Consider the following 83698-nt stretch of genomic DNA (forward strand, 5'->3'; position numbering starts at 1 on the left):
GTTGCCGCACGTAAAGGCAGCCGCACCAAGGCCGCGATTGGCGGTGGTGTGGGCGCTGCAGGTGGGTCGGTGATCGGTAACAGCCTGGGCGGCAAGACCGGTTCCACCATCGGCGCCGGCCTGGGCGGAGCTTTGGGTGGCGGCGTTGGTAGCAACCTTGGTAAAGGTCACAAGCGTCACTGATCCTGGGTGATCAACACAAAGCCCGGCTAAATGCCGGGCTTTTGCGTTTATGAACGTTTCCCCCGGCAGAGGCTCAAAGCCATTACAACCCCAACGCATGCGAGGTGCACCATGACATCTAAATCCAAAAGCAAATCAGGCGACTGTCGTCGTCAAGGCTTGACGTGGTCTGCATTGGTATTGGGACTGATGGTCAGCCACGGCGCGCTTGCGGCTGGCGACGGCACCGCCGCAGTCGGCGGGGGCCTCGGTGGTGCGCTCGGAAATGTCGTAGGTCAACAAATGGGCGGCAGCACTGGTGCGGCCATCGGCGCAGGCGTTGGTGGGGCAGCGGGTAGTGCAGTCGGTGCGCCCAAGGGAAGTCGCACGGAAGCTGCGGTGGGTGGCGGTTTGGGATCCGCAGGTGGCTCGATAATCGGTAACAGCCTGGGCGGCTCGACCGGTTCGACCATAGGCGCGGGGCTGGGTGGCGCAGCCGGTGGCGCTGTTGGCAATAATCTGGGTACCGATAACGGTGGTTCGCATTCCAAGGGCAATCACAAGCACAAGCATAAAAACAAATACAAGAACAAACATCGTTGATCAATCCCAGCACCGCGCGAGGTACTCCCCATGACTCCTGAAACAGAAGGCAAGGAAGAAAAAGGTCCGAGTGGACTGCCGTTTATCAACGATCCCGGTAATGAAGACCCTGGATCGCTCATGGATGATGCGACAGTCCCGCTCCACGATTCCGACGACGAAGGGCTCGACGACGAGCAATAAGCCACCGACCGATCGTCTTTCTTGTAGAACTGACGTCCCACCGGGGTCATCGAATTTTCAGGGCCTGCCTTTACAGGCCCGTCGAGAGGTGACTCATGAATCCTGATCCCAAAGCATCCGGCCCCGATGAAACGCCTGAATATCCATTGCCTTCACCCACGGACTCCCTGCGTCGGGATCAACGACCGCCCGACGATGACACTGCGGTCGAGCAGGTGCCCAAGGATGATGTGAAGCGTGGGGATGTAGAGGCCAGTCCCGATGATCCGGACATTGCCGGTATTGATGCATCGGGTGAACCGAGCTAAATATTTCATCATCCATCTGGCCCGGCTTCCGTCGGGCCTTTTCATTTGGCAATCCTTGAGAACCTGATGGCGCAACCCAGCCGGTCGGGTTGTGCAGGTATTGGTAGCCGTTCCATCCATGTGCCAGGTGACCAGGGGTCAGGTAGCGACCCACATCCGGGTTGTAGTAGCGATGCCGGTTATAGTGCAGGCCCGACTCCGCGTCGAAGTACTGCCCCTGAAAACGCAATGGCTGCTCAAGTATCCGATGCGTGTCCCGATTGAGTCGGGTGAGGCGGCCGTAGGCGGTGTACTGGGCGGCCCAGACAACCTGGCCGCTGGCATCCGTGAGTTCCTGCGGTGTGCCAAGGTGGTCGAGTTGGTAATAATAGGGGCGGGCGTTGTCTGGCCCCTTGCCGTCGAGCATCGCCAGCGGGCGAAAGGTGCCCGGTTCGTATAAGTAACCCCGGTAGTGCCCTTCGCTGCTTTCGGCGATGAGTGTGTTGCCTTGCCAGATAAACACCGTGCTCTTGCCGTCGACGGTCTTGCTGATCCTGCGACCAAAGGCGTCATAGCGATAACTCACCTGGGCGCCACAAGGCAGGGTGATACCGACCAGTCGGTGCTGGCAGTCATAGCGATATTCGGTCACCAGCACCGGGGCGGTGCCTCGGCATTTGCGGATCAGGTTACCGAAGGCGTCGTAAGTGTAATGGCGGTTACCTTGCTTGAGCAGGCGGTGGGTTTTGAGGGTGACCGGTCCCGGACGATCGAGCATCAGCAAATTGCCCGCCGGATCGTGGACGAAACTCTCCGGCTGGTGTTCCCGGGAATGGTGCACGCGGATCAAGCGGTCCAGATAGTCATATTGATAATTTCGTGTGCCGTTTCGGCTGTCGGCGATGCGCTCAAGATTGCCGTTGGCACTGTAAGAAAAATCGCGGCGGTAGAAGGGTGCCGCACCGAGAGAGAGGGCATGGGATGTCAAGCGGCCCTGATCGTCGTAGCCGTAAGTGCTGCTGAGCGAGCCTTGCTGGCGCTGTAGTTCGCGTCCTGCAACCAAGCGGTGCGTAGACAGTCGAGCGCCATTGAGATTGATGGCTGCCAGCGCTCCGCCCTTGGCGTAATGAATGTCGAGTGTGCTGTCGTCCGGCAAATGCACGTAATTGAGTCTGCCGCAGGCGTCATGGCGGTAACGCAAACTGTTGCCACCCTGGTGCTCGGCGATCAGGCGATCCTGCATGTCATATTCAAATATCAGTGGCTGATGGTCGTCGATGACACCTACCAGGCGGCCGAGCGGGTTGTATTGGTATTCGACCGTTGAACCATCTGCCAGCGTCTTGACCAACAATTGACCCGCCTCGTTGCGTTGGTATCGCGTGACTAACTGCGAGCCGTCATTGCCGAATTCGGTTTTCTGCGACAGGTGCCCAGCGGGATCGTAGACATACCCAATGCGTCGCCCATCGATTGCGGTTTCCTCTTGCAGCAGGCCGTGAGGCAGGTAGTCCAGTTGGTATCTTTCGCCGAATTCGTTCTGCACTTCAGTGAGCAAAAGCAGTGGATGGTCATGGCGATACTTGAGTTGCGAGCCATCGGAGTTGAGCCGGCGGCTGACCAGATGCAAGTCATCGGCGTATTCGAACCGGGTCACCCGGCCCAGCTCACAACGCTCAGCGGTGGGCATGCCATAGGCGTTGCAAGAGAACGCGCGATTGGCGCCGGAGGGCAGCGTGACCAGAACGAGGCGTCCGACTGCGTCCCATTGGTACCGGGTTACGCCGCCGTTCTCATCGTGCAAGGAGATCTGGCGCCCTAGCGCATCGTACGAAAATAATCGCTGGCTCCCATCAGGCAACGTTTCTTCTCGTAACTGCCCCAATGCGTCATGGGTGAAGTTGTGGTGGCTGTTGTCGGGATACTCGATAGAAGACAGTTGCCCTCTGGAGTCGTAGCGCAACTGAGTGACATGGCCCTGGGGATCGGTTGCCCGGATCACATCGCCCTGGGCATTGCGCAGATATTTCCATCCTGCATCGGCACGGGAAGGCGGGCGCAGGAAACCGTGGTCCCCAGATGTCTGCCGCTGCGCCGGCCGGCTGCCAGGCGGATACATCCGTTGGCTGCCATCGATGTGTTTTACCGTCACTCCACCGTACTCATCCCAGAGGTAACGCCTGTCCAGCTGGGCGAAACTTCCCCAGTGCCTTACGCATCGCACAACCTCCTCGGACTTTTCCCACTCCCAGAATAAACTCGCCCCACCGGCCAGTTGTCGTTGAAGCAGGAGGTGCTGTTCGTCGTAGTCGTAGCGCTCGCTTTCATTGGCGGCGTTGGTCGCGCTGATCAGGTGGTGACAGGCGTCGTGGCGATAGCTGACCACTACCTGTTCAGTACGCCACGATTTATCCAGAGGGGTGACTGAATCAAGACACTGATACTCAACGGCAGCCAGATACCGCCGATCCCAGCGCAGTAACAGTGCGCGTCCTGCACCGTTGTCCAAGCGCTGAATCCTGCCAGCGCAGTCCCTTTGCAGGGTGAGTCGATTGCCGTAGGCGTCACTGATCGCGGTCAATTGCCCCGTGCGGAAATGCAGGAAACGGCCCGGCAGCGCAATGATCCATTCCTCAAGCGCATCGCCCAGGTAAATGGCCGGCCGGGGCAGGCTATTGCATGAAAGTGGGCGCGGGATTGTCGGACGGGAAAATGTCGTACGGCAGTTTTCATCATCGGTCCAGATGACCTGCTCTGCTTCGACATCGAGTCGATGCGCAAGGCAATGACTCCAGCCAAAACCCAGTCCGCAATCGAGGTGCGCTGCACCGATGCGATAGTGGCGGATGAACTCGAACGGCAGAATGCCCTGCAACGAACAGTCGGTCAGCGTCAGCAACGCGGCACCCGGGGCCAAACCGCCCGGCAGGCCGATGCCGTTGGTCAAAGCCCACACCTTTTCAGGTTCTAACATTCGCAGCCCCTCATGCGTATCTGAATAATTCGCCAGACTGTGCGTGGGATTCGGCTGGAAAAAAGTAGGGAAAGGCTGCGCGGGGTGTGGGAAAGGTCATTAGATATTGACAATTGTGTTGCAACGTCTCTTGCCCGCCCGGTATCGATATCCTGCTGAACCCTTTAATCAAGCGCGGAATCGGTGATAACGTGCGGGTCCCTCATGTTATTGAAAACGGATCAGATGCGATGAATGCACCGCTGAACGAGTTCGGCCCGATCAAGGCCGTGATTTTCGATATGGACGGCTTGTTGCTGGACACCGAGGGCATCTACACCGAAGTCACGTCGATAATCGCCCAGCGCTATGGCCGGGTTTTCGACTGGAGCATCAAGCAGAACATTATCGGCCGCGGCGCCAATGACCTGGCGCGTTACGTGGTCGAGGCACTGGACTTGCCGATCTCCGCAGAAGAGTTCCTAGTGATTCGCGAACCGCTGATGCGTGAGCGGTTTCCACACGCGCTGGCGATGCCGGGCGCCCAGGAACTGGTGCGGCACTTGAAGGCGAACAATATCCCCATCGCGGTAGGCACCAGTTCTTCACGTCAGTCGTTCGGTCAGAAAACCACGCTGCACCGGGACTGGTTTGATTTATTCGATTTCATCGTCACAGCTGATGATCCGGAAGTGGGCGCGGCCAAACCGGCGCCGGACATCTTTCTTACCGCCGCGCGGCGTCTGGGTGTCGATCCGGCCGACTGCCTGGTGTTCGAGGATTCGCCCTTTGGCGTCACGGCTGCGAAGGCGGCTGGCATGACGGCAATTGCCATCCCGGATGCGGCGATGGCAGATGAAAAGTACGCACATGCCGACGGGATTCTTCGCACTCTGAAGGCGTTCAAGCCAAGTGCCTGCGGTTTGCCGACGTTGGAATGGGCGTAAATCAGCACCCATGAAAAAGCCGGCCACCTGATCAGGGTTGCCGGCTTTTTCTTGCATGTCTTTACACCATCAGGCGCCGAAACCGCCGTCGATGGTCAGACTGGCGCCTGTGATATAGCCTGCTTCAGGGCCCACCAGGTACGCCACGAAGCTGGCTATTTCATCGGCGTGACCGTAACGACCTACTGCCATCAGCGGGATCAGGCTGTCGGCAAAGTCACCCGCGGCAGGGTTCATGTCAGTGTCGACCGGGCCTGGCTGCACGTTGTTGATGGTGATCCCGCGCGGGCCGAGGTCGCGTGCCAGGCCTTTGGTCAGGCCGACCAGCGCCGACTTGCTCATGGCGTAGGGGCCGCCACCGGCGAAGGGCATGCGATCGGCGTTGGTGCTGCCGATGTTGATGATGCGACCGCCCTCGGACATGTGCCTGGCGGCGGCCTGTGTTGCAATGAACACGCTGCGCACGTTGATGGCCAGGGTCTGGTCGAAGTCTTCGAGCTTGAAGTCTTCCAGCGGCGCAACCGCCAGCACACCCGCATTGTTCACCAGGATATCCAGGGCGCCGAAGGCTTCGACGGTGGCCGTGACGGCGTTGCGGATGGCCTCGGCATCGGCGCTGTCGGCCTTGATGGCCAGCGCTTTGCCGCCATTGGCCGTAATGCTGTTCTGCAATGCTTCGGCTTTTTCCGCGGAGCTTACGTAGGTGAAGGCAACAGCTGCGCCTTCAGCGGCCAGGCGTTTGACGATGGCTGCACCAATGCCGCGGGACCCGCCTTGAATCAAAGCCACTTTGCCGCTGAGGTTCTGAGTATTCATGTCTGTCTCCAAAGTCGCCGGGGCGAGATGTCCCGGTTGATGGAGCCTAGTATCGGTTCGGGATGAGCGGCTGAGTAGACGGCAATTACGATAGTCTGTGTAAACCAGAAGTTTATAATGGTTCTTATGGAAACCTTCAGCAGTATCGAATGCTTCGTCCGCAGTGCCGAAGTCGGCAGCTTTGCCGAAGCCGCACGGCGCCTGAGCCTGACGCCGGCCGCAGTCGGCAAGAGCGTCGCCAAGTTAGAGGCGCGCCTGGGCGTGCGCTTGTTCCAGCGCAGTACGCGCAGCCTTACTTTGACCGAGGCCGGCCAGTTGTTTCTAGGTGAAGTCAGCTCCAGCCTGCACACCATCCAGAATGCCGTGGCCAACCTGGCCAGCGCGCAGGGACTTCCGGCGGGGACGCTGAAGGTCAGCATGGGTACGATGTTCGGTCGGTTGTACGTGGTGCCCATGCTTGGCGAGTTTCTGCGGCGGTTCCCGGCGATCAACCCTGACTGGCATTTCGATAACCGTCAGGTCGATCTGATTGCCCAAGGGTTTGACGCGGCAATTGGTGGGGGGTTTGAACTGCCCCAGGGCGTGGTCGCTCGCAAGCTGACACCGGCGCATCGGGTACTGGTGGCCTCGGCTGATTACCTGGCGAACCGCGCGCCGGTCCTGGAACCCGAGGACCTTGGCAGCCACGACGGTATCCTGATCCGTTCGCCGCAAACCGGTCGCGTGCGTTCCTGGCAGTTGACCAGTCGCACCCGGCAACACAGCCCGCTGGTGCTCAAGGCGCGCATGACCATGAGCGATTCCGAAGCGGCCTGTGCCACGGCGGCTCAAGGGTTGGGTATCGCCCTGGTCAGCATGCCTTTTGCGGCGGGGTATCTGGAGGCTGGGAACTTGCAGCGGGTGTTGCCGGATTGGTATGTCGACGATGGCAACATTTCCATCTATTACGCTGAGCATAAGTTGCTGCCCGGCAAGACCCGGGCGTTTGTGGATTTTGTGATTGAGCAGTTTGCCGAGCAGGGGTTGGGGCAGAGGTTCAGTGCTATCTGAGCAAGGCTTGCTCGCGAAGAACGATCACGCGGTCTACCGACCCAACCGCCCCGGCCAACCAATGATTTTCTTCGGCCGCGGCGTCGCATAGGTGCGTACCTTGGAGGTCGACAACCCTAGTCGCACCAGTGACTCGGCAATGGTGACCGCCGCTGTCACGCCATCCACTACCGGCACGCCGGTGCGCTGGCGGATTTGCTCGTCCAGGCCGGCCATGCCGCCGCAACCCAGGCAAATCACCTCGGCCTTGTCTTCAAGCACCGCCAATTCCGCCTGGCGCACGATGGCTTGCAGCGCACGCTGGGGATCCGACTCCAGTTCCAGTACCGCCAGGCCACTGGCCCGCACGGAGGCGCAGCGGTCCCACAGGCCGGAGAGTTTTAATCTGTCCTCAATCAGCGGCACGGTGCGGTCCAGAGTAGTGACCACCGAGTAGGCATGGCCCAAAAACATCGCGGTGCTGGCGGCCGCATCGGTGATGTCCACCACCGGCACGTTAAGTAGCTCCTGCAGCCCTTCGCGGCCGTGCTCGCCGTAGCCGGCCTGGATCACCGCGTCGAAAGGCTGATCGTAAGACATCACCCGGTCCATCACGGCAATGGCCGCCAGGTAACTTTCGAAGTTGCCCTCCACGGACTCGGCGCCGAAGTGGGGAGTCAGGCCAATGATTTCGGTGCCTGGGGCGGCGACTGCCTGGGCCGAGCGGGCAATTGCCTGGGTGATGGACTCGGTGGTGTTGACGTTGACCACGAGAATTCGCATGGGAAGTCCTTATAGCGGGTGGTTCTGCGGCCCGAAGTGGCCGGGCCGCCAAGGGGTAGTGACTGGCGTTGTCGACCGCGATGGATTCGCCGCTGACGTCAGCGCAATGAGGCTCACGCTGGGCAATGATCAGTTAGAGCATCCCTGCAATCCCTGCACCGATCAGCCAGGAAAAAGGTGTTGGGGATCGAGGCAATGATCTCGGTGGGGCTTTCAATGATTCGGCTATTGATCTGGAATTGCGCGCCGCACAGCAGCACGGTGATGGCCGCGAATATCAGTATGTTCACCGGCAGCCCCCAGAAATTGCCGACCTTGATGGTCTTGCGGCATGGCGAAGAGCGGGCGAAATCGCAGAAATTGAGGATCAGCGTGCCGTAGATGGCCAGCCACAAGGCGCCGCCTGGGAAACGGCACACCGGTTTTCTGGCCCATGTAGCCGGACAGGTTCATGAAGCAGTACACCAGCGCGGCGCCGATCCCCAGCGCCGACCTTCGGCCTTGGTCGGCGCCAGGTCCTTGTTGTGCAGGCGCGGGCTCAGTACGACGGGACCGTGCGAGGGTTGATCAAGGGAAGTGGGAGGGACGTGTAGCTCCAGCGTAATCTTGTTATTGGAGAGGCTAGTACGCATTCCGGCAGGCTCCTGAAGCTTGGCGCTGCGATGACTGTGCTTGAGCAGGGGCTCGACAAATCTTCGTCGCGAACAGCCAACATCATTGGTTTCGGGGCATCTGCAGCCTGTACGGGATAGAGCGCTTCAGGCTTGCGGATCTAAAGTGCGGGTATGTTTTGGGTTGTGTTGTATACAAAACATGTATGCACTTAAGCGAGATTTGTGCCAGAGAGCGATCTATGAAAAAGGCTTCTAATTTCTTTTAGTTATCCGTTGTAGGTAGCTCGTTGATAAACCGCCTAAATAAATTGACCATTTGATCAGCTATTTATTTTTTCGGGCGGGCCTGGCGAGCAGGTCGACTGAGGGAGTCGGGGTGGTAGCTGTAACTTTACGGGGCGTTCAAATGAAAAGTGCACACAAAAATGGCACCGATGGTGACAGTTTTGTGTACACATCATATGAAGATGGCGTTCCTTGTAGGCGCGAGCTTGCTCGCGATGAACCTGAGGGCGCTACCGGGAGTCAGGCTTCCCGCGTTATCGTTAACGACCATCTGCGGAACGCCGCCCGGAGCAAGCTCGCTGCAGTGCAGGTGCGATCCAGAACCAGAATCAGGCCTTGGACTTGCCGATGATATTCCCCGCATGCAGCCCGCATTCCTTCTGCGTTGCCTCTTCCCACCACCAACGACCTTCACGCTCATGCTGGTTCGGTAGCACCGGGCGGGTGCAGGGCTCGCAGCCAATGCTGATGAAACCACGCTCGTGCAAGCTGTTGAACGGCAGTTCGAGCATGCGGATGTAACCCCAGATCTCTTCGCTGGTCATCTGCGCCAACGGGTTGAACTTGTACAAGGTGCGTTCCGGGGTGGAGAACGCAGTGTCGATTTCCATCACGGCCACGGCGCTGCGCGTGCCCGGGCTCTGGTCGCGCCGCTGGCCGGTCGCCCAGGCACGGACGCCGGACAGTTTGCGCCGCAGCGGTTCGATCTTGCGGATGCCACAGCATTCGCCATGGCCATCCTTATAGAAACTGAACAGGCCCTTTTCCTTCACGAAGGGTTCAAGTTTCGTGTAGTCCGGCGACACGAGTTCGATTTCGATCTTGTAGTGCTCGCGCACCTGATCGATGAAGCGGTAGGTCTCGGGATGCAGGCGGCCGGTGTCGAGGCTGAACACCTTGACGTTCTTGTTCAGCTTCCAGGCCATGTCCACGAGCACCACGTCTTCGGCGCCGCTGAAGGATATCCACAGGTCATCGCCAAACTCGGCAAACGCGAGTTTGAGGATGTCTTGGGCAGATTTATTGGCATATGTCGTGGCGAGTTCTACGACATCGAACGATGGGCTCATCAGGGCGGCTTCCTACAGGTCGGTGGCGCTGGGCGCTCTAGATAGGGCTGATGGTAACAAAATCCGACAAGCGCTGGCGCGCCCTGTGCGTTGCACAGGCCCGTTCGAGTGGTTAGAGTTCGGCAGTCTTTTTGCTTGGTCGACTCAATAATCACTACAAATGGGAGTGTCTTGTGGAAATTGCATGCCTGGATCTTGAAGGGGTACTGGTTCCGGAAATCTGGATCGCCTTTGCCGAAAAAACCGGGATCGAATCCCTCAAGGCCACCACTCGGGACATTCCCGACTACGACGTGCTGATGAAGCAGCGCCTGCGAATTCTCGACGAGCACGGCCTGAAACTGTCCGATATTCAGGAAGTGATCGCCACGTTGAAGCCTCTGGACGGCGCGGTGGATTTCGTCAATTGGCTGCGTGAACGCTTTCAGGTAGTGATCCTGTCGGATACGTTCTACGAGTTTTCCCAGCCACTCATGCGTCAACTGGGGTTTCCCACGCTGCTGTGCCATCGGTTGATTACCGATGACGCCGGTCGAGTGACGAACTATCAGTTGCGGCAGAGAGATCCCAAGCGCCAGTCGGTCCTGGCTTTCAAGGGCCTCTATTATCGCGTGATCGCGGCGGGAGATTCTTACAACGACACGACGATGCTGGGCGAGGCCGATGCGGGGATCCTGTTCCATGCGCCGGACAATGTGATTCGTGAGTTCCCGCAGTTCCCGGCGGTGCATACTTTTGAGGCGTTGAAGCAGGAGTTCATCAAGGCTTCGAATCGGGCGTTGAGCCTGTAGTCGACTGTTCGGAAGCGATCGCGGGCAAGCCCGCGATGCTTTTAGAGGTTTTGCAGGGTATCGAGCAGCACCTTCACCTTGGTAATCGACTCTGCATACTCGGCCTGCCACTGTGAATCCGCAACGATCCCGCCGCCACCCCAGCAGCACACCTGCCCATCCTTGACCAGCAAGCTGCGAATAGCGATGGAGCTGTCCATCTCGCCGCGCACGTCCAGATACAGCAGCGAACCGCAATACAAACCCCGCCGGGTTGGTTCCAATTCGTCAATGATCTGCATTGCGCGGATTTTTGGAGCGCCGGTAATCGATCCACCAGGGAAGCTGCCGGCAAGCAAGTCCAGGGCGTCCCGGTCTGACGCCAGTTGTCCGGTGACACTACTGACCAGATGGTGCACGTTCGGGTAGCTTTCCAGGCTGAACAGTTCCGGCACCCGCACCGAACCGATGCGGCAAGTGCGGCCTAGGTCGTTGCGCAGCAAATCGACGATCATCAGGTTTTCAGCGCGATCCTTGGGGCTGGCCAGCAGTTCGGCGGCGTTTGCTGCATCTTCAGCTTCGGTCTGGCCGCGGGGGCGGGTGCCTTTGATCGGGCGGGTTTCAACCAGGCCCTGGCTGACCTTGACGAAGCGCTCGGGTGACAGGCTTAGCACCGCGCCGCCATCAGGCAGGCTCTGGAAGCCGGAAAATGGCGTCGGGCATGCCGCTCTCAGCGCGCAATAGGCCGCCCAGGGATCTCCCTGGCATTCGGCACGGAAACGCTGGGCGAAGTTGACTTGATAGCAATCACCCGCCTGGATGTACCGCTGGATGCGTTCCAGCGCCTGGCGATATTCATCGGCGCTCAGGTCTGCGCTCATCGGCGCGGTCAGCCGGAACGGCTCGATTTCTTCGCTGGCAGTTCGACTGAACAGTTCGATCAGCCGCTGGCGCTCGCTATGGGCCATTGTCGGATGAAATACCAGTTGGCTGGTGGCCAACTGATGGTCGCTGATCAATGCCCAGGCATACAGCCCGAAGCGTGCGTCCGGCAGATGCAGATCGTCCCTGGCCAAGCTCGGCAGGTGCTCCAGATGGCGGCCGAAGTCATAGCTCAAATAACCGATCAGGCCGCCGGCAAAAGGCAGGTCGAGCGGTATTGAGGCTTCACCCAGGCGAGTCAGGTTGTCACGCAGGCGTTGCAGGAAATCACTGCCACTTTCGTCAGGCAGCACCGCCAGTTGCTCCAGCGGCCAGGCGCTGAGCAGGTCATGGCGACCTCGATCAGCGATAGGCCGGCCGCTGTCCAGCAGCACGGCTCCAGGGGCATGGCGAATGGCCGCGAAATAGTCGGCGGGGTTGGCGCGATAGGGCAGCGGGTGTACGGAACAGGTCAGCATGGGCGGGGCAAATCAGCCATCGAGCGGGGTGGCGATTGTAGTCCTCTGGGCGGATTGCTCCTAGAGGGCAGTCGGGAAGAGGCAACTTGAGACACCATCAGGCGCTTGGGTAACGCCCAGTCAGTCTTCGCCAGCACGCGGGGACATCCCTGTAGGAGCGAGCTTGCTCGCGAGAAACTGCTTAACGCCGTGTTCATTCAAGCTGCCAACGTTATCGTTGACGAAAATCGCGAGCGAGCTCGCTCCTGCAGGGGAGGCGGTCAGCCTTCCACCGGCGGAATATGCCCGAACATTTCCTGCACAAATGCCACACGCTCTTCGACCGTCTCGGTTACGCCGCGGGCCTTCAACTCTTCCAGCCGCGCCTCGACCGCATGGGTGCGCAACGTCAGCCCGCAATCGTTAGCGATCTGGATGTTCAGGCCGGGCCGGGCATTGAGTTCGAGAATCAGCGGGCCTTTTTCCTGGTCGAGCACCATGTCCACTCCGATGTAACCCAGCCCGCACAGCTCATAACAGCCGGCGGCGAGTGTCATGAACCCGTCCCAGTAGGGCAGTTGCACGCCATCGACCGCATTGGTGGTGTCGGGGTGCTTGGCGATGATGTTGTTCAGCCAGGTGCCGCGCAATGTCAGGCCTGTGGCAAGGTCGACCCCCACGCCAATGGCGCCCTGGTGCAGGTTGGCCTTGCCGCCGGACTGGCGAGTCGGCAGGCGCAGCATGGCCATGACCGGGTAGCCCATCAGAACGATGATGCGGATGTCCGGTACGCCTTCATAACTGATGCTCTTGAAGATCTGGTCCGGGATCACCCGGTACTCGATCAGGGCGCGGTCGCGGTGACCGCCCAGGGAGTACAGGCCAGTGAGGATGCTGGAGACATGGTGCTCGATTTCCTCATGGCTGATGATCTTCCCGGACACCGTGCGATAGCGTCCCTCGAAGCGGTCAGCGATCACGATAATGCCGTCACCGCCGGCGCCTTGGGCCGGTTTGACCACGAAATCGGTATGTCCGCCGATGATCTCATCGAGCTTTTCGATTTCCTTCTCGGTGGAGATCACCCCATACAGTTCCGGCACATGGATGCCGGCGGCGATGGCGCGCTCCTTGGTGATGATCTTGTCATCGACGATCGGGTACAGGCTGCGCTTGTTGTACTTGAGCACGTAGTCCGCGTTGCGCCGATTGATGCCCATGATGCCCCGGGCTTCCAGGGCCTTCCAGGTCTTCCATAAACCGAGCATCAGGTATCAGCCTTCTTCAGGAACGCTTTGAAGCGCACCAGTTCGGTCAGGCGGTAGCCGCGATAGCGACCCATGGCCAGCATGAAACCCACCAGAATCAGCAGGATCGCCGGGAAAGTGAACACGAAGTACACCAGTTCCGGCACGCTCATGATCAGGTGCGCCAGCGATGCGGCGAATAGGGTGCCGACCGCTACTTTCATGGCGTGGCCACCACCGCGTTCTTCCCAGGTGATCGACAGGCGTTCGATGGTCATGGTCAGAATCACCATCGGGAACAGCGCAACGGACAGTCCGCGTTCCAGGCCGAGCTTGTGGCTGAACAGGCTGATTGCCGCAATCAGTACCACCACGAACGTCAGCACCACTGACAACCTTGGCAGCATCTGCAGCTTCAGGTGTTCCAGGTAGGAACGCAGTGACAGCCCCAGCGCCGTGATGATGGTGAACAGCACGATGCCGAAGCCCAGTTGGGTTTCCCGGAAGGCGAGGGCGATCAGTACCGGGGTGAAGGTACCGAGGGTCTGGATGCCGATCAGGTTGCGCAGGATCAGGATCACCAGCACGCCGATCGGGATCATCACCATGATCATGAAGGTCTGCTGGGTCTGCAGCGGCAGGCCATACAGCGAATACTCGAGGAAGTTGGCGTCGGTATTTTCATCCGTCAGCTTGGCCAGGCGAATGGCGTTCATTTCGCTGTTGTTCAGGCTGAAGGTCACATTGGCTTTCTTGCCACCTTCGACGGTGATCAGGTTTTCATCGCCGGTCCACCACAGCAGGCGGTCGGTTGGCAGGCCCTGCTCGCCGGTTTCCGGGTTGAAATACAGCCAGTCGGTACCGTTGAAGCTGCGCAGCCACAGTTCGGGCACTTGCGGCTGGTCGGCCACCATGCGAATGGTGTGGACCTTCTCCATCGGCACGTGGGCGATGGACAGCAGCAGTTCGACGATCCGCGCCTTGTGGGCGGTGGACGGATCGCCGCCCAGGAGCAATTTCACGTTGTCGTCGTTGAGATTGTTGACTCGCTTGATCGCCTCGCCAATAAAGGTCTCGACGTCGGCCGAGTGCTGGCGAATCGGCGCGAGCAGGGCTTCGACGGCGATTTTTTCCGGGCCTTCGACGACGATGCTGTCGCGGAAGGTCGGGCCCTTGATCTTGGCCTTCTCGCCCGTGTAGCGCTTGGTCAGCACCAGGCGGTAGTACAGCGTCTGCTTGCCCTTGGCTCGCCGCGCAGACCAGGTGACCTTGCGGTTGCCGTCGACTCGATTGACCGCCACGCCATAGTTATTGGAGATGAAGCTCTCGTTGAGGCTGACATAGTCGCGGCTCAGCGGTGGCACGAACATCTGGACCTTGACCGGATCCTTGGCGCTGGCGACGAACTCGACCTTGGCGTCGATGTTCCACAAGTCGTCGGTAGCGTCTTCGGACACGGGAATGCCGAGTACGAAAATCTGATAGGCCGTAACTGAAATGCCCAGCACCACCAGGATGGCGATCAGGATTCTCAGGTGGAGTGTAAGAGCGCGCATTGGAATTACTCTGCGGTATGTGCGTCGGTGGCGCAGGCGGGTTTGCCAGCAGCGTATTTAAGACTGGGATCGACCAGCGCGTCGAAGCGTTTCAGTGCTTCGGAGCCGATCAGGAGCGGGAATTGGAAAGCGCTGCGGTCGGTTAGGTTCACCTCGATGCTGCGTAAAGCCGAACCCATGCAGATATCCAGCTCGATCACCGGACGGGCGGTGTATTTTTTGCCCTCATCGGGATCGTAGTCGCCGGCGCGTCGCTTGATCTTGCTGACGCGGGCCAGCGGTCGTTCGATCGGGTGCGAGTGCGCGGTGTCGATGGCCAGGTAGAAGCGTACCCAGGATTCGCCATTGCGTTTGAAGCGCTTGATATCCCGGGCGCTCAACGAGGCGGTTTTCGCGCCCGTGTCGAGTTTGGCCGCGACTTCGAGGTTGATGCCATTGAGGGACGCATATTCGTTGAGGCCGTAAACGGTCTTTTCCCCCGCCACAGCGACGCCGGGCAGGCAAAGGAGATAAAGGAAGGTGGAATAGGGCTTGAGTCTCATAAGTCCTGGGGCGCAGCGGTCCGTGTATTGATTCAAGGCCCTGGCATTGCTGCGCAAGCTCCCTCGTAGGCCACCATCATTTGATGACAGGCAGTGCAGATGTCACAAACAAATGCGGGCGGCATTCTAGCACGGTGGTTTTATGGCGCCACCGCTGGCAGGGGGCTATAACCTTTAGTGTCGCGTTGGCAGGTTACAAGTGGTTATTAGACGATTGTCGACAATATCCATATTTCCTTTGACTGCGCGTGCCGTTTTCGCTAGTTTTTGCCGTATTGGATTTAAAGGTGTCGACAATATGCTGGATCAACTCGATCGCCTGGTCATTGCGCAGGACGATACGGAAACTTTGTCCGAGAACGTCTTCCGGAGAATCCAGGCGGCCATCGTCAAAGGTGAGATCGCCCCGGGCAGCAAAATTTCCGAACCGGAGCTGGCGCGCACCTATGGCATCAGCCGCGGGCCGCTGCGCGAGGCGATCCATCGTCTGGAAGGTCAGCGCCTGCTGGTGCGCGTGCCGCATGTCGGGGCTCGAGTGGTATCGCTCAATCACGCCGAACTGCTGGAACTCTACGAAATTCGCGAGTCCCTCGAAGGTATGGCCTGCCGCCTGGCGGCCGAGCGCATGACCCTGGAAGAAATCGACGAGCTGCGCCGGGTGCTCGAAACCCATGAACGCGACGAGGCGTTCCAGGCCGGCATCGGTTACTACCAGCAGGAAGGCGACTTCGATTTCCATTACCGGATCATCCAGGGCAGCGGCAACCGTACTCTGACCCAGATGCTCTGCGGCGAGTTGTATCAACTGGTGCGCATGTACCGCATGAAGTTTTCCACCACGCCCAATCGCCCGCACCAGGCTTTCGCCGAACACCACCGAATTCTCGATGCCATCGCCGACCGTGACGGTGAACTGGCCGAGTTGTTGATGCGCCGCCATATCGGCGCCTCCAAACGCAATATCGCCCGTCACTACCAGGACGGTGCTAATCCGACAGCCACTGAACGAGGTGAGTCATGAGTTCCAACAAGAACACTCCAGGCCAGCGTTTCCGCGATGCGGTCGCCAGCGAGCATCCGTTGCAAGTCGTTGGCGCGATCAACGCCAACCATGCATTGCTGGCTAAGCGCGCCGGTTTCAAGGCCATCTACCTCTCTGGTGGCGGGGTAGCGGCAGGCTCCCTCGGCGTGCCTGACCTGGGTATCACCAGCCTGGATGACGTGCTGACCGACGTACGACGCATTACCGATGTCTGCGACCTGCCGCTGCTGGTAGACGTGGACACTGGATTCGGTTCCTCGGCTTTCAACGTCGCGCGTACTGTGAAGTCGATGATCAAGTTTGGCGCAGCCGCGATTCATATCGAAGACCAGGTCGGCGCCAAGCGCTGCGGTCACCGCCCTAATAAAGAGATCGTGTCGTTGCAGGAAATGGTCGACCGGATCAAGGCCGCGGTGGACGCGCGTACCGATGACAGTTTTGTGATCATGGCCCGCACCGACGCCCTCGCAGTAGAGGGGCTGGAATCTGCCCTGGATCGTGCCGCAGCGTGCATCGAGGCCGGCGCCGACATGATTTTCCCGGAAGCCATCACCGAGCTGGACATGTACAAGCTGTTCGCCAACCGCGTGAAAGCGCCGATCCTGGCCAACATCACCGAATTCGGCGCGACCCCGCTGTACACCACCGAGCAGTTGGCAGGCGCCGACGTGTCCCTGGTGCTGTACCCGCTGTCGGCCTTCCGCGCCATGAACAAGGCGGCGGAAAACGTTTACACCGCGATCCGCCGCGACGGCACTCAGCAGAACGTCATCGACACCATGCAGACTCGCATGGAGCTTTACGATCGCATCGACTACCACACGTTCGAGCAGAAGCTTGATGCGTTGTTCGCCGCAAAGAAATAAAGCAATCCCCCTGTAGGAGCGAGCTTGCTCGCGATGGTCGCCAACGATAACGCGGGAAACCTGATGCCCCGCGGCGATTGAACGTTTTTCGCGAGCAAGCTGGCTCCTACAAGTTTCCCAGACAAATTCAAGAATATTGGAGACAGCAATGGCCGAAGCAAAAGTACTCAGTGGCGCCGGGCTCCGTGGTCAGGTTGCCGGGCAAACCGCACTGTCCACCGTGGGCCAGTCGGGCGCAGGCCTGACTTATCGCGGCTACGACGTTCGCGAACTGGCGGCAGACGCACAATTTGAAGAAGTGGCGTACCTGCTGCTGTACGGCGAACTGCCGACCCAGGCGCAACTTTGCGCTTACCAAGACAAGCTCGGCAAGCTGCGCGACCTGCCGCAAGCGCTCAAAGAAGTGCTGGAACGCATCCCCGCCAGCGCTCACCCGATGGACGTGATGCGCACCGGTTGCTCATTCCTGGGCAACCTGGAACCGGAGAACGACTTTTCCGAGCAGCATGACAAGACCGACCGCCTGCTGGCCGCTTTCCCGGCGATCATGTGCTACTGGTATCGCTATAGCCACGACGGTAAGCGCATCAATTGCGTGAGCGACGAACAATCCATCGGTGGTCACTTCCTGCACCTGCTGCATGACAAGAAACCGAGCGAGTTGCACGTCAAGGTGATGAACGTTTCGCTGATCCTCTACGCGGAACATGAGTTCAACGCCTCGACCTTCACCGCGCGCGTGTGTGCTTCGACCCTGTCCGACCTGTACTCGTGCATCACCGCTGCCATCGGCTCGCTGCGTGGCCCCCTGCACGGCGGCGCCAACGAAGCGGCGATGGAAATGATCGAGCGTTTCTCGTCGCCGCAAGAGGCGATCAAGGGCACTCTTGGCATGCTCGAGCGCAAGGACAAGATCATGGGCTTCGGTCACGCGATCTATAAGGACAATGATCCGCGCAACGAGGTGATCAAGGGCTGGTCGAAAAAGCTCGCTGAAGAAGTGGGCGACACTGTGTTGTTCCCGGTGTCCGAAGCGATCGACAAGACCATGTGGGAGCAGAAAAAACTGTTCCCCAACGCCGATTTCTACCATGCGTCGACGTACCACTTCATGGGCATCCCGACCAAGTTGTTCACGCCGATCTTCGTCTGCTCGCGCCTGACCGGCTGGGCGGCGCATGTGTTCGAACAGCGCGCCAACAACCGCATCATCCGCCCGAGCGCCGAGTACACCGGCGTCGAACAGCGCAAGTTCGTGCCAATCGAACAACGCTGAATGGTGGGAGCTACACCGGGATCTGAATGTAACGCAGATCCCTGTAGGAGCGAGCAAGCTCGCTCCTACACTGGAGTGTGGTGAATTCAAGCCCGGTACTAGGCCCCACCTTTTGAACACACCGTGACCGAGTCCTGACGATGAACACTGAATTTCGCAAACCGCTGCCCGGCAGCCATCTGGATTACTTCGACGTCCGCGCGGCTGTCGAAGCCATCCAGCCGGGTGCCTACGACACCCTGCCATACACCTCCCGCGTCCTCGCGGAAAACCTGGTGCGTCGCTGCGACCCGGCCACGCTCACCGAATCCCTCAAGCAATTCATCGAGCGCAAACGCGACCTCGACTTCCCGTGGTTTCCGGCCCGGGTGGTGTGCCACGACATTCTCGGCCAGACCGCGCTGGTCGACCTCGCCGGCCTGCGCGACGCCATTGCCCTGCAAGGCGGTGACCCGGCGCAAGTGAACCCGGTGGTGCCGACTCAACTGATCGTCGACCACTCCCTGGCCGTCGAGCGCGGTGGCTTCGATCCAGAGGCGTTCGAGAAGAACCGCGCCATCGAAGACCGTCGCAACGAAGACCGTTTCCACTTCATCAACTGGACCAAAAAAGCCTTCAAGAACGTTGATGTAATCCCGCCAGGCAACGGCATCATGCACCAGATAAACCTGGAGAAAATGTCTCCAGTGATTCAGGTGCGCGACGGCGTGGCGTTCCCCGATACCTGCGTCGGCACCGACAGCCACACCCCGCATGTCGATGCGCTGGGCGTGATCGCCATTGGCGTCGGTGGCCTGGAAGCGGAAAGCGTCATGCTCGGCCGCGCATCGTGGATGCGCCTGCCAGAAAGCGTCGGCGTCGAGCTCACCGGCAAGCTGCAACCGGGTATCACCGCCACCGACATGGTGCTGGCGCTGACCGAGTTCCTGCGCAAGCAGAAAGTGGTCGGTGCATGGCTGGAATTTTTCGGCGAAGGCGCTTCCAGGCTGACCCTCGGCGACCGGGCTACCATCTCCAACATGGCCCCGGAATACGGCGCCACTGCGGCGATGTTCTATATCGACCAGCAGACCATCGACTACCTGAAACTCACCGGTCGCGAAGACGAGCAGGTGCAACTGGTCGAGAACTACGCCAAGACCACCGGCTTGTGGGCCGCTAGCCTCAAGGACGCGCAATACGAGCGCGGCCTGAGCTTCGACCTGTCGTCAGTCGTGCGCAACATGGCCGGCCCAAGCAACCCCCACGCCCGTGTCGCCACGTCCGACCTGGCGGCCCAGGGCATTTCCGGCCACTGGGACGACGTGCCCGGCCAGATGCCGGACGGTGCCGTGATCATCGCGGCCATCACCAGCTGCACCAACACCAGCAACCCGCGTAACGTGATCGCCGCCGGCCTGCTGGCCCGCAACGCGAACAAGCTGGGGTTGACCCGCAAGCCATGGGTCAAATCGTCCCTGGCACCGGGTTCGAAAACCGTCGCGTTGTACCTCGACGAAGCCGGCCTGACCGATGAACTGGAACAGCTGGGTTTCGGCGTCGTCGCCTTTGCCTGCACCACCTGCAACGGCATGTCCGGTGCGCTGGACCCGTTGATCCAGCAAGAGATCATCGACCGCGACCTGTACGCCACTGCCGTGCTGTCGGGTAACCGCAACTTCGACGGGCGGATTCACCCTTACGCGAAGAACGCGTTCCTCGCTTCGCCGCCGCTGGTGGTCGCCTACGCCATCGCCGGCACCATCCGTTTCGACATCGAAAAAGATGTGCTGGGACTCGATGCGCAGGGCAATGACATTCGCCTGAAAGACATCTGGCCAAGCGACGAAGAGATCGACGCAGTGGTCAAGGCATCGGTCAAGCCTGAGCAGTTCCGCCAGGTCTACATCCCGATGTTCGCCATCCACGAAGACACAGGCCCCAAGGTTACGCCGCTGTACGACTGGCGCGAGATGAGCACCTACATCCGTCGGCCACCCTATTGGGAAGGCGCGCTGGCCGGCGCCCGTCCGCTCAAGGGCATGCGCCCGTTGGCAGTGCTGCCGGACAACATCACTACCGATCACCTGTCGCCGTCGAACGCGATCATGCTCGACAGTGCTGCGGGTGAATACCTGGCCAAAATGGGCTTGCCGGAAGAGGACTTCAACTCCTACGCAACTCACCGCGGCGACCATTTGACCGCGCAGCGCGCGACCTTCGCCAACCCGAAACTGTTCAACGAAATGGTCCAGGAAAACGGCAAGGTCAAGCAAGGTTCGCTGGCCCGCGTTGAGCCGGAAGGCCAGGTGATGCGCATGTGGGAAGCGATCGAAACCTACATGGAGCGCAAGCAGCCGCTGATCATCATTGCCGGCGCCGACTACGGCCAGGGTTCTTCTCGGGACTGGGCCGCCAAGGGCGTGCGCCTGGCCGGTGTCGAAGCGATTGCCGCCGAAGGTTTCGAGCGTATTCACCGCACCAACCTGGTGGGAATGGGCGTGTTGCCGCTGGAGTTCAAACCGGGCACCGACCGTCACACGCTGGCCATCGACGGCAGCGAAACCTACGACGTCATTGGCGAGCGTACACCCCGTGCCGAGCTGACGCTGGTGATCCATCGCAAGAACGGCGAGCGCGTTGATGTGCCGGTGACCTGCCGCCTGGATACCGCTGAAGAAGTGTCGATCTATGAAGCTGGCGGCGTGCTGCAGCGCTTCGCCCAGGACTTCCTTGAATCGGCAGTCGCCGTCTAAATCACGAAGTGCGGACACGGGATGTTGAGTCCCGTGTCTGCTTTGAAGGAGCACCATGGCTCACGCACCTCAGATCAAAATACCCGCCACCTACATGCGTGGCGGCACCAGTAAAGGCGTGTTCTTCAGCCTCAAGGACTTGCCGCCAGCGGCGCAGGTTCCAGGCCCGGCGCGCGATGCCTTGCTGTTGCGGGTGATCGGTAGTCCCGACCCGTACGACAAGCAGATCGATGGCATGGGTGGCGCCACCTCCAGTACCAGCAAAACCGTGATCCTGTCGAAAAGCACCAAGGCCGACCACGACGTCGACTATCTGTTCGGTCAGGTCTCGATCGACAAGCCTTTCGTTGACTGGAGCGGCAACTGCGGCAACCTGTCGGCTGCTGTCGGTTCGTTCGCCATCAGCAACGCGCTGGTGGACGCTAGCCGCATTCCGCAGAACGGCATTGCCGTGGTGCGTGTGTGGCAGGCCAACATAGGCAAGAGCATCATCGCCCACGTGCCGATCACCAACGGCGAAGTGCAGGAAACCGGCGATTTTGAACTCGATGGCGTGACCTTTCCTGCTGCCGAAGTCCAGGTCGAATTCCTCGACCCGGCGGCAGAAGAAGAGGGGGGCAGTGGTTCGATGTTCCCCACCGGCAACCTGGTGGATGACCTGGAAGTACCGGGCGTGGGGACCTTCAAGGCGACTATGATCAACGCCGGCATCCCGACCATCTTCGTCAACGCGCAAGACATCGGTTACACCGGCACCGAACTGCAGGGGGCGATCAACGGTGACCCGAAAGCGCTGGCAATGTTCGAGACCATTCGCGCTTACGGCGCATTGCGCATGGGGCTGATCAACAATCTCGACGAAGCAGCCACGCGTCAGCACACGCCGAAGGTTGCCTTTGTGGCCAAGCCTGCGGACTACGTGGCGTCCAGCGGCAAGGCGATCAAGGCCGCTGATGTCGACCTGCTGGTGCGCGCGCTGTCCATGGGCAAGTTGCACCACGCGATGATGGGCACGGCGGCGGTGGCCATTGGTACGGCGGCGGCGATCTCCGGCACGCTGGTCAACCTCGCGGCCGGCGGCACCGAACGCAATGCCGTGCGCTTCGGCCATCCTTCCGGCACCCTGCGCGTAGGCGCCGAGGCCAGTCTGGTGAACGGCGAATGGACCGTGAAAAAAGCCATTATGAGCCGCAGTGCGCGGGTGTTGATGGAAGGCTTCGTGCGCGTGCCGGGTGATTCCTTTTAACGCAGTTCCCGACACAAACGCATAACCCGTGTGGGAGCGAGCCTGCTCGCGATGAGGCCATAACATTCAACAGTCTTGTTGTCAGTCATACCGCCATCGCGAGCAGGCTCGCTCCCACAGTGGATCGCATTTCAACAATAAGAAAGTTGTAACTCATCGAGATTGATCCCTGAACCGAGGTCCCATCAACGAACCACTTCAAGAGTGAATCGAACATGAGCACCAACGTCGACCAGAACAACCGCCCCGACTACGACACCGTCCTGCAGGACATCGCCGATTACGTCCTGCACTTCAACATCGAATCCAGGGAGGCGCTGGACACCGCCCGCAATTGCCTGATCGACACCTTGGGCTGCGGGCTGCTGGCCCTGCGTTTCCCCGAGTGCACCAAGCACCTGGGGCCGCTGGTCGAAGGCACCGTGGTGCCTTTCGGCGCACGGGTGCCGGGCACCAGCTACCGCCTCGACCCGGTCAAGGCCGCCTGGGACATCGGCTGCATCGTGCGCTGGCTCGATTATAACGACACCTGGCTTGCAGCGGAGTGGGGGCACCCGTCGGATAACCTGGGTGGCATTCTTGCGGTGGCCGACCACCTGTCGCAAAAGCGCCAGGCCAATGGCGAGGCACCGCTGACCATGCGCGCAGTGCTCGAAGCCATGATCATGGCCCACGAAATCCAGGGCGTGATTGCGCTGGAAAACTCCTTTAACCGCGTTGGCCTCGATCACGTCATCCTGGTCAAAGTCGCCTCGACGGCCCTCACCGCCAAACTCCTGGGCGCCCATCGCGAGCAGCTGTTGTCCGCCTTGTCCCATGCCTTTGCCGACGGCCAGGCACTGCGCACCTACCGCCATGCGCCGAACGCCGGTTCACGCAAATCCTGGGCAGCGGGCGATGCCACCAGCCGTGGCGTGCGCCTTGCAGATATCGCCATGCGTGGGGAAATGGGCATTCCTGGGGTGCTGACGGCCAGGCAGTGGGGCTTCTACGACGTATTGTTCAGCCACACTAATAACGACCTGGCGCTGAAAGCCGAAGACAAGCGTGCGTTTAGTTTCTCCCGGCCGTACGGCAGCTATGTCATGGAAAACGTGCTGTTCAAGATCAGTTTCCCCGCCGAATTCCATGCGCAAACCGCCTGCGAGGCGGCGGTGATCCTGCATCCACAGGTTCGAAACCGCCTGCATGAAATCGACCGGATCGTCATCACCACCCACGAGTCGGCGATCCGCATCATTTCCAAGGTCGGCCCGCTGGCCAACGCGGCGGATCGCGATCATTGCATCCAGTACATGACGGCCGTGCCACTGGCGTTCGGCAACCTGGTGGCCGAGCACTACGAGGATGCCTTCCACGCTGCGCACCCGATCATCGATGTGCTGCGCGAGAAAATGGTCATCGTCGAAAGCCCGGTTTACACCCGTGAATACCTGGAAGCCGACAAGCGCTCGATCGCCAATGCGGTGCAGGTGTTTTTCAAGGACGGGACCAGTACCGAGAACGTAGCGGTGGAGTACCCGATCGGCCATCGCAGGCGTCGTGCCGAAGGCATACCATTGCTGGAGGACAAGTTCAGGACGAACCTGCTGACACGATTCACCCGCCAGCGTAGCGCTGAGATCTTCGAGCTGTGCAAGGATCAGGCTCGGCTTGAGGCGACACCGGTGAACAGGTTTATGGATTTGTTTGTTATCTGAGGGACCGCGTTATCGTTCAATCGCTAGCAGGCTAGCTCCCACAGTTGATCTGTGTGCACCGCAGATTCCCTGTGGGAGCCAGCCTGCTGGCGATGAGGCCGGAACAGGCAATGGAGAATTACTTGAAGCGCCGCTCAACCCCTTTCTCCACCAGGATCTTCGCCGAAATCTCTTCAACCGAAAAATGCGTGGAATTGATGTGCGGGATGTTCTCGCGACGAAACAGGTTTTCGACCTCGCGCACTTCGAATTCGCACTGGGCGTAACTCGAATAGCGGCTGTTGGGCTTGCGCTCGTTGCGGATGGCCGTCAGGCGGTCCGGGTCGATGGTCAGGCCGAACAGCTTGTGCTGGTGAGCGCGCAGGGCGTTGGGCAGTTGCAGGCGTTCCATGTCGTCTTCGGTCAGCGGGTAGTTGGCCGCGCGAATGCCGAATTGCATGGCCATGTACAGGCAGGTCGGGGTCTTGCCGCAGCGCGAGACGCCCACCAGGATCAGGTCGGCCTTATCGTAGTAGTGCGTGCGGGCACCGTCGTCGTTGTCCAGGGCGAAGTTCACCGCCTCGATGCGCTCCATGTAGTTGGAGTTGGTGCCGATCGAATGGGATTTGCCGACGGTGTAGGAAGAATGCTCGGTCAGTTCCTGTTCCAACGGCGCCAGGAAGGTCGAGAAAATGTCGATCATGAAACCATTGGAGGTGGCGAGGATCTCACGAATGTCCTGATTGACGATGGTGTCGAAGATGATCGGCCGGAAGCCGTCGGTTTCGGCGGCTTTGTTGATTTGTTGTACCATGGCCCGCGCTTTATCCACGTTGTCGATGTACGGTCGCGTGAATTTGCTGAAGGTTATGTTTTCGAACTGTGCCAGAAGGCTTTGGCCCAGGGTTTCGGCGGTGATGCCGGTGCCGTCGGAAATAAAGAAAGCAGATCGTTTCATTTGCACCTTGGGCCTTAAGCTAATGATCATTCTTGGATATGATAGGCGCGATTTGTCGGCCGCCAATGGCCCGCATTCTCACTTATTTTCCAGGTCCAGGCCATACAGCCGGAAAACGCCCCTCAGGGCAGCCGGTTTCTGAGCTTTTCCAACACAGTTAGTGGAGAGATCACCTTGGTAGAGTACGTAGTTTCCCTCGATAAGCTCGGCAAACACGATGTTGAGCATGTGGGGGGCAAGAACGCATCCCTGGGCGAGATGATCAGCAATCTTGCAGGTGCCGGTGTTTCGGTGCCCGGTGGCTTCGCCACGACAGCTCAGGCTTATCGTGATTTTCTCGAACTCAGCGGCCTGAACGATCAGATCCACGCCGCCCTCGACGCTCTTGACGTCGACGATGTCAACGCCCTCGCCAAGACCGGCGCCCAGATCCGTAGTTGGATCATGGAAGCCGAGTTCCCCGAGAAGCTCAACGCCGAGATCCGCACCGCGTTCGCCGCGCTGTCGGCCGGCAACCCTGACATGGCCGTGGCCGTGCGCTCTTCCGCGACTGCCGAAGACCTGCCGGATGCATCCTTTGCCGGTCAGCAGGAAACCTTCCTGAACATCCGTGGTGTCGAAAACGTCATTCGCGCCGCCAAAGAGGTGTTCGCTTCGCTGTTCAACGACCGTGCGATTTCCTACCGCGTACACCAGGGCTTCGACCACAAGCTGGTGGCCCTGTCGGCTGGCGTGCAGCGCATGGTCCGTTCCGAAACCGGCACCGCCGGCGTGATGTTCACCCTCGATACCGAATCGGGCTTCCGTGACGTGGTGTTCATCACCGGCGCCTACGGCCTGGGTGAAACCGTCGTACAAGGCGCGGTGAACCCGGATGAGTTCTATGTCCACAAAGGCACGCTGGAGGCGGGTCGTCCGGCCATCCTGCGCCGCAACCTGGGCAGCAAGGCCATCAAGATGATCTACGGCGAAGTCGCCACGGCCGGCAAGTCGGTGAAAACCATCGACGTCGACAAGGCTGATCGCGCGCGTTTCTGCCTCAGCGACGCCGAAGTCAGCGAGCTGGCCAAGCAGGCGATGATCATCGAGAAGCACTACCAGTGCCCGATGGACATCGAGTGGGCCAAAGACGGTGACGACGGCAAGCTCTACATCGTGCAGGCCCGTCCGGAAACCGTGAAGAGCCGTACCCAGGCCAACGTCATGGAACGTTACCTGTTGAAAGAAACCGGCACCGTGCTGGTTGAAGGTCGTGCCATCGGCCAGCGCATCGGCGCGGGCAAGGTGCGCATCATCAAGGACGTGTCCGAGATGGACAAGGTCCAGCCAGGCGACGTACTGGTTTCCGACATGACCGACCCGGACTGGGAACCGGTCATGAAGCGCGCCAGCGCCATCGTCACCAACCGTGGTGGTCGTACCTGCCACGCGGCGATCATCGCTCGCGAACTGGGGATCCCGGCCGTGGTCGGTTGCGGCAACGCCACCCAGCTGTTGAAAGATGGCCAGGGCGTGACCGTTTCCTGCGCGGAAGGCGACACCGGCTACATCTTTGAAGGCGAACTGGGCTTCGACATCAAGAAAAACTCCGTTGATGCCATGCCTGATCTGCCGTTCAAGATCATGATGAACGTCGGCAACCCGGACCGTGCATTCGACTTCGCGCAACTGCCGAACGCCGGTGTGGGCCTGGCCCGTCTGGAATTCATCATCAACCGCATGATCGGCGTGCACCCCAAGGCCCTGTTGAACTACGACGGCCTGCCGCAGGACATCAAGGACAGCGTCGACAAGCGCATCGCCGGTTACAACGATCCGGTCGATTTTTACGTCGACAAGCTGGTTGAAGGCATCAGTACCCTGGCCGCCGCGTTCACCCCGAAAAAGGTCATCGTGCGCTTGTCGGACTTCAAGTCCAACGAATACGCGAACCTGATCGGGGGCAAGCTCTACGAGCCGGAAGAAGAAAACCCGATGCTGGGCTTCCGTGGCGCCTCGCGTTACATCAGCGAGTCGTTCCGTGACTGCTTCGAGCTCGAGTGCCGTGCCCTCAAGCGTGTGCGCAACGAGATGGGCCTGACCAACGTCGAAATCATGGTGCCATTCGTCCGTACCTTGGGCGAGGCGAGCCAGGTGATCGATCTGCTGGCCGAAAATGGCCTGGCCCGCGGCGAGAACGGTCTGCGCATCATCATGATGTGCGAACTGCCATCCAACGCGATCCTCGCTGAAGAGTTCCTCGAGTTCTTCGACGGCTTCTCCATCGGTTCCAACGACCTGACCCAGCTGACCCTGGGTCTGGATCGTGACTCCGGGATCATCGCGCACCTGTTCGACGAGCGTAACCCCGCAGTGAAGAAGCTGCTGGCCAACGCCATCGCCGCGTGCAACAAGGCCGGCAAGTACATCGGCATTTGCGGTCAGGGCCCTTCGGATCACCCGGACCTGGCCAAGTGGCTGATGGAGCAGGGCATCGAAAGCGTTTCGCTGAACCCGGACTCCGTGCTGGAAACCTGGTTCTTCCTGGCGGAAGGCCAAGCATCTGCTTGATTGAGGTGTTGTAGGAGCGAGCTCGCTCGCGAAGGACGTTAACGATGACGCGTTCATCCTGGATAAGCGTGGTGTCCAGAAGTTCTTCGCGAGCAAGCTCGCTCCTACAGATATCGCGTAATTTCATGTAGGGCGGGCTCCTCTGGAAGCCGCCCTTTTTTGTGCAAGAGCATTATGCAAAGCAGCAGCAACCTATTTCCTGTCGCCCTGATCAGCGCCGAACGCCGCGGTGATCTGAGCGAAGACGTCTATCGTTTGAAACCCGCCAACAGCCCTGACGGCACCGTCGAGCTGGCAGTGACGCGCCTCGGCATGGCCGACGAGTCGTCGCAACGCGGTGTGCCGGTCATTCTGTTGCACGGCAGCTTCTCCAACCGCCGATTCTGGTTTTCCCCCAAAGGCCTGGGGCTGGGAGCTTATCTGACCCGCCTCGGTTTTGATGTGTGGATCCCGGAAATGCGCGGCCATGGCCTGTCACAGCGCAACCAGGGTTATCGCCAGAACCGCGTGGCCGACTACGCGCGCTACGATCTGCCGGCCATTGGCGCCTTCGTACGCGAACAGAGTGGCCAGCCTGCACACTGGATAGGTCATTCGCTGGGGGGCATAACCCTGGCGGCGGCGCTGGGCGGCCAGTACATCGACGAGTCGGTGGTGGCGTCTGCCGCATTCTTTGGAACGCAGGTGAGCCGCACCTATTGGCCACTGAAGATTCCCCCGGTGGAGTGGGGCGGGCGCTTCATACTCAAGCGCTTTGCCCAGCTGTCCGGCTCAAGGCTCAAGCGCGGTCCGGAGGACGAGCCGATTGGCCTGGCCCTGGAGAGCATGCGCTGGTACGGCTTGTTCGGGCGCTTTGGCGATGCGGACAAGGATTGGTGGGCTGGATTGGCGGACGTGCAATTGCCGGTGCTGGCCGTCAGCGCCGCGGGTGATCATCAGGACCCGGCCTGGGCCTGTCGCAAGCTGTTCGAGCAGATCGGTTCGGAACACAAGCAGTTCGTCAATCTGGGGCGCGATCAGGGTTTTGCCGATAATTTCGGTCACGTCGAGATGCTCGTCAGCAAAGCCGCGCAAGCTGAAGTGTGGCCGCTGGTTGCGGGCTGGCTGGCGGATCAGCGCACTGCGCTGTTGCCTGGCCAGGCGGATTTAGCCGCAGCAGTCTGAGTGCGATGCTCTATCAAGGGCATTTCGCTCGCACCAGGTTGCGGCTAAGATATGACGCATCAAGCTTTTCCGGTCACTTTGCGACACCTCGATTGTCTTCCTCTCTACAGGAGTTTCTCGATGAACCATTACATCACGCCTGACCTGTGCGACGCCTATCCGGAGCTGGTCCAGGTGCTGGAGCCGATGTTCAGCAATTTTGGTGGCCGTGATTCCTTCGGCGGCGAAATCGTGACCGTCAAGTGCTTCGAAGACAACTCGCGGGTCAAGGAGCAGGTCGAGCTCGAGGGGCATGGCAAAGTGATGGTCGTCGACGGCGGCGGTTCCCTGCGTCACGCATTGCTGGGCGACATGCTGGCCGAGAAGGCCGCGAAGAACGGCTGGGAGGGCCTGGTGATCTACGGCTGCATCCGCGACGTGGATATCATTGCGCAGACCGACTTGGGCGTTCAGGCCCTCGCCAGCCACCCACGCAAGTCCGACCGGCGTGGCGTCGGCGAAATCAACATCCCGGTGACGTTTGCCGGCGTGACCTTTCGCCCTGGCGAATACATCTATGCGGACAACAACGGCGTGATCATCTCGCCGAGCCCGCTGCAGATGCCCGAGTAAAAGCGCACGACCAACTTAGGGGTGAGGATGTTCGAGGAAGACAACGCGCAGTGGGGGCTGGTGCATGCCCTGGTGCTGGATGGTAAAGGCGGTGCGCGTTCGATAGCCCGGACTGAGCTCGATGACTTGCAGTTGCAGGCCCACGAAAGCCTGTGGCTGCACTGGGATCGCAGTCATCCGCAGACCCAGACCTGGCTGCGCAAATATAGCGGCCTGACTGAATTCAGCTGTGATCTGCTGCTTGAGGAGAATACCCGGCCACGACTTTTGTCGCTGCCGGACTCCGAGTTGCTGCTGTTCCTGCGCGGAATCAACCTCAACCCCGGGGCTGAACCGGAAGACATGGTCTCTGTACGCATCTTCGGTTCGGCACAGCGGGTTATTTCCCTGCGACTTCGTCCTTTGCGGGCCACCGATGAATTGCTGGTGCAGCTCGAGGAGGGCAAAGGTCCGAAAACCGCCTCTGAACTCATTCTTTATATGGCGCAGTTCCTCACCAACAAGGTACAGGATCTGGTCAGTTGCCTCTGCGAAGTGGTCGATGAGGAAGAAGAAAAACTGGATGCCGACGAACGGTATACACCCGAGCATGGGGCCGTTTTGCAGATCCGTCGCAGGGCGGCTGCGCTGAAAAGATTCCTGGCGCCCCAACGAGATATTTTCGGCCAACTGACGCGGATCAAATTGCCCTGGTTCGTCGATGACGATGCGGATTACTGGAACGAATTGAACAACAGCCTGACGCGCTATCTCGAAGAACTGGAATTGACCCGGGAGCGGGTGGGGTTGGTCCTCGAGGCCGAAGATCGGCGTTTGAGTGTGCGCATGAACCGCACGATGTATCGCTTTGGAATCATCACCGGGATCTTTTTACCGATGAGTTTCCTGACCGGCCTGTTAGGCATAAACGTTGGCGGAATTCCACTGTCCGCAAGCCCATATGGCTTCCTTGTTGCCTGCCTGATGATGGTCTCGGTGGCGCTCGGGCAATGGTGGTTATTCCGTCGTTTGCGTTGGGTCTGACGATGCGGCATGTGACCCAGTCAAATTTGGCCGCGTCTTTCACAGACATCACGAGAGGTGCGTATGCACGATCCGTTTGAACAGTCTTTGCGCGACATGCTCAACGCATCACCGTCTACCCGGGACGACGATGCGTGCCTTGGGCGTGTATTGAAAACCGCCAACCGCCAGGTCGGCGCCGGTGATCTGTTCAGTCTGCTGGGCCGTTGGTTGCCCGCGCTGATGATCGCCCTGAATAACGGATCGGCCCATGTTTCGCCGGTTTCCCGTCACCGTAAACCTACCGTTCGCACTGCTGATAAGGCTGATTGAATATGGAACTTGATCTCTGGACTCAGAGCCTCGTCACTGCAATGACTGCGTTATGGACCAAGGTTGCAAACTTCATCCCGAACCTCTTTGGCGCACTGGTGGTGCTGCTCCTGGGCTTCGTGGTGGCCAAGCTGCTCGACACGCTGCTCTCCAAACTGCTGGCCAAGCTGGGCCTCGATCGCCTGATGGGCGGCACCGGGTTGACCAAGCTGTTGTCCCGGGCGGGGCTGCAGGTGCCGATCTCGACCTTGATCGGTAAAATCGTCTATTGGTTCGTCCTGCTGATTTTTTTGGTGTCTGCTGCGGAATCTCTTGGGCTCGAGCGAGTCTCATCTACGCTGGACATGCTTGCGCTGTATTTGCCGAAAGTGTTCGGTGCAGCCGCAGTATTGCTGGTAGGGGTGTTGCTGGCGCAACTGGCCAATGGGCTGGTGCGAGGTGCTGCTGAGGGTGTAGGGCTGGATTACGCGGCCGGCCTGGGTCGAATCGCCCAGGGCCTCGTCATCATCATCAGTATTTCGGTGGCGATCAGCCAGTTGGAGGTCAAGACTGACCTGCTCAACCACGTGATCGTGATCGTTTTGATTACCGTTGGTCTGGCCGTAGCGCTTGCCATGGGCTTGGGAAGCCGGGAAATCGCCGGTCAGATTCTTGCGGGAATCTATGTGCGTGAGTTGTATCAGGTTGGGCAACAAGTGCGTGTTGGCGAGGTCGAAGGCCAGATCGAAGAGATCGGCACGGTTAAAACCACATTGCTGACCGACGAGGGTGAGCTAGTCTCTCTCTCCAATCGGATCCTCCTGGAGCAGCATGTGAGTAGCCGCTAACCCGGCAAACCCTGCTAATGTATGCCGCCGCAAATTGCCCTGGAAAGGGCTGCGGCGGACATTGACCTGACTGTCGGCCCGACTTGTTTTGAATAAAGCTCAATCGCTCTCCACGCGCTACGACCCCCGCGAGCTCTCTGATGAGGAGTTGGTCGCGCGCTCGCATACCGAGCTGTTTCACGTAACGCGCGCCTATGAAGAACTGATGCGGCGTTACCAACGAACATTATTTAACGTCTGTGCGAGATATCTTGGGAACGATCGCGACGCAGACGATGTCTGTCAAGAAGTGATGTTGAAGGTGTTGTACGGCCTGAAGAACTTCGAGGGGAAATCGAAGTTCAAGACATGGCTATATAGCATCACGTACAACGAATGCATCACACAGTATCGCAAGGAGCGGCGTAAGCGTCGCTTGATGGACGCTTTGAGTTTGGACCCCCTCGAGGAAGCATCTGAAGAAAAGATGCCCAAACCCGAGGAAAAGGGTGGACTTGATCGCTGGTTGGTGTATGTGAACCCGATTGACCGCGAAATTCTGGTGCTACGTTTTGTCGCAGAGCTGGAATTTCAGGAGATCGCAGACATCATGCACATGGGTTTGAGTGCAACAAAAATGCGTTACAAACGTGCTCTAGATAAATTGCGTGAGAAATTTGCAGGCGTAGCTGAAACTTAGTTCGACGCAAATACCTCTTACGTGTAGGCAAGTTCTGATAGACTTGCCGCCGAGTTGTCCCCCGGTTTGCGGGACTGCTTCACAATCACCAGATGGGGATTTAACGGATGAAACTGAAAAACACCTTGGGCTTGGCCATTGGTTCTCTTATTGCTGCCACTTCGTTCGGCGCACTGGCACAAGGCCAAGGCGCAGTTGAAATCGAAGGCTTCGCTAAGAAAGAACAATTCGACAGCGCTCGTAACTTCAAGAACAACGGCAACCTGTTCGGCGGTTCCGTAGGTTACTTCCTGACCGACGACGTTGAACTGCGTCTGGGCTACGACGAAGTGCACAACGTTCGTTCCAACGACGGCCGTAACATCAAGGGCGCCAACACCGCTCTGGACGCTCTGTACCACTTCAACAACCCAGGCGACATGGTTCGTCCATACGTATCGGCTGGTTTCTCTGATCAGAGCATCGGTCAGAACGGCTCGAGCGGTCGTAACCGTTCCACCTTCGCCAACGTTGGCGGCGGTGCCAAGCTGTACTTCACCGAGAACTTCTACGCCCGTGCTGGCGTTGAAGCTCAATACAACATCGACCAGGGCGACACCGAGTGGGCTCCTAGCGTCGGTATCGGTGTGAACTTCGGTGGCGGCTCCAAGCCTGCAGCTGCTCCAGTTCCAGCACCAGCTGAAGTCTGCTCCGACAGCGACAACGATGGCGTTTGCGACAACGTTGACAAGTGCCCAGACACCCCAGCCAACGTAACTGTTGATGCTGACGGCTGCCCTGCAGTTGCTGAAGTTGTTCGTGTAGAATTGGACGTTAAGTTCGATTTCGACAAATCTGTTGTTAAAACCGACAGCTACGGCGACATCAAGAACCTGGCTGACTTCATGAAGCAGTACCCATCGACCAGCACCACTGTTGAAGGTCACACTGACTCCGTCGGTCCTGACGCTTACAACCAGAAACTGTCCGAGCGTCGTGCAAACGCCGTTAAGCAAGTTCTGACCAACCAGTACGGTGTTGAGTCGTCCCGCGTTCAGTCTGTTGGCTACGGCGAATCCCGCCCAGTTGCTGACAACGCTACTGACGCTGGCCGTGCTGTAAACCGTCGCGTAGAAGCGCAGGTTGAAGCTCAAGCTAAGTAATTAGCTCGCAGCTCTGGAAAAGCCCGGCCTAGGCCGGGCTTTTCTTTGCCTGCGATTTGAGTTGCACGGCTCAACGCAGGGCCCTGTAGGCACTCCCCGAGGCTGCGATCTTTTGATTTTCCGCCACAGCGCCGATCACCAGGATCGCCGGGCTTTTCAGTTCGAACGCGCTGGCATCCTGGTCCATGGTGCTCAGGTCGCTGCGGCATTCACGCTGATGGGGCAGTGAGGCGTTTTCGATCATGGCCACCGGCGTATCCAGGGCCATCCCGCCGGCAAGCAGTTGCTCACGGATCTCGCCCAGCTTTGCCACCCCCATGTATACCACCAGGGTGGTACCCCCTTGGGCCAGCGCCTGCCAGTTCAGGCTGCTGCCGTCCTGGGTATGGGCCGTCACCAGGGTCACGCCGCGGGCAACTCCGCGCAGGGTCAGCGAAATGTCGCACTGCGTCGCCCCAGCCAGCCCGGCCGTAATGCCGTTAACCAGTTCAACCTCCACCCCCCGCTCGCGCAGCCACTGCGCTTCCTCACCGCCGCGCCCGAAAATGCACGGGTCACCGCCTTTGAGCCTTACCACGCACTTGCCCTGGCGCGCATAACGCAACATCAGGCGATGGATGAACGCCTGGGGCGTGGAGCGACAGCCGCCGCGCTTGCCCACGGCAATGATTCGCGCCTGGGGGCAATGCTCCAGGACCGCATCGTTGACCAGGTCGTCGATCAGCACCACATCGGCCTCGCACAGGGCGCGTACCGCTTTGAGAGTCAACAGTTCCGGGTCGCCGGGACCTGCGCCCACCAGCCAGACTTTTGCGCTCATAGTGTTTTTCCTCATGAGATAACGGCGATCGGCCGCGCCGTGGCGGCCAGCAGTCGCTTGATTTCCGGGACGCACGAACCGCACTGCGTGCCGCAACCCAATTCCTGTTTAAGGCCCTGCAAGTCCAGGCCGCGGCCAATGCCAGCGCAGACCGCGTTGTGACTGACGTTGCGGCAGTTACACAGGGTTTTATTGCCCGGGCCAATGGCGGCGCCATCGCCGGGTGGTGCACTCAAGGGTGCAAGCATCCAGCGCCGCAGTTGTTCGGTGGCACGCCCTTCCAGCCACAGGTTTTGCAGCCAGTGCTGGGCCAGGGTTTCTCCGGCCAGGCGGATGGCGATGATCCTGCCGTTGTCGATACGCACCCGTTTGCCGATCGAGCGCCGCTCGTCGTCGTAGGTCAGCACAGCGCCCGCTTCCAGGCCCAGGCATTGGTCGATGTCGTGCAATAGCTGGCGGTCGGGCGCCGAGGCGCTGGCAGCGCGTATAAGCAGTGCCGGGCGCTCGCGGCCAGCGAGACTTAGACTCGCGTAGGAAAATTCCTCGCAGAGGGGTCTCAAGCGCTCAAAATGCTGTTGAACATCGCCTTCGACCAGGGCGAAAAGCTGCCACGGCAGTTCTACCGGTTCAATGCGGACTGCGCTGTGCTTCAGTTCAGGCTGCTTCGACAAGGGGTCGAAGGCCGGTTGAGTCAGTGTATTTACACCACCTTTGAGAAACCGGTCGCCCCAGTGCATCGGTAAAAACGCCTGGCCCGGCCGCACGTTCTCGTCAGGGGTGACCGGCAGAATCACCGCGCCGCGCCGACTCTCCAGGCTGATCAGGGCGCCCGGCTGCAAGCGATAGCGGCGTAGCTCATCCGGGTGCAGGCTCAACACCGCTTCACTGACGTGACCGAACAGCTGCGCCGCGGTGCCGGTGCGGCTCATGCCGTGCCATTGGTCGCGCAGGCGCCCGGTGATCAGGGTCAGGGGAAACCGCGCATCCCGTTGCTCCTTGGCGGCGCAATAAGGGTCGGCGATGAATTGGGCGCGACCGTTGTCGGTCGGGAATATCCCGTGACCGTAGAGTCGCGCCGTGCCTTGGCTGGCACCAGGCGGGAAGGGCCATTGCTGCGGGCCGATCTGGTCGATCAAGGCATGGCTGAGCCCAGACAGGTCCAGATCGCGGCCTTGGGTCAGCAGCTTGTACTCGTCAAAGATCTGCGCCGCCGTGTCGAAGGCAAACAGGCTGGCCTGCTGTGGGCGCAGATGTTTTTCCAAGCGGCGTGCGAAATCCAGCGTAATGGCCCAGTCGGGCCGGGCTTCGCCAGGTGCGACGACGGCCTGGCGCACGTGGGAAATGCGCCGTTCGGAGTTGGTCACCGTGCCATCCTTCTCCCCCCAGCTGGCGGCAGGCAGTAACAGGTCGGCGAAGGGCGCGGTTTCCGTCGTGCGAAAAGCTTCCTGCAACACCACGAACGGGCACGCTTGCAAGGCTTCGCGCACGGCGGTCTGGTCAGGCAACGATTGCGCGGGGTTGGTGCAGGCGATCCACAAGGCTTTGATCCGGCCACTGCGGACCTGCTCGAACAGCTCGATCGCGGTCAGCCCGGTGCTGTTTGGAAGTTGCTCAACGCCCCAATAGGTTGCCACTTCCTCACGATGCTCGGCATTGGCGGCATCGCGATGGCCCGGCAGCAGGTTCGACAGGCTGCCGGTTTCGCGCCCGCCCATGGCATTGGGCTGACCGGTCAGCGAGAAAGGTCCTGCACCGGGACGGCCGATTTGCCCGGTGGCCAGGTGCAGGTTGATCAGCGCGCTATTCTTGGCGCTGCCCGCCGTGGACTGGTTCAACCCCATGCACCACAGCGAGAGGAAACTCGCCGAAGTGCCGACCCACTGCGCACACTGCTGCAGCTGTTCGAGACTGATCGCGCACAGTTGCGCGACCATTTGCGGGGTGTAGTCGCGCACCAGGTTTTCAAGCTCTGGCAGGCCTTGGGTATGCGCCTTGATAAAGTCGTGATCGACCCAGTCTTCCCACAGCAGCAGGTGCAGGATCCCATGGAACAGGGCGACATCGCTGCCAGGCTGTATCGCCAGGTGCAGGTCCGCCAGGTCGCAGGTGTCGGTACGACGTGGGTCGATAACGATGACTTTCATCTGCGGTCGGCGGGATTTGGCTTCTTCCAGGCGCCGGAAAAGTACCGGGTGGGCGTAGGCCATGTTGCTGCCGACGATCATCACGCAATCACTCGACTCCAGGTCTTCGTAGCTGCAAGGCGGGGCGTCTGCGCCCAGGCTGCGCTTGTAGCCGACCACCGCCGACGACATGCACAGGCGTGAGTTGCTGTCGATGTTGTTGGTGCCTACCAGCGCTCGCGCCAGCTTGTTGAAGCTGTAGTAATCCTCGGTCAGCAATTGCCCGGAGATGTAGAACGCTACGCTGTCCGGGCCGTGCTCGGCGAGGGTGCGGGCAAATACGCTGGCGGCGTGATCGAGGGCGGTGTCCCAGTCGGTGCGGCTGCGTGCCAGGGATTTGCCCAGGCGCAGTTCCGGGTACAGCGCTCGTGCCGCCAGGTCTCCCGTCAGGTGCAGGGTCGAGCCCTTGCTGCACAATTTGCCGAAGTTGGCGGGATGCGCCGGATCGCCGCTGACGCCGAGGATGCGCTCGCCGTCATGTTCGATCAGCACGCCGCAGCCGACCCCGCAGTAGCAGCAGGTTGAAGCGGTGATCTGGTGGTCCATCAGCTTGCCTCCCGCAGGGCCGGCAAGCAGGCGTCGCCGAACATCAGGTGGTCACGGATTTGCTCAATGTTGTGATTCTCACGGATCTGGTGGAAATACCAGGCGCTGTCTGCGGTATCGCCGTACAAGCAGGCGCCGACGAGGACGTCGTCCTTGATCAGCAGTTTCTTGTAGATCCCGCCAATCGGGTCGGACAGGGTGATGGTCTCGGTGCCTTCGCCGCCCATGAAATCACCCGCGGAAAACAGATCGATGCCGGTGACCTTTAATTGGGTCGAGGTCACTGAGCCCTTGTAGGTGGCGAAGCCCAGCTGGGCCAGGTGGTTGGCGCAGACCTTGGCCTGTTCGAACAGCGGCGCGACCAAGCCGTAGGCGGTGCCCCGATGGCTGGCGCACTCGCCGATCGCATAGATGCGCGGGTCGTAGGTTTGCAGGGTGTCGTTGACCAGGATTCCGCGGCTGCAGGGGATACCGGCGTGCTCCGCCAGCTCGGTGCTGGGCCGAATGCCCGCGGCCATCACCACCAGATCGGCAGGGATCACGTCACCGTTCTTGAATTGCACCGAGCCGACCCGGCCATTGCCGGCATCGTGCAGTGACTGGGTCTGTTCGCGCAGGCGAAAGTGCAGGCCGCGGCCTTCGAGGGCGGTCTGCAGCAGCTGGCCGCTGGTTTTATCCAGCTGGCGTTCCAGCAGCCACTCGCCGATGTGCACCACGGTGACATGCATGCCGCGCAGCATCAGGCCGTTGGCCGCTTCAAGGCCGAGCAGTCCACCGCCGATGACCACGGCATGGGTGTGGGTCTTGGCGGTGTTGATCATCGCCTGGGTATCGGTAATGTCGCGGTAGCCGATCACGCCCTGCAGGGTGTTGCCCGGAATCGGCAGGATAAAAGGCGTCGAGCCGGTGGCGATCAGCAGGCGGTCGTACTCGGCTTCGGTGCCGTCATCGGCGATCACCCGGCGCCTGATCCGGTCGATCTGCACCACTTTGCGGTTAAGCAACAGCTTGATGTTGTTGTCGTGGTACCAGTCGAGGTCGTTGAGCACGATCTCCTCGAATGTCTGCTCGCCCGCGAGTACTGGGGACAGCAGGATGCGGTTGTAGTTGGTATAGGGTTCCGCGCCAAAGACGGTGATGTCGTACAGATCGTTGCTCAGCTTGAGCAGTTCTTCCAGGGTGCGCACCCCGGCCATGCCATTGCCGATCAACACCAGTTTCAATTTTTTCATCAGGTTCTCCGGCGTCTTCGAGAAATTTCGCGCAAATAAAAAAGGCGTCCCGCTAGTTGCCTAGCGAGGACGCCTTTGTCCTTGTCCCGTTCTATCGGGAAGCGCAGCCCTCTTCGTTGAGGATGGGCTATATGTCTGTTGGGAGAGGTAATGCAGTGGTTGTGCCAAAGTCGTCAGGCTGCGGACTTGATGGAGTAAATAATGTGTTTTTTTCAGAACGTCCGATTTGTTGCACCGAATGAATGCGCATCGCCCGGTAATGGCGCACCCCGGTATCAGCCCTGCAACACTAAAACCAACAGCACCACATTCACCAGCAGCGACACCAACGCCATGGTCCGCCAGACCTTCACCGGCTCGCGCTCCAGCAACGGCCTGGGCCGCACGCTCAAGCTGCGTCGCTCGCCCTGTTCCAGAACCAGCAACCATTCTTCCGCCGTTTCAAACCGCTGTGCCGGCTCCGCCGCAACCGACCGCTCCAGGCTTTGCGCGATCCACTCCGACAGGTCCGGGCGGTAGCGACTGGCGCTGACGGGCACGCCAAAGCGCGGGCGCTGGAACGCTTCGATCTCGCCTTGGGGAAAGTGTCCGGTCAGCAGGAAATACAAGGTCACGCCGACCGAATAGAGGTCCTGTTGTGGGGTCGGTGCAGCACCGCCAAAGGCTTCCGGCGCAATGTAGCTCGGGGTGCCGGGCAGGGCGCAAAGCGGGTCTTCGGACAAGCCCGGGCAATATGCGAGACCAAAATCCAGCAGGCGCAGCTCGCCATCGTCGCCCAGCAGCAGGTTCTCGGGCTTTATGTCGCGATGCAGGATCTGCCGGCGATGCAGCATGCCGACTGCGCGCAACAGGCGCTCGGCCAGGTCCAGCCATTGAGCCAGCGGCAGCGGTCCAACATTGGCGTACAACTCGGCGAGGGTCGAGCCGGAATATTCACGCATCACGTAGTACAAATGCTGACGCTGACTGGCGGGATGGACTTCAGGAAAGTGCCGCCCGGCGACCCGCTTGAGAAACCATTCCTCTGCCAGCAGTGACTGCCCGGCCTGGGGGTCGTCGTGCAGCCGCCCGGGCAGGGTTTTCAGCAGCCAGGGTTGTTGCTGCCCGTCATGCACCCGGTAGAGCAGCGACTGCTGGCTCTGCCCGAGAACCCCGTCGATATGCCAGCCTTCAAAAATCTGCCCCGGCTTTAGCGCTGGCGGCAGTGGCCACTGCCGCACATGCACCAGCGCATCGCCGATGCTGGTTTCGCCCAAGGCGTCCACCCGCACCAGTAATGCACTGGCGTTGTCCTGGCTGCCCGCCAGGTGCGCGGCACTGACCAAGGTTTGCGCGGCGCTGTGCAAGTCCGGTTGATCGCGCAGGATCGCCGCGATGGCCGTGTCGCCCAACACTGCCCAGACGCCGTCGCTCAGTAGTACAAAGCTCTCATCCAGGCGCAACTCGCCATCGAGAAAATCCAGCACCAGATGCTGATCCAGGCCCATGGCACGCTTGAGCACATGCTGCATGCCGGGCTGGTCCCAGACATGATCCTCGCTGATGCGCTGCAACTGGCCGGCATGCCAGCGATACACCCGGCAATCCCCCACGTGCGCCAGGGTGAAGCGCCGGCCGCGTAATACCAGGGCGCTGACGGTGGTCAGCAGCGGTTGCCCGCCGCCATTGGCCTGCAGCCAGCGGTTCTGCGCCAGCAGCAGGCGATCCAGTGCCTGGGCAACCGCCCAGGTTTGCGGAGTCGCATAGTAATCCAGCGCCAGCGCCTGCAAGGTCGAACGGGCAGCGAGCCCTCCGTCGGCGCATTGGCTGACGCCGTCGGCAATCGCGAACAGATAGCCTTTGCTCGCGGCCAGTGCCGGAGCCGGCGCCACCAGGCGCAGGGCGTCCTGGTTTTCCTCCCGCGGGCCGATGGCGCTGGCTTCGGCGAAACTCAGCTGCAGGCTCATTGCGGGTTCAGACCCGTGCGGCGGTGACAGCGGCAGAACCCCAGGTGGTTCTCCAGCGACGTTTGACGCCATGCAGGCCGAACCAGGCCAGCACACCCAGGCTGGCGAATAACCACAACGCCAGCTGGTAACTGCCGGTACTTTGCTTGATGGCACCCATGCCGGCAGCCAGGGCAAAGCCGCCAATGCCGCCCGCCATGCCGATCAAGCCAGTCATTACGCCGATTTCCCGACGAAAACGTTGCGGCACCAGTTGGAAAACCGCGCCGTTACCGGCCCCCAGACCGAGCATGGTGCAGACGAAAAGTGCCAGGGCTGCGTAGGAACTTGGCAGGTTAAAGCCGACTGCTGCGATACACACGGCCGCCACGGTATACATCGCCAGCAGCGTGCGAATCCCGCCGAAACGGTCGGCCAGCGCACCGCCCAAAGGCCGCATCAGGCTGCCGCCGAACACGCAGGCGCCAGTGTAATAACCGGCAGTGACCGGACTCAGTCCGTATTGATCGTTGAAGTAGCCGGGCAGTGCACTGGCCAGGCCGATGAAGCCGCCGAATGTCACGCTGTAGAAGAACATGAACCACCAGCTGTCGCGATCGCCCAGGGCCTTGAAGTAGTCGGTTACCGACTTGGCTTTTGGTCGCTCCGGGGCGTTTTTGGCCAGCCAGGTAAAGACGATGAGGGTCAGGATCAACGGAATCAAGGCGAAGCCGAACACGTTGCTCCAGCCGAACGCAGCCGCCAGTACCGGGGCGATCAATGCGGCCAGCACCGTGCCGGAATTGCCTGCACCGGCGATACCCATCGCTTTGCCTTGATGTTGCGGTGGATACCACTGCGAAGCCAGCGGCAGGGCAACGGCAAACGACGCGCCGGCCATGCCGAGGAACAGCCCGAGCAACAACGCTTGTTCGTAGCTGTGGATGCCGTGCTTCCAGGCCACGAACAGGGCGCAAATGACAATTATCTGACCAATGATCCCGGCAGTTTTTGGCGAAAGGCGATCCGCCAGCATGCCCATGATGAAGCGCAGTAATGCACCCGCCAGAATAGGCGTGGCCACTACCAGGCCGCGCTGCTGAGTGGTCAGTTGCAGGTCGGTCGCTATTTGTACGGCCAGCGGGCCGAGCAGGTACCAAACCATGAAACTCAGGTCGAAATAGAGGAACGCCGCGAACAGAGTCGGGGTATGACCGGATTTCCAGAAGCTTGAATTCATCGCGCACCTCAGCTGTGAAGAGTCTCGAATGGGAGTCGTGAGCTAGCAGATGGGGCGCCTTGACGGCCGCACCACCGACCCCGTGCTGTGGGGCCAAAACGAAAAAACGCCGCTACCGGATTTGCCAGGGGCAAATGTGGTGAGCGACGTCTTTGTCGTAGGTGGGGCAACCGCCGTTGGTTACCTGTGATGAATACTTAGCCAGATTTGTGCCAACCAGTGAGATCGAGTTGAAGCCAGCCGCGAGCAGCCACAAAAGGCCCTCAGCCCAGCAACTCACTCATCGCAATAATCTGCTCCGCCACCTGAATCAGCTTCTGCTGCCGGCTCATCGCCTGTCGGCGCATCAGGGTGTAAGCCTCCCCTTCGTTGCAGTCTTTCATCTTCATCAACAACCCCTTGGCCAGCTCAATGCGCTTGCGTTCAGCCAGTTGCTGGTCGCGGGCATGCAATTGAGCGCGCAGTGCCTGGTCACTTTCGAAACGTGCCATGGCCACGTCGAGAATCGGCTGCAAACGCTGTGCATGAATACCTTCGACAATGTAGGCACTGACCCCAGACTTGATCGCCTGGCGCATCACGCCCGGGTCGTGCTCGTCGGTGAACATCACGATTGGCCTCGGCTGATCACGGCTCACCAGCACCACCTGCTCCATGACATCGCGGCTGGGTGACTCGGTATCGATCAGGATCACGTCCGGATGCACCGTTTCGACGCGTGCGGGCAGGTCGATGGTCAGGCCGGACTCGTCGATGACCTCGAAGCCGGCTTCGGTCAAGGCGGCCTTTAGGCGTCCGACTTTTTTCGCGGTGTCGTTGATCAGCAGGATACGCAACATGTTCGCAACCTCCTGTTCAGCGGCTGGCGAGTAGAGAGGGATCGTTCAGGGCATGTAACTTGAAACTGCGCGCATACCCGGCCGGGTCCGAGCCGTCCCAGACCTTGCCGTCGATCAACTGGCTGCGGCGCATGTCCCCAGGCTGGCTGGCGACTCCCACCGCGCTGGCGGCTTCACGGTACAACGCCAGCTGCTGAACCTGCCGGGCGACCGCGAGGTAATCCGGATCGTCGCGCAGCAACCCCCAGCGGCGGAATTGGGTCATAAACCACAGGCCGTCGGACAGATAAGGCAGGTTGACCTCGCCAGCGCCATGGAAACGCAGGGCGTGCGGGTCCTGCCAGCGATTGCCAAGCCCATCGGCGTAGTCGCCCAGCAACCTCGGTTCGATGCAGTCGAGCGGCGCATCGAGGTATTGCGCAGCACTGAGCAATTGCGCGGTGCTGCTACGGTTCTCGCTGCTGGCCTCGATAAAGCGACTGGCCTCGAGAATCGCCATGACCAGGGCGCGTGCGGTATTGGGATACTGCTCGACGAAGGCGCGGGTGCAGCCCAGGACTTTCTCCGGGTGATCGGGCCAGATTGCCTGAGTGGTCGCCAGGGTAAATCCCAGATTCTGTTTCACCGCGCTGGCGGACCAGGGCTCGCCCACGCAAAAGCCGTCGATGCGCCCCGCCTGCAGGTGCGCGACCATCTGCGGTGGGGGCACCACCACGCTGTCGACGTCCTGCAATGGATGGATACCTTGGCTTGCCAGCCAGTAGTACAGCCACATGGCGTGAGTGCCGGTAGGAAATGTCTGGGCAAAAGTCAGTCGTGGGCGGCTTTGGTGCACATGGCGATTCAGTGCCTCAGGACTGGTCACGCCAAGTGCCTGCAGCCCGGGGGAGAGGTTGATGCTCTGGCCATTCTGGTTCAGGCCCATAAGCACAGCCATATCGGTGGCGGCGCTGCCGCCTATGCCAAGGTGAACCGCGTACACGAGGCCGTACAGGCTATGGGCGGCATCCAGTTCGCCGCTGACCAGCTTGTCGCGCAGATTGGCCCAGGACGACTGGCGCTTGAGGTTGAGGGTCAGGCCGTATGGCTGGGCGAAACCCTGGGTGGCGGCAACGACCACGGAGGCGCAGTCGCTCAGGGCCATGAAGCCGAGGTTGATTTCGGTTTTTTCCGGCGCATCGCTGCCATTGACCCAGGCCAACGGCCCGGCGGAGGGTTCATTCATCGACTGTGCACCTTTGAAAAAAAAGACGCCGCCCCCGGTCCATGCGCTAGCAGAGCCGGGTGGCGACGTCATTGTCCTTGCGCTCATGTCCGACGTTGGTCCGAGCGCTGATGGAAATATTGGTGCAAGGCATATGCCATCGACCATCAGCTTTTCATCAGGATTCAACCCGCTGCGTGACTCATCCTGCCGCGATCATCCAATGGCTAAAAGGATAAGCGCTGAATGAGACACGCGGAGATTGCCCGACTGCTGAACGAAGCGCTGTTGTACAGCACCTGCGCGGGCAGGCCGCCGATGCACTTCGACAACCACAGCACCCTCGACTTGCAGATGGCCGATCTGCCCAGTATCAATGTGGCGGACGTGGAGGGGGACGTGGTGTTCTGGTCGAGGGTCATGGAAGCCAGGCCTGAGCTGCTGCGACATTCCGCGGTCGACCTGCTGCAAATACTGCTGCAGGGCTGCCCCTGGTCCCGCAGTGGGCAGCTGCATCTGCGCGAAGTGCAGGGTCAGCTTGAACTGCGACTGCTGACCAATGAGCAGGCTCTGGCCAATGCCCGAGATTTCTCCCAAGCCCTGGACCACTTCATGGCGGTACTGGAGGAGTTGTGCACCATCCTTCGGCCGTGAGGCGGGTGTTAATGGCGGTAAAAAATCCTACACGCTGGATCGACATTTTCCCTGATTGATAAGCCTCCAGTCCTACGGAAGGCTCCCGCCAGATTCTCTATAGTCGCGCCACTCATCGTTGAGCCTGGAAGCGTACAGCCATAGGGAATTGCGAAAATGAACAGCGCCAGTGATCAATCCCCGTCCGAGTCATTCATTTTTGACCAGTGGCGGCTGCAGAGTGACGGAACCCTGATGCATGCAGGCAAGGTCGTACACGTTCCGCCGAAAGAATTATGCGTGTTGCGCCTGCTACTCGGTTCGGCCGGTTGGGTGGTCAGCAAGGACCACCTGCTGGGTGCAGTCTGGCCCGAGACCGATGCCGCCGAGGAGTCTTTGACCCGCTGCATATGCGTGTTACGCAAGCTATTGAAGGAGAACAGGGGCTTCATCGCGACTGTTTATGGCCAGGGGTATCGATTTGACTGTCCGGTGGTTGGGCCTGCCATGCGAACCGAGCAACTGAACTCGTTTTAACCGGTCTCTCGCACGCTAGCCTCCACCCCGGCTATAATCGCCGCCACTTTTCGCCGCCCAGAGTCAAAGCCGCCCATGTACACCCTGGCCCGTCAGCTGTTGTTCAAACTTTCCCCGGAAACCTCCCACGATCTGTCCCTGGACCTGATCGGCGCGGGCGGACGCCTGGGGCTCAACGGCATGCTGTGCAAGGCCCCGGCAAAAAAACCGGTGACCGTCATGGGCATCGATTTTCCTAATCCCGTGGGCCTGGCAGCGGGCCTGGACAAGAACGGCGCGGCCATCGACGGTTTTGCCCAGCTGGGTTTCGGTTTTGTCGAAATCGGCACCATTACCCCGCGTCCGCAACCGGGCAATCCGAAACCACGGATTTTCCGGCTGCCGGAAGCCGAGGCAATTATCAATCGCATGGGCTTCAACAACCTTGGCGTTGATCACCTGCTGGCCCGGGTGGCTGCGGCGAAGTACAAGGGCGTCCTGGGTATCAATATCGGCAAGAATTTCGATACGCCCGTCGAGCGCGCTGTGGACGACTACCTGATCTGCCTGGACAAGGTGTATGCCCACGCCAGCTATGTAACGGTAAACGTCAGTTCGCCGAACACGCCAGGGCTGCGCAGCCTGCAATTTGGTGATTCGCTCAAGCAATTGCTCGCTGACCTGGCCACCCGCCGCGCGGAACTGGCGTTGCGTCACGGCAAACATGTGCCACTGGCGATCAAGATTGCGCCTGACATGACCGACGAAGAAACCGCCCAGGTCGCCCAGGCCCTGATCGAGACCGGAATGGACGCCGTCATCGCCACCAACACCACCTTGAGTCGCGTTGGCGTCGAAGGCATGGAACATGGTGACGAGGCGGGCGGTTTGTCTGGCGCCCCGGTTCGCGAGAAGAGCACGCATACGGTCAAGGTGCTGGCGGCGGAGCTTGCGGGACGTTTGCCGATCATCGCCGTGGGCGGGATCACCGAAGGCAAGCACGCCGCCGAGAAAATCGCCGCAGGGGCGAGCCTGGTGCAGATCTACTCCGGCTTCATCTATAAGGGCCCGGCGCTGATCCGTGAGTCCGTGGACGCCATCGCCGCCCTGAGATAGACATCTATGGACCGGTGAGCGCCGACAAGGATTGTTCAGCCAATGCAAGCGTCGTTTTGGCGCGAAAGCAGACATAAAAAAGGGCTCCTAGAAGGAGCCCTTGGGCCGGAGCCCGCCGCCCGGATGGGGCGTGCGTGGTTAATCAAGCAGTATTCAGATTGTCGTGTCTGAGTGTTAGCCCCTGTAAAATTAGCCGACGGCGTGAAGTTCGTTGAGTCTGTGGATTCCCGCAGTGCCGGTCATACCGTCCCAGTTGTCGCCGCGTCCTTCTCGCCAGCCGTTGATCCAGGCTTGGCGTACCGACGGTAGAGTAAATGGGCAAAGCTCACGGGATTTACCACCAACGCCATATTGATATCCGCGCAAAAATGCTCTTTCCAACGGATCACGCTTAAGTCTTCTCATAGGGTGTTGCCCTCACTTGTTGACTGTATTTTTCGCGTTGACCTCAATTGAGGTCTGGCAGAAATATCCTGCCGTTGGGGGGCTCGCTGCCGGCGTCGCGAGCCAAGTTGTTGACGTCGTTGCGGCGTCAACCTGAGGTGAGTTCTAACCAATGCGTCACATCGAGGGAATGATCGTTTTGTCATAAGGACGTAACTATTGAGGTGGTATGGCCATAAGTAACACGATATTTGCCAGCGTTTATTGGTCAAAGCCCGGTATGATCGGCACCCCGCAGGATGATGATGTTAATCCCTTAGTGAGAATGCCTCGCGTTGAGCGAGGGAATTATTCGACGAAGGGTCAAGTTATGACATTTTGTTGCATCAACTTTTTTACCTGTCTTTGCATCTAAGCTCCTTTACACCGAGCAGCAAGGGTGGGTCGGCACACCTTCGTGCCACGCGGGCGTTCTTTTAGAAAAACGCCTGATTGAAAACCGGACCGGCAATGCGTTGCCCGTTCACTCAGCTAAAGGTTCTGGAATTCCCATGTCCGATCGTTTCGAACTCTTCCTCACTTGCCCAAAAGGCCTTGAAGGCCTGCTCATCGAGGAAGCCATCGGGCTTGGCCTTGAGGAAGCGCGTGAGCACACCTCTGCCGTGCGCGGCATGGCAACCATGGAAACCGCCTACCGCCTGTGCCTGTGGTCGCGACTGGCGAACCGGGTGCTGCTGGTGCTCAAGCGTTTCCCGATGAAGGACGCCGAAGACCTCTACCACGGTGTGCTCGATATTGAATGGCAGGACCATATGCTCAGCGACGGCACCCTGGCCGTCGAGTTCAGCGGTCACGGCTCGGGCATCGACAACACTCACTTCGGCGCCTTGAAGGTCAAGGATGCCATCGTTGACAAGTTGCGCACCCCACAAGGCGACCGTCCGTCGATCGATAAACTTAACCCGGACCTGCGTATTCATCTGCGCCTGGACCGTGGTGAAGCAATCCTTTCGCTCGATCTGTCCGGCCACAGCCTTCACCAGCGCGGTTATCGCCTGCAGCAGGGGGCCGCTCCGTTGAAGGAAAACCTCGCGGCGGCGATCCTGATCCGTTCCGGCTGGCCACGGATTGCTGCTGACGGCGGCGCCCTGGCTGACCCGATGTGTGGTGTGGGCACTTTCCTGGTCGAAGCGGCGATGATCGCCGCCGACATGGCACCCAACCTGCGTCGCGAGCAATGGGGCTTCACCGCCTGGCTCGGCCACGTTCCGGCGCTGTGGAAAAAACTTCACGAAGAAGCGACAGAGCGTTGCGCCGCCGGGCTGGCCAAGCCACCGCTGTGGATTCGCGGTTACGAAGCGGACCCGCGCCTGATACAGCCGGGCCGCAACAACGTTGAGCGGGCTGGCCTGAGCGAGTGGATCAAGATCTATCAGGGCGAAGTCGGCACCTTTGAGCCGCGTCCGGACCAGAACCAGAAAGGCCTGGTCATCTGTAACCCGCCGTACGGTGAGCGCCTGGGCGATGAGGCGAGCCTGCTCTATCTCTACCAGAATCTCGGCGAGCGCCTGCGTCAGGCCTGCCTGAACTGGGAAGCCGCAGTGTTCACCGGCGCGCCGGACCTGGGTAAGCGCATGGGCATTCGCAGCCACAAGCAATACTCGTTCTGGAACGGCGCCTTGCCGTGCAAACTGCTGCTGATCAAGGTCACCCCCGACCAGTTCGTCACTGGCGAACGGCGTACCCCGGAACAACGCCAGGTCGAGCGCGAGCAGGCCGAGGTTCAGGTCGAAGGCAACGACGTGGTGCCGGGCAAGTACGAGAAGTACAACAAGAACGGCAACCCGATCAAACCAGCTCCAGTGGTGATCGAACAACCGCGCTTGAGCGAGGGCGGGCAGATGTTCGCCAATCGCCTGCAGAAGAACCTCAAGGCCTTGGGCAAGTGGGTCAAGCGCGAGGGCATCGACTGCTACCGCGTCTACGATGCTGATATGCCGGAATACTCCATGGCCATCGACCTGTATCAGGATTGGGTCCACGTCCAGGAATACGCCGCGCCAAAATCCATCGACCCGGAAAAAGCCTCGGCGCGCATGTTCGATGCCCTGGCCGCGATTCCCCAAGCGTTGAACGTCGACAAGAGCCGCGTAGTGGTCAAGCGTCGCGAGCGTCAGAGCGGCACCAAGCAATACGAGCGCCAGGCGGCGCAGGGCAAGTTCGTCGAGGTCAACGAAGGTGGTGTCAAGCTGCTGGTGAACCTCACCGACTACCTCGACACCGGCCTGTTTCTCGATCACCGGCCGATGCGCATGCGCATTCAGCAAGAGGCGGCAGGCAAGCGCTTCCTCAACCTGTACTGCTACACCGCGACGGCCAGTGTGCATGCAGCCAAGGGTGGCGCGCGCAGCACCACCAGCGTCGACCTGTCGAAAACCTACCTGGACTGGGCTCGCCGCAACCTGTCGCTCAATGGCTTCTCCGACAAGAACCGCCTGGAGCAGGGTGACGTGATGGTTTGGCTGGACGCCTGCCGTGATGAGTACGACCTGATCTTCATTGACCCGCCGACCTTCTCCAACTCCAAGCGCATGGAAGGGATCTTCGACGTGCAACGTGACCAGGTGCAATTGATCGACCTGGCCATGGCGCGACTCGCACCGGGTGGTGTGTTGTACTTCTCCAACAACTTCCGCAAGTTCGAACTCGAGCCTAACCTGAGCGAGCGCTACGCAGTCGAGGAGATCACCGCCAAGACCATCGACCCGGATTTTGCCCGTAATGGCAAGATCCATCGCGCCTGGAAAATCATGGCGCGCTGATGGCGGTGATGGCTGTTACTGATTAGGCCTGTAGGAGCGAGCTTGCTCGCGAAAAACCCGAGAACGCCACGTGTAACCCGACAACCCACGTAATCGTTCACGACCATCGCGAGCAAGCTCGCTCCTACAAGGTTTTACCCGCTAGCCAAATTAGTGGCTAATGGCTATAACTCAACCTAGGGCCAGTGGGTTTTCCCGGCACTTGGCGTTTTGAGTCTGCCTATATGTCGCTGCACGTTGTGCGCCCAAAGATCCTGGGGTTTATCAGTGAACACGTTTCGGCCTGGCTGGTCGCGCTGCTCGTATTGCTCGTCGGCGGGACTCTCACCGGACTGCTCGCCTGGTCGACACAGAACCTGTTCCAGCATCAATTACGGCAACGTTTCCAACTGCTGGCCAGTGAACGCTACAGTCGTATCCAAGAACGTTTCGAAGACCAGGAGCAGCGTCTCGACGGGCTCCGCCGGTTCTATTCCAATTCCGGCGAGGTCTCCCGCGAGGAGTTCGACGGTTATGCCAAACCTCTTTTGCATCGCACCCAGGCCTACTCATGGGCCCCGCGGATATCCCGTGCTGGACGGGCGGCGCTGGAGCAAGCGGCGCACGAAGAAGGCCTTAGCGAATTCAGCGTGCTCGAGCTGGATGCCTCAGGGCGTCTGCAAATAGCCGCTGAGCGCGACGAGTATGCCCCGGTGCTGTACACCCAGACCCAAAGTCGGCTACCCACGCCGCTGGGTTTCGACTTGCTCGGCCAACCTCAGCGCCGTGCGACGCTGGAGAGGGCTGATGCCCTCGGCGGCATGGCGGTGTCGGAACCCCTTTACCTGGTGGGTATCGAGCCCACCTATGCCCGCGCAATCCTGCTGGTCGCGCCAGTCGGCCATTCTCTACAACCGGGGGCGGTGCCCGAAGGCTACGTCATGGCAGTCATCAGCATGCGCCAACTGTTGGCGGATGGATTGCCGGAGGAGAGCCATGATTTTCTCTCGGTACGCCTTCTGGACCTGTCCACCGCTGACCAGCATGAAGTGCTGTACGAATCGAGCAACACACCGGCCGTCAGCGAGCTATCCTCGACCCAACTGATTCGCCTTGCCGACCACTCGTATCAGGTCGAGATGCGGCCCAGCGTCGGGTTTATCAAGGCCAACCCTTCTTCCCTCAGCAGCCTGGTAGCGCTTGGCGGCATGCTCAGCCTGCTGCTCAGCGCCTTGCTCTACGTGTTGGTCAGCCAGCGGCACCGGGCGCTTAAGATGGTTGAGCAACGGACTCAAGAGTTGCGCGCCCGCGAGCAGGAGTTGCGCGGTACACATGGCCAGTTGCGCGGCGTCCTGGATGCCGCGACGCAGGTGGCGATCATTGCCACGGACCTGCGCGGGGTCATCACCACCTTCAATGCCGGCGCCGAGCACATGCTCGGCTATACCAGCGCCGAGGTGGTGGGCTGCATGACCTTGGAAAACCTGCACCTGCCCCGGGAGCTCCTGGCCCGCTCGACAGAACTGAGTGCGCGGTATGGCAAGTCGATTCCAACCTGCCAGGCGATGTTGGTCGAGGGCGGCGAGAAGGGCGGCCACGAAGCGCGGGAATGGACGCTGGTGCGCAGCGACGGCAGTTACCTGGCGGGCAATATGCTGGCCACGCCAGTGCTCGACGAGCAGGGGCTGTGGGTCGGTCACTTGGCGATCTGCATCGACATCACCGAGCGCAAGCGGGTCCACGAGGCGCTGGCGGCACGTGATCTGTTGCTGAAGAAACTCAGCGCCCATGTGCCGGGAGGCATCTACCAGTTCAAGATGGAATTCGACGGACGTTTCAGCGTGATCTACGCCAGTGACGGGATCCGCGAGATCTATGAGCTCGAGCCCGACGTTCTGTTGCTCAACGCCGAGGCGATCTTCACCCGCATTCACCCACAGGACACCACGCGAGTGCGCGCCTCGATCCGGGCTTCGGCGGACACCCTCAGCCCGTGGCGCGAGGAATACCGGGTGCAGTTGCCCATTCGCGGGCTGCGGTGGGTGCGTGGCGAGGCAACCCCCGAGGAGCTGCCAGGTGGTGGGGTGCTGTGGCACGGTTACATCTCCGACATCTCCGACCTCAAGCGCGTGGAAGAGGAGTTACGAGCGCTGTCGGTGACGGACTCGCTGACGGGGATTCACAACCGCCGCTACTTCCAGGAGCGCCTGATCACTGAAATGGCCCGGGTCGAGCGAGGTGGTGGCGAGTTGTCGGTGATCATGCTCGATGTCGATCACTTCAAACGCATCAATGACCAGCATGGTCACGCGGTGGGCGACCGGGTGCTGCAGGCGGTGTGCGAACGCATCGGCCATCGGTTGCGGCGCACTGATGTGTTCTGCCGTCTAGGCGGCGAAGAGTTCATGGTGCTTTGCCCGGATATCAACAGCGAACACGCGCACGTGCTGGCGCTGCAGCTGTGGCAGGCGTTGCGCAGTTCGCCGATCGATGGAGTGGGGACCGTCACCGCAAGTTTCGGGATTGCCAGCTGGCGCGCCGGTGAGGGCGCGGATGCGCTGCTGTTGCGGGCGGATTCAGGGGTGTATGCGGCGAAGCAGGCGGGACGGGATCGGGTTGAGGCGGAGATGAGTTAAGGGGGGCGGGAGAAAAGATCGCAGAGCTCCTACACAGCTCCTACAGGTGTGCACAAAACCCTGTAGGAGCTGTCGAGTGAATCGAGGCTGCGATCTCTTGATCTTTATCGACTACAGAACCGAAGCAGTTTCAGGCAGTTTCGGTTGGCGATACAGGTCCAGCAGCACCTGATCCAGCACCGACGATGCACCGAAAGGCGCCTTGTCGTTGAGGATCGCCACCACCGCCCAGGTATTGCCATTAACGTCGCGGCTGAAGCCGGAAATCGCCCGCACGGTGTTCAGCGTGCCGGTCTTGACGTGAGCTTCACCGCGCATTGCAGTGGTCTTCAGGCGTTTACGCATGGTGCCATCGGTGCCGGCAATCGGCATCGAACTGATGAACTCGGCGGCGTACGGGCTGCGCCATGCGGCCTGCAGCATTGCCGCCATTTCACGGGCACTCACGCGCTCGGCTCGGGACAGGCCGGAGCCGTTCTCCATGATCAGGTGCGGTGCGGTAATGCCTTTTTTCGCCAGCCATTGGCGAATCACGCGCTGGGCCGCCTTGGCGTCATCGCCGTCGGCATCGGTGCGATAGCGTTGGCCGAGGCTCAGGAACAGCTGCTGGGCCATGGTGTTGTTACTGTACTTGTTGATGTCGCGGATGATTTCCGCCAGGTCCGGCGAGTAGGCACGGGCTAGCAACTTGGCGCCGCTTGGCGTCGGGGCCAGCAGGTCCTTGCCCTGGATGCTACCGCCCAGTTCCTTCCAGATCGCCCGTACGGCACCCGCAGTGTAGGTCGCGTGGTCAAGCAACGACAGGTAGGTCTGCGAGCTGCAGCCTTCGCCAAGCTGGCCGCCAACGGTCACGGTCACGCTACCATCGGCCTGGGTCACCGGGTTGTAACGTACGCCACCGGTACATTGTTTGGAATTGATCGCCTTGACCTGGTTTTCGATGCGAATCGATGCAATCGGCGGCTCGACCGACACCAGCACCCGGCCATTATCGTTACGCGCGACAAAGCGCAGCGCCTTGAGGTTGACCAGCAGCGAATCCGGTTTGACCAGGAACGGCTTGTTCTTGTCATTGCCGTCATCGTTGAACGCGGGCAACTGCGGTTGGGTGAAGAAGTTGCGGTCCAGTACCAGGTTGCCGGTGATCTGCGTCACACCATTGGCGCGCAGGTCACGCATCAGCAGCCAGAGTTTCTCCATGTTGAGCTTCGGGTCGCCGCCGCCCTTGAGGTAAAGGTTACCGTTGAGGGTCCCGCCGCTCAGGGTGCCATCAGTGTAAAACTCGGTTTTCCACTGGTGATTCGGGCCGAGCATTTCCAGCGCCGCATAGGTGGTGACGAGTTTCATGGTCGAGGCAGGGTTGACCGAGACATCGGCGTTGTAGATGGTCGGCGTGCCCGGGCCATTGAGCGGGATCAGCACCAGGGACAGGGCGCTGTCGGGCAACTTACTGGCCTTGAGGGCTTTTTCGACGTTGGGGGTGAGGCCGGTGATGATGGGAGCGGCGTTAACAGGAAAGGCCAATGGAAGTAGCAAGCCGGCCAGCAACAATGGACGCAAAGATTTGATCATTTGAAATAGAACCCTGCATTCGAGGGGTGAAAAGACGAGGGCGTGAAGATAAATTCCCTCAGAGGTCACGAAAGTGTCGGCATTATGCCCCATGCTGTATCAGCTTGTGCCGTGAGCCAGGCACCTAATCCGCTATTTTTTTACCAGCGGTAGGTCGAGCTTCCCATAGAGGCAGGCAATCGGTGACTTAAACTGCTAAAGTGCCGCCCGTTATTACTTATGAGGATTGTTCCAATGGCGACTAACCGTTCCCAGCGTCTGCGCAAAAAATTGTGCGTCGATGAATTTCAAGAGCTGGGTTTCGAGCTGAACCTGGATTTCAAAGAAGATTTGGCTGATGAAGCCATTGATGCTTTCCTCGACGCGTTCCTGAAAGAAGCCATGGAAGCCAACGGCCTGGGCTATGTTGGCGGCGACGACTTCGGTCTGGTATGCCTGCAGAAGCGTGGCTCGGTGTCCGAAGAGCAACGTGCAGCTGTCGAAGCCTGGCTCAAAGGCCGCAGCGAACTGACCGAAGCAACGGTCAGCCCGCTGATCGACGTCTGGTACCCGGAAAAGCCAATCAATCCGGTAGCTTGATGTTGTAAAAGAACGGCGACCCAAGGGTCGCCGTTTTTTTTGCCGGAAATCCGCCCCCGGCTCCCTGTAGGAGCGAGCTTGCTCGCGATGGACCTGAGGACGCCAAGGGGTGTCAGGTTTCCCGCTTAATCGTTAACGTCCATCGCGAGCGAGCTCGCTCCTACAGGGCCTTGCGCCAGTTCAGGATCACCAGCGTCAACACCCCCGCCACAATCCCCCAAAACGCCGAGCCAATGGAAAACAGCGTCAACCCCGACGCCGTGACCATGAAGGTGATCAGCGCCGCTTCTCGCTCCTTGACCTCGGTCATGGCAACGCTCAAGCCATTGATGATCGAGCCGAACAACGCCAGCGCCGCAATCGACAACACCAATTCCTTTGGCAGTGCCGCAAACAACGCCGCCAGCGTGGCGCCAAACACCCCGGCGATGCCGTAGAAAATCCCGCACCACACCGCCGCCGTGTAACGCTTGTTGCGATCTTCATGGGCATGGGGCCCGGTGCAGATGGCCGCGCTGATCGCCGCCAGGTTGATGCCATGGGAGCCGAAGGGCGCCAGCAGCAACGACGCGATGCCGGTGGTGGTGATCAGTGGCGAAGCCGGCACGTTGTAACCGTCGGCCCGCAACACGGCGATACCTGGCATGTTCTGCGAAGTCATCGCCACCACGAACAGCGGAATACCGATGCTGATGGTCGCCGCCAGCGAGAAGTGCGGGGTGGTCCAGACCGGCGTGGCAATTTCCAGATGAAAGGCGCTGAAATCCAGCAGTCCCATGAATCCCGACAGGGCGGTGCCAATCAGCAGCGCGGCCAATACTGCATAGCGCGGTGACAGGCGCTTGATCACCAGGTAAGTGAAGAACATACCGAGCACCAGCGCGGTGCGATGCTGCGCGGCGACAAAGATTTCGCTGCCGATCTTGAACAGAATGCCCGCCAGTAATGCGGCGGCCAAGGAGGCCGGGATTTTTTTTACCAGGCGTTCGAAGCTGCCGGTCAGGCCACAGATAGTCACCAGGAGCGCGCAGGTGATGTAGGCACCAATCGCTTCGCCGTAGGTGACGCCGCCCAGGCTGGTAATCAGCAATGCCGCGCCGGGGGTCGACCAGGCGATGGTGATGGGCGTGCGATAGCGCAGGGACAAGCCGATGGAGCACACCGCCATGCCGATCGAGATCGCCCAGATCCACGACGAAATCTGCCCGCTGCTCAGGCCGGCGGCTTGCCCGGCCTGGAACATCAGCACCAGTGAACTGGTGTAGCCGGTCATCATGGCGATGAAGCCGGCGACGATGGCCGAAGGCGAGGTATCGGCCAGTGGACGAAGCTGAGTGTGCGTGGCGTCGTTCATGACGGGCTGTTCCTTATTGGCAACGAAATTATCTGAAGCGACGCGACCCCCTGCGGCAGCTCCTACGGGAATCGCATTCAGGCTGCGGATTCTGCGATCAAGCCTAAACTCAAAAGTAACCATTCGTTGCAATACAGCGGAGCCAACAATCAGCCATACAGTCGTGTTGCCACCATCCATTGTGTACAATCGCGGTGTTTTTTACGCGATACTTGCCAGCGACCTACTGTGCCGTATTACAGTCACGGTCTATTCGCCGCAGTTCTCCCGACTCGAGTGCCCATGAACGAACAGTTGCAGCCCCTTAAGAAACAACCGCGAGCAGGCAAAGCCGGTCGCAGCGGAACCCAGGACGATATTGTCTATGCGCATATCTTCGAGGCCATCCTCGAACAGCGCCTGGCGCCCGGCACCAAGTTGAGCGAAGAAGCGCTGGGGGAAATTTTCGGGGTCAGCCGTACCATCATTCGTCGCGCGCTGTCGCGCCTGGCCCATGAAGGGGTGGTGCTGCTGCGTCCGAATCGCGGTGCCGTGGTCGCCAGTCCAAGTGTCGAGGAAGCTCGCCAGGTGTTCCTGGCGCGGCGTCTGGTCGAGCGTGCGATCACCGAGTTGGCGGTGCAGCACGCCACAGCCGAGCAAATCGCCGAGTTGCGCCAGATGGTCAACGATGAGCGTGACAGCTTCTCCCGCGGCGATCGCGGTGCCGGCATCCGCCTGTCGGGCGAGTTCCACCTGAAGCTGGCCGAAGCCGCGAAGAATGCCCCGCTGATCAGCTTCCAGCGCAGCCTGGTGTCGCAAACTTCGCTGATCATTGCCCAGTACGAAAGCGGCAATCGCTCCCACTGTTCGTATGATGAACACACCCAACTGATCGACGCCATCGAGGCGCGCAATGGTGAACTGGCGGTGGATTTGATGATGCATCACATGGATCACATCGACAGCAAGCTCAATCTCGACGAGGAAAGTGCGTCGGACGATCTGCATGCGGTGTTCTCGCATTTGTTGCAGACCAAGAAGCCGGGGCGGCCTGCGGCGAAAATCTGATGTTTCGTGGTGCGCCTATCGCCAGCAGACTGGCTCCCACAGGGTTTGAGGTCGCACGCAAATCTTGTGACCCCCACAAATACCTGTGGGAGCCAGCCTGCTGGCGATAGCGGCAGGACAGGCAATAAAAATCCCCCGGGCTGAAAAGCGACGGGGGATTTTTTATGCCTGAAAAACTTTACCGCTGATGCACCTGATTCCCCGCCGCATAAGTCTGCAGCACCGTCCGATCATCCCCCAACGTCATCAGTACAAACAACGTTTCGGCAATGTTACTGGCCTGCTTCAAGCGATAGCTCAGCAGCGGCGTGGCGTTGTAGTCCAGCACCAGGAAGTCGGCATCGGTGCCCGGTTTCAGCGTGCCGATCTTGTCTTCCAGGCGCAGCGCACGGGCACCGCCCAGGGTCGCCAGGTATAGCGATTTGAACGGGCTCAGCCGCGCGCCTTGCAGCTGCATGACCTTGTAAGCCTCATTCAACGTCTGCAACAGCGAGAAGCTGGTGCCGCCGCCGACGTCCGTGCCCAGGCCAACATTCAACTTGTGTTTCTCGGCCATCGGCAGGTTGAACAGGCCGCTGCCAAGGAAGAGGTTCGACGTCGGGCAGAAGGCGATGGCTGAGCCGGTCTCTGCCAGGCGCGCGCACTCGTCGTCGCACAGGTGCACGCCATGCGCGAACACCGAGCGCTCGCCCAGCAGCTGGTAGTGATCGTAGACGTCAAGGTAGCCCTTACGCTCCGGGAACAGCGCCTTGACCCACTCGACTTCCTTGAGGTTTTCGCTGATGTGGGTCTGCATGTACAGGTCGGGATACTCGCCGAGCAACTGGCCGGCGAGGGTCAACTGTTCAGGTGTGCTGGTCGGCGCAAAGCGCGGCGTCACCGCGTAGTGCAGGCGACCCTTGCCGTGCCAGCGCTCAATCAGCGCCTTGCTTTCGACGTAGCTGGATTCGGCGGTGTCGGTCAGGTAGTCCGGGGCATTGCGGTCCATCATCACCTTGCCGGCGATCATGCGCAGTTCCAACTGCTCGGCGGCCTCGAAGAACGAATTCACCGATTGCGGATGCACGCTGCCGAATACCAGGGCGGTGGTGGTGCCGTTGCGCAGCAGTTCCTTGATGAAAATGTCCGCGACTTCGTCAGCGTGGGCCTTTTCAGCGAACTGACTTTCGCAAGGGAAGGTGTAGGTGTTGAGCCAGTCCAGCAGTTGCTCGCCATAAGCGCCGACCATGCCGGTTTGCGGCAAGTGGATGTGGGTGTCGATGAAACCTGGGGTGATCAGTGCATCCTTATAATGGTTTATCTCGATGTCCGCCGGCAGGGTTGGCAGCAGGTCGCTGGCGTGGCCAAGGGCGCTGATCTGGCCGTTATCCACCACCAGCAGGCCGTCTTCGAAATATTCATACGAGGCTTCGATACCGACTTCGGCGGGGTCGGCGATGCTGTGCAGAATGGCGGCGCGGTAGGCTTTGCGAGTCAGGGGCATGGGGTTCTCAATTCTTGGTTCTTAGTTTCGTAGCAATTCAGTTCGAAGCCTGGCTGCGACGAGAGGCTGGCAGCAGTTTGGCAATCGATGATCCGGCGCTGGCAGTCTGCTGGCCGAAGCTGGCGTTGTAAGTGGCGATGATTTCGCCAGCGATGGAGATGGCGATTTCCACAGGCAGTTTGCCTTTGACTTCGCCTATGCCCATCGGGCAGCGCATACGTTGCAGTACGGCGCTGTCGAATCCACGGTCGCGCAGGCGGTGTTCGAACTTCACCCGTTTGGTCTTCGAACCGATCAGGCCGAAGTAGGTGAAATCATTGCGCTTGAGCAGCGCGGCCGTGAGTTCGAGGTCGAGTTGGTGGTTGTGGGTCATGACAATGCAATAGCTGCCAACGGGCAGGTTATCGATTTCATCCACAGGCTCTTCGCTGACGATCTTGCGTACGCCGTGGGGGATCTGCTCGGGAAATTCCGCTTCCCGCGAGTCGATCCAGCGCACCCGGCAGGGCAAGCTGGACAGCAGTGGCACCAGCGCCCGGCCGACATGCCCGGCACCGAACACGGCGATCTGCGCCTGAACCTGGCCCATTGGTTCGAACAGCAACACGGTCACGCCGCCGCAGCACTGGCCCAGGCTGGCGCCGAGGCTGAAACGCTCCAGGTGGGTGTCCTGCCTGCCGCTGGCAAGCATCTCGCGGGCGATCTGCATGGCCTTGTATTCCAGGTGCCCGCCACCGATGGTGTCGAAGGACTGGTTGGCGCTGATGACCATCTTCGAGCCGGCGTTACGTGGAGTCGAGCCGAGCTCTTCGATGATGGTGACCAGCACACAGGGTTCACCCTGGTGTTGCAGGTCGGCGAGGGCGTCGATCCAGTTGTACATGTTTCACCTCAACATATGTGTTGTCTGTTCGGCCGTCATCGCTAGCAGGCTAGCTCCCACAGGGTTTTTCGGCGTCCACAAAATCTGGATTCAGCACAAAATACTGTGGGAGCCAGCCTGCTGGCGATTGGCCGCGCCACGGTCTTAAAGCGAAGCCAGCTCGGCCTCTGCTTCAACCGCCTTCGCCGCCTTCAACTGCCGCATCTGCTCACAGCCCCACAGCACCCGCTCTGGCGTCGCGGGGGCATCGATCTTCGGTTGATGCCTATAGTCACCCAGGCTCGCCACGGCATCCTTGATCGCGCACCAGGCCGCGATGCCGAGCATGAATGGCGGCTCACCTACCGCCTTGGAATGGAACACCGTGTCTTCCGGGTTCTTGCGGTTTTCCACCAGCTTCACCCGCAAGTCCAGCGGCATGTCTGCCACCGCCGGGATCTTGTAGCTGGCCGGGCCGTTGGTCATCAGCTTGCCCTTGTTGTTCCACACCAGCTCTTCCATGGTCAGCCAGCCCATGCCCTGGATGAAACCACCCTCGACCTGGCCGATGTCGATTGCCGGGTTCAGCGAGGCGCCAACGTCGTGGAGGATGTCGGTGCGCAGCATCTTGTACTCGCCGGTCAGGGTATCGATGATCACTTCGCAGCAGGCTGCACCGAAGGCGAAGTAGTAGAACGGCCGTCCCCGGGCCTGGCTGCGGTCGTAGAAAATTTTCGGGGTCTTGTAAAACCCGGTGCTCGACAGCGAGACCTGGGCGAAATAGGCCTGCTGGATCAGCGCTTCGAACGTCAGGATATGGTCGCGAACCCGTACGTGACCGTTGTGGAACTCCACGTCTTCTTCGCTGACCTTGTAATGGCGCGCGGCGAATTCCACCAGGCGTTTCTTGATGATCTCTGCGGCGTTCTGCGCGGCTTTACCGTTCAGGTCGGCACCACTGGAAGCGGCGGTCGGCGAAGTGTTCGGCACCTTGTCGGTGTTTGTCGCGGTGATCTGCACCCGGTCCATTTCTACCTGGAACACTTCGGCCACCACCTGCGCCACCTTGGTGTTCAAGCCTTGGCCCATTTCAGTGCCGCCATGGTTCAGGTGGATGCTGCCATCGGTGTAGACGTGGATCAGCGCCCCGGCTTGGTTGAGGAAGCTGGCGGTGAAGGAAATACCGAATTTCACCGGGGTCAGCGCCAGGCCTTTTTTCAGGATCGGGCTGTTGGCGTTGTAGCGACGGATTGCTTCGCGACGTTCAGCGTACTGGCTGCTTTCTTCCAGTTCGGCGGTCATTTCCTCGAGCATGTTGTGCTCGACGGTCTGGTAGTAATGGGTGACGTTGCGCTCGGTCTTGCCGTAGTAATTGGCCTTGCGCACCGCCAGCGGGTCCAGGCCCAGGTGCCGGGCAATGGCGTCCATCACTTCTTCGATCGCGACCATGCCTTGCGGGCCGCCAAAGCCACGGTAGGCGGTGTTGGACGCGGTGTTGGTCTTGCAGCGGTGACCGTTGATGGTCGCATCGCCCAGGTAGTACGAGTTGTCGGCGTGGAACATCGCCCGGTCGACAATCGATGCCGAAAGGTCCGGCGAGCAACCGCAGTTGCCGGCCAGCTCCAGGGCAATGCCGTGCAGGCGCCCGGTGCTGTCGAAGCCCACGTCGTACTCGACGTAGAACGGGTGACGCTTGCCGGTCATCAGCATGTCTTCGACCCGCGGCAGGCGCATCTTGGTCGGTTGGCCGGTGAGATGCGCGATCACCGCGCACAGGCACGCCGGGCTCGCGGCCTGGGTTTCCTTGCCACCAAACCCGCCGCCCATGCGGCGCATGTCGACCACGATCTTGTTCATCGACACGTCCAGCACTTCGGCCACCAGCTTCTGCACTTCGGTGGGGTTTTGCGTGGAGCAGTAGACGATCATCCCACCGTCTTCCGTCGGCATCACCGAGGAAATCTGGGTTTCGAGGTAGAAGTGTTCCTGGCCGCCGATGTGCAGCGTGCCCTGGATACGATGTTCGGCGGTGTCCAAAGCATTCGCCGAATCGCCGCGTTGATGGGTGTGACTGTCGAGCACGAAGTGGCGCTTGCGCAGGGCTTCAACCACGTCCAGCACCGGCTCGAGATCTGCGTATTCGATGATCGCCGCCATGGCGGCCTTGCGCGCGGTTTCCAGGTCCTTGGCTGCCACGGCAAGCACTGGCTGGCCGACGAATTGCACGTCATCGATGGCCAGCAAGGGATCGCCCGGCATCAACGGGCCGATGTCTTTCAGGCCCGGCACGTCTTTATGGGTGATGGCGATGCGCACGCCGTCGAAGGCATAGCAGGGGCTGGTATCGATGCTGATGATTTTCGCGTGGGCCCGATCCGACAGCCGCGCGTAAACGTGCAGTTGGTTGGGGAATTCCAGGCGATCGTCGATGTACTGCGCTTCACCGGACACATGCTTGGCGGCGCTGTCGTGCTTGACGCTACGGCCTACTCCGGTGGTCAGGTCCTTGGCGAACAGTTCAGCCAGTTCGGCTTGGGTCTTCTCTACAGCGTGATGATTAGACATAAGCGGTCACCCGAGTCTCGATGTGCGGTGTTTGCAGTTCGATGAAGTATTTGCGCAGCAGGTTTTGCGCGCTGAGCAGGCGGTATTCCTTGCTGGCGCGGAAGTCCGAGAGCGGGGTGAAATCTTGCGCCAGGGCTGCGCAGGCACGTTCCACCGTGGCGTGGTTGAACGGCGCGCCGCGCAACACGGTTTCGCAGTGACTGGCCCGTTTCGGGATCGCCGCCATGCCACCGAATGCCACGCGGGCATCGGCGATCACACCGTTTTCAATGCGCAGGTTGAACGCGGCGCAGACCGCGGAAATATCATCGTCCAGGCGTTTGGACACCTTGTACGCCCGGAACAGTTGTTCGGCGCTGGCGCGGGGGATGATGATCTTCTCGATGAACTCGCTTTCCTGCCGGGCGGTGACCCGGTAATCGATGAAGTAATCTTCCAAGGCCAGGGTGCGCCGGGTTTCGCCTTTGCACAAAACGATCTGCGCGCCCAATGCGATCAGCAGGGGCGGCGAGTCGCCAATCGGCGAAGCGTTGCCGATGTTGCCGCCCAGGGTGCCCTGGTTGCGGATCTGCAGTGAAGCGAAGCGTTGGAGCAATTCACCAAAGTCCGGGTACTCCGCTTTCAATGCTTCGTAGCAATCCGATAGGGCTGCGGCGGCGCCGATTTCCAGGCGATCGGCGAAGTGCTCGATGCGTTTCATTTCGGCGACGTTGCCGACGTAGATCATCACCGGCAAGGTGCGGTGGAACTGCGTGACTTCCAGCGCCAGGTCGGTACCGCCAGCCAGCAGCCGGGCTTGGGGGTAGGCGTCGTACAGGTCGGCCAGGTCGGCCACGGTCAGCGGCACCAGGCAGCGTTTGTCGCCGCTGTTCAGTTCGCCGGTATCGGTCGGTGCGATAGCCTTCAGGCGGGCGATGGTCTCGGCTTCACGGGCATCGAACTGGTCGGTCTGCTTGCCGCAGCAGGACTGCTCGGCAGCTTCCAGGATCGGCCGATAACCGGTGCAGCGGCAGAGGTTGCCGGCCAGCGCTTCATGCGCCTTGTGCGAATCGGGTTGATCGCTGTTCTTTTGCAGCGCGAACAGCGACATCACAAAACCTGGGGTGCAGAAACCGCACTGCGAGCCATGGCACTCGACCATGGCTTTCTGCACGCTGTGCAGTTCGCCCTGGTGCTTGAGGTCTTCGACGCTGATCAGCTGTTTGCCGTGCAGGGACGAGACGAACGTCAGGCACGAGTTGAGGCTGCGATAACGAATGTGCTCGCCGCCAGCGTCGTCCGTCTGCAGTTCGCCGACCACCACGGTGCAGGCGCCGCAGTCACCGCTGGCGCAGCCTTCTTTGGTGCCGGGTTTGCCCACATGGTCGCGCAGATAATTGAGCACGGTCAGGTTAGGGTCCAGGGCGTGCTCACTACGGAGTTCCTGGTTTAGTAAAAACTGGATCACGGAAGGCCTCGCAGACTCATTATTGTTGTTAACCGCTTTGCACCGAATTTATCAGGTCTGACTTTTCGGTCAATGGTTTTCTGACTTAAAGGTCAGGAAATCGCTGTTTGGCGATCAACAACGCGTTCCATCAGTATTGACCCTCTCGGGACTGCCTGCTTTTTTGCGGGAATCGTGCCAAAAACCGCCGGGTGTGCACTCCGCCATGACCCCTCATGTGCGCTACACTGCGCCGCCTGTGCAGATCGAAAGAGTTTGAAGGACAATCATGACGTTCAAGGCGCCGGACAGCCTCGCCGAGCAAATTGCTCACCACCTTGCCGAGCGCATCATTCGCGGTGAAATGAAGCCCGGGGAGCGGATCCAGGAACAGAAGGTCACGCAGGCCCTCAATGTCAGTCGCGGCTCGGTACGCGAGGCGCTGCTGATCCTCGAGCGTCGCCACCTGATCGCGATCCTGCCACGGCGGGGCGCGCACGTGACCGAGTTGACCGCGCACAAGGTGCAGAGCCTGTGCACGCTGATGAGCGAACTGTACATCCTGCTCGGCAACGCCGTAGCGGCCGGCTGGCAGGTCCAGGCGGACATGGCGCCATTCGTGCAGATCCAGCAGCGCCTGACTGACAGCTACGAGCGCCAGGACATCCGCACCTTCGTCGATGACAGTTTCAACGTCATGCGGGCGGCTTATCCATTTGCCAACAACCCGTATTTGCAGGAAACCGTCGAGAATCTGCAGCCGGCCATGAGCCGCGCCTATTTTCTCGCCCTGGACCAGCGCAAGGCGTCGATGAGCGAGTTCCTCGAACTGTTTGAACGCCTGCTCGCAGCGGTGTTGGCCCGGGACTTCCCGCAGATCCGCGAAGTGCTGACGGCTTATGCCCAGCGCAGCTGCGATCTGGTGGTTTCTGCCCTGACGGACGCTTAAGCGTGCGGCTCAAGTGCATCAAGCTGGCGGGGTTCAAATCCTTCGTCGACCCGACCACCGTCAACTTCCCCAGTAACATGGCGGCAGTGGTTGGGCCCAACGGTTGCGGCAAGTCGAACATCATCGACGCGGTGCGATGGGTTATGGGCGAGAGCTCGGCCAAGAATTTGCGCGGCGAATCGATGACCGACGTCATCTTCAACGGCTCCACCAGCCGCAAGCCGGTGAGCCAGGCCAGCATCGAACTGGTGTTCGACAACTCCGACGGCACCTTACTGGGCGAATACGCCGCCTATGCGGAAATATCCATTCGCCGCAAAGTGACCCGCGACAGCCAGACCACCTATTACCTCAATGGCACCAAGTGCCGCCGTCGCGACATCACCGACATCTTCCTCGGTACCGGCCTGGGCCCGCGCAGCTACTCGATCATCGAGCAGGGGATGATCTCCAAGCTGATCGAATCCAAGCCTGAAGACCTGCGTAACTTCATCGAAGAAGCGGCGGGTATATCCAAGTACAAGGAGCGCCGGCGCGAGACCGAAAACCGCATCCGGCGCACCCACGAAAACCTTGAGCGCCTGACCGACCTGCGCGAAGAGCTCACGCGTCAACTCGAACGTCTGCACCGCCAGGCCGAGTCAGCCAAGAAATATCAGGAACTCAAGGGCGAGGAACGTCAGCTCAAGGCGCAGTTGTCGGCCCTGCGCTGGCAGGCGTTGAATGATCAGGTGGGACAGCGCGAAGCTATTATCGGCACCCAGGAAATCACCTTTGAGGCGCTGGTGGCCGAGCAGCGCAATGCCGATGCGAGCATCGAACGCTTGCGCGACGGGCACCACGACCTGTCAGAGCGCTTCAATCTGGTGCAGGGACGCTTCTATTCGGTAGGCGGCGACATTGCCCGGGTCGAGCAGAGCATCCAGCACGGCCAGCAGCGCCTGCGCCAGTTGCAGGACGACCTGAAAGAAGCCGAGCGCGCGCGCCTGGAAACCGAATCGCACTTGGGTCACGACCGCACGTTGCTGCTGACCCTCGGCGAGGAGCTGGACATGCTCACCCCGGAACAGGAAGTCACCAGCGCCGCCGCCGAAGAGGCTGCGGCGACCCTGGAAGAATCCGAAACCACCATGCATGGCTGGCAGGAGCAGTGGGACACGTTCAACCTGACCGCCGCCGAGCCCCGGCGCCAGGCCGAAGTCCAGCAGTCGCGCATCCAGCAGCTGGAAACCAGCATGGAGCGCCTGGCCGACCGGCAGAAGCGCCTCGGCGAAGAGCGCGCATTGCTCTCGGCAGACCCGGAAGACGCGGCGATCATGGAGCTCAGCGAGCAGCTGGCAGCCAGCGAGGCGACGCTGGAGGACTTGCAGGCCAGCGAAGAAGCTCAGGTCGAACGCCTGGAGCAGTTGCGTCAGGAGTTGCAGCAGGCGCTGTCGGCGCAGCAGCAGGCCCAGGGCGATCTGCAACGGCTCAACGGTCGTCTGGCTTCTTTGGAAGCCCTGCAGCAAGCCGCGCTCGATCCGGGCACCGGTACCGCTGAATGGTTGCGTGAACAGCATCTGGCAGACCGCCCGCGCCTGGCCGAAGGCCTGAAGGTTGAAGCGGGCTGGGAGCTGGCAGTGGAAACCGTACTGGGTGCCGACCTGCAAGCCGTGCTGGTGGATGACTTCAGTGACTACGACCTGGCCGGTTTTGCCCAGGGCGATCTGCGCCTGCTGAGCCCGGCCAGTGATGGCCTGCGAGTGCCCGGCAGCCTGCTGGACAAGGTCGAGGCGCAAATAGACCTGGCGCCATGGTTGGGGCAGGTCAAGCCGGTCGACAGTCTCGAACAGGCCCTGGCGCTGCGCGGTCAGTTGAGCGCCGGCGAAAGCCTGATCAGTCGCGACGGTTATTGGGTCGGGCGGCATTTCGTGCGGGTGCGCCGGGCCAGTGAAGCCGAAAGCGGCGTGCTGGCGCGGGGCCAGGAAATCCAGCGTCTTGGCCTTGAGCGCGAAGAGCGCGAAGCCACGGTCGAGACCCTGGAGACGCAACTGCAAAATCTGCGGGCGCAACAGCGTCAGCAGGAAAACGGCCGCGAACACTTGCGTCGTCTGCTGCAGGACGAAGCGCGTCAGCAAGGCGAATTGAAAGCCCAGCTGTCCGCCGGCAAAGCCAAGGCCGAGCAGCTGTCGTTGCGCCGCATCCGGCTCGACGAAGAACTCACCGAGTTGGCCGAGCAGCGCGCCCTGGAACACGAAAACATCGGCGAGGCGCGCCTGCAATTGCAGGAAGCCCTCGACAGCATGGCGCTCGATACCGAGCAGCGCGAGTTGCTGCTGGCGCAACGGGACAGCTTGCGCGAACGCCTCGACCGAGTGCGGCAGGAAGCCCGCCAGCACAAGGATCACGCGCATCAACTGGCAGTGCGCCTCGGCTCGCTCAAGGCGCAGCACGACTCGACGCGTCAGGCCCTGGAAAGACTGGAAATGCAGTCCGAGCGCCTGACCGAGAAGCGCGAGCAACTGAGCCTTAATCTGGAGGAGGGCGAGGCGCCACTGGAAGAGTTGCGCCTCAAGCTCGAAGAGTTGCTCGACAAACGCATGACCGTCGACGAAGAACTCAAGACCGCGCAGATCGCCCTGGAAGACGCCGACCGTGAATTGCGCGAAGCGGAAAAACGCCGCAGCCAGGCCGAGCAACAGTCGCAGCTGATTCGCAGCCAGCTGGAAACCCAGCGCATGGAATGGCAAGCCCTGACTGTGCGCCGCACCTCTTTGCAGGATCAACTGCTGGAGGACGGCTACGACCTGCACGGCGTGCTTGCCACCCTGACGGCCGAGGCCAACGAGAAGGACGCCGAGGAAGAACTCGAGCGCATTGCCGCACGCATTCAACGCCTGGGTGCGATCAACCTCGCGGCTATTGACGAGTACCAGCAGCAGTCCGAGCGTAAACGATATCTGGATGCGCAGAACGACGATCTGGTGGAAGCGCTGGACACCCTCGAAAACGTCATTCGCAAGATCGACAAGGAAACCCGCAACCGCTTCAAAGATACCTTTGATCAGATCAATGGCGGATTACAGGCACTTTTCCCAAAAGTTTTCGGTGGAGGACGCGCCTATTTGGAACTGACGGGCGAAGATCTACTCGATACAGGGGTGACAATCATGGCGCAGCCGCCCGGGAAGAAGAACAGCACCATCCATTTGCTCTCCGGCGGTGAAAAAGCCCTGACTGCACTGGCCCTGGTTTTTGCGATCTTCAAGTTGAATCCGGCGCCGTTCTGCATGCTTGATGAGGTTGACGCACCCTTGGATGACGCTAACGTTGGACGCTACGCACGACTGGTGAAGGAAATGTCCCAGACGGTGCAGTTCATCTATATCACCCACAACAAGATCGCCATGGAAATGGCCGATCAACTGATGGGAGTGACGATGCACGAGCCGGGCTGTTCGAGACTGGTGGCGGTGGACGTGGAAGAAGCGATGGCGATGGTGGATGCCTGAGGCGGATCTGTAGGAAAGGTACTACAGGCATGGGTGACGTGTTTGAGGGCCTTGTCTTACAGCTAATTCGACATATTCGCACTGGGCAGGATGACAGACGGTGTAAAGTTGCCTTTGGTCGTGCTAGTTTAATATCAATTTTTCGTATACGTGGGCAAAACGCCTGTCAGAACATAGAGTTGGCGCCACGTTTTAAAGCGGTTTGCGAGTTGTAAACCCCTTATTTTTCAGCATTTTTTATAGAGGCACGGGATTACATGGAAATCGGTCTGCGCGAGTGGCTGATCGTCATCGGCATTATTGTCATTGCCGGTATTCTTTTCGATGGCTGGCGCCGCATGCGCGGCGGCAAGGGAAAACTGAAGTTCCGTCTTGACCGAAATTTATCCAATCTGCCGGAAGAGGACACCAGCGCCGAGCTGTTGGGCCCGCCCCGCGTTCTGGACACCCACAAAGAGCCGCAACTGGACGAGCACGATTTGCCGTCGGTGAGCATGTCGGCCCGTGACGCCCGTGAATCGGGCTCCAAGCGCGGCAAGCGTGGTCATGGTGAGCCGTCCCAGGGCGACCTGAACCTTAACCTCGACCTGGACGGCGGCCCGAGCTTCAGCAGCCGCGACGACGATTTCCCGGACGACAGCAAGCCTGCGCACTCCACCAGCGAGCGGGATCAACCGCAGGCCGAGGAAGTACTGGTGATCAGCGTGATCTGCCGCGACGCGGCAGGTTTCAAGGGCCCGGCGCTGCTGCAGAACATCCTGGAAAGCGGTCTGCGTTTCGGCGAAATGGATATTTTCCACCGCCACGAAAGCATGGCGGGCAACGGTGAAGTGCTGTTCTCCATGGCCAACGCCGTGAAGCCGGGGGTGTTTGACCTGGACGATATCGATCATTTCAGCACCCCGGCGGTCAGCTTCTTCCTCGGCCTGCCTGGCCCGCGTCATCCGAAGCAGGCCTTCGAGGTGATGGTGGCGGCGGCGCGCAAGCTGTCCCAGGAACTGAACGGCGAATTGAAAGACGACCAGCGCAGCGTGCTGACCGCCCAGACGATCGAGCATTACCGTCAGCGCATCGTTGAATTCGAACGTCGTGCGCTGACCCAGAAACGATAAAGGCAAAAGATCCAGATAAGATTGAGCAGCCTCGGCTGCTCTTTTGCTTTATGAGAGAACACCCATGACCGCCGCCAAAAACCGCATTCTAGAACTGCGCACCGAGCTGGATCAGCACAACTATCGCTACCACGTACTGGACGAGCCGAGCATTCCGGACGCCGAGTACGACCGCCTGTTCCACGAACTCAAGGCCCTCGAAGCCGCGCATCCGGAACTGGTCACCAGCGACTCGCCTACCCAGCGCGTAGGCAGCGCCGCGTTGTCGGCGTTCACCCAGGTGCGCCATGAAGTGCCGATGCTCAGCCTCGGTAACGCCTTTGAAGAAACCGACATGCGCGAGTTTGATCGCCGGGTCACCGAAGGCCTCGACCTGCCGGTCGGTGATCTGCTGGGCGACGGTGCGGCAGTCGAGTACAGCTGTGAGCCAAAGCTCGATGGCCTGGCGGTCAGCCTGCTGTATCAGGACGGTGTGCTGGTGCGTGGCGCGACTCGCGGCGATGGCACTACCGGCGAAGACATCAGCGTCAACGTGCGCACCGTGCGCAATATCCCGCTCAAGCTGCAAGGCAGCGGCTGGCCGGCGACCCTGGAAGTGCGCGGCGAAGTGTTCATGTCCAAGGCCGGTTTCGAGCGGCTCAACGCCACTCAGCTGGAAGTCGGCGGCAAGACCTTCGCCAACCCGCGCAACGCCGCCGCGGGCAGCTTGCGCCAGCTGGATTCGAAGATCACCGCTAACCGTCCCCTGGAATTCTGCTGTTATGGCATCGGCCAGATATCGGCGGACATCGCCGACACCCACATCGGTAACCTCAAGCAGCTGCAGCAGTGGGGCATGCCGATCAGCCGCGAACTGAAGCTGGCGCACGGCATCGACGAATGCCTGGATTACTACCGCGACATCGGTGAGCGTCGTAACAGCCTGGCTTACGAAATCGACGGCGTGGTGTTCAAGGTCAACAGCATCGCCTCCCAGCGTGAACTGGGCTTCCGCGCGCGTGAGCCGCGCTGGGCCATTGCCCACAAATTCCCGGCGATGGAAGAACTCACCGAACTGCTCGACGTCGAGTTCCAGGTCGGACGCACCGGCGCGGTCACTCCCGTGGCACGCCTCAAGCCGGTCAAGGTTGCGGGCGTCACCGTGGCCAATGCGACCTTGCACAACATGGACGAAGTCGCGCGACTGGGGCTAATGATCGGCGACACCGTGATCATCCGCCGTGCGGGCGACGTGATTCCGCAAGTGGTGCAAGTCGTCATCGAGCGTCGTCCCGAAAATGCCCGGGCGGTGCAGATTCCCGAGCAGTGCCCGGTGTGTGGCTCGCACGTCGAGCGCACCCAACTGGTCAAGCGCAGCAAGGGCCGCGAGACCGTCAGTGAGGGTGCGGTGTATCGCTGCGTCGGGCGCCTGGCCTGTGGCGCGCAGCTCAAGCAGGCGATCATCCACTTCGTCTCGCGCCGAGCCATGGACATCGAAGGCCTGGGCGACAAGAGCGTCGAGCAGTTGGTGGATGAAGGGCTGGTGAGTTCGCCGGCGGATCTGTATGCCCTCAAGTTCGAAGACATCGTCGACCTCGAAGGCTTTGCCGAGCTATCGAGCAAGAAGCTGCTCAGCGCCATCGAAAACAGCAAGAAGCCGAGCCTGGCGCGCTTCATCTACGCCCTCGGGATTCCCGATGTCGGCGAGGAGACGGCCAAGGTCCTGGCGCGCTCCCTGGGTTCCCTGGAGCGGGTGCAGCAGGCCTTGCCGCAGGTGCTCACGTATTTGCCGGACGTCGGCCTGGAAGTGGCGTACGAGATCCACAGTTTCTTCGAGGACGGGCACAACCGCCAGGTCATCGCCGAACTGCTCAAGCACGGCCTGGAGATTCAGGACCAGGGCGAACTGGGCGCCGAATTCTCCGCCAGCACCACCCTGGGCGGGTTCCTCGACAAGCTGCACATCCCCTCGGTCGGCCCGGGCGGCGCACAGAAGCTGGCAGACAAGTTCGGTTCGCTGCAAGCCGTGATGAATGCCGATTGGCTGGACATGCGCCAGGCCTTGCCGGAGAAGCAGGCGAACGCGGTGCGGGAGTTTTTCGCCATTGAAGACAATCGCCAGCGCGCGTTGAAGGCCGAGGCGCAGTTGACCGAGTTCGGCATGCACTGGCTGAGTGAGAAAAAAGTCGTCGAAGGCTTGCCGCTGGCTGGGCAGACCTGGGTCCTGACCGGATCGCTGGAACTGATGAGCCGCGACGTGGCCAAGGACAAGCTGGAAAGCCTGGGCGCCAAGGTTGCAGGTTCGGTATCGGCCAAGACCCATTGCGTGGTGGCTGGGCCGGGTGCCGGTTCGAAACTGGCCAAGGCCAACGAGCTGGGGTTGAAGGTGCTGGATGAAGAGGCGTTTGTCGAGTTCCTGAAAAAACACGGCATCACCGCCTGATGGCATGGGGCCGGCAAGCCGGCTCCTACGGGTTCAGCGTCGCATTTGCACCGATGTTTTGATCCCCCCAAAATTTGTGGGAACGATATTCCAGCCCCAATGATCTAGTCTTGGCCAGCCCCAGGGAGAGATCGCCATGTACCGCTTCTTCGAACAGCTCAGTTCCCGCATCGCTGCGCCTTTCATCGGCGAGACTTCCCGCAACAGCAAGGTATGGCAGTGCCGCTGCGGGCAGTCGCTGTTCTTCAGCAACAGCCAGTGCCTGGCCTGTTCGGCGATGCTGGGCTATCAGCCGGAGAAAAGCCGTCTGTCGTCACTGCAGCCTGGCCCGCAGGCCGATACCTGGCTGCTCGACGGCGAACCCGAGGCAGGCCTGTTCCGCCGTTGCGCCAACCTCGACTCTCCAGCCGCCTGCAATTGGCTGCTGCCGGCCGATGACCGCAATGCGCTGTGTATTGCCTGCAGCCTCAACCACACCATCCCGGACCTGACGATTGGCGAGAACCACGAACGCTGGCGCAAGGTCGAGTCCGCCAAGCGCCGCCTGGTGGCGCAGTTGGTCAGCCTGGGGTTGCAGGTGACTCCCAAGACGGTCGATGAAGGGACTGGTCTCGCGTTCGATTTCATCGGCGTCGATCTCGAAGGGCAGGCGCCCACCACCGGGCACGCCAACGGCCTGATCACCCTGGACATCAAGGAAGCCGACGATGTGCATCGGGAAAAGGTCCGGGTGCAGATGCACGAACCTTATCGCACGCTGCTCGGGCACTTCCGTCATGAAGTCGGCCATTATTATTGGGACCGCCTGGTCGCCAACAGCCAATGGTTGCAGCCATTCCGCCAGCTGTTCGGCGATGATCGTGCGAGCTACGCCGAGGCGCTCGATCGTCATTACCAGCAGGGCGCGCCCCTGGACTGGCAGCAACACTGCGTCAGCGCCTACGCCACCATGCACCCCTGGGAAGACTGGGCCGAAACCTGGGCGCACTACCTGCACATGATGGACGCCGTGGACACCGCCCTGGGGTTTGGCATGAGCGCCCGGGAGATGGATTTCGACTACCAGCCATTCCCGCTCGACACGCTCTACGAGCCGCAACATCCCGGTGGGCCGGCGTTCCTGTCTTTCGTCAACGCCTGGATCGAACTCGCCGGCATGCTCAACGAACTGTCACGCAGCATGGGTCAGCCGGATTTCTACCCCTTCGTTCTGCCACCGGCGGTGATCGCCAAGCTGCACTTCATCCACCTGGTGATCCAGGAGGAGGGCGGCAGGGCGGACGAAGTGTTGGCGCATTCCTAAGCCCACACGCATGTCCTTGACCGGCCTCATAATTTTTAATCCGCGCGAACGGTTGTAACTTCGTCTCAGATAGGTACAATGGCGCGGCTCGCCGACAGGTGAGCGTCGTTATGGTGACCCCATCGGTCCCCCCGCAACGATTACCCGTTAACCTGGTCAGATCCGGAAGGAAGCAGCCACAGCGGGAACATTGTGTGCCGGGGTGTGGCTGGTGGGGTTACCACCTATCTCTAGATCCTTGGTCCTACAGGGATTTGTCAGTAAAAAATCTCGAAGTGAACAGCGTTTGGCCTACCTAAGTGGTGAGCCAGGACCGGCAATCGTGCGCGCAGTGATCCCTGCACCCCGGTAGTGATCCCCCTTCTGATCCGCGATGCTGAGCGCTGCCTTCAGCCGTTAGAAGAATATGGACACTGCCATCCTTGCGATGAGGAACAGCAGTAGAATCAGAAAAAATATTCGAATAAAACTGCTTCCATAACGCAGGGCTAGAAATGTGCCTGTGAGCGAGCCTGCAAGATTACACAGGCCAACGACTCCACCTACAGCCCATAGAATGTTGCCCGAAGGAATAAAAAACATCAGTGCGGCGCTGAATGTTCCCAAATTAACAAGCTTTGCCGAGGCGGACGCATTTAAAAAGTCGAACCCGAAATATTTTACGAAAATAAAAAGAAGGAGGCTGCCGCTGCCCGGTCCGAAGACCCCATCATAAAAGCCGATTAAACCTCCGAAAAACACACCCAGCAGTATTTCTTTCCTGCCACATCTTATGTCAGAGCTGAATCGCCCCAGGTCTTTTTTGAAGAAGGTATAAATCGCCATTGCAATCAATACAATAAAAACAACATATTCCATAAGTCTTCTGGGTATGAGAGAAACTGAAAAAGCACCCAAAAACGCAAATATAAACGCTGAAGTCATGGTTGGTAGCATGAGCTTCCAGGCAATTCTTATTCTTTTTACATAAGTGAATATGGATGAGAGGTTTCCCGCCAGCACTGCCAGTTTGTTGGTGCCAAATACGGTGGCAAGACTGTGCCCGGGTAAGGCATGTATAAGTGCTGGTACCTGCACCAATCCACCTCCGCCAACGGCTGCGTCGATCAAGCCGCCACAAAAAGCAAAAAAACCTAACGTGATTAACGCGTGTTCAAAGTCCATCAGGTATCCAGTGGCTGATTTCGCACATAAGCGGCTTGGCCCTGCAAGCATCGCGCTCCCGTTCCGGTGCGTCTGCAAAGCTGTTGCTGTCGATTGTCAGGAACACTAATTGACTTGAGGCGCGAGGGACAAGTGACTTATAGTGATTAAAGCATTCACTTTAAATGAGCGATGTATTAATGGAGCTGTCGCAGCTGAACATGTTCAAGGTGGTCGCTGAGCAAGGCAGTATAATCCGTGCTTCGGAGTTGTTGCATTGTGTTCCATCAAACATAACAAACAGAATAAAGCTGTTGGAGCAGGAGCTGGGCGTAGCCCTTTTTATCAGGCAGGGCAGGGGGCTGGTTATCAGCCCTTCCGGTAAGTTGTTTCTCAGCTACGCGAATAAAATCCTGTCGTTGTGTCAAGAAGCCCGTGGGGCGCTTGATGTTGGGGCCGAACCGTCAGGGATGTTAAGCATTGGTGCGATAGAGTCTTCTGCTACCGGTAGGTTGCCCAGGCTTTTATCCAGATTTCATAAAAATCACCCCGCTGTGCAAATGCAATTCAGCACTGGGGTCTGGTCGCAGTTATTGAGCGATATCCTCGCTTATAAACTGGACGGTGCGGTGATTGCTGTTAAAAATCAGCACCCGGATATTGAATACGAAGAACTGTATACAGAGGAGCTCGTAGTCATCGCTTCGCCCCTTCTCGGAAAAATCAACACGCCGCAGGATATCAAGGGCAAGGCTATCTTCATGTGGCCTGAAGGCTGTCCATACCGAGCGTCGTTGAACACCTGGCTCGGGGAACATCGAATTTCATCTTCTATTAACAACATAGCCAGCTACGGCACTATCCTCGGGTGCGTGAGCTCTGGAGCCGGCGTTTCCGTCGTTCCAAAAGGTGTTTTTGAGCAGTTCAGCAAAATCGGAGAGATTGAAGGGCACGCCTTTGAGGACTTGAAGCCGATTCAGAATTATTTCGTCTGGAACAGGCATACCGGGCTTCATCGTGCGAGAGACGCATTCGCAGATTTGCTAAAGAAAGAGTTCAAGCGGACTTGAGATATGGCGCCCTAGGGATGGCCGATGTACAGCCGAATGACGTCGTCGATCTCCCCGGACATTTTCATCCGCAGCAAGGTCCGCAGGATGCGTTGCACCGGCACCTTGGGGTCATTGCGCACGTAACACCCCACCCGCTGCTTCTGCAGCACCGCAACGCTTTGCAACTGTTGCCCTGGCAGCAGGCGCTGGTTGAACCAGTCCATCGTCCACTGATTGCTCACCGCGTAGCGATAGCGTCCCGCCAGCAGTTTTTCCAGTACCTGCTCCTGGTTGCGCGCGTCTTCGCGCTCCAGCTTGTCGGCGTCGAACAGCGGTTGCAGGGTCGGATAAATGTAGCCGCGCACCGTGCCGATCGACTGGCGGGGCAGGTGGGCCGGGTCGGCGGAAGTCAGCGGGTCAGGGCGGCTCAGCAGTACATCAGGCTGAACCCACAGCGGAATGCTCCAGATGTAATCGCCGGACTGATTCGGCAACCAGGACTGCGCGGCATAACAGCGCACATCAATCTCGCCATGCTCCATGGCGCTCTGCACCCGCGCCCGGGGCATTACGTGAAATTCTGCAGGCACGCCGACCTGGGTGGCCAGGCTGAGCATCACGTCATACAGGATGCCCTGGGTGGGGCGACCGCGCTCAAGCTGCACCATTGGCATGGTCCAGCTGTCGGGCACCACGAAGCGCAGCGGTGCGTCTGCAGCCGCGCTGGCCATGCCCACGAACAACAATGCCCCCAAGGCCAAGCGCATATAAGCTCCGGTACGTCTGAAACCTGAGCCGTTAAATGCCCCTCTGTGCATCTTAGCCAGATTAGACGAGGCATCGGATGCAATTTTGGCCTTGCTCCGCTAGCATTAGCCGCTTGTGTTCCTTCGTGGCGACGGTTTTCGATGAGTTATCAGGTTCTTGCACGTAAATGGCGTCCGCGCTCGTTCCGCGAAATGGTCGGCCAGACCCATGTGCTCAAGGCTCTGATCAATGCCTTGGACAGCCAGCGGCTGCATCACGCCTACCTGTTCACCGGCACTCGCGGGGTCGGCAAGACCACCATCGCGCGGATCATCGCCAAGTGCCTGAATTGTGAAACGGGTATCACCTCCACGCCCTGTGGCGAATGTTCGGTGTGCCGCGAGATCGATGAAGGGCGCTTCGTTGACCTGATCGAGATCGACGCCGCGAGCCGGACCAAGGTCGAGGACACCCGCGAGCTGCTCGATAACGTGCAATATGCCCCGAGCCGTGGGCGCTTCAAGGTCTACCTGATCGACGAAGTGCACATGCTCTCCAGCCATTCCTTCAATGCGCTGCTTAAAACCCTCGAAGAGCCGCCGCCCTACGTCAAGTTCATCCTGGCCACCACCGATCCGCAGAAACTTCCAGCAACGATTCTTTCGCGTTGCCTGCAGTTCTCCCTGAAGAACATGACCCCCGAGCGCGTGGTCGAGCACCTGACCCATGTGCTGGGTGTCGAGAACGTGCCGTTCGAAGACGATGCCCTGTGGTTGCTTGGCCGCGCCGCCGACGGTTCGATGCGTGATGCCATGAGCCTCACCGACCAGGCCATTGCCTTCGGCGAAGGCAAGGTCATGGCCGCCGACGTACGAGCGATGCTCGGCACGCTCGATCACGGGCAGGTCTACGATGTGCTGCATGCGCTGATCGAAGGCGATGCCAAGGCGCTGCTCGAAGCCGTCCGTCATCTGGCGGAGCAGGGTCCGGACTGGAACGGCGTGCTCTCGGAAATTCTTAACGTGCTGCACCGGGTCGCCATCGCCCAGGCTCTGCCTGAGGGCGTCGACAATGGTCAGGGCGACCGTGACCGGGTGCTGGCCCTGGCCCAGGCTCTGCCGGCCGAAGACGTGCAGTTCTATTACCAGATGGGCCTGATCGGGCGCCGTGACCTGCCGCTGGCACCGGACCCGCGAGGTGGGTTCGAAATGGTCCTGTTGCGCATGCTCGCGTTCCGACCCGCCGACACGGCGGACGCCCCGAGGCAGCCGCTAAAGCCAGTGGGGATCAGCCAAGCCACAGTTGATTCCACAAATTCAGTGGCTGCCGCGCGGGTTGTTGCGCCGGTAGTCGCTACGGCAGTTGCACCCGTTGTTGCTGCACCCGTTGTTGCGCCAGCGCCAATGCCTGAGCCAGCTGCGCCGGTTGTGGTGCCAGAGCCTGTCGTCGAGGCGGTGGCTATCGAGGAGGTGGTCGACCTGCCATGGAACGACCCGGTCGAGCCCGAGCCCGTTCTGCAGCCTTGCGTCGAACCGATGCTGGAGACCGCAGGCGAGCAGCCCGAATTGGCGCCGATGCCACTGCCCACGCCTGACAGCGTGGTACCGGACGCACCGGAGTGGGCCGCCGCGCCGATTCCGGAGCCGTCCCTGGCTGAAGTCGATGCTGCCACCCCGGGCGCCGACCTCGACGATGAGCCGCCGCTGGACGAAGATTACATCGAGCCGGACATCGACTCGGCCTACAGCTACCTTGATGAGCTGGCCAGCGAACATGCTGCCGAGCCTGCGCCGGAGCCAGAACCCGAGCCGGCTGCCATGCCTGCCACCGGCCTGGCCCTGCAATGGCTGGAGCTGTTCCCGAAACTGCCGATCTCTGGCATGACCGGAAGTATCGCCGCCAACTGCACGCTGATTTCCGTCGAAGGCGATAACTGGTTGATGCACCTGGACCCGGCCCACAGCGCCCTGTTCAACGCCACCCAGCAACGGCGCCTCAACGACGCGCTGAACCAGTACCACGGACGCACGCTGACCCTGAGCATGGAGCTGATCAAGCCCGAGCAGGAAACCCCTGCACAGGCCGCGTCCCGGCGTCGGGTCAACCGTCAGCGCGAGGCGGAGGAATCGATCCATGGTGATCCGTTCATCCAGCAAATGATGCAGCAGTTTGGTGCGGTGATCCGTAACGATACTATTGAACCTGTCGAAGCCCTGGCCAGTCAGGGCTAATAACTGAAGGCGTGCGGCCACAAGCGCCGGGCGCCGTTTTAATCCAAGTACTTTGAGGTGATTCCCATGATGAAAGGTGGCATGGCCGGCCTGATGAAGCAGGCACAGCAGATGCAGGAAAAAATGGCCAAGATGCAGGAAGAACTGGCCAATGCCGAAGTCACCGGTAAAGCCGGTGGCGATATGGTCACCGTAGTGATGACCGGTCGTCACGACGTCAAGCGCGTGAGCATCGACCCAAGCATGGTTGAAGGCCTGAGCGAAGACGATCGGGAGATGCTGGAAGCCGTATTCGCCTCCGCCGTCAACGACGCCGTGCGCAAGATCGAAGCCAACAGCCAGGACAAAATGTCCGGCATGACCGCTGGCATGCAACTGCCGCCGGGTATGAAACTGCCATTCTGATTCGCCAAAGCGCGTCGGATGAGCTACAAAAAAATGCCAGGCGTTAAGCTTGGCATTTTTGTTTCTGTCGGTAGGTCATGCGCGATCGATACGCCGCCTTCGCGAGCAAGCCCGCGATGAACTCACCCCGGTCTACCTGACGAAACATCGAACGCCCCACTGCCAACGAGGTCTGCTCCCTATACCCCCAATTAACGTTCCAGGAGAAGCTCACATGCCAGACGAATTGACCCTCAACCAACGTATCGTCCTGGCCTCTCGCCCTGTAGGCGCACCGACGCCAGAGAATTTTCGCCTGGAGAGGGAGACCATGCCTGACCTGGCAGACGGTCAGATCCTGCTTCAGACCCTCTACCTGTCGCTGGACCCCTACATGCGCGGGCGGATGAGTGACGCACCGTCCTACGCAGCTCCGGTTGCAATTGACGAGGTAATGACCGGTGGCGCTGTCAGTCGAGTGGAGCGTTCGCTCAATCCGAAATTTCAGGAAGGCGACCTGGTGGTCGGCGCTACAGGCTGGCAGAGCCACAGCATCAGCGACGGACGCAACGTCATCTCCGTGCCGTCCGGGCTGGCAAGCCCTTCAATGGCCCTGGGCGTGCTTGGCATGCCGGGCATGACCGCGTACATGGGCTTGATGGACATCGGCCAGCCGCAGGCTGGCGAAACCCTGGTGGTCGCCGCTGCCTCTGGAGCGGTGGGCTCTGTGGTCGGCCAGGTGGCGAAGATCAAGGGCCTTCGGGTGATCGGTGTGGCGGGCGGCGCAGAGAAGTGCCGGTACGTGGTCGAGGAGCTGGGTTTTGCCGCCTGCATCGACCACAAGAGCCCGAGTTTCGCCGAGGACCTGGCGCAGGCTTGCCCCAACGGCGTGGACATTTACTATGAAAACGTCGGTGGCAAAGTCTTCGATGCGGTGTTGCCGCTGCTCAATGCCAAGGCGCGTATTCCCCTGTGTGGCCTGATCGCCGGCTACAACGCCCATGAAGCGCCGTCCGGTCCGGATCGCCTGCCGCAACTGCAGCGCACCCTGCTGACCAAGCGCGTGCGCATCCAGGGCTTTATCGTGTTCGATGACTACGGTGATCGCCAGCCGGAATTCATCAGCGCCATGGCGCCATGGGTGCGTGATGGCAAGGTGAAGTTCCGCGAGGATGTGGTCGATGGCCTGGAGAACGCCCCCGAAGCCTTCATCGGCCTGCTGGAAGGGCGTAACTTCGGCAAACTGGTGGTGAGGGTCGCTCAAGACTGAGCAATTGACGCTAAAGAGAGGCGCGGGTATAAACCGCGTCTCGTTGATTTGTCGGACGTTTCCCCATGAGCTTCAGCCCTTTGATTCGCCAACTGATCGATGCCCTGCGAACCTTGCCGGGTGTTGGCCAGAAAACCGCCCAGCGCATGGCGTTGCAGTTGCTCGAGCGTGATCGCAGCGGTGGCTCGCGCCTGGCATCGGCGCTGAGTCAGGCCATGGAAGGCGTCGGTCACTGCCGGTTGTGCCGCACGCTGACCGAAGACGACCTGTGCCCGCAATGCGCCGACACCCGCCGCGATGACACCTTGCTCTGCGTGGTGGAAGGCCCGATGGACGTCTACGCGGTGGAGCAGACCGGGTTCCGCGGGCGCTACTTCGTGCTCAAGGGCCATCTGTCGCCTCTGGACGGCCTGGGCCCCGAGGCCATCGGCATCCCGCAACTGTTGGCGCGGATCGAGGAGGCGGGCACCTTTACCGAAGTGATCCTGGCCACCAACCCGACGGTGGAAGGTGAGGCGACGGCGCATTACATTGCCCAACTGCTGAGCAACAAAGGCCTGATCGCCTCGCGCATTGCCCATGGTGTGCCACTGGGTGGCGAGCTGGAGTTGGTGGATGGCGGGACGCTGGCGCATTCGTTCGCGGGGCGTAAGCCGATCGCTCTGTAACCTCCGTGATGACGCCATCGCGGGCAAGCCTTGCTCCCACACCGCAAACGGCGCCGAATATCTGTAGGAGCGAGCTTGCTCGCGATGGATTCGAGGGCGGCGCGGGGTATCAGATTTCCCGCGTCATCGTTAACGACCATCGCGAGCGAGCTCGCTCCTACAGGTTGTTGTTGAAAACCAAGCAAGCGCTCGGTTAACTTGACTGAACCCTCAGTGGAGTTCGCCGATGCCTGCCTTTCAGGAATACTTCGATCCTAGCCACCAATTGGTCCGCGACAGCGTCAGGCGTTTTGTCGAGCGCGAGATCCTGCCGGACATCGATCAGTGGGAAGAAGCGGAAAACTTCCCCCGCGAGCTCTATCTGAAGGCAGGCCAGGCAGGGATCCTGGGCATCGGTTACCCCGAAGCCTTCGGCGGCTCTCACGAAGGCGATCTGTTCGCCAAAGTCGCCGCCAGTGAAGAGCTGATGCGCTGCGGCTCCGGTGGTCTGGTCGCCGGTCTTGGCTCCCTGGACATCGGTTTGCCGCCCATTCTCAAATGGGCCAAACCTGAAGTCCGCGATCGTGTAGTACCCCAGGTCCTCAGGGGCGAGAAGATCAGCGCGCTGGCCATCACCGAGCCGAGCGGTGGCTCAGACGTCGCCAATCTGCAAACCCGCGCCGTTCGCGAGGGCGATGTCTATCGGGTCAACGGCAGCAAAACCTACATCACCAGTGGCGTTCGCGCCGACTTCTACACCGTCGCGGTGCGCACCGGAGAGCCTGGCTTCGGCGGCATCAGCCTGCTGCTGATCGAAAAGGGCACCCCCGGTTTTACCGTCGGCCGCCAATTGAAGAAAATGGGCTGGTGGGCGTCAGACACCGCCGAACTGTTCTTCGACGATTGCCAAGTACCTGTAGGAAATCTGATCGGCACCGAAAACATGGGCTTCGCCTGCATCATGGGCAACTTCCAGAGTGAGCGCCTGGCCCTGGCCTTGATGGCCAACATGACCGCCGAGCTGGCGTTGGAGGAAAGCCTCAAATGGGCACGTCAGCGCGAGGCGTTCGGCAAGCCCATCGGCAAATTCCAGGTGCTCAAGCACCGCCTGGCCGAGATGGCCACGGCGCTGGAAGTGTCCCGGGAGTTCACCTACCGCCAGGCGGCAAAAATGGCGGCGGGGCAGAGTGTGATCAAGGAGATTTCCATGGCGAAGAATTTTGCCACTGACACCGCAGATCGGATTACCAGCGATGCGGTGCAGATTCTCGGCGGGCTGGGGTATATGCGGGAGAGTTTGGTGGAGCGGCTATATCGGGATAACCGGATCCTCTCGATCGGCGGGGGGACTCGGGAGGTGATGAACGAGATTATCAGCAAGCAAATGGGGATCTGAGGCTTGCGATATGGCGACTGACGCCATCGCTGGCAGGCCAGCTCCCACAAAGATCCGCGCCGTACACAAATCCTGTGCATGACAAAGAACCCTGTGGAAGCGGGCTTGCCCGCGATGGCGTCGGAACAGGCGACTTACTTATCAGTCAACGCAAACTGCGTCAGGCAAAAAGTCGGTATCCCCATATCCTCCAGCCGCTGCGACCCACCGAGCTCCGGTAAATCGATAATCGCTGCCGCCTCATGCACTTGCGCGCCCATGCGTCGGATCAGGTTCGCCGCCGCAATCAAAGTTCCGCCAGTGGCAATCAGGTCATCGAACATCACCACCGAATCACCCTCGCACAGGCTGTCGGCATGCACTTCAAGGAAGGCTTCGCCGTACTCGGTCGCATAACCCTCGGCCAACACATCGGCCGGCAGTTTGCCTTGCTTGCGAAACAGCACCAGCGGCTTGTTCAACTGATAGGCCAGCACCGAGCCGATCAGGAAACCACGGGCGTCCATTGCGCCGATGTGTGTGAAGTCGGCTTCGACATAACGGTGGGCAAAGCTGTCCATCACCAGGCGCAGGGCGGTGGGTGACTGGAACAAGGGCGTGATGTCGCGAAAGATCACGCCCGGCTTTGGAAAGTCGATCACGGGGCGGATCAGGGATTTGATGTCGAAGGAGTCGAAGGCCATAGTCGAAGAGTCCTGGCAGGCTGCAAACGGCACAGTATAACGGCGGCTGAACCGTTTCGCTCAACCGCCGTTGCTGCTTTCAGCCTTCCAGCGAACCGCCGGCCAGAGCGCACAGCTGTATCGGATCGAGGATATGGATTTCCTTGCCCTCAGCGGCAATCAGTTCGTTTTGCTGGAAGCGCGTGAACACCCGGGACACGGTTTCCACCGCCAGGCCCAGGTAGTTGCCGATTTCATTGCGCGACATGCTCAGGCGGAACTGGTTGGCCGAGAAGCCCCGGGCGCGGAAGCGGGCCGAGAGGTTAACCAGGAAAGTGGCGATGCGCTCGTCTGCGGTTTTCTTCGACAACAGCAACATCATTTGTTGGTCGTCGCGGATCTCGCGGCTCATCACGCGCATCAGTTGACGGCGCAGTTGCGGCAATTGCAGCGCCAGTTCGTCGAGGCGCTCGAACGGAATCTCGCACACCGAAGTGGTTTCCATGGCTTGCGCGGAAACCGGGTGTTTTTCAGTGTCCATCCCCGACAAACCGACCAGTTCACTTGGCAGGTGGAAGCCAGTGAGCTGCTCTTCGCCACCATCACTGAGGCTGAACGTCTTCAGGGCGCCGGAGCGTACTGCATAGACGGAATCAAACGTGTCGCCCTGGCGGAACAGAAACTCGCCCTTTTTCAGCGGGCGGCCACGTTTGACGATATCGTCCAGCGCATCCATGTCTTCCAGATTCAGCGAAAGTGGAAGGCACAGCGGGGCCAGGCTGCAATCCTTGCAGTGGGCCTGACCATGAGCGCGCAGTTTGACTGGCTCGGACATTTCTTCAATCCTTGTGGGAAAAACACACATAAGACGTAAGGGTAACCCACCAGAGGACTATCCGACCAGCACGCAGCGATTTGTCCCAGATCACTAGATCACCTTGGAAAACCGCTCGCGATTCTGTTGTTCGAGGTAACGGTCGAACACCATGCACACCGAGCGCACCAGCAATCGCCCGGCGGGCAGTACGATGATGCGGTCGCTGTCGAGCTCGATCAGGCCGTCTTTGGCCATTGTTTGCAGTTGCGGCCAGAGCTCGCCGAAGTAGCCGCGAAAATCGATATTGAACGCCTGTTCGATTTCGGCGAACTCCACGTTGAAGCTGCAAATCAGCTGCTGAATCACCGCGCGGCGCACCCGATCATCGGCATTGCATAACAAGCCGCGGCTGGTTGCCAGTTGGGAGGTGGCGAGCGCGTTCTGGTAGTGATTCAGGTCGCTGTTGTTCTGGCAGTACAGATCGCCGATCTGGCTGATGGCAGACACGCCCAAGCCAATCAGATCGCAGTGACCGTGGGTGGTGTAGCCCTGGAAATTACGCTGCAGGGTCGATTCTTCCTGGGCGATCGCCAGCTCGTCGTCGGGCAGGGCGAAGTGATCCATGCCGATGTAGCGGTAACCGGCGGCTGTCAGTTGTTCGATGGTGCGCTGCAGCATTTCGAGCTTCTGCGCCGGGGTCGGCAGTTCGCTGCTGTTGATCCGCCGCTGAGGCATGAAGCGTTCTGGCAGGTGGGCGTAGTTGAACACGGACAGCCGATCCGGTTGCAGGACGATGACCTCCTCGACGGTTCGGGCAAAGTTTTCCGGTGTCTGTCTCGGCAGGCCGTAGATCAGGTCGATGTTGATCGAGCGAAATTGCAGGGTGCGCGCGGCGTCGATCACTGCGCGGGTTTCTTCCAGGCTCTGCAGGCGATTGACGGCTCGCTGCACAGTGGGGTCAAGATCCTGCAGGCCGATGCTGACTCGATTGAAACCCAGTTCGCGCAGCAGGCCCATGGTCGACCAGTCGGCTTCGCGCGGATCGATCTCGATGCCGTAGTCGCCGGAATCGTCGTCGAGCAAATTGAAATGCTTGCGCAGTTGCGCCATCAATTGGCGCAATTCGTCGTGGCTGAGAAAAGTCGGGGTGCCGCCGCCAAAGTGCAGTTGCTCGACCTTTTGTGTCGGGTCGAGGTGACAGGAGATCAACTGGATCTCCTGTTCCAGACGCTGCAAATAGGGCTGGGCGCGTCCGCGGTCCTTGGTGATGACCTTGTTGCAGGCGCAGTAATAGCAGATGTTCGCGCAGAACGGCACGTGGACATACAGGGACAACGGCCGCAGCGCCTTGCGGCTTTCGCGCAGGGCATGGAACAGGTCGAAGCTGCCGACATGACCGTCGAATTGCGCAGCGGTCGGATAGGAGGTGTAGCGCGGTCCCGCCAAGTCATAACGGCGGATCAGATCGGTGTCCCAACGAATGGCGTCGAGCATCATGCGGGCATTCCCCCGGATAGGCTGGCAGTGTTGGCGAGTCTAGGGGGTGGGGCAATTAGGCATCTTGATTTGCGTCAAGAATGGAGAGTTGTGTCGCCTGTGCAGGGCCCATCGCGGTTCTAATGCCCCATCAACCAATGCTGATGCGGCCCCGGCAGGGTCCACAGGCCAAACAGCATCACCAGCAACCCGCCGGCCATGCGCACACTGCGCTTGCGCAGCAACGCGGTCACTCGCTCGGCAGCCAGCCCGGTGGCGAGCAGCACCGGCCAGGT

64 protein-coding genes, 1 other RNA gene and 5 pseudogenes are annotated in these 83698 nt (G+C 60.2%); 40 read left to right on the top strand and 30 right to left on the bottom strand.

Features of this window, described 5'->3' with window-relative positions; translation table 11 throughout:
* The 4 genes and pseudogenes from L9059_RS21070 to L9059_RS21085 all read left to right on the top strand — a co-directional run.
* Window positions 1-183 (top strand): annotated as a pseudogene (locus L9059_RS21070) (glycine zipper domain-containing protein); the annotation flags it as partial.
* 111 nt (window positions 184-294) lie between these two features.
* Entirely contained in the window at window positions 295-765 is a 471-nt protein-coding gene (locus L9059_RS21075) for a glycine zipper domain-containing protein (protein ID WP_428480289.1), read from the top strand.
* Between the two features lie 30 nt (window positions 766-795).
* Complete coding sequence (locus L9059_RS21080; RefSeq protein ID WP_247292845.1) at window positions 796-948, top strand: hypothetical protein; 153 nt, start codon at window positions 796-798, stop codon at window positions 946-948.
* A 95-nt stretch (window positions 949-1043) separates the two neighbouring features.
* On the top strand, window positions 1044-1256 hold the full coding sequence (locus tag L9059_RS21085) for a hypothetical protein (protein ID WP_247292899.1): 213 nt from the start codon (window positions 1044-1046) through the stop codon (window positions 1254-1256).
* A 4-nt stretch (window positions 1257-1260) separates the two neighbouring features.
* Here L9059_RS21085 and L9059_RS21090 read toward each other — a convergent pair.
* Window positions 1261-4182, bottom strand: a pseudogene (locus L9059_RS21090) (RHS repeat-associated core domain-containing protein); the annotation flags it as partial.
* Between the two features lie 257 nt (window positions 4183-4439).
* On the opposite strand from L9059_RS21090, the gene L9059_RS21095 reads away from it, so the two are divergent.
* Entirely contained in the window at window positions 4440-5135 is a 696-nt protein-coding gene (locus L9059_RS21095) for an HAD-IA family hydrolase (RefSeq protein ID WP_247292846.1), read from the top strand.
* Between the two features lie 69 nt (window positions 5136-5204).
* Here the strand turns inward: L9059_RS21095 and L9059_RS21100 are convergent, their stop codons facing one another.
* Window positions 5205-5951 (bottom strand): 3-oxoacyl-ACP reductase family protein, encoded by a 747-nt coding sequence (locus L9059_RS21100; protein ID WP_247292847.1) that lies wholly within the window; start codon window positions 5949-5951, stop codon window positions 5205-5207.
* A gap of 126 nt (window positions 5952-6077) precedes the next feature.
* On the opposite strand from L9059_RS21100, the gene L9059_RS21105 reads away from it, so the two are divergent.
* Window positions 6078-7001: a LysR family transcriptional regulator gene (locus tag L9059_RS21105; protein WP_247292900.1), complete on the top strand. Its 924-nt coding sequence runs from the start codon at window positions 6078-6080 to the stop codon at window positions 6999-7001.
* Between the two features lie 33 nt (window positions 7002-7034).
* On the opposite strand, the gene L9059_RS21110 is transcribed toward L9059_RS21105, so the two are convergent.
* The 3 genes and pseudogenes from L9059_RS21110 to L9059_RS21120 form a co-directional block, all read right to left on the bottom strand.
* Entirely contained in the window at window positions 7035-7763 is a 729-nt protein-coding gene (locus L9059_RS21110; RefSeq protein WP_247292848.1) for an aspartate/glutamate racemase family protein, read from the bottom strand.
* Window positions 7764-7918: 155 nt separating this feature from the next.
* A pseudogene (locus L9059_RS21115) lies at window positions 7919-8395 on the bottom strand (hypothetical protein); the annotation flags it as partial.
* Between the two features lie 596 nt (window positions 8396-8991).
* Entirely contained in the window at window positions 8992-9732 is a 741-nt protein-coding gene (locus L9059_RS21120) for a phosphoadenylyl-sulfate reductase (RefSeq protein WP_247292849.1), read from the bottom strand.
* 173 nt (window positions 9733-9905) lie between these two features.
* Here L9059_RS21120 and thrH point away from each other — a divergent pair, with 173 nt between their 5' ends.
* A complete protein-coding gene (gene thrH, locus L9059_RS21125; RefSeq protein ID WP_247292850.1) occupies window positions 9906-10523 on the top strand; it encodes a bifunctional phosphoserine phosphatase/homoserine phosphotransferase ThrH in 618 nt (205 codons plus the stop codon).
* 41 nt (window positions 10524-10564) lie between these two features.
* Here the strand turns inward: thrH and pabB are convergent, their stop codons facing one another.
* From pabB to rloA, 4 genes are all read right to left on the bottom strand, one after another.
* Window positions 10565-11902 (bottom strand): aminodeoxychorismate synthase component I, encoded by a 1338-nt coding sequence (gene pabB, locus L9059_RS21130; protein WP_247292851.1) that lies wholly within the window; start codon window positions 11900-11902, stop codon window positions 10565-10567.
* Window positions 11903-12162: 260 nt separating this feature from the next.
* On the bottom strand, window positions 12163-13149 hold the full coding sequence (locus L9059_RS21135; protein ID WP_247292852.1) for an alpha-L-glutamate ligase-like protein: 987 nt from the start codon (window positions 13147-13149) through the stop codon (window positions 12163-12165).
* Window positions 13149-14684 carry an osmotic stress tolerance membrane protein RloB gene (rloB, locus tag L9059_RS21140; protein ID WP_247292853.1) on the bottom strand — a complete coding sequence of 512 codons (1536 nt, stop codon included), beginning with the start codon at window positions 14682-14684 and terminating at the stop codon, window positions 13149-13151. Before rloB ends, L9059_RS21135 begins: the two co-directional genes overlap by 1 nt.
* Before the next feature lie 5 nt (window positions 14685-14689).
* On the bottom strand, window positions 14690-15226 hold the full coding sequence (rloA, locus tag L9059_RS21145; protein ID WP_247292854.1) for a retropepsin-like aspartic peptidase RloA: 537 nt from the start codon (window positions 15224-15226) through the stop codon (window positions 14690-14692).
* A 298-nt stretch (window positions 15227-15524) separates the two neighbouring features.
* On the opposite strand from rloA, the gene L9059_RS21150 reads away from it, so the two are divergent.
* The 6 genes from L9059_RS21150 (at window position 15525) to prpD (ending at window position 24091) form a co-directional block, all read left to right on the top strand.
* On the top strand, window positions 15525-16247 hold the full coding sequence (locus tag L9059_RS21150) for a GntR family transcriptional regulator (protein ID WP_247292855.1): 723 nt from the start codon (window positions 15525-15527) through the stop codon (window positions 16245-16247).
* Window positions 16244-17134 carry a methylisocitrate lyase gene (gene prpB / locus L9059_RS21155; RefSeq protein WP_247292856.1) on the top strand — a complete coding sequence of 297 codons (891 nt, stop codon included), beginning with the start codon at window positions 16244-16246 and terminating at the stop codon, window positions 17132-17134. Before L9059_RS21150 ends, prpB begins: the two co-directional genes overlap by 4 nt.
* A 148-nt stretch (window positions 17135-17282) precedes the next feature.
* Window positions 17283-18410 (top strand): bifunctional 2-methylcitrate synthase/citrate synthase, encoded by a 1128-nt coding sequence (prpC, locus tag L9059_RS21160; protein ID WP_247292857.1) that lies wholly within the window; start codon window positions 17283-17285, stop codon window positions 18408-18410.
* Between the two features lie 140 nt (window positions 18411-18550).
* Complete coding sequence (gene acnD / locus L9059_RS21165; RefSeq protein ID WP_247292858.1) at window positions 18551-21145, top strand: Fe/S-dependent 2-methylisocitrate dehydratase AcnD; 2595 nt, start codon at window positions 18551-18553, stop codon at window positions 21143-21145.
* A 55-nt stretch (window positions 21146-21200) separates the two neighbouring features.
* On the top strand, window positions 21201-22391 hold the full coding sequence (gene prpF, locus L9059_RS21170; RefSeq protein ID WP_247292859.1) for a 2-methylaconitate cis-trans isomerase PrpF: 1191 nt from the start codon (window positions 21201-21203) through the stop codon (window positions 22389-22391).
* A gap of 215 nt (window positions 22392-22606) precedes the next feature.
* Window positions 22607-24091 carry a 2-methylcitrate dehydratase gene (gene prpD / locus L9059_RS21175; protein ID WP_247292860.1) on the top strand — a complete coding sequence of 495 codons (1485 nt, stop codon included), beginning with the start codon at window positions 22607-22609 and terminating at the stop codon, window positions 24089-24091.
* Between the two features lie 118 nt (window positions 24092-24209).
* Here the strand turns inward: prpD and ppsR are convergent, their stop codons facing one another.
* The gene (gene ppsR / locus L9059_RS21180; RefSeq protein WP_247292861.1) at window positions 24210-25028 is read right to left on the bottom strand and encodes a posphoenolpyruvate synthetase regulatory kinase/phosphorylase PpsR; all 819 of its coding nucleotides are present in this window, start codon (window positions 25026-25028) and stop codon (window positions 24210-24212) included.
* Window positions 25029-25202: 174 nt separating this feature from the next.
* On the opposite strand from ppsR, the gene ppsA reads away from it, so the two are divergent.
* From ppsA to L9059_RS21220, 8 genes are all read left to right on the top strand, one after another.
* On the top strand, window positions 25203-27578 hold the full coding sequence (ppsA, locus tag L9059_RS21185; RefSeq protein WP_247292862.1) for a phosphoenolpyruvate synthase: 2376 nt from the start codon (window positions 25203-25205) through the stop codon (window positions 27576-27578).
* 174 nt (window positions 27579-27752) lie between these two features.
* Window positions 27753-28742: an alpha/beta fold hydrolase gene (locus tag L9059_RS21190; RefSeq protein WP_247292863.1), complete on the top strand. Its 990-nt coding sequence runs from the start codon at window positions 27753-27755 to the stop codon at window positions 28740-28742.
* 120 nt (window positions 28743-28862) lie between these two features.
* Window positions 28863-29354, top strand: a complete 492-nt coding sequence (gene rraA, locus L9059_RS21195; protein ID WP_045060995.1) for a ribonuclease E activity regulator RraA — start codon at window positions 28863-28865, stop codon at window positions 29352-29354.
* Window positions 29355-29381: 27 nt separating this feature from the next.
* Window positions 29382-30377: a zinc transporter ZntB gene (locus L9059_RS21200; RefSeq protein WP_247292864.1), complete on the top strand. Its 996-nt coding sequence runs from the start codon at window positions 29382-29384 to the stop codon at window positions 30375-30377.
* A gap of 63 nt (window positions 30378-30440) precedes the next feature.
* Window positions 30441-30689 (top strand): hypothetical protein, encoded by a 249-nt coding sequence (locus tag L9059_RS21205; RefSeq protein WP_007944521.1) that lies wholly within the window; start codon window positions 30441-30443, stop codon window positions 30687-30689.
* A 2-nt stretch (window positions 30690-30691) separates the two neighbouring features.
* Window positions 30692-31516 carry a mechanosensitive ion channel family protein gene (locus L9059_RS21210; RefSeq protein ID WP_247292865.1) on the top strand — a complete coding sequence of 275 codons (825 nt, stop codon included), beginning with the start codon at window positions 30692-30694 and terminating at the stop codon, window positions 31514-31516.
* Window positions 31517-31604: 88 nt separating this feature from the next.
* A complete protein-coding gene (gene sigX / locus L9059_RS21215) occupies window positions 31605-32195 on the top strand; it encodes an RNA polymerase sigma factor SigX (RefSeq protein WP_237886093.1) in 591 nt (196 codons plus the stop codon).
* A 107-nt stretch (window positions 32196-32302) separates the two neighbouring features.
* Window positions 32303-33337: an OmpA family protein gene (locus L9059_RS21220; RefSeq protein ID WP_247292866.1), complete on the top strand. Its 1035-nt coding sequence runs from the start codon at window positions 32303-32305 to the stop codon at window positions 33335-33337.
* Between the two features lie 70 nt (window positions 33338-33407).
* On the opposite strand, the gene cobA is transcribed toward L9059_RS21220, so the two are convergent.
* The 7 genes and pseudogenes from cobA to L9059_RS21255 form a co-directional block, all read right to left on the bottom strand.
* Window positions 33408-34157, bottom strand: a complete 750-nt coding sequence (gene cobA / locus L9059_RS21225) for a uroporphyrinogen-III C-methyltransferase (protein WP_247292867.1) — start codon at window positions 34155-34157, stop codon at window positions 33408-33410.
* Between the two features lie 11 nt (window positions 34158-34168).
* A complete protein-coding gene (locus L9059_RS21230) occupies window positions 34169-36886 on the bottom strand; it encodes a nitrate reductase (protein WP_247292868.1) in 2718 nt (905 codons plus the stop codon).
* Between the two features lie 23 nt (window positions 36887-36909).
* Window positions 36910-38118: pseudogene (locus L9059_RS21235) on the bottom strand (NAD(P)/FAD-dependent oxidoreductase); the annotation flags it as partial.
* A gap of 275 nt (window positions 38119-38393) precedes the next feature.
* Window positions 38394-40064 carry a bifunctional protein-serine/threonine kinase/phosphatase gene (locus L9059_RS21240; protein WP_247292869.1) on the bottom strand — a complete coding sequence of 557 codons (1671 nt, stop codon included), beginning with the start codon at window positions 40062-40064 and terminating at the stop codon, window positions 38394-38396.
* A 7-nt stretch (window positions 40065-40071) separates the two neighbouring features.
* The gene (locus L9059_RS21245) at window positions 40072-41283 is read right to left on the bottom strand and encodes a nitrate/nitrite transporter (protein ID WP_247292870.1); all 1212 of its coding nucleotides are present in this window, start codon (window positions 41281-41283) and stop codon (window positions 40072-40074) included.
* 263 nt (window positions 41284-41546) lie between these two features.
* A complete protein-coding gene (locus tag L9059_RS21250; protein WP_247292871.1) occupies window positions 41547-42122 on the bottom strand; it encodes an ANTAR domain-containing response regulator in 576 nt (191 codons plus the stop codon).
* A gap of 16 nt (window positions 42123-42138) precedes the next feature.
* Window positions 42139-43347, bottom strand: a complete 1209-nt coding sequence (locus L9059_RS21255) for a CmpA/NrtA family ABC transporter substrate-binding protein (protein WP_247292872.1) — start codon at window positions 43345-43347, stop codon at window positions 42139-42141.
* A 225-nt stretch (window positions 43348-43572) separates the two neighbouring features.
* Here L9059_RS21255 and L9059_RS21260 point away from each other — a divergent pair, with 225 nt between their 5' ends.
* The 3 genes from L9059_RS21260 (at window position 43573) to L9059_RS21270 (ending at window position 45591) form a co-directional block, all read left to right on the top strand.
* Window positions 43573-43980, top strand: a complete 408-nt coding sequence (locus L9059_RS21260) for an InvB/SpaK family type III secretion system chaperone (RefSeq protein ID WP_247292873.1) — start codon at window positions 43573-43575, stop codon at window positions 43978-43980.
* A gap of 156 nt (window positions 43981-44136) precedes the next feature.
* On the top strand, window positions 44137-44496 hold the full coding sequence (locus L9059_RS21265; RefSeq protein ID WP_247292874.1) for a winged helix-turn-helix domain-containing protein: 360 nt from the start codon (window positions 44137-44139) through the stop codon (window positions 44494-44496).
* A 75-nt stretch (window positions 44497-44571) separates the two neighbouring features.
* Window positions 44572-45591, top strand: coding sequence for a quinone-dependent dihydroorotate dehydrogenase (locus L9059_RS21270; RefSeq protein ID WP_247292875.1), 1020 nt, complete (start codon window positions 44572-44574; stop codon window positions 45589-45591).
* A 189-nt stretch (window positions 45592-45780) separates the two neighbouring features.
* On the opposite strand, the gene rmf is transcribed toward L9059_RS21270, so the two are convergent.
* The gene (gene rmf, locus L9059_RS21275; RefSeq protein ID WP_003223300.1) at window positions 45781-45996 is read right to left on the bottom strand and encodes a ribosome modulation factor; all 216 of its coding nucleotides are present in this window, start codon (window positions 45994-45996) and stop codon (window positions 45781-45783) included.
* 530 nt (window positions 45997-46526) lie between these two features.
* On the opposite strand from rmf, the gene rlmKL reads away from it, so the two are divergent.
* Together rlmKL and L9059_RS21285 are read left to right on the top strand one after the other, a co-directional pair.
* Complete coding sequence (gene rlmKL / locus L9059_RS21280) at window positions 46527-48797, top strand: bifunctional 23S rRNA (guanine(2069)-N(7))-methyltransferase RlmK/23S rRNA (guanine(2445)-N(2))-methyltransferase RlmL (protein ID WP_247292876.1); 2271 nt, start codon at window positions 46527-46529, stop codon at window positions 48795-48797.
* A gap of 224 nt (window positions 48798-49021) precedes the next feature.
* Window positions 49022-51412, top strand: a complete 2391-nt coding sequence (locus L9059_RS21285; RefSeq protein WP_247292877.1) for a sensor domain-containing diguanylate cyclase — start codon at window positions 49022-49024, stop codon at window positions 51410-51412.
* A gap of 111 nt (window positions 51413-51523) precedes the next feature.
* On the opposite strand, the gene dacB is transcribed toward L9059_RS21285, so the two are convergent.
* Window positions 51524-52984, bottom strand: coding sequence for a D-alanyl-D-alanine carboxypeptidase/D-alanyl-D-alanine endopeptidase (gene dacB, locus L9059_RS21290; protein ID WP_247292878.1), 1461 nt, complete (start codon window positions 52982-52984; stop codon window positions 51524-51526).
* A gap of 234 nt (window positions 52985-53218) precedes the next feature.
* Here dacB and L9059_RS21295 point away from each other — a divergent pair, with 234 nt between their 5' ends.
* On the top strand, window positions 53219-53563 hold the full coding sequence (locus L9059_RS21295; protein ID WP_007896965.1) for a YggL family protein: 345 nt from the start codon (window positions 53219-53221) through the stop codon (window positions 53561-53563).
* A 160-nt stretch (window positions 53564-53723) separates the two neighbouring features.
* On the opposite strand, the gene L9059_RS21300 is transcribed toward L9059_RS21295, so the two are convergent.
* Window positions 53724-54917 (bottom strand): benzoate/H(+) symporter BenE family transporter, encoded by a 1194-nt coding sequence (locus L9059_RS21300; protein WP_247292879.1) that lies wholly within the window; start codon window positions 54915-54917, stop codon window positions 53724-53726.
* A 282-nt stretch (window positions 54918-55199) separates the two neighbouring features.
* Here L9059_RS21300 and L9059_RS21305 point away from each other — a divergent pair, with 282 nt between their 5' ends.
* The gene (locus tag L9059_RS21305; RefSeq protein ID WP_045060296.1) at window positions 55200-55964 is read left to right on the top strand and encodes a GntR family transcriptional regulator; all 765 of its coding nucleotides are present in this window, start codon (window positions 55200-55202) and stop codon (window positions 55962-55964) included.
* Window positions 55965-56142: 178 nt separating this feature from the next.
* Here L9059_RS21305 and guaD read toward each other — a convergent pair whose 3' ends face one another.
* From guaD to xdhA, 4 genes are all read right to left on the bottom strand, one after another.
* Window positions 56143-57447: a guanine deaminase gene (gene guaD, locus L9059_RS21310; protein ID WP_247292880.1), complete on the bottom strand. Its 1305-nt coding sequence runs from the start codon at window positions 57445-57447 to the stop codon at window positions 56143-56145.
* A gap of 37 nt (window positions 57448-57484) precedes the next feature.
* The gene (gene xdhC / locus L9059_RS21315; protein WP_247292881.1) at window positions 57485-58330 is read right to left on the bottom strand and encodes a xanthine dehydrogenase accessory protein XdhC; all 846 of its coding nucleotides are present in this window, start codon (window positions 58328-58330) and stop codon (window positions 57485-57487) included.
* Between the two features lie 144 nt (window positions 58331-58474).
* Window positions 58475-60874: a xanthine dehydrogenase molybdopterin binding subunit gene (xdhB, locus tag L9059_RS21320; RefSeq protein ID WP_247292882.1), complete on the bottom strand. Its 2400-nt coding sequence runs from the start codon at window positions 60872-60874 to the stop codon at window positions 58475-58477.
* The gene (gene xdhA, locus L9059_RS21325) at window positions 60867-62321 is read right to left on the bottom strand and encodes a xanthine dehydrogenase small subunit (protein WP_247292883.1); all 1455 of its coding nucleotides are present in this window, start codon (window positions 62319-62321) and stop codon (window positions 60867-60869) included. The genes xdhB and xdhA overlap by 8 nt, the downstream gene beginning before the upstream one ends.
* A 268-nt stretch (window positions 62322-62589) precedes the next feature.
* Between xdhA and L9059_RS21330 the strand changes: the two genes are divergently transcribed.
* The 6 genes from L9059_RS21330 to ffs all read left to right on the top strand — a co-directional run bounded on the left by L9059_RS21330 (window position 62590) and on the right by ffs (window position 71794).
* Window positions 62590-63249: a GntR family transcriptional regulator gene (locus tag L9059_RS21330; RefSeq protein ID WP_247292884.1), complete on the top strand. Its 660-nt coding sequence runs from the start codon at window positions 62590-62592 to the stop codon at window positions 63247-63249.
* A 2-nt stretch (window positions 63250-63251) separates the two neighbouring features.
* The gene (smc, locus tag L9059_RS21335; protein WP_247292885.1) at window positions 63252-66740 is read left to right on the top strand and encodes a chromosome segregation protein SMC; all 3489 of its coding nucleotides are present in this window, start codon (window positions 63252-63254) and stop codon (window positions 66738-66740) included.
* Between the two features lie 257 nt (window positions 66741-66997).
* Window positions 66998-67852, top strand: coding sequence for a cell division protein ZipA (zipA, locus tag L9059_RS21340; RefSeq protein ID WP_247292886.1), 855 nt, complete (start codon window positions 66998-67000; stop codon window positions 67850-67852).
* A 64-nt stretch (window positions 67853-67916) separates the two neighbouring features.
* Window positions 67917-70274, top strand: a complete 2358-nt coding sequence (ligA, locus tag L9059_RS21345) for an NAD-dependent DNA ligase LigA (protein WP_247292887.1) — start codon at window positions 67917-67919, stop codon at window positions 70272-70274.
* A 136-nt stretch (window positions 70275-70410) separates the two neighbouring features.
* Window positions 70411-71577 (top strand): zinc-binding metallopeptidase family protein, encoded by a 1167-nt coding sequence (locus tag L9059_RS21350; protein ID WP_247292888.1) that lies wholly within the window; start codon window positions 70411-70413, stop codon window positions 71575-71577.
* Between the two features lie 120 nt (window positions 71578-71697).
* Window positions 71698-71794: signal recognition particle sRNA small type (ffs, locus tag L9059_RS21355), an RNA gene on the top strand.
* Window positions 71795-71973: 179 nt separating this feature from the next.
* Here ffs and L9059_RS21360 read toward each other — a convergent pair.
* Window positions 71974-72741 (bottom strand): sulfite exporter TauE/SafE family protein, encoded by a 768-nt coding sequence (locus L9059_RS21360; RefSeq protein WP_247292889.1) that lies wholly within the window; start codon window positions 72739-72741, stop codon window positions 71974-71976.
* A gap of 179 nt (window positions 72742-72920) precedes the next feature.
* On the opposite strand from L9059_RS21360, the gene L9059_RS21365 reads away from it, so the two are divergent.
* Complete coding sequence (locus tag L9059_RS21365; protein WP_247292901.1) at window positions 72921-73790, top strand: LysR family transcriptional regulator; 870 nt, start codon at window positions 72921-72923, stop codon at window positions 73788-73790.
* Window positions 73791-73801: 11 nt separating this feature from the next.
* Here L9059_RS21365 and L9059_RS21370 read toward each other — a convergent pair whose 3' ends face one another.
* Window positions 73802-74539, bottom strand: coding sequence for a substrate-binding periplasmic protein (locus L9059_RS21370; protein WP_247292890.1), 738 nt, complete (start codon window positions 74537-74539; stop codon window positions 73802-73804).
* Between the two features lie 141 nt (window positions 74540-74680).
* On the opposite strand from L9059_RS21370, the gene dnaX reads away from it, so the two are divergent.
* The 5 genes from dnaX to L9059_RS21395 all read left to right on the top strand — a co-directional run bounded on the left by dnaX (window position 74681) and on the right by L9059_RS21395 (window position 80447).
* Window positions 74681-76750, top strand: coding sequence for a DNA polymerase III subunit gamma/tau (gene dnaX, locus L9059_RS21375; protein ID WP_247292891.1), 2070 nt, complete (start codon window positions 74681-74683; stop codon window positions 76748-76750).
* Window positions 76751-76816: 66 nt separating this feature from the next.
* Window positions 76817-77155: a YbaB/EbfC family nucleoid-associated protein gene (locus tag L9059_RS21380; protein ID WP_247292892.1), complete on the top strand. Its 339-nt coding sequence runs from the start codon at window positions 76817-76819 to the stop codon at window positions 77153-77155.
* A 214-nt stretch (window positions 77156-77369) separates the two neighbouring features.
* The gene (locus L9059_RS21385; protein ID WP_247292893.1) at window positions 77370-78404 is read left to right on the top strand and encodes an NADP-dependent oxidoreductase; all 1035 of its coding nucleotides are present in this window, start codon (window positions 77370-77372) and stop codon (window positions 78402-78404) included.
* A 65-nt stretch (window positions 78405-78469) separates the two neighbouring features.
* Entirely contained in the window at window positions 78470-79072 is a 603-nt protein-coding gene (gene recR / locus L9059_RS21390) for a recombination mediator RecR (RefSeq protein ID WP_247292894.1), read from the top strand.
* Window positions 79073-79298: 226 nt separating this feature from the next.
* Window positions 79299-80447 (top strand): acyl-CoA dehydrogenase family protein, encoded by a 1149-nt coding sequence (locus tag L9059_RS21395; protein WP_247292895.1) that lies wholly within the window; start codon window positions 79299-79301, stop codon window positions 80445-80447.
* 134 nt (window positions 80448-80581) lie between these two features.
* Here L9059_RS21395 and L9059_RS21400 read toward each other — a convergent pair whose 3' ends face one another.
* From L9059_RS21400 to L9059_RS21415, 4 genes and pseudogenes are all read right to left on the bottom strand, one after another.
* Window positions 80582-81130: an adenine phosphoribosyltransferase gene (locus tag L9059_RS21400; RefSeq protein ID WP_247292896.1), complete on the bottom strand. Its 549-nt coding sequence runs from the start codon at window positions 81128-81130 to the stop codon at window positions 80582-80584.
* 79 nt (window positions 81131-81209) lie between these two features.
* Window positions 81210-81944, bottom strand: a complete 735-nt coding sequence (fnr, locus tag L9059_RS21405) for a fumarate/nitrate reduction transcriptional regulator Fnr (RefSeq protein WP_247292897.1) — start codon at window positions 81942-81944, stop codon at window positions 81210-81212.
* A 93-nt stretch (window positions 81945-82037) separates the two neighbouring features.
* Entirely contained in the window at window positions 82038-83420 is a 1383-nt protein-coding gene (gene hemN / locus L9059_RS21410) for an oxygen-independent coproporphyrinogen III oxidase (protein ID WP_247292902.1), read from the bottom strand.
* Window positions 83421-83542: 122 nt separating this feature from the next.
* Window positions 83543-83698, bottom strand: a pseudogene (locus tag L9059_RS21415) (sulfite exporter TauE/SafE family protein); the annotation flags it as partial.

Origin of the sequence: Pseudomonas violetae (assembly GCF_023072615.1) — a bacterium.
GTDB classification, from domain to species: Bacteria; Pseudomonadota; Gammaproteobacteria; order Pseudomonadales; family Pseudomonadaceae; genus Aquipseudomonas; species Aquipseudomonas violetae.

Bases quoted from the DNA above. Each gene is read 5' to 3' on its own strand.
- L9059_RS21075 (WP_428480289.1), top strand. From the start codon at position 295: ATGACATCTAAATCCAAAAGCAAATCAGGCGACTGTCGTCGTCAAGGC.
- L9059_RS21080 (WP_247292845.1), top strand. From the start codon at position 796: ATGACTCCTGAAACAGAAGGCAAGGAAGAAAAAGGTCCGAGTGGACTG.
- L9059_RS21085 (WP_247292899.1), top strand. From the start codon at position 1,044: ATGAATCCTGATCCCAAAGCATCCGGCCCCGATGAAACGCCTGAATAT.
- L9059_RS21095 (WP_247292846.1), top strand. From the start codon at position 4,440: ATGAATGCACCGCTGAACGAGTTCGGCCCGATCAAGGCCGTGATTTTC.
- L9059_RS21100 (WP_247292847.1), bottom strand. From the start codon at position 5,951: ATGAATACTCAGAACCTCAGCGGCAAAGTGGCTTTGATTCAAGGCGGG.
- L9059_RS21105 (WP_247292900.1), top strand. From the start codon at position 6,078: ATGGAAACCTTCAGCAGTATCGAATGCTTCGTCCGCAGTGCCGAAGTC.
- L9059_RS21110 (WP_247292848.1), bottom strand. From the start codon at position 7,763: ATGCGAATTCTCGTGGTCAACGTCAACACCACCGAGTCCATCACCCAG.
- L9059_RS21120 (WP_247292849.1), bottom strand. From the start codon at position 9,732: ATGAGCCCATCGTTCGATGTCGTAGAACTCGCCACGACATATGCCAAT.
- pabB (WP_247292851.1), bottom strand. From the start codon at position 11,902: ATGCTGACCTGTTCCGTACACCCGCTGCCCTATCGCGCCAACCCCGCC.
- L9059_RS21135 (WP_247292852.1), bottom strand. From the start codon at position 13,149: ATGCTCGGTTTATGGAAGACCTGGAAGGCCCTGGAAGCCCGGGGCATC.
- rloB (WP_247292853.1), bottom strand. From the start codon at position 14,684: ATGCGCGCTCTTACACTCCACCTGAGAATCCTGATCGCCATCCTGGTG.
- rloA (WP_247292854.1), bottom strand. From the start codon at position 15,226: ATGAGACTCAAGCCCTATTCCACCTTCCTTTATCTCCTTTGCCTGCCC.
- L9059_RS21150 (WP_247292855.1), top strand. From the start codon at position 15,525: ATGCTGGATCAACTCGATCGCCTGGTCATTGCGCAGGACGATACGGAA.
- prpB (WP_247292856.1), top strand. From the start codon at position 16,244: ATGAGTTCCAACAAGAACACTCCAGGCCAGCGTTTCCGCGATGCGGTC.
- prpC (WP_247292857.1), top strand. From the start codon at position 17,283: ATGGCCGAAGCAAAAGTACTCAGTGGCGCCGGGCTCCGTGGTCAGGTT.
- acnD (WP_247292858.1), top strand. From the start codon at position 18,551: ATGAACACTGAATTTCGCAAACCGCTGCCCGGCAGCCATCTGGATTAC.
- prpF (WP_247292859.1), top strand. From the start codon at position 21,201: ATGGCTCACGCACCTCAGATCAAAATACCCGCCACCTACATGCGTGGC.
- prpD (WP_247292860.1), top strand. From the start codon at position 22,607: ATGAGCACCAACGTCGACCAGAACAACCGCCCCGACTACGACACCGTC.
- ppsR (WP_247292861.1), bottom strand. From the start codon at position 25,028: ATGAAACGATCTGCTTTCTTTATTTCCGACGGCACCGGCATCACCGCC.
- L9059_RS21190 (WP_247292863.1), top strand. From the start codon at position 27,753: ATGCAAAGCAGCAGCAACCTATTTCCTGTCGCCCTGATCAGCGCCGAA.
- rraA (WP_045060995.1), top strand. From the start codon at position 28,863: ATGAACCATTACATCACGCCTGACCTGTGCGACGCCTATCCGGAGCTG.
- L9059_RS21200 (WP_247292864.1), top strand. From the start codon at position 29,382: ATGTTCGAGGAAGACAACGCGCAGTGGGGGCTGGTGCATGCCCTGGTG.
- L9059_RS21205 (WP_007944521.1), top strand. From the start codon at position 30,441: ATGCACGATCCGTTTGAACAGTCTTTGCGCGACATGCTCAACGCATCA.
- L9059_RS21210 (WP_247292865.1), top strand. From the start codon at position 30,692: ATGGAACTTGATCTCTGGACTCAGAGCCTCGTCACTGCAATGACTGCG.
- L9059_RS21220 (WP_247292866.1), top strand. From the start codon at position 32,303: ATGAAACTGAAAAACACCTTGGGCTTGGCCATTGGTTCTCTTATTGCT.
- cobA (WP_247292867.1), bottom strand. From the start codon at position 34,157: ATGAGCGCAAAAGTCTGGCTGGTGGGCGCAGGTCCCGGCGACCCGGAA.
- L9059_RS21230 (WP_247292868.1), bottom strand. From the start codon at position 36,886: ATGGACCACCAGATCACCGCTTCAACCTGCTGCTACTGCGGGGTCGGC.
- L9059_RS21240 (WP_247292869.1), bottom strand. From the start codon at position 40,064: ATGAGCCTGCAGCTGAGTTTCGCCGAAGCCAGCGCCATCGGCCCGCGG.
- L9059_RS21245 (WP_247292870.1), bottom strand. From the start codon at position 41,283: ATGAATTCAAGCTTCTGGAAATCCGGTCATACCCCGACTCTGTTCGCG.
- L9059_RS21250 (WP_247292871.1), bottom strand. From the start codon at position 42,122: ATGTTGCGTATCCTGCTGATCAACGACACCGCGAAAAAAGTCGGACGC.
- L9059_RS21255 (WP_247292872.1), bottom strand. From the start codon at position 43,347: ATGAATGAACCCTCCGCCGGGCCGTTGGCCTGGGTCAATGGCAGCGAT.
- L9059_RS21260 (WP_247292873.1), top strand. From the start codon at position 43,573: ATGAGACACGCGGAGATTGCCCGACTGCTGAACGAAGCGCTGTTGTAC.
- L9059_RS21265 (WP_247292874.1), top strand. From the start codon at position 44,137: ATGAACAGCGCCAGTGATCAATCCCCGTCCGAGTCATTCATTTTTGAC.
- L9059_RS21270 (WP_247292875.1), top strand. From the start codon at position 44,572: ATGTACACCCTGGCCCGTCAGCTGTTGTTCAAACTTTCCCCGGAAACC.
- rmf (WP_003223300.1), bottom strand. From the start codon at position 45,996: ATGAGAAGACTTAAGCGTGATCCGTTGGAAAGAGCATTTTTGCGCGGA.
- rlmKL (WP_247292876.1), top strand. From the start codon at position 46,527: ATGTCCGATCGTTTCGAACTCTTCCTCACTTGCCCAAAAGGCCTTGAA.
- L9059_RS21285 (WP_247292877.1), top strand. From the start codon at position 49,022: ATGTCGCTGCACGTTGTGCGCCCAAAGATCCTGGGGTTTATCAGTGAA.
- dacB (WP_247292878.1), bottom strand. From the start codon at position 52,984: ATGATCAAATCTTTGCGTCCATTGTTGCTGGCCGGCTTGCTACTTCCA.
- L9059_RS21295 (WP_007896965.1), top strand. From the start codon at position 53,219: ATGGCGACTAACCGTTCCCAGCGTCTGCGCAAAAAATTGTGCGTCGAT.
- L9059_RS21300 (WP_247292879.1), bottom strand. From the start codon at position 54,917: ATGAACGACGCCACGCACACTCAGCTTCGTCCACTGGCCGATACCTCG.
- L9059_RS21305 (WP_045060296.1), top strand. From the start codon at position 55,200: ATGAACGAACAGTTGCAGCCCCTTAAGAAACAACCGCGAGCAGGCAAA.
- guaD (WP_247292880.1), bottom strand. From the start codon at position 57,447: ATGCCCCTGACTCGCAAAGCCTACCGCGCCGCCATTCTGCACAGCATC.
- xdhC (WP_247292881.1), bottom strand. From the start codon at position 58,330: ATGTACAACTGGATCGACGCCCTCGCCGACCTGCAACACCAGGGTGAA.
- xdhB (WP_247292882.1), bottom strand. From the start codon at position 60,874: ATGTCTAATCATCACGCTGTAGAGAAGACCCAAGCCGAACTGGCTGAA.
- L9059_RS21330 (WP_247292884.1), top strand. From the start codon at position 62,590: ATGACGTTCAAGGCGCCGGACAGCCTCGCCGAGCAAATTGCTCACCAC.
- zipA (WP_247292886.1), top strand. From the start codon at position 66,998: ATGGAAATCGGTCTGCGCGAGTGGCTGATCGTCATCGGCATTATTGTC.
- ligA (WP_247292887.1), top strand. From the start codon at position 67,917: ATGACCGCCGCCAAAAACCGCATTCTAGAACTGCGCACCGAGCTGGAT.
- L9059_RS21350 (WP_247292888.1), top strand. From the start codon at position 70,411: ATGTACCGCTTCTTCGAACAGCTCAGTTCCCGCATCGCTGCGCCTTTC.
- L9059_RS21360 (WP_247292889.1), bottom strand. From the start codon at position 72,741: ATGGACTTTGAACACGCGTTAATCACGTTAGGTTTTTTTGCTTTTTGT.
- L9059_RS21365 (WP_247292901.1), top strand. From the start codon at position 72,921: ATGGAGCTGTCGCAGCTGAACATGTTCAAGGTGGTCGCTGAGCAAGGC.
- L9059_RS21370 (WP_247292890.1), bottom strand. From the start codon at position 74,539: ATGCGCTTGGCCTTGGGGGCATTGTTGTTCGTGGGCATGGCCAGCGCG.
- dnaX (WP_247292891.1), top strand. From the start codon at position 74,681: ATGAGTTATCAGGTTCTTGCACGTAAATGGCGTCCGCGCTCGTTCCGC.
- L9059_RS21380 (WP_247292892.1), top strand. From the start codon at position 76,817: ATGATGAAAGGTGGCATGGCCGGCCTGATGAAGCAGGCACAGCAGATG.
- L9059_RS21385 (WP_247292893.1), top strand. From the start codon at position 77,370: ATGCCAGACGAATTGACCCTCAACCAACGTATCGTCCTGGCCTCTCGC.
- recR (WP_247292894.1), top strand. From the start codon at position 78,470: ATGAGCTTCAGCCCTTTGATTCGCCAACTGATCGATGCCCTGCGAACC.
- L9059_RS21395 (WP_247292895.1), top strand. From the start codon at position 79,299: ATGCCTGCCTTTCAGGAATACTTCGATCCTAGCCACCAATTGGTCCGC.
- L9059_RS21400 (WP_247292896.1), bottom strand. From the start codon at position 81,130: ATGGCCTTCGACTCCTTCGACATCAAATCCCTGATCCGCCCCGTGATC.
- fnr (WP_247292897.1), bottom strand. From the start codon at position 81,944: ATGTCCGAGCCAGTCAAACTGCGCGCTCATGGTCAGGCCCACTGCAAG.
- hemN (WP_247292902.1), bottom strand. From the start codon at position 83,420: ATGCTCGACGCCATTCGTTGGGACACCGATCTGATCCGCCGTTATGAC.